This is a genomic window from Eikenella sp. Marseille-P7795 (assembly GCF_916618725.1).
Taxonomy (GTDB): domain Bacteria; phylum Pseudomonadota; class Gammaproteobacteria; order Burkholderiales; family Neisseriaceae; genus Eikenella; species Eikenella longinqua.
Window position 1 is genome coordinate 1 of the sequence record NZ_CAKAJZ010000002.1, and the last position, 115343, is coordinate 115343.

A 115343-nucleotide genomic window follows, 5' to 3' on the forward strand; every position below is an offset into this window, starting at 1 on the left:
GCGGCTCGGCCGGTGTAGCGGCCGCGGCGGTCGGCCAGCAGCGGCGCGGGGTCGGCCACGATTTCGCGATCGCTCAGAAAGGTGCGCAGGGAGGGCAGGATGTCGGCTGGGTTCATAAGTAAGAGGCTACCTGAAAAATATCTGCGAAGTATAGTGGATGAAATTTGCGATGGTCGAAATATTTTCAGGTAGCCTTATGCACACAGGCTACCTGAAAAAATCAACCCAAGGTTTGCACCATCAGCTCCCGCACCGCCTGCGCGCTGTTGGGCAGCACGGCCACGCGTTGCGGCAGGTTTTCCAGCCCGGCGAGCGCGGCGGGGCGCGGCACGTCCACATGATGCCCGGCGGCTTCGTCGATGATGTCGGCAAACTTGGCCGCCAACGCGGTTTCCAGGCAAACGATGGTTTCGCCCGCCTCGCGCAGCTCGCGCGCCACTTTCACGCCGTCGGCGGTGTGCGGGTCGAGCCATTCGCCGTCGCTTTCGTGCACGGCGCGGATGGTGGCGAGGCGGTCGGCGTGGTGGCTGGAGCCGGATACGAAGCCGAATTCTTCGCGGATACGCGGCAGCTCGGCGGATAAATCGAAACCTTCGCCATCTGCCACCCGCTGCCACAATGAGGCTACCTGAAAATGGTCGCGCCGCAATAAATCGAACACGAAACGCTCGAAATTAGAGGCTTTGGAAATGTCCATCGAAGGGCTGGAGGTAACGTAGGTGTGCGCGGCGCTGCGCGGGCGGTAGCGGCCGGTGCGGAAGAATTCGTCCAGCACGTCGTTTTCATTGGTGGCCACAATCAGGCGGCGGATGGGCAAGCCCATCATGCGGGCAATATGCCCGGCACAGATGTTGCCGAAATTGCCGCTGGGCACGCAAAAGCTCACTTGCTCGCTGTTGCTGGCGGTGGCACGGAAATAGCCGGCGAAGTAGTACACGATTTGCGCAAGGATGCGCCCCCAGTTGATGGAGTTGACCGTGCCGATGCTGTATTGCTGCTTGAAGGCGACATCATTTTGCAGCGCTTTCACGATGTCTTGGCAGTCGTCAAACATGCCTTCGATGGCGATGTTGTGGATGTTTTCGTCGGCCAGGCTATACATTTGGGCGCGCTGGAAGGCGCTCATTTTGCCGTGCGGCGAGAGCATGAACACATGGATGCCGGCCTTGCCGCGCAGGGCATATTCGGCAGCGGAGCCGGTGTCGCCGCTGGTGGCGCCGATGATGTTGAGCCGTTTGCCTTCGCGCGACAGCACGTATTCGAAGGCGTGGCCGAGAAACTGCATGGCCATGTCTTTGAAGGCCAGCGTGGGGCCGTTGGAGAGGGCTTGGATTTTGATGCCGTCGGCGAGGGTGCGCATGGGGGTGATGCTGCTTGTGCCAAACACGGCTTCGGTGTAGGTATTCTCCACCAGGCGGCGCAGGTCTTCGGCCGGAATGTCGCCCGCAAACAGGCTCATGATTTCAAATGCCAATTCGGAGTAGCTCAGGCTGCGCCAGCGTTGCAGCGTGTCGGCGTCGATTTGCGGATAGCGCTCGGGCAGCATCAGACCGCCGTCGGGCGCGAGGCCCATAAGCAGGACTTCGCTGAAGGATTTGGGGGCGGTTTGGCCGCGCGTGCTGATGTATTTCATGGGTTTATCCCGTTAGATGAGTGAGGGGCTAGGAAAACTAAAGGCTACCTGAAATTTCTAAGGCTACCTGAAAGCGTAAGCTTCAACGCAGTGGACGATGTTTGGGCGTAGCCCAAGCTGAGTTTCTGCGAAGCTAAAATGCCGCTTCGGCAAAGCCAAAACCATCAAGCCGGATTGTCTTCATCGAAAAACCGGCATTCCAGCGCGAATTCCTGCTGCAAACGCCCGGCCAGCGCCTGGATGCCGTAGCGTTCGGTGGCATGGTGGCCGGCGCTGATGAAAAGCGTGCCGTTTTCCTTGGCCAAGTGGTATTGCGCTTCGGAAATCTCGCCGGTAACGAAGGCATTGGCGCCGAGGTCAATGGCCTGCCGGAAAAAGCCCTGCGCGCCGCCGCTGCACCAAAACAGCCTGCGCACGGAGCGTTGCAAATCCCCGGCCGCCACGGGCTGCCTGCCGAGGGCGGCGGCCAGCTGCGCCACCAGCGCGGCGCCGTCGGTATCGGACGGCGGGGCGCCGTACATCAGCAGGTTTTGTTCGCCGGTTTGGCCGTCGATGCGCCAGCCGAGGCGTTGGGCAAGCTGGGCGTTGTTGCCGACTTCGGGGTGGGCGTCGAGCGGCAGGTGGTAGCCGGCCAGGTTGATGTTGTGGCGGAGGAGGGCGGCGATGCGGCGGTGTTTCCAGCCGGTGATGGTAATCGGCTCGCTCTTCCAAAACAGGCCGTGGTGCACCAGGAGCATATCGGCTTCCTGTTGCACGGCATAGTCGATGGCGGCCAGGCTGGCGGTTACGGCGCACACGATTTTGCGCACGTTTTCGCGCCCTTCCACTTGCAGGCCGTTGGGGGCGTAATCCTGAAAAGCGGAAATTTGCAGGAATTGGTTGCACCAGCTGATGATGTCTTGGCGGTTCGGCATAGGGTGTCCTGTGATTCGGGATGGTGTTTTAGCTTCGCAGAAACTCACTCCGTTCGTTTTCAGGTAGCCTTTTGTGTGTTTGAGGCTACCTGAAAAATAAAGCCTGCCGGTTTTGGTTTGGTTTAGCAACAACCTAGCCTTCTTCCGAAAGCTGGTTTTCAGGTAGCCTGCTGTGTGAGGCTACCTGAAAACGCAAACCAAGCCTATTAAAGTAGGCTATTTGTTGGCCAGCTTGATGATGTCGTCGGCCAGCTGCGAGGCGGCGGTTTGGTAACCTTGGGCGGAGAAGTGCACGCCGTCGCGGGCGCCCAGGCCGCGCGCCACCCAGCCTTTCATGCTGCACGGCCCGCCCATGGCGGCCTGCCACGACCAATACAGGGTTTGCTCCTGCTGCGCCACGTCGCGCTGCATCTGCTGCACGGCATCCAGATAGGGTGGGCGCTGGCCGCATTGGCCGTGCTTGGATTTGAGCGATTCGGGCGCGCCGATAATCAAAATGCCGGCGCCGGGCAGGGCTTCTCGGATACGACCGACGGTTTCCGCCCAAATGCGTTTGGTTTGCGCCACATCCAGATGGCTGTTGAAGGCTTCGTTGGTGCCGTAGGCGAGAATCACCAAATCGGCCTGCGTGGCCGACAAATCCTGCATCCAGTCGGCGCGCCAGCTGCCCCATTGCGACAACTGCGAGCCGTTGATGCCCATCGCCGACACAATCACGCCGGGGCGGTCGTTTTCGATATTAATGTGGCCGATTTCCCAAATGTCGCCGGGCTGCGAGCGGTAGCTCAGGGGCAGCTGGGCGGTGAAGGAGAAATACTGCCAGGCGTTGCTGCCGAGGTTGGGCAGCGAGGCCACTTGGCGGCCTTGCGCGTCTTGCACGCTCAGGGCGTTGTCGGCAAACACCGGGCGGGCGATGATGGTAACCTGCTGGGCTTCGCCGATCGGCTTACGCGGGTTGACCGTGGTGTGGCCGCCGCCGGAGGAGCGGTTCAAAATGCCGCCCAGCGGGAATTCGGCGCGGGCGTTGCGGCTGCTCAGCACCTGCCAGCCGCTGCTGCTGTGCAGCACTTGGGCGTTGCGCTGGCCGGCCACGTTGTTGGGATACACCCAGCCGATGCCGCCGTCGCCCCACTGCTGTTGCAGGCGGGTGCGCAATTCGTTGGTGAAATAGTCGCCGGCGGTGTGGGAATCGCCGATTTGCACGATGCGGAATTTCACGTTGCCGCCGCGGTTGAGGCGTTGCAGCTTGTCGAGCCACACGGGCTGCCAGCTGCCGTAGTTGGTGAGCTCGGCTTTTTCAGGGGTGCCTTGAGCGGCGGTTTCGGCACCGCAGGCCTGGCAGGCAAACAAACAAACGGCCATCAAGGCCAGCTTGCGGCCTTCTTTAAACAAAAACATCGGTCTTACTGTCCTTCAATCTTGCTGGGCGGCAAATCGGCTTTCCCTTGCGTGGCTTGCCAAGCCCGTGGCGGGAGATGCCTGTTTGCCGGTTTACTTCCCGCGCGCTGCCATGGTTTCGGAAGCGGCGGCCGGAACGCCCGGCTCGTGGGCAGATGCGGGCCGGTAGTAGATACGGCTGGCAATCTGTTCGGCCAGGAATTGTTGTCCCTTTATGGTGAAATGAATACCGTCTTTGCTGCGCAGGCGGACGGTTTGCCCGTTTATGGTGATGCTGTCGCGGTATTGCCCGTCTTCGCCGCCCATGATTTTGTCGGTGGGCAGCCAGATGGATTTGCCGGCCAGCTCACTGGCGAACAGTTCGTCCAGATAGCGCATTTGGGCATTGAGGCGGCGGTTTTTCATCAGCGGCACGCCCATCCAGATGAGGCGGACGTTGGCTGCCTTGGCCGCGCCTGCAATGCGCTCGATGCGCTGCCGGTATTCCTGTTCCCATTCCGGGCTTTGGAATTTCAGGTAGCCTCGGGTGCCGGGCTGGGGATTGGGGAAATCCCAGGGGTCGTTTGGCCCTAAAAACACCACCAGCAACCTGATTTTTTGGTCTTCCCGCAAGGTTTTTTCTATGGTGGCCGGCCAGTCGAAGAAGCTGGGGTAAGACAGGCCGGTGCTTTGGCGGCTGAGGTTGATGGAATCGATGCCGTATTCGCTGCTCAACCAGCGCTGCACATGCGGCGCCACGCCTTCCATCATGGAATCGCCGGCGAAGAATACTTTGTCTCCGGCGGTGAGCTGCACGCGGTCGGGCTGGGCTTGCGCCAAAGCTGCGCCGCCGTGCGCCGGATCGGAAGCGGCGGCAGGCTGGCTGGCGGCAGGCGCTACCGTATCGGGCGACGGCAGGGCTGCGGCCTGGTTTGGCGCGGCGTGTTGCTCGCGCCAGCTTTCGTTGCGCACTTCCAGCCAACCGACGGCGTTTTCGTGCTGCCGCAGCGATGCCTGCTGCCAGCGGCTGCCGGCCCGCCACCAGCCGTAGTCGTTTAGTTTTTCCAGCGGGCTGGCGCGGTGGTAGGTTTGCTGCCAATAGGCATTGATGGAATCTTGGCTGAACCACACGGTGAGCAGGCCGGTAAGCAGCAGCGCCAAATACAGCCGCCACACCGGCGAGGGGGCGGGTTTGCTCAGGCTGGCGGGCTTGAAGGCAGGCTGGGTTTCTTTGGCCGGCCGGCGCTTGGGCGTTTGCTTTGCCGCTTTGGGTTTAGGTTGGTGTTTGGCGGCCTGTGCTGCTCTAGAGGCTACCTGAAAACGGATGCCGTGTTTTTTTGCGGAATCGGCACCTTTCGGCGGCTGTTTGGCCTTCGCTTCGGCCGGCTCCGCCTTGGCCGGCGCAGCAGCCGTTTCCTGCTCGGGCTCGGGCAAATCCAGCGGCAGCTGTTTGTCGGCCTCCGCTTTGCGGCGGGCGGCTTGTTCTTTGTATTTGTGTTTTCGCGCTCTGCGTTTGGCTTGGTTGGGCTTCATGGCTCAATCGCTTTGTTTTATCGTGAATTCATTTCAAACCAAGACTACTTTGTCTCGCCTTATCCCGATTGAAACCGAATCCGCTATTGTTATTTATTTTAGTTGTTAAAAGTTGGCATAAATAAACCCGGGAATACCCGAGGGGGCAAACACCATCAGCAGCCACATGGCCGCGCCCATCGGCAGCGGCCACGCCCACATCGGCAGCCGCTCCAGCAGGGAAACGAAGCCGTTAAACAGGCGCGCTAGCGCGCCGTAGCACAGCAGCGCAAGCACCATCGCGCCCAACACCAGCAGCGTTTCCAAATCCGGCATACCGCTGCCGCCCCTGCCCAACAGCGATTGGAACATCAGCCCGGCATCGCTCAGGCTAGGCGTGCGGAACACCACGAAGGCGAGGCAGACGAAGTTGACGGTAAAAAACACGCCCACGGCCTTGCCCAGCCTCGACGAACCGGACAGCCATTCGCGCTTGCCCAGCAGTTTGTCGCCGATATTCAAGCCCACCAGCACCGCGCCGTGCAGCGCGCCCCACAGCAGGAAGTTCCAGCCATGGCCGTGCCAGATGCCGGAAAGCAGCATGGCCGCCATCAGGTTGAGCTGGGTGCGCAGCCAGCCTTTACGGCTGCCGCCCAGCGGGATGTAGATATAGTCGCGGATCCAGGTGGAGAGCGTGATGTGCCAGCGGTCCCAGAAATCGCGCAGGTTGAACGCGCGCAGCGGCATGGCGAAGTTTTGCGGCAAATTGAAGCCCAGCAGCATGGCCATGCCCACCACCAAATCGGTGTAGCCGGAAAAATCCAAAAACAGCTGCACTGTGTAGCCATATACCGCGGTAAGCACGGTGAGCCAATCATACTGCATCGGGTTTTCAAACACCGGATCCACCCAGTTGCCGCCGAGCACGCCGGCCAGCCACCATTTTTTGCAGATGCCCAGCACAATCAGGCCGATGGCCAGCGCGGGGCGGATCATGGCGCGCGGCGTTTCGGCGCGGATTTGCGCGGCCATGCCCTCGTGCGTGCCGTGGATGCTTTTGAGCTTGCCGGCGCGGGCAATCGGCCCGGAAGTGATGGTGGGGAAAAAGCTGAAATACAGCAGCAGCTCGCGCCATTTGAGCCGCACATCTTCATTGCGGTACACCGACACCAGATAAGCAATGCCTTGGAAGGTGTAATAAGAAATGCCCAGCGGCATCAGGATATCCAGCGCCGGGTCGTGCAGCCCGCGCTGCAAATACGGCAGACAGAAATCCGAATATTTGAAAAACGACAGGTTCAGCACCGCCAGCACCACCCCGGCCGCCAGCCAGCGCCGTCGCGCCGCCTGCCCCCTGCCCTGCGAGATGCCGGAGGCAATCACCGCCACGCCCAGCGAAAACGCCGCCACCGCCGCCGCAAAACTCCAATGCAGATAGCCCAGCCAGCCCAGGCCGGTGAGCAGCAGCAGCCAGTTCTGCCAGCGCGGGCGTTTGGCCAACAGCCAGTAAACCGGAAAGAAGCAGAGGAAAAAAACGGCAAATTCGATAGACAGCAACGGCATAAAATCAAGGCGGTAAGGAAAGGGTTAATCCGTGCAGCGAAAGTGTGGGATTATACTGTTTCCCGCCGCAGGGATAAAGCGCTTTACACGCCGGCCCGTTCCCCAAAGAGGCTACCTGAAAACCTGTTTTGCCCATCTGCCAAACCGGCCTCCCCGTTTTTCAGGTAGCCTTCATGGCCGCGCGGGCAGGCTGCCTGAAAGCGCCGGTTGCCGCGAAATATTAGCACGCCATCCCGCGCCCGCCCTGTATCTTTCCCAAGCAATTCGGTATCATAGCGCCTTTTTCGCGCGGCAGGCCACGCACCGTGCCGCCACAGGCAGATATAGAGAAACCCCAAAATGAACAAAAACACCTTCGTTATCGGCTTCATGCTGTTCGCCATCTTTTTCGGCGCCGGCAACCTCATCTTCCCGCCCACGCTCGGCCTCAACAGCGGCCCCGAATTCTGGCGCACCCTCGCCGGCTTCGTGATTACCGGCGTCGGCCTGCCGCTCTTGGGCATCGTGGTGAGCGCCTTCTACCAAAACGGCTACAAAACCGCGCTCAACCGCATCCACCCCTGGTTTTCCGTGCTCTTCCTGATGGCCATCTACCTCACCATCGGCCCCTTCTTCGCCATCCCGCGCACCGGCGCCACCTCCTACGAAATGGCCATCCTGCCCTTCATCGGCGAAGCCGGCGCCGGCTCACTGCTCGCCTTCACCGTGGTTTACTACGCGCTCACCCTGTGGCTGAGCCTGAACCCCTCCAAAATGGTGGAACGCATCGGCGCCATCCTCACCCCCGCCCTGCTGGTTTCCATCCTCGCCCTCATCGGCAAATCCATGTGGTGGCTGTTCGGCAGCGCGCCCACCCTGCACACGGTCAACTTCGGCGGCCAATCCGCCTTTCTGAGCGGCTTCATCGGCGGCTACCAAACCATGGACGTGCTCGCCTCCGTGGCCTTCTCCGTGATTGTGATCAACGCCATCAAAGCCAAAATGCCCGCCGGGCAGCGCGACAACAAAATAGTGGTAAAACAAACCTTTGTGGCCGGCATCATCGCCGCCGCTTCGCTGGCCGTGATTTATGTCGGCCTCGCCTGGGTGTGCAACCGCCTGCCCGTGCCCGAGCAAACCCTGACCGACTTGGCCGCCAAAAACCAAGACATCGGCTCCTTCCTGCTCACCACCGCCGCCTACGAAACCTTCGGCAGCTTCGGCCGCATCCTGTTCGGCACCATCGTTACCCTCGCCTGCCTCACCACTTCCGTGGGCCTGGTTACCGCCGTGGGCGAATTTTTCTACGGCCTGTTCCCGCGCATCAGCTACCGCGCCTATGTGGTGTCGCTCACGCTGGTGAGCTTTATCCTGGCCAATCAGGGCTTAAGTACGGTAATCAGCAAATCCGTGCCCGTGCTGATGGTGCTCTACCCCATCGCCATGACCATCCTGCTGCTGCTCCTGATTGACAACTTCGTCCGCCCGCTGCCCGTGCTGTCGCACCGCCTCGCCGCCGGGCTGGTTACCATCATCTCCATCCTCTCCGTGGCCGGCGCCGAATTTATCAAACAACTGCCGCTGCAAGCCTTCTCGCTCGAATGGCTGCCCTTCGCCCTGGCCGGCATCCTCATTGGCTGCGCCGGCGGCTTGGCAGGCAAACCGGCTGCCGATAGCGAAAGGCCTGATGCCAACGCATAAAGATGTGGAAGCATAAAAAGGCTACCTGAAAAACAATGCCGCATTTTTCAGGTAGCCTTTTGCCGTTTAAGCACAGCGGTTCTAATATTTTCAGCTAGCTCCCTCAACCATCCCCGCCATCAGGCTACCTGAAAGCGTTAGCTTCAACGAAGTTAAAATGAGCAACGCGAATTTCTGCGAAGCTAAAACCTCAACTTCAGCGCAGCCAAAACCAAAGCCCAACGCGGCAAACACCAGCAAAACCAATTTCGCCCACGCCCGCCTGCCCTTGCCCAAGGCCGTCTTCCGCCAAGCGCCACATCATTTTTCAGGTAGCCCCTTATCCCCACCCCCTTTGTGCTACACTTACCCCCATTTTCCACACAATCAAACACCCATCATGCCCAGCAACTCCTTCGGACAACTTTTCCGCATCGCCACCTTCGGCGAAAGCCACGGCGCCGGCATCGGCTGCATCATCGACGGCTGCCCGCCCGGCCTCGCCCTTGCCGAAGCCGACATCCAGCCCGACCTCGACCGCCGCCGCCCCGGCACCAGCCGCCACGTTACCCAGCGCCGCGAAGCCGACCAAGTAGAAATCCTCTCCGGCGTATTCGAAGGCCGCACCACCGGCACACCCATCGCCCTCTTCATCTGCAACACCGACCAGCGCAGCCGCGACTACGGCAACATCGCCCAGCAATTCCGCCCCGGCCACGCCGACTACACCTACTGGCACAAATACGGCACGCGCGACTACCGCGGCGGCGGCCGCAGCTCCGCCCGCGAAACCGCCGCCCGCGTGGCCGCTGGCGCCGTGGCCAAAAAATGGCTGCGAGAGCAGTTCGGCACCGAAATCGTCTGCTGGGTTAGCCAAGTGGGCGAGCGCGAAATCGCCTTCGAAGGCGAAGAATTTATCAGCCAAAACCCCTTCTTCGCCGCCAACCAATCGCAAATCGCCGAGCTCGAAGCCTATATGGATTCCGTGCGCAAATCGCTCGATTCCGTGGGCGCGCGGCTGCACATCGAAGCGCGCAGCGTGCCCGTCGGTCTCGGCGAGCCCGTGTTCGACCGGCTCGATGCCGACATCGCCCACGCCCTGATGAGCATCAACGCCGTGAAAGCCGTATCCATCGGCGACGGCTTCGACGTCGTCTCCCAACGCGGCAGCCTGCACGGCGACGAACTCACACCCCAAGGCTTCGCCAGCAACCACGCCGGCGGCATCCTCGGCGGCATCTCCACCGGCCAAACCATCCGCGCCGACTTCGCCGTGAAACCCACCAGCTCCATCGCCACCCCGCGCCGCAGCATCGACATCCACGGCAATCCCGTCATGCTCGAAACCCACGGCCGCCACGACCCCTGCGTCGGCCTGCGCGCCGCCCCCATCGCCGAAGCCATGCTCGCCCTCGTGCTCATCGACCACGCCCTGCGCCACCGCGCGCAAAACGCCGACGTGTGCGTGGATACGCCCGATATCGCCAAACTGCAAGGCGGTTAAACCAAAGGCTACCTGAAAGCGTTAGCTTCAACGAAGCCAAAACGAGCACAGCAAATTTCTGCGAAGCTAAAACGTCGGCTTCAGCAGAGCGGAACCGCAATCCGAACTTTTCAGGTAACCCGAACCGCCAACCAACCCCAGCCCGGACATTCCTGCCCGACACCGCACAAAAGGCTACCTGAAATTTCAGCCAGCCAACCCTGAGACCATCATGCCCCGCATCCACGCCCTGCCCGACCACCTTGTAAACCAAATCGCCGCCGGCGAAGTGGTGGAACGCCCCGCCGCCGCGCTCAAAGAAATCATCGAAAACAGCCTCGACGCTGGCGCCAGCCGCATCCAAATCGAGCTTGCCGGCGGCGGCATCCGCCTCATCCGCGTGGCCGACAACGGCAGCGGCATCCACCCCGAAGACCTCCCCCTCGCCCTCTCCCGCCACGCCACCAGCAAAATCGCCTCCCTGCAAGATTTGGAACACGTGCGCAGCATGGGCTTCCGCGGCGAAGGGCTCGCCAGCATCGCCTCCGTATCCCGCCTCACCCTCACCAGCCGCCAAGAAGGCAGCCCCCGCCCGCCAAGTGCGCGCCCGCGACGGCAAATCGAGCCCGCCGCCCCTGCCGCCCACCACGTCGGCACCAGCGTGGAAGTGGCCGACCTCTTCTTCAACACCCCCGCCCGGCGCAAATTCCTCAAATCCGAAAACACCGAATACGCCCACTGCGCCGCCGTGTTCGACCGCCTCGCCCTCGCCCACCCGCAAGTGGCATTCACCCTTTCCCACAACGGCAAAACCACCGCCAACTACCCCGCCCAAAGCCTGAGCGAACGCATCGCCGCCGTGCTCGGCCAAGATTTTCAGGTAGCCTCACTGCCCGTTGACAGCGGCAGCGGTTCGCTCCGCCTCTCCGGCCTCATCGCCAAGCCCACCTTCTCCCAAGGCCGTAGCAGCCAGCAGTATTGCTTCGTAAACAACCGCTTCGTGCGCGACAAAGTCATGCTGCACGCCGTGAAGCAGGCCTACCGCGACGTACTGCACCAGCAAATCACCCCCGCCTTCGCCCTCTTTCTCGAGCTGCCGCCCGAAATGGTGGATGTCAACGTCCACCCCACCAAAACCGAAATCCGCTTCCGCGACAGCCAAGCCGTACACCAGCTCATTTTCCACACCCTCAACAAAGCCCTCGCCGACACCCGCGCCAGCCAAACCGACAGCGTGAGCAACGCCGGCAGTCTGCTGCAACAGCGGCACAACCAAAGGCTACCTGAAAACGAACTTAGCGAGTTTCGCCAAAACGAACGTAGTGAGTTTCTGCGCAGCAAAAACGAGCCAAGCGAGTTTCGCCAAAACAGGCAAAGCGGTTTTTCAGGTAGCCCGCAGCAACGCCCCGCCGCCTACACCCCCACCCGCGCCCCGCAGCAGCAACGCCTCACCCTGCAAGAAAGCCGCGCCGCTTGGCACACCTACGCCCAGCTCTACCAGCCAAGCAGCCACGACCCCGAGCTCGCCGCCCTCGAGCAAAGCCGCCTCGCCCCCCACGCCGAAGCCGACTCCCCGGCCCCAGAAGCCGCAGAATACCCGCTCGGCTTCGCCATCGCCCAACTGCTCGGCATCTACATCCTCGCCCAAGCCGAAAACAGCCTGCTGCTCATCGACATGCACGCCGCCGCCGAGCGCGTGAACTACGAAAAAATGAAAGCCCAGCGCCAAAGCCACGGCAGCCTGCGCAGCCAGCAGCTGCTCATCCCCGTGAGCTTCGAAGCCGGCCACGAAGAAATGGCCGCCCTGGCCGAACACGCCGACCTGCTGCGCCAATACGGCCTCGACTGCACCCCCCTCGGCAGCCACAGCATCGCCGTGCGCGCCGTGCCGCAGATGCTCGGTAAAGCCGACATCCCCGAGCTTGCCCGCAGCATGCTGCGCGAAGCCGCCCACACCGGCAGCATCCAAACTGTGGAAGCGCGCGAAAACCGCATCCTCAGCACCATGGCCTGCCACGGCTCCGTGCGCGCCGGCTGCCGCCTCACCCTGCCCGAAATGAACGCCCTCCTGCGCGACATGGAAAACACCCCCCGCAGCAACCAATGCAACCACGGCCGCCCCACCTGGGTCAAACTCTCCCTTGCCGATCTGGATGCCCTGTTCCTGCGCGGCCAGTAGCCAAGCCGCCACCAGTTGGGCAGGCAAAAAAAGGCTGCCTGAAAGCATCAGCTTCAGGCAGCCTTATTCATGCACAACAACATATCGTGCCATTACGTTTTTCAGGTAGCCCCTATCCAGCAAGAGGCTACCTGAAAAAGTAAGCAGGGGAAAATAGAAACCGGTTTTACCAAAGCAAAATCAAAACACACGCTGTATCAGTGGCCTGAACGACTTGCTTTCCAGCTCACCGAGCCCGTAGATTTTGGCCACACTGCCGTACGGGCGGGTTTGAAACTGGAACTCAAGCCTGGCATCGCGCCATTGCAGCCCGGAGGAAATATTGGCAACTAGGCAGTCGCCGGTTTGGCGGCTGCAAAACTCCAGCCAAGCGCGGCTGAGTGAAAAAAGTTTTTCATCCCCTTCGTGAGCCGCCCGGATTTTGGATTGGCGGTATTGCGCCATAAGAAACCGGAAAATCGGCAGGATTTTTTCGCGATCGGCGGTACGGTAATGGCCGGATATATCGCCGCCATAAGCCCCTCTTTTCATGTCTTCAACCGTTACCGGAGCTTCCGTCAAGACATCAGGGGGAAACAGCCACATATCCAACACCAGCGAATCGTCTTTTGCCAGACCGTCGGCAAATATAACCAACTCTCTATCTTCTACCAAGGAAGCAGGGACACTAGAGGCTGCCGTAGAAGCCACACTCAATGGCATAGGCGAGCTTACCGCCTGCTGTCCGCTTGCAGCCGCAGCTTCTTGTGCTGGGGTGGATGGCGAACACGCGGCCAGCAAACCAGCTGCCAATATTGCGGCAATATTTAGGTATTTCTTCATACCACCTTCCATATAACCATTTAATTTAATGGCGTTATTATGTTTTCAGGTAGCCTCTTACCGGATAGAGGCTACCTGAAAAATTGTATCGCACCCATCCGCCTCAGCTGCCGGCGTCCACCACTCTGCCGCGTTTGGTTTTGGCGGCGGAGAAGGAGAGCGTCACCTTGTCTCCTTTCGTGTCGTAGCCGATGGTCACTTCGCCACCTTTGCTCAAGCGGCCGAAGAGCAGCTCGTCGGCCAGCACGCGGCGGATTTTGTCTTGAATCAGCCGCTGCATGGGGCGGGCGCCCATTTGCGGGTCGAAGCCCTGCTCGGCCAGATAGCTGCGCAGGCCGGTGGTGAAGTGGGCTTCCACGTTTTTTGCCAAGAGCTGCTGCTCCAGCGCGAGCAGGAATTTGTCGGTTACCTTGGCGATGATTTCGTTATCGAGCGGGGCGAAGGAAATCACGGCGTCGAGGCGGTTGCGGAATTCGGGGGTGAAGGCTTTTTTCAGCGCTTCGCCCTCGTCGCCGCTCATGCGCTGGCGGGTGAAGCCGAGCACGGGGCGGCTGAGGCTTTCGGCGCCGGCATTGGTGGTCATGATGACGATGGTGTTGCGGAAGTCGGTTTTGCGGCCGTTGTTGTCGGTGAGCGTGCCGTAGTCCATGATTTGCAACAAGATATTGTGCACATCCGGGTGGGCTTTTTCGATTTCGTCTAGAAGCAGCACGCAGAAGGGCTGTTTGTTTACGGCTTCGGTGAGCAGGCCGCTCTGCTCGAAACCGACATAGCCGGGCGGTGCGCCGATGAGCCGGGCCACAGCGTGGCGCTCCATGTATTCGGACATATCGAAGCGTTGCAGCGGCACGCCCAGAATATAGGCAAGCTGGCGGGCAACTTCGGTTTTGCCCACGCCGGTAGGGCCGGAAAACAGGAAGCTGCCGATGGGTTTTTCCGTTTGCCCAAGGCCGGAGCGCGACATTTTGATGGCAGCGGCCAGCGCTTCGATGGCGGCATCTTGGCCGAACACCATGTTTTTCAGGTTGCGCTCGAGGTGGCGCAGCACTTCTTTGTCGTCTTTGGATACGGTCTGCTCGGGAATGCGGGCGATTTTGGCCACCACTTCTTCTATCTGCGCGGCTTCAATCACATCGCGCCGTTTGTCGCCGGGCAGGATGCGCTGGGCGGCGGCGGCTTCGTCGATGAGGTCGATGGCTTTGTCGGGCAGGAAGCGGTCGTTCAGGTAGCGCACGGAAAGCTCGGCGGCGGCGCTGAGGGCGTGCTGGGAGAAGCGGATTTTGTGGAAGGATTCGAGCGCGGGTTGCAGGCCTTTGAGGATTTCCACGGTTTCGGCCACACTGGGCTCGGCCACGTCGATTTTCTGGAAGCGGCGGCTGAGGGCGTGGTCTTTAGCGAAGATAGTGCGGTATTCGTCGTAGGTAGTGGCGCCGATGCAGCGCAGGTGGCCTTTGGAAAGGGCGGGCTTGAGCAAGTTGGAAGCATCCATGGTACTGCCGGTGGTGCTGCCCGCGCCGATGATGGTGTGGATTTCGTCGATAAACAGGATGGAATGTTCGATTTTGGCCAGCTCTTTGAGCACGGCTTTGATGCGGGCTTCAAAATCGCCGCGGTATTTGGTGCCGGCCAGGAGCGAGCCCATATCGAGTGCAAACACGGTGGCGCCGGCCAGCGCTTCGGGCACGTCACCGTGTTCCAATCGGTAGGCCAGACCTTCGGCCAGCGCGGTTTTGCCCACGCCGGCCTCGCCCACCAAGAGCGGGTTGTTCTTGCGGCGGCGGCACAGGGTTTGCATGAGGCGTTCCATTTCCATGCCGCGACCCACCAAGGCGTCGATGCGGCCTTCGCGCGCTTCCACGTTTAGGTTCACGGTGTATTTGGCCAGCGCATGGCGGATGGGTTTGTTTTCGCCTTCTTCATCCGGCTCGGCTTCGCCTTCGGCTTTTTCGGTGTCGGCCAGGCGTTCGGGCACGATGCCGTGCGCCACAAAATTCAGAATCTCGCTGCGCCCCACGGCTTGCAGGCCGAGGAAATACACGGCATGGCTGTTTTTTTCCGACATCAGCGCCACCAGCACGTCCACCGGCATCACCTGCCGCTTGCCGGCCGACTGCACGTGCACAATCGCCCGCTGGATCACGCGCTGGAAGCCGAGCGTGGGCTGGGTTTCGCCCGATTCGGGCGAGTCTTCGGGCAGGATGGGCGTGTTTTCCTCGATGCTGATGGCCAGCTGTTCAGCCAGCAGCGGGATGTTCACGCCGCATTCTTTCAGCACGGCGCGCACCTCGTCGCTCTCCTGCATCAGCGAGAGCAGCAGGTGCTCGATGCCGATAAACTCATACCGCTGCGAGCGGGCGTCGGCATAAATCACCTGCAAAATACTTTCCAGTTCTTTCGACAGCATAATCACACCTCCTCAACCGTGCACAGCAGCGGATGGCCTGCCTGCCGGGCCAGGTTTTGCACTTGCTGGTGTTTGGTGTCAGCAATATCTTTCTGATAAACGCCGCACAGTCCTTTGCCTTCGTGATGCACTTGCAGCATCACCGCTTCCGCCAGGTTTTCAGGTAGCCTGAACACATCCACCAGCAGCATGACCACAAAATCCATCGGCGTGTAGTCGTCGTTCAACAAAAACACACCGTATTGCTTGGGTGGCGGCAGCGGCTGCTGGTCGAGCTGCGGCTTCACCGCCTGTTTGGTATCTGACATAATTTTTATTATTCAATAAAATACAGGGCATTTTACACCGATACGCCCGTTTTGCGTTTTCCCCGGCAGCCATCCCGCCGCCAATTAACAGATAATGCCTGCAAATTATATTCAACGATACGGCAGAAAACAAAATCAGGGCAAAAGCTCGTTTTTCTGTCTGTTTTTTGCGATTTTTAACGTTATTATTCAAACATTACTTGACTGTTAAGCCAGCCTGCGCGACACTTACCCCCGCAAGTGCGGCAGGCCGGAATCTTCCGGTTCAGCAGCTGAACTAACCGTTTAACCCAACACAGTCGTTTTCCTGCTTTGCCAACCTGCTTTTTTGATTTTTGTTTTTTAGATAGGATGTTTAGTATGGCAACTGGTACTGTTAAATGGTTTAACGACGCTAAAGGCTTTGGTTTCATTACCCCCGACGAAGGCGGCGAAGATTTGTTCGCCCACTTCTCCGCAATCAACATGAACGGCTTCAAAACCTTGAAAGAAGGCCAGAAAGTTTCTTTCGAAGTAACCACCGGCCCCAAAGGTAAGCAAGCCTCCAACATCCAGCCGGCCTAATCGGCTGTTTCCCGAAGAAAGACAGGTAGCTGCCTGTCTTTTTGCGTTTGCACGGCATGATTTCACATCATTCCCGAAAACAGCCCACCGAAATATTTTTCAGGTAGCCTCTGCCGTCCGGCAGGCTACCTGAAAACGCAAAACCTTGAAATCACAACGCCAAACTGGCTTCAAGCCCGAGCTTGGGCTACAATCCCGCTACCGTTGTTTCCCCCATTTTCATTTCCCATCATGCCGAAACCCGCCGCCCGCCTCCTCCTGCCCATCCTCGCCGCCCTGCTCCTGTTAAACGGATGCGGCCGCGACGATGCCGCCGATTCCGGCGACACCCCCTTCGTGAAAACCGTTAGCGCACCGGCAGGCAGCGGTGCCGCCGATATGCTGCTGCCCGACTTCACCAAACTAGTCGAGCAAGAAGGCGGCACCGTGGTCAATATCCAAGCCAGCCGCAGCGACGAAGCGCAAACCGCCTCCGGCCAAGACGGCTTCGACCAACTGCCGGAAAACGATGCCTTCTCCGAATTTTTCAAACGCCTCCAGCCCAACCAGTCCGACCAAATAGAATCCGACGAAGACGAATACAACTTCGGCTCCGGCTTCCTCATCAGCGCCGATGGCTATATCCTCACCAACACCCACGTGCTCAGCGGCATGAACAACATCAAAGTGATGCTCAACAACCGCCGCGAATACACCGCCCGCCTGGTCGGCTCCGACACGCAAACCGACATCGCCCTTTTGAAAATCGACGCGCAAAACCTGCCCACCGTGAAAATCGGCAATCCCAAAGACCTGCGCGTGGGCGAATGGGTGGCCGCCATCGGCGCACCCTTCGGCTTCGACAACAGCGTCACCTCCGGTATCGTATCCGCCAAAGGCCGCAGCCTGCCCAATGAAAACTACACCCCCTTCATCCAAACCGACGTGGCCATCAACCCTGGCAACTCTGGCGGCCCTTTGTTTAACCTGCGCGGGCAGGTGGTGGGAGTGAACTCGCAGATTTATAGCCAATCGGGCGGTTTCATGGGCATCTCCTTCGCCATCCCGATCGACGTGGCCATGAACGTGGCCGACCAGCTGCGCCGCAACGGCAAAGTGGAGCGCGGCCGCATCGGCGTGGTGATTCAGGAAGTCAACTACGACCTGGCAAAATCCTTCGGCCTCGAAGCCGCCAACGGCGCCCTGATTTCGCAGGTGATTCCCGGAGGCCCCGCCGACAAAGCCGGCCTACAGCCTGGCGACATCGTGCAGAGCGTGAACGGCGAAAGCGTAAAAGCCTCCAGCGACTTGCCTGTGCTCGTGGGCATGATGACGCCCGGCACCCGCCTCACCCTTGGCATCTGGCGCAACGGCCGCCGCGAAGACGTGCAAGTCACCCTCGGCTCCGGCAGCACCAACACCGCCGACAACGCCGCCCGCCCCGGCAGCGAGCGCAAAACCGACAACAGCGCCGGCTTCAGCTCCGAGCTCACCGGCCTGCAACTGCGCAGTCACAGCCAAGGCCTGCTCGTATTGCAAGCCAGCGGCCCCGCCCAGCGTGCTGGCCTGCGCCGCGGCGACATCATCCTCATGGTAACCCGCACCGCCGTAAGCGACGAAAACAGCTTCAGCCAAGCCCTAAACCACGCCGACAGCGCCGTCGCCCTGCTCATCCAGCGCGGCAGCAGCAAGCTCTTCCTGGCCCTCGAGCTCAACCGTTAGCCGTGCACCCGCACAAAGGCTACCTGAAACCCGTTCGCCCGCGCGCAGAACTTTTCAGGTAGCCTTTTTCAGGTAGCCCATCGGCTGCCCAACCTTTTTCCAACACACCAACACAACATGATAGAAATCACCCGCCTCACCCTCCAGCGCGGCCACAAAATCCTGCTCGAACAAGCCACCGCCCGCATCCCCCCCGGCCGCCGCGTCGGCCTCATCGGCAAAAACGGCAGCGGCAAATCCAGCCTTTTCGCCCTCATCAAAGGCGAAATCGGCGCCGACGCCGGCGAAATCCGCCTGCCCCCGCATTGGAAACTCGCCGCCGTCGCCCAAGACACCCCCGCCCTCAACACCAGCGCCTTAGACTACGTATTGCAAGGCGATGCCGAGCTGCAAACTTTTCAGGTAGCCCTCAAAGCAGCCGAAGAGCAAAACAATGGTCACGCCATCGCCGAATACCACGCCAAGCTCGAAGAAATCAACGCCTACACCGCCCCCGCCCGCGCTGCCAAACTGCTCAGCGGGCTCGGTTTTTCCCAAGCCGAACACAGCCGCCCCGTCAAAGCCTTTTCCGGCGGCTGGCGCATGCGCCTCAACCTCGCCCAAGCCCTCATGTGCCGCGCCGACCTCCTCCTGCTCGACGAGCCCACCAACCACCTCGACTTAGAAACCGTCCTCTGGCTGGAAAACCACCTCGCCGCCCTGCCCTGCACCCAAATCATCATCTCCCACGATCGCGACTTCCTCAACGCCGCCACCAACCACACCATCGAGCTCGCCCAACGCCAGCTCCACAGCTACAGCGGCAACTACGACTTCTACCAGCAGCAACGCGCCCAACGCCTCGCCAACCAGCAAGCCGCCTACGTCAAACAGCAAGCCCACATCCAACACCTCCAATCCTTCATCGACCGCTTCAAAGCCAAAGCCACCAAAGCCAAACAAGCCCAAAGCCGCATCAAAGCCCTCGCCAAACTCGAGCTCGTCGCCCCCGCCCACCTCGACAGCAGCTTCAGCTTCAGCTCCCCCCCGCCCGAGCACCTGCCCACCCCCCTGATCAAGCTCGACCAAGTCAGCTTCGGCTACAGCGGCCAAACCATCCTGCGGCAAATCAGCCTCTCCCTCGAAAGCGGCGCCCGCCTCGGCCTGCTCGGCGTTAACGGCAGCGGCAAATCCACCTTCATCAAAGCCCTTTCAGGTAGCCTTGAGCCCCAAAGCGGCCAAATCATCCGCGCCGACAAACTCAAAATCGGCTACTTCGCCCAACACCAGCTCGACACCCTCCGCGCCGACCAAAGCCCCCTCTGGCACATCCAGCGCCTCAGTCCCGAAGCCAAAGAGCAAGACATCCGCAACTTCCTCGGCGGCTTCGACTTCGCCGGCGACATGGCCGTCCAGCCCATCGCCCCCTTCTCCGGCGGCGAAAAAGCCCGCCTCGCCCTGGCCATCATCGTTTGGCAGCAGCCCAACCTCCTCCTGCTCGACGAACCCACCAACCACCTCGACCTCGACATGCGCCACGCCCTCACCCTCGCCCTGCAAAGCTTCCAAGGCGCACTCATCGTCGTCTCCCACGACCGCAGCCTGCTCGAAGCCACCACCGACAGCTTCCTGCTCATCGACCAAGGCCACCTGAAAACCTTCGAAGGCGACCTCAACGACTACCGCCGCCTGCGCCTTGCCCAAACCAACCCCGAAGCCGCCCCGCCCGCCTCCGCCGCCAGCCAAAACCGCAAAGACGAAAAACGCCTCGCCGCCCAAATCCGCCAACAACGCGCCCAACGCAGCAAACCCATCCAGCAGAAAATCGAACACGCCGAGCAGCTCCTCGCCAAACTTTCCGCCGAACAAGCCGAATGCGAAGCCTTCCTCGCCTCCGAAGAAGCATATAAGGAACACAATAAAGCCAAATTGCACCAATACTTAGCCAAAACAGCCGAAGTCAAAGTACAATTAAGCCAAACAGAAGAAAGCTGGCTCGCCCTGCAAGAAGAACTCGAAGCCGTCTATCAGGCAGTCGAGCAGGAATTCGGCCAGCCATTGCCAGAAAAGGGAAAATAACATGCAGAAATCATCGCTACTTACCATTTTCGCCCTCGCCTGCCTCAGCGCAAGCGCTTCCCCGTATATAACTGCGGCAACGGCAGCTACAGCAACAAACCCGGCCCCGGCTGCCAACGCGCCGACCTGCCAGCATCGGCCGCTACACCGCCGCACCCCGCCCGCGTGCCCGCCCGCCCCGGCGCCCGTGGCTGCCGCACCCGCCAGCCGCGGGTCAGCGCCGGCAGCCCGCAGGCCGCCGTATACCGCGCCCCCGCGCCCGCCGCACCCGTGGCCGCCGCCCCCTCCGGCCGCACCAACAGCGGCCGCCGCCTGATTCTCGAGCAAGAGCTGGCCAACGAACGCCGCGCCCTGGCCGACGCGCAAAAAGCCCTCACCGAAAGCCGCACCCTGCCCAAAGGCGACCAAGCCGCCTACGCCGCCCACCAAGCCCGCGTGAGCAGCCTGCAAAGCGACGTGCTCGACCGCCAGCAAAACATCCAAGCCCTGCAGCGCGAACTCAGCCGCATGTAGGCCGCAGCGGCAAACACCGCCGCATTTGCTATAATCCTTTTCAGGTAGCCTCTTCCATTGTTTGAGGCTACCTGAAAATTGTTTGAAAGCCCCACATGAAACCCTCCGTTTTAAGCAAACTCCAATCCCTTTCCGAGCGGCTCGAAGAAGTTACCGCCCTGCTCAGCACCCCCGAAGCCACCGCCGATATTTCCCGCTTCCGCCAGCTTAACCAAGAGCACGCCGAGCTCACCCCCGTGGTCGAAGCCTACCGCCAATACCGCCAGGCCGAAAGCGACCTTGCCGACGCCGAAGACATGCTTTCCGACCCCGAAATGAAAGACTTCGCCGCCGAAGAAATCGAAGCCGCCAAAGCCAAAATCAGCAGCCTCGACACCGAGCTGCAAAAGCTCCTGCTGCCCAAAGACGAAGACGACGGCAAAAACATCTTCCTCGAAATCCGCGCCGGCACCGGCGGCGACGAAGCCGCCCTTTTCGCCGCCGACCTCTTGCGCATGTACACCCGCTTTGCCGAACGCAACCGCTGGCAGGTAGAAATCGTTTCCGCCAACGAAAGCGACCTCGGCGGCTACAAAGAAGTCATCGCCCGCATCGCCGGCATCGGCGCCTACGGCCGGCTCAAATTCGAAAGCGGCGGCCACCGCGTGCAGCGCGTGCCCGCCACCGAAAGCCAAGGCCGCATCCACACCTCCGCCTGCACCGTGGCCGTGATGCCCGAAGCCGACGAGCTCGAAGAAATCCAGCTCAACCCCGCCGAGCTGCGCATCGACACCTTCCGCGCCTCCGGCGCCGGCGGCCAGCACATCAACAAAACCGACTCCGCCATCCGCATCACCCACCTGCCCACCGGCATGGTGGTCGAATGTCAAGACGGCCGCAGCCAGCACGCCAACAAAGCCCAAGCCATGAAAGTGCTCGCCGCCCGGCTTAACGACAAACAAAAGCGCGAAGCCCAAGCCAAAGAAGCCGCCGAACGCAAATCCCTCATCGGCAGCGGCGACCGCAGCGAACGCATCCGCACCTACAACTACCCCCAAGGCCGCATCACCGACCACCGCATCAACCTCACCCTGCACAAGCTCGATTTCGTGATGGACGGCGACATGGAAGAAATCACCAACGCCCTGGTGGCTGAACACCAGGCCGAACTGCTGGCCGCCATGGGCGAATAGTTTCCACCCGTTTTCAGGTAGCCTCCTGCCAAGCCAAAGGCTACCTGAAAACCGACAGCACATCATTTTCAGGTAGCCCCACATTGCGAAAACCATCGGGCATACCATCCACCTAACGGACACCCAGCCATGAAACCACACCTGCTCGCCCTAGTCCTCCCCATTTTGCTGCTGGCGCCAAGCGCCCACGCCGCCCCACCCTCGCAAATAGTGCGTGCTGCCCCACCGCCCGCCCAAGCCCAAGCGCCGAGCAGGCTACCTGAAAACATGCAGCGCGAATTGTCGCAGGCCGCCGCCTTAATCCAGCGCCACCAAAGCGCCCAAGCCCTGCCGATGCTAAACCGCCTGGTTGCCCAAGCCGATGCCAAGCTGCGCGCCCACCGCAACGTGCGTGCCGCCGGCAATCAGGCGCACGCCCTCCTGCTGCTGGGCGAAGCCGCCAACCGCAGGCAAGACACAGAAGTCGTATCCGCCGAATGGCTGATGCCGCGTTATCTGCGCGCCTTCGTTTATGTGGAGCAGAGAAACTACGCCGCAGCGGCGGCAGATTTGGATGCCGCCCTGAAAATCGCCCCCTACGAGCCGCAGTTTTTAAGCGAACGCGGGCAAGTGGCCAACGCGCAAAAAGATTTTGCCGCCGCCAACCGCCTGTTTAACCGTTTGCACGAAGCCGCCAAAACGCTGCCCGACCGGGCGCAGACAGTCTATTTCCAAGGCATGGCCTTGCGCGGCCTAGGCTACGCCGCAGTGGAACGCGGCCAATGGCAGGCCGCCGAACGCCACTACCGCCAAGCCCTGCAACTGAACCCGAACGACCAAACCGCCCGAAACGAATTGCGGTTTGTGCAGCAACATCGGCAATAATGTTTGGCCGGTAGGCTGGGTATGCATGCCCGGCACATAATTTTCAGGTAGCCCCAAGCCGCATTCAGGCTACCTGAAACCCCCCACACCGCCCCGCCGCAAAGGATTCCACCATGACCGCCCCCCTGCCCGACCACCTCCCCCGGCTCTTTACTTCCGCCCGTGTCCTCGTGGTGGGCGACACCATGCTCGACCGCTACTGGTTTGGCGGCGTAGAGCGCATTTCCCCCGAAGCGCCCGTGCCCGTGGCCAAAATCGAGCGCATGGACCAGCGCGCCGGCGGCGCCGGCAACGTGGCCCGCAACATCGCCTCGCTCGGCGGCCAAGTCGGCCTGCTTTCCATCGTCGGGCAAGACGAAGCCGCCCGCGAGCTGGAAAACATCATCCAAAGCAACGGCGTGCAAACCTTCCTCCAGCGCGATCCCGATATCGCCACCACCGTCAAGCTGCGCGTCCTCTCCCGCAACCAGCAGCTCCTGCGCATCGATTTCGAAGAAACCCCCGGCCAACACGTGCTCCGGCAGCTCAACCAGCAATACCGCAGCCTGCTGCCCAGCTACGACGCCGTCATCCTCTCCGACTACGGCAAAGGCTGCCTGCACCAAGTGGCCGACATGATCGACTTTGCCCGCGCCCACCACAAACCCGTGCTCGTCGATCCCAAAGGCGACGACTACGAAAAATACGCCGGCGCCCACCTCATCACCCCCAACCGCAGCGAACTGCGCCAAGTGGTCGGCGCCTGGCGCAACGAAGCCGAGCTTACCGAAAAAGCCGAAGCCCTGCGCCGCCACCTGCAACTGAGCGCCCTGCTGCTCACCCGCAGCGAAGAAGGCATGAGCCTCTACGAGCCCGACCACATCAGCCACCAGCCCACCCGCGCACAGGAAGTGTTCGACGTATCCGGCGCCGGCGACACCGTGATCGCCACCATGGGCCTCGCCTTGGCCGCCAAGCTCAACCTGCGCCAAGCCATGCACATCGCCAACGCCGCCGCCGGCGTGGTCGTGGCCAAGCTCGGCACCGCCGTGTGCAGCCAACAAGAGCTGCAAACCGCCCTGCAGCAAGATCTGGCCGCCCAATAAACCCCACCCGCTCACACAGCAAAAGGCTACCTGAAAAACGAAAACCCGTTTTAACTGCGCTGAAGCTGATGTTTTCAGGTAGCCTTACTTGTACTCCTTAAATAACACATCATCGTTGCAAGCTATCTGTAGCCTGCGCAATACCTGATTGAGCTTATCCCACCTTACTTCAATCATCCTGATAAAAGGAATTTGAGATGGATAAACAGCAACCTTCAACACCTAAGCCTGATCCAACAATCGGGGCTGGTTCTCAACATTCTCCTCATCTAATAAGCCGTCTAAAACGCTTTTCCCCATGGTTGTGGAGCATAGCTATCTTAATAATAATTCCATATATAATAATAAGTTGGGGTTACTGTAGAGCATTAATTCTAGGAAGAATTCAACCATCCTCCTACATAAGTTTTCCTTTAGGGCAAAACAAGCAAGTAACTTTGAATAAAACTTTTTATTTAAAACACCAATACTGTGTTGATATGAATATAGAGTTTATTGATGGAATGAAGAAGGTATTTGGTGAAGACTACGATAAAGGAAATTATATTTTCAATGAGTCCGCCGACAATATACAAAGAAACTTTTCAGGACTAGATAATAATATAAAAACACAAGTTTATAGATTTCAGGTTGTAGCATACAACTCAAACAATATTGAAATAATAAATAAAGAATATACCAACACTAATGAAGTATCTAACGTATGGAGCGGCACCATAACAAATGACAAAAATAAGTCTTATCTTGTTGAATTTTAGTGCTTTACCCTACCTAGAGGAGAATATAAATTTGTCATTACAGATAAAAGCAAACATATCAATGAGTTTAATGAAGTAATAACATCCATTGGAATTAATCCAAATTACGACTTGAAGTAATCCAATATTCGGATTGATGGACATTTGGGTTGGTAAAAAACTCAGGCTACCTGAAAAACGAAAAACCGTTTTCAGGTAGCCTGCTTATTTCTCACAACCAATCGTTATCCAAGATTAAAACGCATTCTCCATCATAATCTGCCCGGGGATGCGGTTGCGGTGCATGGCAAAGCCGAGCTGGAGCAGGGCTTGGAAGGTGTCTTTCACCATGGCCGGGTTGCCGCAGAGCATGAAGCGGCTGCGCTCGGCGGTAAACGGCAAACCGAAGGCGCGGCTGAGGCTGCCGTCTTGCAAAAGCTGCGGCAGGCGGCTGTGCAGCGCGCCGGCCTGCGGCTCGCGGGTGAGCACGGGCACGAAGCGCAGCTTGTGGAAATCCTCGCCCACCAGCGGGTGTTCGGCCAAAGCGCGGATGCGTTCGTTGAACACGGCTTCTTCGGCATAGGACACGGAATGCGCCAGCGCCAAGTGCTCGAAGCGCTGCCAAATCTGCGGCTGCTGCAAGATGGAAAGGAAGGGGGCGATGCCGGAGCCGGTGCACAGCATAATCAGGTCCTGCCCGTCGGGGAAACGCTCGGGCAGCAGGAAGCCGGTGGCGGTTTTGTCGAGCAGGATGCGGTCACCCTCTTGCAGGGCGGCGAATTTGGCCGACATGGGGCCGTCTTCAATCAGCACCACGAAGTATTCCAGCGTGTCGTCGTATTCGGCGGACACCACGGAATAGGCGCGCCAGATGAAGCCGGAATCCTGCGGGAAGCCGAGGCGGGAAAACTGCCCGGCGGCAAAGCGGTATTCGGTGGGTCGGCTGATGGCGAAACTCATCAGTTTCGGCGTGTGCCGTTTCACCCACAATACGGTTTCTTCGGTGTATTTGGGGGCGGGGGATGCGCTCATATGGTTCCTCAGGGTGTGGGCGGGAGCACGATGCCGGCATCGGGGTACACGGGCGAATCGCCTTGTTTTTCAATCGGCCAAACTGCGGTTTGGGTGTTTTTGCCGCTGTCTAAGTCGATGTAAAACAGGCGGTATTGGCCGGCGCCGAGCTCGTATAGCGTGAAGAAGCCCTGTGTGGGCATATAGAAGGTGCGGATATTTTGCCAGGTGCCGTCTTGCTGCATTTGCAGCTCCACCATGCGGTCGGCGCCGTGGTTGGCGATGCTGGCGATGGATTGCCCGTTTTGCGCGGCCACGGGATAGCCGGCGATGTAATCGGAAAAATACGGCCAGGCGCTGCCATTGGGGGCTTGGGCGGGGCGTTGGTAGGCTTGGCCCTTGCCGCTCTCGGCCAGCTGCGCCACGGCCGAGGGCGGGCTTTTCTGCGCGTTGCCGCCCGCTCCGGCGAGCCACCGCCATGCCTGCAACACCAGCAAGCCCAGCAGCAGGCCGATGCCGAGCACCAGCCAGAATTGCTTGTTGCTTTGCCGTTTGCGCCAGGCGATGGCGCGTTGCAGCAGCGGGCTGGCGGCTTTGGCCTGGCGTTGGGCGGCAATCCAGGCGTCGTGCCGTTTGCGCTGCTCGGGGTCGGAGAGCACGGCGTAGGCCTTGTTGACCAGCTGCATGATGCGCAGGGCTTCGGCGTTGTCGGGGTTGAAATCGGGGTGGTAGCGTTTCGACAGGCGGCGGTAGGCCTCGCGTATCTCCTGATCCGTGGCGGTTTCGGGCACGCGCAGGTTGCGGTAGTGCGTGGGGATGGCGGGCATGAGGCTACCTGAAAGTGTCAGCTTCAGCGAAGCTAAATCGATGTCTTGGCATAGCCAAGGCTGAATTTCTGCAAAACTAAAATAGGGCGGGATTCCGGCCGGAAACCGGCTTCGCTGGTTTTTCAGGTAGCCTTCAAACGCTTCAGGCTACCTGAAAACCAAACCGGCGAAGCGGCAGGCGCTTATTTGTTCAGGCTGTTCACTTCCTGCTGGGCGCGGTTCACTTCTTCTTCCAGCTTACCCACGCGCTCGAGATAGCGGGCGTAGTTGCGCTCGTTGCCGTAGCGCACTTTGCGGCCCTCTTCCAGGTTTTGCTGGGCTTGGCGCAGGCGTTCGGCTGCGGCGGCGCGCTGGCTCTCGTTGGCGGCAGATTCGACCAGGGCGGGCGCGGCGGCGGCAGGGCTACTGTAATCGGTGGCGGCGGGCGCGCTGTGGGCGGGTGCCGGATAGGTGGTGACGCGGCCGAGGTTGGCGGCGCGGCAGTTGGCGCCGGGCACGGGGCTGGAGGTGTAGCTGCGGCGGCCTTGGCGGTCGGTGCATTCGTAGGTGGCGGCACTGGCTGCGGCGTAGAGGCCGAGCAGGCAGGCGGCAAACAGGGGGGAGAGTTTGTTCATGGCATATCCTTTTTGAGGCAAGGCGTTTCTGTTGAAAAGGCTACCTGAAAACATTTGCTTCGGCGCAACCAAAACGGGCAATGCGGTTTCGGCGGCACAAACTTTTTCAGGTAGCCTCAAAAGGGGCAGACTATTTCCAGTAGCGCCACCACGGGATGTCGTCGGGCTGCCAGTCTTTCTGCAAATAGGGGCTTTGCGGGAAGTTTTGCGCCAGCACGCGGCGGGTGTCGTCGCTGAGCTGCTGCTGGCCGAGGCGTTTGTAGGCGGTCATCATGATGGCGAGCGATTCTTCCACGTAGCGCGTGTTTTGATAGCGGCTGATGATGCCTTGGGCACGGTTGGCAGCGGCCAGATAGGCACCGCGCTGCATATAGTAGCGGGCGATGGCGATTTCGTTGCCGCCCAGCGCGTCCACCAGGCGTTCCATTTTCTCGCGGGCGTCGGCGGCATATTTGCTTTCGGGGAAGCGGGTAACCAGCTCGTTGAAGATTTGGTAGGCTTCGCGGTTGGCTTTCGGGTCGCGGTCGGACCAATCCTGCGAGGCCAGCTTGTTGAAGATGGACTTATCTTGGTTCAGCACAATCAAGCCCTTCAGATACAGCGCGTAATCCGTGTTCGGGTGATTGGGGTAGAGCTTGAGGAACTGCTCGATGTGCGCCCGCGCCTGGGGCTGCTGCTCGTCTTTGTAATACACATAGGCGGTATCCAAATGCGACTGCACCGCCTGGCGCGTGTTGGGGAAGCGCGCCCGCAGAATTTCATATAAGCGCACCGAGCGGCTATAATTGCGGCTCTCCATTTCGTCGTGCGCCTCGGCATACAGCTTTTCCACCGACCAATCCTGCGTAACCTGCGCATCTTTGCTCACAGCGGTGGTGGAAGTGCTGGAGCAGGCCGACAGCATCAGCGCCAACCCGGTAACCAAAAGAATCTTTTTCATGCAGAACATTTCTTCCTATAGCAATAACGACGCCGATTATAACGATGATTTCGACTTTTCGGCAGAGGCAGAAGCGGAAAATTGTATAAATTTAACCGTGCCCACCGATTTGGCCGGCCAGCGGCTCGATGCCGCCCTGGCCAAACTGCTGCCCGACTATTCCCGCAGCCGCCTCAGCGCCTGGATTAAAGACGGCGCCGTATTGCTGGGCGGCGAGCGCGCCCTGCCCAAAGAGCGGCTCATCGGCGGCGAAAAGCTCGAAGTGCACATACAGCCCAGCCACGAAACCCAAGCCTTCCAGCCCGAGCCCATGCCGCTGGACATCGTGTTTGAAGACGACAGCGTGATCGTATTAAACAAACCCGCCGGCCTCGTGGTCCACCCCGCCGCCGGCAACTGGAGCGGCACCCTGCTCAACGGCCTGCTCGCCCACTGCCCCGCGCTCTCCGCCCTGCCCCGCGCCGGCATCGTGCACCGCCTCGACAAAGACACCAGCGGCCTGATGGTGGTGGCCAAAACCCCCGCCGCGCAAAACAGCCTCGTGCAGCAGCTGCAAGCGCGCAGCGTGAAACGCATCTACCGCGCCGTGGCCGACGGCATCGTGCCCTTCGACGGCAAAATCGACACCCTCATCGGCCGCGACCCGCACAACCGCCTCAAAATGGCCGTAGTCGAATTCGGCGGCAAAAGAGCCGTCACCCACGTGAAAGTGCTCGAACGCTACCAAAGCCACAGCTACATCGAATGCGCCCTCGAAACCGGCCGCACCCACCAAATCCGCGTGCACCTGCGCGAAGCCAACCACCCCCTCGCCGCCGACCCCGTATACGGCAACCCGCGCCACCCCGCCTCCGAAGCCGTGAAAGAAGCCGTGCGCCAGCTTGCCCGCCAAGCCCTGCACGCCTACCGCCTCAGCTTCACCCACCCCGAAAGCGGCCAAATCGTGCAGTTTGAAGCCCCCCTGCCCGAAGACATCCACCACCTGCTCTCCGTATTGCGCTGGGAATGCGGCATGGATTCCCCCCTCAGCCACAACCAGCCCCCCGCCGAGCCGGAAGACGAAGACGATTGGAACGACGACGATTACGACGTGGAAACCATCTACGTGCGCGATTAGAGGCTACCTGAAAAATAAACTTCAACGAAGTGAGCCGACGTCTTAGCGCAACCCAAACCGAATTTCTGCGAAGCTAACAACCCCACGAAACCAAAAGGAACGCCGCCATGCCCGCCAAACTCCTCCGCCTGTTCTGCCTGCTGGCTCTGCTCACTGCCTGCGGCGAAGGCAAACTCGGCGCCAGCTGGGAAGAAGAAGTGCAGCTGGGCGATGGCACAGTAGTGCTGGTGCGGCGCACCTTGGAAGGCGACATCAACCACAACCCCGAAGGCGCCGACTTCAAACCGAGCAAAGACGAAGTGGTTGTGCTCGATGCCAAAGGGCTGGATAAGCCGCCCGTGTGGAACAGCAGATGGCGCCCCGTGCTGCTGGACAGGGATGCGCAAGGCGTATGGTATGTGGTGGTCACATCCGTATACTGCTTCGATTGGCCGAGCCCCGGCTTCCCCTACACCCAATACAAAGCCATCAACGGCCAATGGCAGATGGTGCCGTTCGACCTCAGCCTCGACAGACGCCCCGCCAATTTGGAATGGCATATCAAACGGCAGATGCCGGAACGCTTGTATTTAAGGGATAAACCGTTTGAGCCGAAAGGAACTGGATTGATGCCTTACAGATACCAAGGAATATGGGTGGATGATAGATCACCATGTTAAATAATCTGAAAACACTTCCCCACCCAGCAAACAGGCTACCTGAAAGCGTGAGCTTCAACGAAGTTAAAACAACGTCTTGGCGCAGCCCAAGCCGAGCTCCCGCACAGCAAAACACCGGATTCCGCCAAGCAAAACGTAACCCAAAGGCTACCTGAAATTTTCAGGTAGCCTCCCGCCCACCCCCAAACCACCCCGCCATGCCCCAATCCACCGCAAAACCCTCGGCGAATTCGACTTCATCCGCCGCTACCTCGCCGCCAAGCAGCCCGCCGACCCCGATCTCCTGCTCGGCATCGGCGACGACGCCGCCATCGTCCGCCCCCGCCCCGGCTATGATTTATGCTTCAGCAGCGACATGCTGCTCGCCGGCCGCCACTTCTTCCCCGAAGTTCCCCCCGCCGACCTCGCGCATAAAATCCTCGCCGTAAACATTTCCGACATGGCCGCCATGGGCGCCCGCCCGCGCTGGGTGATGCTCAGCGCCGCCCTGCCCGCGCTCGATCCCGCCTGGCTGCAAGCATTTTCAGGTAGCCTTTTCGCCATGCTGCGCCAATACGGCATCACCCTCATCGGCGGCGACACCACCAAAGGCGATCTTGCCTTCAACGTGGCCATCACCGGCGAGCTGCCCGCCGGCCAAGCCCTGCGCCGCAGCGGCGCACAAAACGGCGACGACATCTGGGTGTCCGGCCAAATCGGCCTTGCCGCCGCCGCCCTGCACCACATCTGGCAAAAAATCAGGCTACCTGAAAACCTGTTTGCCGAATGCGAAGCCGCCCGCCTGCGCCCCACCCCGCGCGTCGCCCTCGGCCAAGCCCTGCTGCCCCTCGCCACCGCCGCACAAGACATTTCCGACGGCCTCGCCCAAGACCTCGGCCACATCCTGCGCGCCTCCGGCACGGGCGCCGAGCTCTTTGCCGACCACGTGCCCACCGCCCCCGGCCTGCGCCAATGCCTGCCCGATCAAAGCCTACACGAGCTCACCTCGCCGGCGGCGACGACTACGAGCTCGTGTTCACCGCCCCGCCGCAAGAGCGCCCCGCCGTGCTCGCCGCCGCCGCAAGCAGCCGCACCCCCATAGCCCGCATCGGCCGCATCAACGGTTCGGGCTACCTGAAAATCCTGCGCGCCAACGGCAGCGAGCTGCACCTTTCCCAATTAGGATTCGACCACTTTGGCTAAACAACAACCCGCCTTCCGCCCACCCTGCGCTGGCTGCTGCGCCGCCCCGCCTGCTTCCTCGGCTTCGGCTTCGGCAGCGGCCTCGCCCCCTTTGCCCCTGGCACCTTCGGCACCCTGCCCGCCCTGCCCATTGCCGCCCTGCTCATCGCGCTGGGCATCGAAGGCTGGCTGCTCGCCCTCCTCTGCCTGCCCCTGTTTGCCGCCGGCATCTGGATTTGCAACCAAACCGAAGCCGCCCTCGGCGTGCACGACTACGGCGGCATCGTGTGGGACGAAATCGTGGCCATGCTGCTGGTGCTCGCCTTCACGCCGCAAAGCTGGCCCTGGTGGCTCGCCGCCTTCGCCGCCTTCCGCTTCTTCGACGCGGTAAAACCGCCGCCCATCCGCTGGTTCGACCAACGAGTGAGCGGCGGCTTCGGCGTGATGCTCGACGACATCATCGCCGCGCTGATGAGCCTGCTTGTAATCCGCGCCGCCGTGTGGCTGCTGCATTAACGCCGCCGCATTTTTCAGGTAGCCTCTCCCTATTCCCACCCGCCATGCCCCTGCTCCCCACCCTGCTCTCGCTCGCCCGCCCGCGCACCCTGCCGCTGGCTGCCGCCGCCATATTTTGCGGCAACGCCCTGGCCTGGCATGCCAACCCCGCCGCCTGGCGTTTCGGCGTGTTTGCCCTCTCCCTGCTCACCGCACTCGCCCTGCAAATCGTTTCCAACATCGCCAACGACTACGGCGACGGCCTGCGCGGCACCGACCGATACCGCGCCGCCGAAGCCCCGCCCGCCTCACCGCCGCGCGGCGGTGGCCCCACCGCAAGTGCGCCGCATCCTCGCCGCCGCCATCCTCTCCGCCCTGCTGCTCGGTGGCACGTTGCTTGCCGTGAGCCTGCGCAGCCCGCGTGAATGGCTCACCTTCCTGCTACTCGGCGCGCTCGCCACCGCCGCCGCCCTCGGCTACACCCTCGGCCGCTATGCCTACGGCTACCGCGGGCTGGGCGAAATCAGCGTATTCCTGTTTTTCGGCCTGCTCGGCGTGCAGGGCAGCGCCTACCTGCAACAGGGCGCCTGCCCGGGCGCAGGCTGGCTGCCCGCCGCCGGCTGCGGCCTACTCGCCGCCGCCGTGCTGCACATCAACAACATCCGCGACATCGAAAGCGACCGCCGCTCCGGCAAACACACCCCCGCCGCCCGCCTGGGCTTTGCCCGCAGCCAAACCCTGCACAGCCTGCTCCTTGCCGCCGCCGTCGCCTGCTATGCCGCCTATCCCGTTTCCTCCCCCGCCGGCCTCATTTGGCTCGCCGCCCTGCCCCTGGCCGCCGCCCACCTGCGCCGCCTCTATGCCGCCGCCACACCTGCTGCCGCCGGGCGCGAACTGCCGGCCATCGTGCGGCTGGCGTTTGCCGTTAATTTCCTATTTGGCGCGGGTTTGCTGCTTGATTCCCTCATTCCCGCCTAATTCGCATATCCCCAAAAGGCTACCTGAAAACCAAAAGCGGCTGTTGCCACGGGATTTCCCGCCGGCAACAGCCGCCTTCATTTTGGGCGCTGCGTTTAGCTCATCTGATCGATTTTCAGCTGCAAAAACTGGCGGCCTTCGTCTTCCTGCGGCAGTTTGTCGAGCGCCTGCTTATAGGCGGCGGCGGCTTCGCTGCGTTTGCCTTGCGCGGCATACACATCGCCCTTGGTTTCGAGCAGGATGCCGGCATAGGCTTCATCGGCAGGCATAGCCAGGGTGGCGAGCGCGTCATCGTATTTCTGCTGCTCCAGCTGCACCACGGCCAGGCGCTGGATGGCCAGGGCGCGGATGAGCGGGTCTTCCTGGTATTTGAGCACCCAGTTCAGGTGGCCGGCGGCTTCGTCGTATTTGCCCTGCTCAAAGGCGGTGCCGGCCTGCATCAGCGTGGCCTGCGCGGCAGATACGCTGCCGGAATAGTCGCTTTGCAGCCGGGCGAGCAGCTTGGCGGCTTCGGCGGGCTTGCCGGCCTGACTGTCTTCCGCCCACTGGTCGAACACGGCCACGGCTTCGCTGCCCACGCCGCGCTGGTGGCTGCGGTACACCACCCAGCCGAAATAGCCGATGGCGGCCACCACGAGCAAGGCAAACAGCCAGCGCCCCCAGCTGCGCCAGAAATATTTGAAATTCTCAATTTCTTCTTGGTCTTTTAAATCGTAAACAGCCATTTAACCTATCCATTCGTTCAGTTGTTTAAGCAAATCGGCAGCGGGCACGCTCGCTTGGCCGCGCCCCTGCTGCATGTCTTTCAGGCTCACTTTGCCTTCGGCCAGCTCGCCCTCGCCCACAATCAGCGCCACTTTGACGCCGGAGGCATCGGCCTTTTTCATTTGCGCCGCCAGCTTTTGGCTGCCGGAATGCTGCAATACGTTGAAACCGGCAGCGCGGGCGGCGGCGGCATACTGCATGCTGGCCAGCAGGGTATCGCCGCCTTGGTGTATCACATAAATATCGGGCGCGGCATCGGCTTGCAGGCTGCCGTATTCGTACACCAAGAGCAGCAGGCGCTCCACGCCCATGGCAAAACCGATGGAGGGGGCGGGTTTGCCGCCGAGCTCTTCAATCAGGCCGTCGTAGCGGCCGCCGCCGCACACGGTGGCTTGCGCGCCGAGTTTGTCGGTGGTCCATTCGAACACGGTTTGGTTATAGTAGTCCAGCCCGCGCACCAGGCGGTGGTTTTCCACATAGGCGATGCCGAGGCCATCGAGCAGGGCTTTGAAGCCGGCGTAGTGGGCGCGGGAGGCTTCGCCGAGGTAGTCGGCCAGGCGCGGGGCGGCGTTGCAGATTTCCTGCAAATCGGGGTTTTTGCTGTCCAGCACGCGCAGGGGGTTGGTGTGCATGCGGCGGCGGCTGTCTTCGTCTAGCGCCGCTTCGTGCTGTTTCAGGTAGCCTACCAGGGCGGCGCGGTGGGCGGCACGCTCTTCGCGGTTGCCCAAGCTGTTGATTTCCAGGGTGAGATATTGGCTGATGCCGAGCTCGCGCCACAAATCGGCGCACATGGCGATGATTTCGGCATCGATATCGGGGCCTTCGTAGCCCAGGGCTTCCACGCCCACTTGGTGAAACTGGCGGTAGCGCCCTTTCTGCGGGCGTTCGCGGCGGAACATGGGGCCCATATACCAGAGTTTCTGCGGGCCATTGTAGAGCAGGTTGTGCTCGACCACGGCGCGCAGGCAGGAGGCGGTGCCTTCGGGGCGCAGGCTGAGGCTGAGGGTGTCGTTGGAATCGGCAAAGGTATACATTTCTTTGCCCACCACGTCGGTGTCTTCGCCGATGGAGCGCACGAACAGGCCGGTCTGCTCCACGATGGGGGTGCGGATTTGGCGATAGCCGAAGCGGCGCGTCCAGGCGCCCACGGTGTTTTCAAAGGCCTGCCAGAAGGCGGCGGTGAGCTTGAAATCTTTCTGCTCCACCGGCAGGAGGTCGTTCATGCCTTTTACGGCTTGGATTTTTTGTCCCATGATTCGCTTTGGGGATTGCTTAAAGATAAACGGAAGTGCGGATTATAGCGGATATGCGCCGGTTCGGGCTAAGGCTGTGTGGAAGGCTACCTGAAAATCTTAGTTTGGCAGATGCTCGCGGCACTCGTTTTCACTGCGTTGGCGCTGCGCTTTAGCTTCGCAGAAACTCGCCCTTGGCTGCGCCAAGACATCGTTTTCAGGTAGCCTGCTATCCGATTGAATCGAATCCTTCAAAAACAGCCTGGCGCGGTGCGGCGCGCAGGGCGGCGGTGGCATCGGATTCGCGGGTGAGCTTAAACCAAACTTCATCCAGCGAGCAGCCGATGAAGAAGGGCTCTTCCCTGAAGTCGAAAGCGTAAATATCGAATTCGTTTTGGCTCGGCCTGCTTTCAATATCCCAAAACAGATACGTGCCGGATTCGCTTTTGGCAAAACATTCCATCCTGGCCATCAGGCGGAGGTGTTGCTTGGAGAAAAAGCCTTCGTATTCTTCTAAATCATAAAGATAGGTGGCTTTCACCGCTTCCCTTGCCTGCTGCCAGGAGTCGCAATATTGCGGGTTTGCCGGAATGTGGACGAGGTAGTTCCCCAGCGCCCTGCCCCAGCCGTAGTGCCTGGCAAAGCGTTGATAGGAGGCGGGAAAGCCCTTGCCGTTAGCAAAACGGAAGTTTGCCAGTTCGTTTGGATCGCCGAATATTTTGGAGGGTTTTAACACCAGCAGATTGATTTCCATGCCTTGCTCCGTTCTGCGCATAATGGAGGCTACCTGAAAAATGGTTTTCACATTTTCAGGTAGCCTTTGCCCTGCCTTGCACTTTAGCCGAACACTTTGCGCGCGGTGGCAAACATGCGGTACCAGCCGGCCAATTCGCTATCGCGCCATGCTTCGGGCAGCCAGCTCATCTGCGCGCTGCGGTACACGCGCTCGGGGTGCGGCATCATGATGGTGGCGCGGCCGTCGGCGGTGGTAACGGCGGCGATGGCTTGCGGCGAGCCGTTGGGGTTGAGCGGGTAGGTTTGCGTGAGATTGCCCTGCCCGTCGATGTATTGCATGGCGGTGTGCAGGCCGGCGGATACTTGGTTGGCAGGCTGCCCCAGGTGGCTGAAATCGGCGCGGCCTTCGCCGTGGCTCACCACCACGGGCAGGCTGCTGCCGGCCATGTCGGCCAGAATCAGCGAGGGCGATTTCGGCACGCGCACCATGCTCAGGCGGGCTTCAAACTGCTCGCTCTCGTTGCGGCGGAACTTGGGCCAGGCTGCCGCGCCGGGGATGATTTCGGCGAGGTTGGCCATCATCTGGCAGCCGTTGCACACGCCCAAGCTCAGCGTGTCGCCCCGGGCGAAGAAGGCGGCGAATTGGTCGCGCAGTTTGCTGTGGAACAGGATGGATTTGGCCCAGCCTTCGCCTGCGCCGAGCACGTCGCCGTAGCTGAAGCCGCCGCAGGCAACGAGCATTTGGAAGTCTTCCAGCCGGGTGCGGCCGGCCATCAGGTCGCTCATGTGCACGTCGTAGGCGTCGAAGCCGGCGCGGGTGAAGGCGGCGGCCATTTCCACGTGGCCGTTTACGCCCTGTTCGCGCAGCACGGCGATTTTGGGCTTGAGGCTACCTGAAATATAGGGCGCGGCGATGTCTTGCTTCACATCGAAGCTGAGCTCGGCGAAGAGCTTGCCGCGCTCTTTGTCGGCCAAGAGGGCGAATTCGCTATCGGCGCAGGCGGGGTTGTCGCGTAGGCGCTGGATTTGGTGGGAGGTGGACTGCCAGGCGCGTTGCAGGTCTAAGCTGTTTTCACGGAAGAGCTCATCATTTTGGCAAGTAATGATGATATTTTGATGCTGGGTGCTAAAACCGATTTCTGCAATCATGTGTTGCACCAAAGCAATACCACATTCAGGGCTGTATCGGGTTACCTTTCCTAAACCTTGCTCTTCAAACAATTCATACAAATAAGCTTTATCTTGTGTACGCACTTGCAGCACTGCACCCAACTCTTCATTGAACAACAATTTGTTTACCAAGCAAGCAAACTCGTCGTCAGGCATAGTATCCTGCTGTTTATCCAACCAATTCAGCATTTGTTCAGACTGGTAAGCAAGCTCGCCTATATCAATATCCAATCCGCACCGCCCCGCAAATGCCATTTCCGCCAGCGTGGCAAACAGGCCGCCGTCGCTGCGGTCGTGGTAGGCGAGCAGTTTGTCTTCCTGCACCAGCTGCTGAACCACGTCGTAAAACTTTTTCAGGTAGCCTGCTTCGATGTCGGGCGCTTCGCCGCCCAATTCGCCGTACACCTGCGTGAGCGCCGAGCCGCCCATGCGGGCTTTGCCGAAGCCCAAGTCCACTAGCAGCAGCACGCTGTCGGCCACCGGCTTGATGTCGGGGGTAACGGTTTTGCGCACGTCCCGCACGGGGGCGAAGGCGGTGGCCACCAGGCTCAAAGGCGACACCACGGCTTTCTTCTCCGCGCCCTCCTGCCACACGGTTTTCATGGAAAGGCTGTCTTTGCCCACCGGGATGCTCACGCCGATTTCCCGGCACATCTGCGACACGGCCTGCACGGTGCGGTAGAGCTTTTCGTCTTCGCCCGCATTGCCGCAGGCGGCCATCCAGTTGGCGGAGAATTTGATGTGGCCGATTTCGCCGATGTTGGCGGCGGCGATGTTGGTAACGGCTTCGCCGATACACATCCGGCCCGAAGCGGGCGCGTCAAACAGCGCCACGGCGGGCTTTTCGCCCATGGCCATGGCTTCGCCGCGGTGGGTGTCGAAGCCCATGATGGTTACGGCGCAGTCGGCCACGGGGGTTTGCCAGCGGCCGACCATCTGGTCGCGGTGGGTGAGGCCGCCCACGCTGCGGTCGCCGATGTTGATGAGGAAGTTTTTGGCAGCCACGGCGGGCAGCTGCAACACGCGGTAGGCGGCTTCATTCAGCCCGATGCGGCTACCTGAAAACGGTTTTTCAGGTAGCCCTACCGTGTGGTCGGTGCGGGTGGTTTTGGGTGGTTTGCCGAGCAATACGTTGAGCGGCAAATCCACGGGCTTGTTGGCAAACAAATCGTCGCGCACCTGCAAGTGGCCGTCGTTGGTGGCCGTGCCGACCACGGCGAAGGGGCAGCGTTCGCGTTCGCAGATTTGGCGGAAAGTATCCAAATCTTTTTCCAGAATCGACAGCACATAGCGCTCCTGCGCTTCGTTGCACCAGATTTGCAGCGGGGTGAGACCGTGTTCTTCCAGCGGCACGTCGCGCAGCTTAAACACCGCGCCGCGCCCGGCATCGTTCACCAGCTCGGGGAAGGCGTTGGAAAGCCCGCCCGCGCCCACGTCGTGGATGGCGATAATCGGGTTGGCCGCGCCGAGCTGCCAGCAGCGGTCGATCACTTCCTGCGCGCGCCGTTCGATTTCGGGGTTGCCGCGCTGCACGGAGTTGAAGTCGAGCGCGGCATCGTTGGCGCCGGTGTCCATTGATGAGGCCGCGCCGCCGCCCAGGCCGATGAGCATGCCGGGGCCGCCGAGCTGAATCAGCAGCGCGCCTTCGGGGATTTCGTGCTTATGCGTTTGCTCGGCCTGGATGTTGCCCAAGCCGCCGGCAATCATAATCGGCTTGTGGTAGCCGCGCATTTGGCCGTCGAACTCGGCTTCGAAGGTGCGGAAATAGCCCAGCAGGTTCGGGCGGCCGAATTCGTTGTTGAAGGCGGCGCCGCCGATGGGGGCTTCAATCATGATGTCGAGCGGGGAGGCGATGTGGGCGGGCTTGCCGTAGCCGTGTTCCCAAGGCTGCTTGAGCTCGGGGATATTGAGGTTGGAAACGGTGTAGCCGGTGAGGCCGGCTTTGGGGCGCGCGCCTCGGCCGGTGGCGCCTTCGTCGCGGATTTCGCCGCCGGCGCCGGTGGCCGCGCCGGCAAAGGGGGCGATGGCGGTGGGGTGGTTGTGCGTTTCCACCTTCATCAGGATGTGCGTGTCTTCTTCGCGGAAACGGTAGCCCTGCGCGGCGTCGGCGTGCGGATAAAAGCGTTTGATTTTGGCGCCTTCGATTACGGAGGCGTTGTCTTTATAGGCCACCACCGTGCCGGCGGGTGCGGCTTCGTGGGTGTCGCGAATCATGCGGAACAGGGATTTGGGCTGCTTTTCGCCGTTTAAGATAAAGTCGGCGTTGAAGATTTTGTGGCGGCAGTGTTCGCTGTTGGCTTGGGCGAACATCATCAGCTCCACGTCGGAGGGGTTGCGCTGCAAGGCGCGGTAGTTTTCCAGCAGGTAGTCGATTTCGTCGGGCGAAAGTGCCAAGCCCAAGTCGGTATTGGCTTTTCCCAACGCGGCGCGGCCGCCGGAAAGCACGTCTACCGTGGCGAAGGTTTGCGCTTCGGGGTGGGCAAACAATTTGGCGGCTACCTGAAAATCGGGCAGCACGGATTCGGTCATGCGGTCGTGCAGCAAAGCCGCCCATTGGCGTTTCTGCTCTTCGGAAAGGCTACCTGAAAGCCACACCGCCATGCCGCGCTCGATGCGGCCGATGCCGGCAAAGCCGCAGTTTTTGGCGATTTCGGTGGCTTTGGAAGCCCAGGGGGAAATTGTGCCCAGGCGGGGGGTGATGAGGAAGAGGTGCAGACTGCCGGAAGACTGCGGCAGCTCCCGCGCCATCTGCCCGGCCAGTAGGGCTTCGAGCTTGCCCGTTTCTTCTGCGTTCGGCTGGGCGGCGCAATCGGCGAAATACCAGTATTCGCTGCGGATTTCGGTTTCAGGTAGCCTCAGGGCGGCGGCTTTTTGCCGCAGTTTTTCAACACGGAAATCAGACAGGGCGCGCTCGCCGCGCAGGAAGAGGATAGGCATGGTGCAGACTCGCAGGAAAGGAATGGACAAGAGTGCGCGATTATACGCCAAATCCGCCCCGCCCTGTCGGCATCTTGGCGGCGATTGAAAGCGCGGCGGGCTTGTGGTAGCTTTGCCTCCGGTTCACACGAGGACAACGCCCATGAAAAAAATCGAAGCCATCATCAAGCCATTCAAACTCGACGACGTGCGCGACGCGCTCACCGACATCGGCATCAACGGCATGACGGTAACCGAAGTGAAAGGTTTCGGCCGCCAGAAAGGCCACACCGAAATCTACCGCGGCGCGGAATATGCGGTGGACTTCCTACCCAAAATCCGGCTGGAAATCGTGCTGGAAGACAGCATGGTGGAGCAGGCGGTTGAAACCATCGTGCAGGCCGCCAACTCCGGCAAAATCGGCGATGGCAAAATCTTCATCCTGCCGGTGGAAGGCGTGGTGCGCATCCGCACCGGCGAGCGCGACGAAGCCGCGCTGTAGGCCGGGCGCACACCAAGCAACCCGTTTTCCTCCCCATCCCCGCCACTTCATCTAGGCCGCCGTCGGCAACCCCGCGCCGCCGGCAAAGGCTACCTGAAAGCTTGGCCTAAGCGGCAACCTCGTTTTTCAGGTAGCCCCAAGCGGCCGCACCGCCCATCCATCATGTTCCGCCTGCGCAAACACTATTTCGACGGCATCGACCCCTCCGGCAACGCCCTGATTGCCTACGCGGCCGAGCTGCATTGCCACGGCCTCACCCTGCCCTATTCCGCCCTGATTTTCAGCCCAGCCGAAGGACGCACCAGCGAGCGCAGCTGCCTGCGCGCCCCGCAGCTTTTCCCCGGCGGCATCCAACAAGCCAAGCTCGGTTTCGAAGGCCGCTGGCAGGCGCTGGCCGACGGCGTCCGCCTTGCCCTGCCGGCCGGCAGCGGGCAACTGACATGGCATGCCCACACGCCGGCCGCCCGTTTTCAGGTAGCCTTAAACGGGCGGGAATACCATGGCCTGGGCTATGCCGAAACGCTGGAAATGGACTTTTGGCCGCAACGGCTGCCCCTGCGCGAGCTGTATTGGGGGCGCTTTGTGTCGGAGGCACATTATGCGGTGTGGATCGAATGGCGCGGCGAAGTGCCGCTGCGGCGTTTGTTTTACAACGGCCTGCTCACCGAAGATTTCGTGCTGGAGGCCAGCGGGCTGTCGGCGCCGGCATTCGGCCTGCGCTTGGATTTTGCCGCGCCGCAAACGATTAAAGACGAGCCGCTGCTGGCCATTGCCGAGCGCAATCCTGTGCTGCGGCTATTGTTTGGCCGGCGCTTCCTATCCAGCCGCGAACAGAAATGGAAAAGCCGCGCCACCTTGAGGCTACCTGAAAATATTGCCGTGGAAGGCTGGGCTTTATACGAGAGGGTGTTATGGCAAAAATAAACCTTGCTCTGCAAAAAACGGCTTATGCCGCCGTGTTCTGCCTGCTGCTGCCGCTGCTGCTGATTTTTTGGGCGCGGCACACTTCGGGCGCGGTGCGGCTGCCGGTGCCGCCTTATCCGCTGGCTGGCGCGCTGCTGGCGGCGGCCGGGCTCTCGCTGATGTTGTGGGCGATGCACAATTTGTGGCACCGCGGCGGCGGCCTGCCGATGAATGCGTTTCCGCCGCAGCATTTCGTGGCTTCGGGCGCCTACCGGCTGTGCCGCCACCCGATTTACACCGGCGCGGTTTGGCTGTGTGCGGGCACGGCGCTGTATGCGCAGTCGCCGGGCGGGCTGTGGCTGGTGTCGCCGCTGTTTGCGCTGCTCACAGCGGCTTATGTGGCGGGCTTCGAGCGCGAGGTGATGGAGAGGCAGTTCGGCGCGCGCCCGCTGCTGCACTACGGCTGGTTCAGCCTGCCGCCAGACAACGGGCACGAGGTTTCTTTCTCTAAGCGGCTGCTGCTCGGGCTGGAGATTTGGCTGCTGTGGCTGCTGCTATATGAAGCATTTGTGTGGCTGGGGGTGCCGCCGGATGTGTGGTATAGCAACGGCGCTTGGGATGAGGCGGTGCCGCTGTGGGGCTTCAGCGTGGTGTTTTATGTGCTGCTCTATCCGTGGGCGGGGCTGCTGCCGCTGTGTTTGCGGCAAAACCGTCTGCTGCGCGGCTTTGCCTTGGATGCCTTTTGGGGCATGGCGCTGATTTTTTATTGTTATCTCGTTATTCCGGCTGCCGTGCGCTACGGCAGGCTACCTGAAAATTCTTTATGGCTGCACTGGATTGCGCAGGGGCGGGAATACGACAGCGCGGCGGCGGCGCTGCCTTCGTTCCATGTGTTTTGGGCGCTGCTGGCGGCACGCTATTCTTGCCTATGCCGCCCGCAGTGGCGTATGGTATGGGCTGTGCTGGCGGCGTTGGTGATCATGAGCTGCCTGACCACGCACAACCATACCTTGGCCGATGTGCTGGCCGGGGCGGCTGCTTATTTGGCTATCCGCCACCGGCAGCCGATATACCGCAGGCTGCTGCGTGCTGCCGAAGCGATTGCCAATTCGTGGCACGAATGGCGTTTCGGCCGCCTGCGGCTGATCAACCACGGCTTTTATGCTGCCTTGGGCGGCGTATGCGGTTTTCTGGTGCTGGCTTATTTGCTGCCGCAGTATCTGTGGGTGGTGTGGTTGCTGGGCATCGCCGGATTTATCGGCGCGGGCTTGTGGGCGCAATGGGTGGAAGGCTCGTCGGCGCTGCTGCGCCCGTTCGGCTACTACGGCAGCGTGCTGGGCATTGTGTTGGCCGGCTGCCTGATTGCCGCCTGCTCGGATTTGGGCGGCTGGACGCTGTTGGGCACGGCCGCGCTGGCTGCCTGCCCCATCCAGCTGTTCGGCCGCTGCCGCTGCCTGATTCAGGGCTGCTGCCACGGCATCCCCACCGAGATGCCGGGCATACGTTTTTTCCACGAAAAATCGCGCGTGTGCAAACTGGCCGGCTGGCAGGGGCAAAACCTGCACCCCACCCAGTTTTACTCCATCGCCGCCAATTTCCTGAGCTTTTTCCTGCTGTGGCGCTTATACCGACTGCACATGCCCGCTTCGTTTATTGCCGGCATGTATTTGATTCTCAGCGGCGCGTTCCGCTTCGTGGAAGAATCGCTGCGCGGCGAACCGCAAACGCCGTATTTTCTCGGCATGCGCGTGTACCAATGGCTGGCGCTGGCCTCCGTGTTGGCTGGCATCCTGTTTACCTGCCTGCCCTCCGCCCCGCTGTTTTCAGGTAGCCTCCCTGCCCGCTGGCCACTGCATGCTTTGGCCTATTTTGCATTAATCTGGTGCGTGTACGGCTTGGATTATCCTAACAGTACGCTGCGCTTTTCCCGGCTCACCCAAGAATAACCCTCTGCAAAGGAACTCCCCGCTATGCTCGAACAACCCCAGCATCCCTACAAAGACGCCCCCCTCTTCGACGACGTCGCCTTCCTCACCGATGCGCTGCAAACCGTGCTCGCCGCGCAAACCGACCGCCCCGTGCAAGACGCCGTGGCCGCGCTGATTAGCGGCGAAGCGCCGCAGGAAGTGGTGGCGCGCAGCCTGCCGCAGCTCAACGACCAGCAGCTCGAAGACCTCATCCGCGCCTGCGGCCTGTTTGCGCAAATCCTCAACATTGCCGAAGACGCGCACCACCAGCGCCGCCGCCTCGCCCACAGCCACACCCGCGACAATGTGAAATCCACCTTCGGCCACACCCTCGAGCTGCTGCGCCAGCAGGGCGTGAACGCCGAAGCGCTGCAACAACAGCTCGACCACACCGAAGTGGCTGCCGTGCTCACCGCCCACCCCACCGAAGTGCAGCGCCAAACCATCCTCACCCTGCACCGCCAAATCCGCAACCTGCTCGACCGCCGCGCCAGCCAGGCCGGCCAAAACGAAGACCGCTTGCAGCAGCAGGTGCAAACCATGCTGTGGACGCTGTGGCAAACCAATGAAAACCGCCACTTCAAAATCACCGTAGCCGACGAAATCAGCAACGGCATCATGTATTTCCCGCTTAGCTTCTTTACTGCCGTGCCCGGCGTATACCGCAAGCTGGAGGCCGCGCTTCAGGCAGCCTACCCGCACAGCCGCCTGCCCAACGTGCTGCACATTGGCGGCTGGATTGGCGGCGACCGCGATGGCAACCCATTCGTGTCCGCCGACACCCTGCGCGCTGCCTTCGCCCAGCAGGTGAGCGCCGTGTTCCGCTTCTACCGCAGCCAGCTGTATAAATTGTATGAAGAGTTGCCCATGTCGGTGCGGCGCGTCAACGTGAGCCCCGAAGTGCTGGCTTTATCTGCCCAATCGCCCGACACCGAGCGAGCGCACGAAGAAGAGCCCTACCGCCGCGCCCTGGCCTACATCATCGCCCGCACTGTGGCCACCGCCCGCAAATTTGGCAGCGGGCTGGGCAGCCTGTTCGGCCTGCTCGAGCCGTATGCCACGGTGGAAGAATTTTTGGCCGACCTGCACGCCATCCGCGCTTCATTGTGCGACAACGGCAGTCGCCTCTTGGCCGACGGCCGCCTGGCCGACCTCATCCGCTCCGCCTCCGTGTTCCGCTTCTATCTGATGCCGCTGGATTTGCGCCAGCACGCCCAGCGCCACATCGACGTGGCCGCCGAGCTCTTTGCCGCCGCCGGCCTGGAAAACCTGCAAGAGCTGGGCGAAGCCGAACGCGAACGCGTGCTGCTGCGCGAATTGTCTTCCCCGCGCCCGCTGCACAGCCCGTTTGCCCAATACAGCGAAGCCACCGAGCACGAGCTGGCCATTTTCCGCGCCGCCGCCGCCATCAAAACCGAATTCGGCGAAGACGCCATCCGCCAGAGCATTATTTCCAACGCCGAAAACGCCAGCGAAATGCTGGCCTTGGCTCTGATTATGAAAGAAACCGGCCTGCTGCGCCTGAATGCCGAAGGGCTACCTGAAAGCCGGCTCAACATCGTACCGCTGTTTGAAACCATCGAAGCGCTGCAAGAGTGCATCGGCGTGATGGATCACCTCTTCTCCCTGCCCTGGTACCGCCACCTGCTCGCCGGCCGCAGCAACATCCAAGAAATCATGCTCGGCTATTCCGACAGCAACAAAGACGGCGGCTACGTGACCAGCCAATGGGTGCTGTATCAGGCCGAGCAGGCGCTGGTGAAACTGTTTGCCAAACACCAAGTGCGCCTGCGCCTGTTCCACGGCCGCGGCGGCAGCGTGGGGCGCGGCGGCGGCCCCTCCTACGAAGCCGTGCTGGCGCAGCCCGCCGGCAGCGTGGCCGGACAGATCCGCATCACCGAGCAAGGCGAAGTGATCACCGCCAAATACGCCGACGCCGACAACGCCGAGCGTAACCTGGAAACCCTGGTGGCCGCCGCACTCGAAGCCAGCCTGCTGCCGCACCGCACCGAAGAGCCCGACGCCGCGCTGATGCAATCCCTCTCCGACGCCGCCTTCGCCTACTACCGCGCGCTCATCACCCATCCCGATTTCGTCGATTACTTCCTGCAAACCAGCCCCATCAACGAAATCGCCAGCCTCAACATCGGCAGCCGCCCCGCCAGCCGCAAAACCCTGGCGCGGATACAGGATTTGCGCGCCATCCCCTGGGTGTTCTCCTGGACGCAAAACCGCCTCATGCTGCCCGCCTGGTACGGCTTCGGCAGCGCCGTCGAGCAGCTTCTGCGCGACAACCCCGCCAACCTCGAACGCCTGCGCCACATGGTGCGGCACAGCGCCTTCTTCCAAGCCATGCTCTCCAATATGGAACAAGTGATGGCCAAGGCCGATCTCGACATCGCCCGCGCCTACGTGGGCCTCGCCGCCCAGCCGCAGGCCGCCGAAGCCATGTTTGAGCGCATTGCCGGCGAATTCGAGCGCAGCCGCCGCGCCCTGCTGCAACTGATCGAGCAAGACCACCTGCTCACCGACAACCGCACCCTAGCCCGCTCGCTCACCCTGCGCATCCCCTATCTGAACGCGCTCAACTGGCTTCAGGTAGCCCTGCTCGCCCGCCTGCGCCGCCACCCCGGCAACCCGCAGCTCATCCACCTCATCCACCTCACCATCAACGGCGTGGCACAAGGCCTGCGCAATACCGGCTGATGCCCGTTTCCCGCAAACGGCAGGCAAAAAAAGGCTACCTGAAAACGCAGCGCAGCGAAGTTTCTGCGAAGCTAAATTTTTCAGGTAGCCTTTACTTAGTAATACTACGCTGCCGTCCCTTCTGAATCCGAATTTTCTGCAATACGGTTTTCAGGTAGCCCGAATCAGCGTATCGGCGGAAATACCGAGCTTGTCGTGCAGGCGGCGGATCATGGCCAAACTGAGCGGGCGGGTGCCGTTCAGCACCTCGTATACGCGGTTCGGTTTACCGATGATGCCGTCCATATCCTTCACTTCCAACCCCATTTGCTCCATACGGAACTTGATGGCTTCAATCGGCGTGGGCGGCTCCACCGGATATTGCCGCGCCTCATAAGCCTCCACCAAGGAAGCCAACACTTCAAAATAATCCGCCTCTTCTTGAGCAGCGGCATCGGGATTAGCGTCAAAAAACGCCTCCAAGCGCGCCAAAGCGGCACGGTAGGCTTCCTCGCTGCGGATAGGTTTCAACGCCGGCAACATGGTTCAACTCCTTTCTACAGTATCGGCACTGATTTTGTCGTATTCGCCGTGCGTGCCGACAAATTTGATGTATACATAGCCCGCCCCGAACCATATCGCGGCCACCAGCCGATAGCGGTTGCCTTTGATGTTGAACACCACGCGGTTGTTTTTCAGAATGCTGGCCGTGGCAAACATTTGCTTGATGTCGTGCATATTGCGCCAATCGGCATGCTTCACCTCGGCATACCATGCCTTGAGCGGCTGCTCGGCATCCGGATGGATTGCCCAAAATTCGCGCAAAGTGGAAACGGCGATAATCTTCATGGGATAAGAATCTAGTCCCATATTAGGATGAAGTCAAGCAAATGAAAAAAGGCTACCTGAAAATTTCAGGTAGCCTTTTCATCATGGCCCCGCCGACAGGAATCGAACCTGTATTTTACGCTTAGGAGGCATACGTTCTATCCGTTGAACTACGGCGAGAAATCAAAACTCAAAATTTATGCTGCTATCCATCACTTCCCGGCCAGAAACGACAAAATCCCCGCCGCAATCAGCGGCCCCACCGGGATGCCGCCCAAAAAGGCCACGCCGATAATCGTGCCCAGCAGGAGGCCGGTTACCAACACCGGCTGTTCGCTCATCAGCGGCACGCCGCGCCCGGCCAACCACGCCACCAGCACGCCCACCGACACCGCCGCAAACATTTTCCAGTTCATAAACCCGGCCAGGCCGGGAATTTGGATTTTGCCCGACACCAGCGGGCTGAGCACGCCGATGGTCAGCAGGATGATGCCCGCCTGCACGCCGTATTGTTCGGCCAGCGGGATATAGCGCGCCAGCAAGGTTTGCTGCATCAGGAGCAGCACGGTGGCGGCGATGGTGATGGATTGGTTATTGCTGAGCACGCCCAGCAAAATCAGCATCACCAAAAACAGCGGGATAAGGTTCAGATGCAATTATCTATTCCCAATAAAAAGGCCGCTATGATACACGCGCCAGCGATTCTTCGGCAAGCTGGCGCATGGCTCGGGCCACGTCGTTATCCGGCAGCGCTCCCAGGCAGGCCACGGCTTCGTCCATCGCTTTGCGCGCCTCGTTCACGCAATAGGCCAGCGCATCGGATTGCGCCACATAGCCGTGGATTTGCTCGAAATAGCTGCGGTCGGCGTGCTCCAGCGCGTGGCGCACGGCATCGGCCACGGGCGGCGCGGCGTTTTGCATGAGGTAGATCAGCGGCAGGGTGGGCTTGCCTTCGGCCAGGTCGTCGCCCACGTTTTTGCCGGTTTCGGCCACGTTGCCGGCGTAATCCAGCACGTCGTCGATAATTTGGAAGGCGGTGCCGATGTGGCGGCCGTAGTCTTTCAGCGCGGCCTCCTGCTCGGGCGTGGCGCCGGCCAGAATCGCGCCCACCTGCGCGGCGGCTTCAAACAGCTTGGCGGTTTTGTATTGGATTACCTGCACATATTCGGCTTCGGTGATTTGGGTGTTGCCGATGTTCATCAGCTGGAGCACTTCGCCTTCGGCGATGATGTTGGTGGCATCGGCCATCACGTCTAAAATCTTCAAGCTGCCGGAAGACACCATCAGCTGAAACGCACGGGTGTAGAGAAAGTCGCCCACCAGCACGGCGGCGGCGTTGCCAAACATATTGTTGGCCGTTTGGCGGCCGCGCCGCATTTCGCTTTCGTCCACCACGTCGTCGTGCAGCAGGGTGGAGGTGTGGATGAATTCCACCATTGCCGCCAGCGCGTAGAGCGGGTCTTGCTCGTAGCCCAGCACCTTGCCGGAGAGGATGGTGAGGATGGGGCGCAAACGCTTGCCGCCGGCGCTGATGATGTAGCGCCCGATTTGCGAAATCAGCGCCACTTCCGACTGCACCGCGCGCTCGATCACCGCATTAACGCGGCCCAAATCGCGGGGCAGGTGTTGCTGGAAATAAGGCAGGTGCTCAAGCATAATGGTGTGCGGCTCTGTAGTTATTCGGTATGGCGGCCGGGCCAACGCGCCGGCCAAACAGGGGCGGCATTATAACAGCCTTGCGCCCAAGCTGCCTATTTCCTGCCCTGCCGAAGGCTACCTGAAAGCGATGTTTGGGCGCAGCCCAAGCTGAGTTTCTGCGCAGCTAAAGCGCAACTTCAACGAAGTGAAAACGAGCGCTACAGGTTCTGCGTAGCCAAAAACACCGAGCCGGCATTTTCAGGTAGCCTCCCGCGCCCAAAAGGCTACCTGAAAATATCGCCAAGCCCGATGCAGAAGTTTTAACTGCGTTGAAGCTCACGCTTTCAGGTAGCCTTCTATGATAAAATCCGCCGATTTGATTCAACGGCATACTAAGGAACACCCATGAGCATGAAATGCGGCATCGTCGGCCTGCCCAACGTCGGCAAATCCACCCTCTTCAACGCCCTCACCCAATCCGGCATCGAAGCGGCAAACTATCCCTTCTGCACCATCGAGCCCAACGTCGGCATTGTGGAAGTGCCCGACCCGCGCATGGCGGAGCTGGCAAAAATCGTCAACCCGCAAAAAATGCAGCCCGCCATCGTCGAGTTTGTCGATATTGCCGGTTTGGTTGCAGGCGCGAGCAAAGGCGAAGGCTTGGGCAACCAGTTTCTCGCCAACATCCGCGAAACCGACGCCATTGTGAACGTAGTGCGCTGCTTCGACGACGACAACATCGTCCACGTATCCGGCAAAGTCGATCCGATTGCCGACATTGAAACCATCGGCACCGAGCTGGCGCTGGCCGACCTCGCCAGCGTGGAAAAAGCCATCCTGCGCGAAGGCAAACGCGCCAAATCCGGCGACAAAGACGCGCAAAAACTGGTGGCCCTATGCGAAAAACTGCTGCCGCACCTCAACGAAGGCAAGCCCGTGCGCTCCTTCGGCCTCGATGCCGACGAAACCGCCCTGCTCAAACCGCTGTTCCTGCTCACCGCCAAGCCCGCCATGTATGTGGGCAACGTGGCCGAAGACGGCTTTGAAAACAACCCGCACCTCGACCGCCTGAAAGAGCTCGCCGCCAAAGAAAACGCCCCCGTGGTGGCCGTGTGCGCCGCCATGGAGAGCGAAATCGCCGAGCTGGCAGACGACGAAAAAGCCGAGTTCCTCGCCGAAATGGGCTTGGAAGAGCCCGGCCTGAACCGCCTGATCCGCGCAGGTTACGACCTGCTCGGCCTGCAAACCTACTTCACCGCCGGCGTGAAAGAAGTCCGCGCCTGGACGATTCATAAAGGCGACACCGCCCCGCAAGCCGCCGGCGTCATCCACACCGACTTCGAACGCGGCTTCATCCGCGCCCAAGTCATCGCCTACGATGATTTTGTGTCGCTCGGCGGCGAAGCCAAAGCCAAAGAAGCCGGCAAAATGCGCGTGGAAGGCAAGGAATACGTGGTGCAAGACGGCGATGTGATGCACTTCCTGTTCAACGTGTAAAGCGCACGAAGGCTACCTGAAAAAAGTGCTCAACGATTTTCAGGTAGCCTATTCTTCGCCAGGCTACCTGAAAGCGCGAGCCTCAACGCAGTTAAACAATGTATTCTTTGCCATCATGAAAACCCCGCTCCTCCTCGCCCTGCTCCTCAGCACCGCCGCCAGCCACGCGCACACCGCACTCGCCCAGCCCCACCGGCTGCAAAAAGCCATGCCCAGAGCGCAAACCCCCGAGCAAATCGTTCAACTCTACTACCGGAACTATTCGCAGCAACACCGCTGCTTCCGAGCCAGCCCCTCAGACGCAGAATTAGAATACAACTCCAACGAAGGCGGCGAATTCTGCATGCGCCAAACCAAACGTGAAATCCGCCAAACAGCACAGGGCAGGCTGATGTATCTGCTATACACCGGCGATATGTTTGACTTTGATAAAGGTGAAAGCAGCGGTGGCCGGAGGCAATCCGGCTTGGCTGGCATATTTGTGCTGAAACAAGAGAACGGTGGCTGGCAACTGTTGGCAGCTAAACACTACATCGAAATCGGGACTTATGGCCTCACGCCCGAAGCCAAATATTGGTCATTCCGCCAATTCGGCAGAGAGCGTTGGGGTTTTATGACGCCTATATCCTACCTAAACCACGGTTATGCCAGCTCGGAAATTCTTATCTTTATCCACAACGGCGCAGGCAAAATTAGCGAAAGCCGCATCACAACCGAAACAAGTAACGGCTACTATCTAGACAACTGTCATACCAACCGCGACACCTATCGACCCAATACTCCCGCCGAGCGCCAAAAATGCCGTGCCGAATGGTATGAACTATCCGCCTCCTTCCGCATCATGCCCCACGCCCGCCCCACTGCAGGCATCTACCCGCTGCAGCTCACTGTATCCGGCTTCGACGGCTTCAAACGCTACCGCAACCAAGCCTTCCTCATCCACTATAATGCCGCACAAGAAAAGTATGTCGAGCCCCAAACCTACCCCTTGGCAAACAAATAAAGAAACCAACCCATGAAACCATCCCGCCTATTCCCGCTCCTAGCGCTGGCCGCCCTATTCGCCAGCCACACCGCCCAAGCCGACCCGGCCAACGAGCGCATGCGCCGCGAAGCCGACCGGCAGCTTCAAGAGCGGATAGGGCACTGCCTGCAAATTTACGGCAACCAAAACTGCATACCCGCCGCGCAACAGCCGGCCGAACCACGCCGCCCGCCAGACCCGCGCAGCATATTAAGCCCCGCCGAACGCAGAGCCCTGGAAGAACAATATCGGCGCAACAACCCCAGCGGCTGCACCCCGCCCGATGCCAACGGCGCCCAAACCTGCTTCTCCCTCACCCAAGGCGAACGCGCCTCCATCAGCCTGCAAAACCGCCGGGGTGAAATGCACGGCCCGCGCCTGAACTACCGCTACATCCCGCAAAACCAACGCTACCAAATCCAAGAGCGCTACAGCTTCATCCTCAGCAACAGCGGCCACTGCGAATTCGCATCCGTCCGCCCCGATTTGCTGGCCGACAGCACCCGCATCTCCTGCGCCGAAGCCTTCCGCCGCCTCGGCATCGGGCAGAATTGACAGCCCTTCCTCTTCTTCCCCATCGGCCGTTAAACAGACAAAGCAGTAAAATGCTTGAGGCTACCTGAAAACATCCCCACCATTTTTCAGGTATAGTGGATTAACAAAAACCAGTACGGCGTTGCCTCGCCTTGCCGTACTACTTGTACTGTCTGCGGCTTCGTCGCCTTGTCCTGATTTTTGTTAATCCACTACATCCTCCCCCAACCCCCAACCTTAGAGAGTCATCATGAAAATCAGCAGCTTCGGCGAAGTATTATGGGACGACTTTCCCGGCGGCAAAGCCCTCGGCGGCGCCCCGCTCAACATCCTGGTGCGGCTCGCCTCCCTCGGCGCCGAATGCAGCATCATCAGCCGCTGCGGCCGCGATGCCGACGGCGAAGAACTGCTGCGCCAGATTGCCGAACGCAACGTGGCCGCCGATCTCGTGCAGATCGACGAAGAACACGCCACCAGCCTGGTGAAAGTGCTGCTCAAAGCCGACGGCAGCGCCGGCTACGAAATCGTCTATCCCTGCGCCTGGGACAAAATCCGCGTCACCGAAGCCGCCCTCGCGCGCGTGGCCGAATCCGACGCCTTCATCTACGGCAGCCTCTCCGGCCGCGACCCCGTATCCCGCGCCGCGCTCGAGCAGCTCCTGCCCGCCGCCCGCTTCCGTGTGCTCGATGTGAACCTGCGCAAGCCGCACTACGACGCCCAGCGCGTGCTCAGCCTGATGCAGCAGGCCCACCTCATCAAGCTCAACGACGAAGAGCTCTACGAGCTCGCCGCCGCCTTCGGCTCACCCTACCGCAGCCTCGAGCAAAACCTGCACTACCTCGCCCGCCACACCCGCACCGACCACCTCTGCGTTACCCTCGGCCAACACGGCGCGCTCTACTTCCGCCATGGCGAAATCCTCGCCCACCACGGCTTCCACGTAAACGTGGCCGACACCGTGGGCGCGGGCGACAGCTTCCTCGCCGACTTCCTGCACCAGCTGCTCTCCGGCGCTGCCCCCGCCGACACCCTCGCCTTCGCCTGCGCCATCGGCGCCCTCAACGTTACCCGCCACGGCGCCACCCCCGCCATTTCCTTGGCAGAAATCCGCGCCCTGATGCAGCCGGGCTGATCCGTTCAGCCCGCATTGGCGTTTTCGTTTTCAGGTAGCTGCAAATAGCCGCCATATCCTGCCAAACAACAGCAGCGAAATCGAATAATCTGCCCATTCCCGCCCCGCCCCACCAACACTTAACAAAACTTATCCGCAACATACAGACGGCGGCACACAAAACCATTATCATGCCGCCGATTTTTCACCACACTTAAAGGAAACACACATGGCACTTCGCGACGAATTCAAAGCCTTCATCATGCGCGGCAACGTGATCGACCTTGCCGTCGGCATGGTGGTGGGCACCGCCTTTTCCGGCATCGTTAAATCATTGGTGGACGACGTAATCATGCCGCCCATCGGCCTGATTTTGGGCGGCGTGGATTTCTCCAACCTGTTCATCACCCTGAAAGACGGCGCCAACGCCCCCGCCGAAGGCTACGCCACCCTCGCCGCCGCCCAAGCTGCCGGCGCGGTAACGCTCAACATCGGCCTCTTTATCAACACCGTAATCAGCTTCCTGATTATCGCCACCGCCATCTTCGCCGTGATCAAAGGCATCAGCAAACTGCAAAAAGAAGCCCCCGCCGCCGAAGAAGCCCCGGCCGAACCTTCCGAAGAAATCCTGCTGCTGCGCGAAATCCGCGATTCGCTGAAAAAATAACCGCCGCACAGCGCAAAAGGCTACCTGAAAATTTTAGCTTCGCAGAAACTTCGCTGCGCTGCGTTTTCAGGTAACCTTTTCTTCGCTCCGCGCTACAACAACACGATATCAAACTGCTCCTGCGTATAGCTGCCTTCCACCATCAGCGAAATCGGCTTGCCGATGAAATCGATGAGCAGCGCCAGCGATTGCGATTCTTCGTCTAAAAACAAATCGATCACCGGCGGAGCGGCCAGAATGCGGAATTCGCGCGCGTCGAAGCGGCGCGATTCGCGCACGATTTCGCGCTGGATTTCGTAGCACACGGTTTGCGTGGTTTTCAGGTAGCCCCTGCCCTGGCAAACCGGGCACGGCTCGCACAATACGTGGTTGAGGTTTTCGCGCGAACGTTTGCGCGTGAGCTCCACCAGGCCGAGGCTGGTGAAGCCGTTGAGGGTAACGCGGGTGCGGTCGAAGCGCAGGGCTTTGGCCAGCTCGCCGAGCACGGCTTGGCGGTGTTCGTCGCTGGCCATGTCGATGAAATCCACAATAATCATGCCGCCGAGGTTGCGCAGGCGCAGCTCGCGGGCAATGGCGTGGCAGGCTTCGAGGTTGGTTTTGAAGATGGTTTCGTCGAAATTGCGCGCGCCCACGAAGCCGCCGGTGTTCACGTCGATGGTGGTCATGGCTTCGGTGCTTTCGATGATGAGGTAGCCGCCGAAGTTTAAATCCACGCGGGGCTGGAGCGATTGGTTGATTTCCTGCTCCACGGGGAAAAGCTCGAACAGGGGCTTTTCGCCCTGATAGTGTTGGATGCGCTCCACGGCGCCTTGCACGTATTGGCTGGCGAAATCCTGCATGCGCTGGTAGTTATGGGCGGAATCGACGAAGATTTTTTGGGTGTTGCCGTTGAACATGTCGCGCAGCACGCGCAGGCTGAGCGGCAAATCTTGGTAGAGCATGGTTTCGGGCGGGCTGTTTTGGGAGCGCTGCCGGATGTCTTGCCAGAGTTTGGTGAGGTAGTCGATGTCGGCTTGCAGCTCTTCGTCGCGGGCGGTTTCGGCGCTGGTGCGGATGATGTAGCCGTGGTTGCCTTCTTCTGGCAGCAGGGCTTTGAGGCGCTCGCGCAGGTCGTTGCGCTCATTTTCGTCTTCGATGCGCTGGGAAATGCCGATGTGGCTGTCTTGCGGCAGATACACGAGGAAGCGCCCGGCCAGCGAGATTTGGGTGGAAAGGCGGGCCCCTTTGCTGTTGATCGGGTCTTTGATTACCTGCACGAGAATGGTTTGCCCTTCAAACAGCATATGCTCGATGCGCTGGGTTTCTTCGGGCTTTTGGCGCTGTTCGAGCACGTCCACGATGTGCAGGAAGGCGGCGCGCTCCAGGCCGATGTCGATGAAGGCGCTCTGCATACCGGGCAACACGCGCCGCACCACGCCCAGATAAATATTGCCCACCAGGCCGTGGCCGCTGTTGCGGTCGATGTGCAGCTCGCACACTTTGTTTTCTTCCAGCAGCGCCACGCGGGTTTCCTGCGGCGTGATGTTTACCAGGATGGTTTCCGGCGGGCGGGCGGCTTCGTCGGCCAGCCGGATTTGGTTGATTGCCTGTGTCATTTTTTTCTCGATTCAATAGTATTTTGCAGAACAGGCGGGGAATGCCTGCGCGTTCTGCAAAATCTACTGTTTGGCCGGAGCATGGCTTTCGTTCTACGGCGGAAACCGGGCAAGCGCAGCGGCGAATCATACGCCGAAAGCCGCCCTGCCGACACCCTGCCCGCCGGCGGAGAAACGGTTTGGCCGGCGCCGGAACCTGCCTTTCCAAGCCGCCTTGATTGCCGGATGATTGGCAATATTTTCAATAGGTAAACTAACAGAAAGGCTACCTGAAAAATGCCGCGGCAGATTTTCAGGTAGCCTTTCGCTTGGCTTTAGAAGATTATTGCCACACCAAGAGCGCGTGGTTGCGTTTGCCGCGGCGCAGGATGGTGTATTTGCCGAAACATTTGTGCGCGTCGGCGATGAGGTAGGCATCGTCGGGGCGTTCGGCGGCGTGGTTCGGGTTGTTCTGCTCGGCGGGCGCGCCGTTGAGCAGCACCGCTTTGCTGTTCACAAAACCGCGCGCTTCTTTGTTGGACGAAGCCAAGCCGGTTTTCACCAGGGCTTCCACCACATTGAGGCTACCTGAAACTTCAAATGCGGGCAGGCCGTCGAGGGCGAGCTGTTCGAAGTCGCTTTCGGTGAGGCTGCTTTGGTCTTCGGCAAACAGGCTCTCGCTGATGCGCTGCGCGGCGGCGAGGGCTTCTTCGCCGTGAATCAGGCGCGTCATTTCTTCGGCAAGGATGCGCTGGGCTTCGGGCTTGGTGCCGCTGGCTTTATCTTGGGCTTCGATGGCGTCGATTTGCTCGATGCTCAGGAAGGTGAAGTATTTCAGGAATTTATATACGTCGGCATCGGCCACTTTCAGCCAGAATTGGTAGAACTGGTAGGGCGAGGTTTTCTTCGCGTTCAGCCACACCGCGCCGCCTTCGGTTTTGCCGAATTTGGTGCCGTCGGATTTGGTTACCAGCGGCAGGGTCAGGCCGAATACTTGTTTTTGGTTCAAGCGGCGGGTGAGGTCGATGCCATTGGTGATGTTGCCCCATTGGTCGGAGCCGCCGATTTGCAGCAACGCGCCGTGGCGTTTGTTCAGCTCGGCGAAGTCGTAGCTCTGCAACAGCGTGTAGGCGAATTCGGTGAAGGAGATGCCCACGTCGTCGCGGTCAATGCGCTGCTTCACGGATTCTTTGTTCAGCATGGCGTTTACGGAGAAATGCTTGCCGATGTCACGCAGGAAGCTTAAGCAGTTCATGCCGGCAAACCAGTCGGCATTGTTGGCCATGATGGCGGCGTTTTCGCCTTCAAAGCTCAAAAACGGTTTGAGCTGGTTGCGGATGCTGTCCACCCAGCCGGCCACGGTTTCGGCGGAATTGAGGCTGCGCTCCACCGCTTTGAAACTGGGGTCGCCAATCATACCGGTTGCACCGCCCACCAAAGCAATCGGCGTGTGCCCGGCCTGCTGGAAACGGCGCAGGGCGAGCACGGGCAGCAGATGGCCGATGTGCAGGCTGTCGGCAGTGGGGTCGAAGCCGCAGTAGAGGGCGATTTTCTGTTGGCTCAACAAAGCGTCCAGCGCTTCGATGTCGGTGGTTTGCGCGATGAGGCCGCGCGCTTGCAGGTCTTGGATCACGGAAACAGTCATAACGGTTTTCTTTGCGATAACTGGATGGGAATGGGGAATATTTTTTCAGGTAGCCTTTGAGGCCTAAGGGCGCAGCATCGTTTGCGCCGCACCAAAACAAAAAGACTTGGCAGCACCAAGTCTTTTTAAAAAGCTGGTCGGAATGAGAGGATTCGAACCTCCGACCCCTTCGTCCCGAACGAAGTGCGCTACCAGACTGCGCTACATTCCGAAAGAAGGTGCATTATAAGCCCGGGCACGCCGTTTAGCAAGCACATTCTGCGCCTTTGGCGCATTTCCGCGCGATGCGTCCGCCCCTTCGCCGTGCAGGTTTTATGCTTCTTTCTTGACCACCGCCCTGCCCCGCGCCGCCTGCACCTGCACGGCAAAATACAGCGCTGCCGCCGCGCCGGCCATATCTGCCGCCGCATCCAGCCAATCGGCCTGCCGTGAAGCCGTGAGCGTGCCCTGCGCCCACTCGCTGCCCGCAGCCAGCACCAGCGCCGCCGTCAGCAACGCCCTCACCGGCACCGCCCGCCGCCGCTGCAAAAACACCTTGGCCAGCAGCCAAAACTGTCCGAAAAACAAGCCCGCGTGCACGACTTTGTCGAAATGGGCAAACGGCGGCGGCGTGTTGCCGCCCTCGTGCAGCAGCAGCGCATACACTATGCCGGCAAACCACAGCTCGCTCAGCAGAAGCCAGCGGCTCACGCGCCGTGCTCCGAGAGCCAGTCGGCGCACATCATCGCCAGCCGCGTAAACCGCCCGCCGCGCGCATCCAACACCGCCTGCCACTGCGCCACTTCCTCCGCTGTGGGCGCTTCGTCCAGGCTGCACTCGTTGAGCCAGAAATCCAGCGTTTCCGCCGCCGCGCCCACCGTTTCCGTGCGGAAAAATTCCAAGAGTTCAGACATTGCCTTCTCCAAACGTTTGATTTGCGATGCGGCGGATTGTACTTGCCTTTTGAAGCAGCCGCCATCGGCTTCCAGGTAGCCTGCCGCCGGTATAAAGGCTACCTGAAAACGATGTCTTGGCGTATAGCCAAGGCTGAGTTTCTGCGAAGCTAAAGCGTAAGCTTCAACGCAGTTAAAACGAATACACTAAGTTCCTGCGAAGCTAAAACCAGCGCCAGCCTCAAGCCATATTTTTCAGGTAGCCTCTCCGCCCGCCCACCCATAATCTCTTATAATACCCGCCTCTTTCCCGCCCTTGCCGCCATGCTCACCGATTTAGAAAAAGACGCCATCCGCCGCCACTACCAGGCCATCAGCGAAAACCTGCCCCATTTCCGCCCGCGCAAAGCGCAGCGCGAAATGCTCGCCGCCGTGGCCAACACCTTCTCGCGCAGCCAGGAGCAGGCCGAAGGTGCCGAGCCGCCCAAACGCGAGGGCGAGAGCATCGCCGTAATCGAAGGGCCCACCGGCGTGGGCAAAAGCCTGGCCTATCTCTTAGCCGGCGGCATCATGGCGCAAACGCGCGGCAAACGGCTGGTGGTGTCCAGCGCCACCGTGGCGCTGCAAGAGCAGCTCGTGGGGCGCGATTTGCCGTTTTTAGTGGAAAAAAGCGGGCTCGAGCTCACCTTCGCCCTGGCCAAAGGCCGCGGCCGCTACCTCTGCCCCTACAAGCTCTACCAGCTCACCCAAAGCCAGGCGCAGCAAACCCTCGCCGGCTTCGACACCCCGCAAATCCTGTGGGACAGCAAGCCCAAGCCCGAAGAAATCCAAACCCTGCGCGAACTGGCCGACGCCTTCGCCGAACGCCGCTTCAACGGCGACCGCGACACCTGGCCGGAAAAAATCGACGACGCCCTCTGGCTCAAAGTAAACAACGACAACTACGGCTGCCTCAAAGCCGCCTGCCCCAACCGCCCCGAGTGCCCCTTCTACCTTGCCCGCGACACGCTCGAAACAGTGGATGTGGTGGTGAGCAACCACGATTTGCTCATGGTAGACATCGGCATGGGCGGCGGCGTGATCCTGCCCGCGCCCGAACACAGCTTCTACTGCATCGACGAAGCCCACCACCTGCCCAAAAAAGCGCTCAACCAGTTTGCCGCCGAACATTCGCTCAACCAAGCCGTGTGGGCGCTGGAAAAACTGCCGCAAATCACCGACAAAATCGCCGCCCTCGCCGACAAAGCCGAACTCGCCAACCTGGCCGACGAAGCCGCCGCCAGCCTGCTCGACAGCCTCTACGAATGGCAGTTCCACCTCGGCGACACCCCCGAGCTCGCCTACAACGACAGCGGCCGCAACCCGCAATGGCTGTGGCAAGACGGCCAAATCCCCGAAGCGCTCGCCCTGCTCGTGTCCAACACCGCCGCCGCCGCGCAAAGCCTCTACAAGCACGCCAACGGCCTCAACGACGCCCTCTCCGCCGCCCGCCGCGAAAAAGACAGCGACAGCGCCCAAATCGACCGCCTCAGCAGCGAATTCGGCATCTTCCGCGCCCGCATCGAGCAAATCAGCGCCGTGTGGGACCTGCTCGCCACCGAGCCCGCCGGCGACGCCCCGCCCCTGGCCAAATGGATAGAATGCAGCCACGGCAGCGACAAAACCGATTACTCCTTCCACGCCTCCCCCGTGAGCGCCGCCGCCATGCTCGCCGCCGGCCTGTGGCGCCGCGCCGCCGGCGCCGTCCTCACCTCCGCCACCCTGCAATCGCTCGACAGCTTCGACCATTTATTAAAGCAAACCGGCCTGCACTGGCTGCCCGAAACCACCACCCTCGCGCTGGAAAGCCCCTTCAACTTCCCCGCCCAAGGCGAGCTCTACCTCCCGCCCGTGGCCGCCAGCCCCAAGCAGGCCGAAGCCCACACCGCCGAAATCGCCGAATGGCTGCCCAAGCTCATCAGCCCCGAAGAAGCCGTGGGCACCCTCGTATTGTTCTCCTCGCGCAAACAAATGCAAGACGTGGCCCTGAGGCTACCTGAAAGCCACCTGCCGCTCCTGCTCATCCAAGGCGACCAGCCCAAAGCCATCCTGCTCGAACGCCACCGCCAAGCCGTGGCCGGCGGGCGCGCCAGCATCCTCTTCGGCCTCGACAGCTTCGCCGAAGGGCTCGACCTGCCCGGCAGCGACTGTGCCCACGTCATCATCGCCAAGCTGCCCTTCACCATGCCCGACCACCCCATCGAAAAAACCCGCAGCCGCTGGATCGAGCAGCGCGGCGGCAACCCCTTCATGGAAATCACCGTGCCCGAAGCCGGCATCAAGCTCACCCAGGCCGTGGGCCGCCTCATCCGCACCGAGCACGACTACGGCCGCATCACCATCCTCGACAACCGCATCCTCACCGCCCGCTACGGCAAACAACTCCTCGCCTGCCTGCCCCCGTTCAAACGCATCGGCTGACTGGCGCGCGGCAAAAAGGCTACCTGAAAACCGAAAAATGGTTTTCAGGTAGCCTTTTTCTTGCCGTGCCGTTTCGCCGGATGTCGATTTAGGCGGCGGAGGCGGCCCAGAAGTCGCGCGGGGGATCGAGCACGGGGCGGACGATACCGCTGCGCACGGCGTAGTCGCCGAAGCCTTCGCCTACCTCCCTGTGTTGCGCCCAGCCGGCAATCCAGTCGGCGAGGATGGCGAGGATTTCGGGCTCGGTGATGTTTTCTTTATAGAGGCGGGGGATGCGCGTGCCTTGGCGGTTGCCGCCGGCGTAGAGGTTGTAGCGGCCGAGGGCTTTGCCCACCAGGCCGATTTCGGCGAGCATGCTGCGGCCGCAGCCGTTGGGGCAGCCGTTTACGCGCAACACGATGTGTTCGCCGCCCAAGCCGTGTTCGGCCATAATTTCGTCCACGCGGTCGAGGAATTCGGGCAGGAAGCGTTCGGCTTCGGCCATGGCCAGCGGGCAGGTGGGCAGGGCAACGCAGGCCATGCTGTTTTCGCGCTGGCGGGTAACGGCGGCGCTGATGAGGCCGTGCGCGCGGGCGATTTGCTCAATGCGCTCTTTTTCGCCTTCGGGCACGCCGGCCACGATGAGGTTTTGGTTGGCGGTGAGGCGGAAGTCGCCTTGGTGGATTTCGGCGATTTGACGCAGGCCGGTTTTGAGCGTTTTGCCGGGGGCGTCGGTGATGCGGCCGTTTTCGATGAAGAGGGTGAGGTGCCATTTTTTGTCTTCGCCCTGCACCCAGCCGATGCGGTCGCCGCGCGAGGTGAATTCGTAGGGGCGGGAAGGCTGGAATTGGGCGCCCATGCGGTTTTCCACTTCGGCGATGAATACTTCGGTGCCCACGCGCTCGAGCGTGTAGCGGGTTTTGGCGGCTTTGCGGTCGCTGCGGTTGCCCCAGTCGCGCTGCACGGACACCACGGCGGCGGCGCAGTCAAGCACTTTGTCGAGCCCGATGAAGCCGAATTCGCGGGCGGTGTTGGGGTAGGTTTTGGTATTGCCGTGCTCCATGGAGAGGCCGCCGCCCACGAGCACGTTGAAGCCGACGAGCTTGCCGTTTTCGCCGATGGCAACGAAGTTTAAGTCGTTGGCGTACAGGTCTACGTCGTTGTGCGGGGGGATGACGACGGTGGTTTTGAATTTGCGCGGCAGGTAATTGGCGCCGAGCACGGGCTCGGTGGCGTCGCCGCTTTTCACGCTGTCGGCGAGCGGGGCGGTGGGGGTGGTTTCGGTGGATTCCACCTTTTCGCCGTCGAGCCAGATTTCGGCGTAGGCGCGGGATTTGGGCAGCAGGTGTTCGCTGATTTTCTTGGCCCATTCCCAGGCTTCGCGGTGCAGGCTGCTTTCCACGGGGTTGCTGGTGCACAAGACGTTGCGATTTACGTCGCCGGCGGTGGCGATGGTGTCGAGGCCGAGTTTGTGCAGCCATTGGTGTACGGCTTTGATGTTGGGCTTGAGGATGCCGTGGTATTGGAAGGTTTGGCGGTTGGTGAGGCGGATGGAGCCGTAGAGGGTGTGGCTGCCGGCGAATTGGTCGATGCCGATCCATTGCTGCGGGGTGATGACGCCGCCGGGCAGGCGGCAGCGCAGCATGACGTTTTTGAGGTTGTCGAGCTTTTGTTCGTGGCGCTCGGCGCGGATGTCGCGGTTGTCTTGCTCATACATGCCGTGGAAGCGGATGAGTTGGAAGTTGTCGCCGTTGAAGCCGCCGGTGAGGCCGTCGCCGAGGTCTTCGGCGATGGTGCCGCGCAGGTGGCGGCTTTGGCCTTTGAGGCGTTCGTTGTCGGCAAGGGGCTTGGGGAGTTTGGCGCGGGGGTCGGGGGCGGTCATGGCGTTTCCTTTGGGTTTGGGTGTTTGGGGTTTTCAGGTAGCCTTTTTACGGTCTGCTTGGGGCTACCTGAAAATGGTTTTTTGATTTTCAGGTAGCCTTTTGTTTGCCTACCGTGGCTACCTGAAAAACAGCCGCTGTTTTCAATACACGTCGCGGCGGTAGCGGCCTTCTTGGCGCAGGGTGTCGAGGTAGTCTTCGGCTTCGTCGGGGCTGAGGCGGCCTTGTTCGGCAATCACGGCCAGCAGGGCTTGTTCCACGTCTTTGGCCATGCGCGAGGCGTCGCCGCACACGTAAACATAGGCGCCCTGTTGCAGCCATTGCCACAGCTCGGCGGCTTCTTCGCGGATTTTGTGCTGCACATAGGTTTTCTCTGCCTGATCGCGCGACCAAGCGAAGCTGTATCTGCTCAGCAGGCCTTCTTTCGCCCAGGCCTGCCATTCGGTTTGGTAGAGGAAATCCTGGGTGAAATGCGGGTTGCCGAAAAAGAGCCAGTTTTTGCCAGGATCGCCGTTGGCAGCGCGCTGCTGCATGAAGGCGCGGAAGGGGGCGATGCCGGTGCCGGCGCCGATCATGATCACGGGGGCTTCCGGATTTTCAGGTAGCCTGAAGCGCGGATTGGGCTCGACAAACACGCGCACGGTTTCGTCTTCGGCCAGCCGCTCGGCCAGGAAGCCGGAGGCGGCGCCGGTGCGCGGGATGCCATGGTGCTCGTAGCCGCAACACACCCACGGTGAGGTGCACTTCTTCGCCCGCCTCTTCGGGCGCGGAGGCGATGGAATAGAGGCGCGGCGAGAGGGGGCGCAGCAGGCCGGCGAGCTGCTCGGCGGTGAGCTTGGCCGGATGGCGCGACACGATGCCGGCAATCGGGTTGGCGGCGGCATAGGCGGCGTTGCCTTCGGCGGCCTGTTGCAGCTCGGGGCTACCTGAAATTTCGGCATAGCCCTGCACAAACTGCAGCGTGTTCAGGCCGATTTCCCAATCGTGCAGCAGGGCTTGGCGCACGGGCTTGGCCTGGCCGTTAATGCTCACTTCTTCTTCGCCCGTGAGCGAAACGGCGGCGAGGATTTCCTCCACCACGGCAGGGTCGTTGCTAAACCACACACCCAGCGCGTCGCCGGCGCGATAGGCCAGGCCGGAGCCGGACAAATCCAGCTCGATGTGGCGCACGTCTTTATCGGAATCGCGGCCGGTGATTTTCTGGCGGGCGAGCAGCGTGGCGGGGAAGGGGTGGGCTTTGTTGTAGGCAGATTCGGGCGCGGCCGGGGCGGGGCCGGCTGCAACGCCGTTTGGCGCGGAAGCCGGCGCGGCTGCGGCAGCCTGCTCGCACACCAGCGGCACGATGCGTTCCAGCCAGGCTTCGGCGGTGGCGCGGTAGTCTAAATCGCAGTCTTGGCGCTCCAGCAGGCGCTCGCCGCCCAAATCGGCCAGCAGGCGGTCGAAATCGCGGGCGGCGCCGCAAAACAGCGGGTAGCTGGAATCGCCCAGCCCGAGCACGGCAAAGCGCAGGCCGGCAAGCTTGGGCGCTTTTTTACCGCTGAGCAGTTTGTAGAGGCTGAGCGCTTCTTCCGGCGGCTCGCCTTCGCCCTGGGTGGAGGTAACGAGCAACACAAGCCGTTCGGCGGCGAGGTTTTTCGGCTTGTAGTCGGCGGCGGCGGTGTGGGTGGCGTTCACGCCGGCAGCGGCGAGCTTTTGCTGCAACTGTTCGGCCACGGCGCGGGCGTTGCCGGTTTGCGAGGCGGAAATCACGGCCACGCGCAGGGGTTCGGCGGGCGCGGTTGGCGCAGAATGAGCGGTGGCGGGCGCGGCAACAGCAGGCTGCGCGGCCTGGCCGCCGGCCTGCGCCCAGCAGTAGCCGGAGAGCCAGGCCAGTTGCAGCGGGCTGAGCGCGGCGAGTTGGGCGGCGAGTTCGGGGGGAAGCGGGTTCATGGCGGGTTCCTTGGGTTTGTTTGTTATGGGTTGGGGCTACCTGAAAGCGCCAGCTTCAGCGAAGTGGAGCGATGTCTTGCGAAGCAAGGCTGGGTTTCTGCGAAGCTAAAATCGGGGCGGCTTGGCTGCGGCTTTCAGGGCGGAGTTCGCGGCTATAACTAATCCAAACCGCTTGATAGCAAAGTGGTTTAGGCTACCTGAAAATGTGTCGGCAGGTTTTCAGGTAGCCTTTGCGGCGTTAGCCTGCGGTTTCGCCGTCGGCCAGTATCATGCCGGCGGCCACGGTGTGGTTGGTGGCGTCGTCGATGAGGATGAAGGCGCCGGTGTCGGGGTTGGCGGCATAGGGGGTGCAAACGATGGCTTGGGCGAGGGAGAGCTCGGCTTCGCCCAGGTCGTTCATTTCCAGCGTGTTGTGCCCGGCGGAGTGGCTGAGGGTGTGCACGTCCCACACGCGGCGGACGGCGGTGATTTTGGCGGACACGGTGCGGGTGCTGTGTTTGAGCAGGTAGCGGCGGGCGGGGGTGAGGGGGCGGCTGTCGAACCAGCACAGGGTAGCGGCCAGGCGGCGCTGCGGCGCGAGGGGGCTGGCGGCGGCTTGCTCCGCGCTGCCTTGCAGGCTGATGATTTCGCTGACGCTGCTTTCGAGGCCGGCGGGCTCGACGCGGATTTGATCGCCCACGCGCACGCTGCCGGCTTCGATGCGGCCTTGGTAGCCGCGGAAGTCGTCTTGCTTGCTGCCGTCGGCGCGCTGCACGAGCTGCACGGGGAAGTGGAAGTCTTGCGGCGCTTCAGACACGCCTTCGCCCACGGGCAGCTGTTCCAGCACGGAGAGCAGCGTGCCACCGCCATACCACGGAGTACGCTCGCTGGCGTGGACGATGTTGTCGCCGTGGAGGGCGGAAATGGGGATGAAGCGGATTTCAGGTAGCCCGAGGGTGTCGGCGAGGACGCGGTAGGCCTGCACGACGGCGTTGAATTTCTCTTGGCTGAAGCCGAGCAGGTCCATTTTGTTTACCGCCACGATGATGTGCGGGCAGCGCAGGTGGCGCAGGATGGCGGAGTGGCGTTTGGTTTGCGGCAATAATGGCAGCGGCTGCTGCGAGAAGTCGAGCTGGGCGGCGTCGATGAGCAATACGGCGGCGTGGGCGGTGGAGGCGCCGGTTACCATGTTGCGGGTGTATTGCTCGTGACCGGGGGTGTCGGCGATGATGAATTTGCGGCGGGCGGTGGCGAAGTAGCGGTAGGCCACGTCGATGGTGATGCCTTGCTCGCGTTCGGCTTCGAGGCCGTCGGTGAGGGCGGAGAAGTCGATGGCGCCTTGGCTGCGGCTGCTTTCGAGGCGGCGGATTTGGTCGCCGAGCAGGGCTTTGCTGTCGTAGAGCAGGCGGCCGATGAGGGTGGATTTGCCGTCGTCCACGCTGCCGGCGGTGATGAAGCGCAGGGGGGCTTGGCGGTTGGGGCTGGTCATGGCTGGGCTTTCTCGGGGTGGGTTGGTTTTCAGGTAGCCTGATGCGGTGTGTTTTGTGTGCGGCTGTTGAAACGGTGTAATCTGTTTTAGCTTCTCAGAAACTCAGTCTTGGTTAAACCAAGACATCGTTTTCAGGTAGCCTGCGGATGCGGCGGGCTTGGGGCTACCTGAAAGCACAAGCTTCAACGCAGTGGACCGATGTTTTGCGAAGCAAGGCTGAGTTGCTGCGAAGCCAAAATCGGGCGCTTGGTTTTAGAAATAGCCTTGTTTCTTGCGCTGCTCCATGGCGGCTTCGCTCACTTGGTCGTCGAGGCGGGTGGCGCTGCGCTCGGAAATGTCGGCCAGGGCGGTTTCGGCGATGATGTCGGCGGGGGTGGCGGCGCTGCTGGCCACGGGGCAGGTGCAGGAGATGTCGCCCACGGTGCGGAAGCGCACGGAAAGCTCTTCTATCGCTTCGCCTTCGCGCGGCGGGGTGAGCTCGGTTACGGGCACGAGCAGGCCTTGGCGGTGCACCACTCGGCGGCGGTGGGCGTAGTAGATTGGCGGCAGGGCGAGTTTTTCGCGTTCGATGTATTGCCACACGTCGAGCTCGGTCCAGTTGGAAATGGGAAACACGCGCAGGTTTTCGCCGTGGTGCAGGCGGGCGTTGTAGAGCGACCAGAGCTCGGGGCGTTGGTCTTTGGGGTTCCATTGGCCGAATTCGTCGCGGAAGGAGAAGATGCGTTCTTTGGCGCGGGCTTTTTCTTCGTCGCGGCGGGCGCCGCCCATCAGGGCGTCGAAGCCGTGTTCTTCGATGGCTTCGAGCAGGGTGACGGCTTGGGCGGCGTTGCGCGAGTCGGTTTCGCGGCGCAGCACGACGGTGCCTTTGGCGATGGAGTCTTCCACGCTGCCCACGATGAGCTGTGCGCCGGCGCGGCGGGCGGTTTCGTCGCGGAAGGCGATGACTTCGGGATAGTTGTGGCCGGTGTCAATGTGCAGCAGTGGGAAGGGCAGCGGGATGCTGCGCCCGGGCACGGAGAAGGCTTTGCGGGCAAGGGCGAGCAGGACGACGGAGTCTTTGCCGCCGGAAAACAGGATGGCGGGGCGGCGGCATTCAGCCAGCACTTCGCGGATGATGTAGACGGATTCAGCTTCGAGCCAGTCGAGGTGGTCGTTGTGCAGGGTGGCGCTCATGGCGGGCTTTCGGGTTTAGGGTTTTTGTTTGGGTTGCCTTTGGTTTCAGGTAGCCTGTATGCGGGCGCTTGGGGCTACCTGAAAAATTTTGTGGATATGTTGCCGGTCAGGAATGCCCGGGCTGTGGGCTTTAGCTTCGCAGAAACTCCGCCTTGGCTGCGCCAAGACATCGTTTTAACTTCGTTGAAGCTGACGCTTTCAGGTAGCCTTTGCGGCGGGATTATTTGTGCAGGCCGCATTCTTTGCTGTCGCGGTTTTCCCACCACCAGCGGCCGGAACGGATGTCTTCGCCGGCCTTCACCGGCATGGTGCAGGGCTCGCAGCCGATGCTGGGGTAGCCTTGGCGGTAGAGCGCGTTGGTGGGCAGGCGGTGTTGCAGCACATAGGCCCACACGTCTGGCTCGCTCCAGTCGGCCAGCGGGTTGTATTTGGCGATACCGCGCGCGCTGTCTTGCTCGGCCAGGGGCAGGCGGCTGCGGGTGCTGGATTGGCCGCGCCGCTAGCCGGTAATCCAGGCGTCGGCGTCGGCCAGCGCGCGGTTGAGCGGCTCCACTTTGCGGATATGGCAGCACTGCCGGCGCAATGCCACGCTGTCGTAAAACGCGTTGGCGCCGAATTCGTTTACATAGGCGGCCACGGCTTCGGCGTCGGGGTAATACAGGCGCAGGTTCAAATCGGGGTAGCGGCTGCTCACTTCGTCGGCCAGCGCCAGGGTCTCTCGGTTGAGGCGGCCGGTTTCCAACACAAACACTTCCACCCGCAGCGATTGCGCGGCCAGCAGGTCGGTGAGCACCATGTCTTCGGCGGCCAGGCTGCTGGCGAGTTTCACCCGGCCGTGGCGCTGGTAGATGTCTTGCAGGCGGCGGCGCAGCGCGGCGGTTTTTTCAGGTAGCCTCTGGTAGGCGGCGGCAGAGGGCTGCGGTATCTGCCACAGCTTCGGTTTGGTAAACACGCTGCTTGGCACCCATTCCATGATTTCTTCTTTGCTCATCACGCGCTCCTCAGGCCGCATGCACCGCCGGCCGTTCTGCTCCGGCATCGGGCAGCACATACCAGCCGCTGCGGTCGGCCGACAAGGCGGGCTGCTCGCCAAACCAAGCCAAACGGTGGTGCAGCGCGGCGGTTTCGCCGATGATCAGCAAAGCGGGCTGCGGCGCTTGCGCGGCCAGCTCAGGCAGCTCGGAGAGGCTACCTGAAAACACCTGCTGCCCGGGCAGCGTGCCGCAGCCGACCACGGCGGCGGGCGTGTCGGCGGCGCGGCCGTGGGCGATGAGTTCGCGCGAGAGCTCGGCAGCCTTAATCGTGCCCATATACACCACCAGCGTTTGCCGGCTTTGCGCCAGCGCCTGCCAATCGGGCGCGTCGGCGTTGATTTTGCGGTGGCCGGTGATAAACATGGCGCTGTGCACATGGTCGCGGTGGGTGAGCGGGATGCCGGCATAGGCGGCGGCGCCCAGCGCGGCGGTGATGCCGGGCACCACTTCAAACGGAATGCCCGCCTCGCGCAGCGCTTCCAATTCCTCGCCGCCGCGCCCGAACACAAACGGGTCGCCGCCTTTGAGCCGCACCACGCGTTTGCCGGCCAGGGCATAGCGCACCAGCAGGCGGTTGGTTTCCTCCTGCGGCACGCTGCCGCCCCGTGCGCGTTTGCCCACGCAGATTTTGTCGGCATCGCGCCGCACCAGCTCCAGCACCTGTTCCGACACCAGCGCGTCGTATAGCACTACATCGGCCTCCTGAATGCGCTGCAAGCCTTTGAGCGTGAGCAGCCCGGCATCGCCCGGCCCCGCGCCCACCAGCGCCACTTCGCCGGTTTGCGGCCAATCGCCTGCCAGCTGCCGCCGCACCAAGCATTCGGCCTCGCGACTGCGGCGGCTGTCGGCCAGCCTCTGGAAGGCGGCGGAAGTGAACAGCTTTTCCCAGAAGCGGCGGCGCTGCGTCGTGCTGCCGAGTTTGGCTTTCACGCGGCCGCGCCACTGCCCGGCAATGCCCGCCATCACGCCCAAGCCCTGCGGCAGCAAGGCTTCCAGCTTTTCGCGCAGCAGCCGCGCCAGCACCGGCGCTTGGCCGCCGCTGGAAATGGCGATTTGGATGGGATGGCGGTCGATGATGGAGGGGAAGATGAAATTGCAGCGGGCGGGGTCGTCCACCGTGTTCACCAGCAGGCGGCGCTGCTGCGCGGCTTGGAACACCTGCTCGTTGAGGGCGGAATCGTTGGTGGCGGCCACGGCGAGGAAGGCGCTGTCGAGCAATTCGGGGGAAAACGCACGCGCCGCCCATTCCACCCGCCCAGCTTCGTGCAGCGATTGGATTTGCGGGTGCAGCGACTCCGCCGCAATGCGGATGGCCGCGCCACATTTGAGCAGCAGGCTGATTTTGCGCAACGCCACGCCGCCCGCACCCACCACCAACACGGAGCGGCCTTTCAAATCGGCAAACAGGGGGAAATAGTCCATTTTCGTTCTCCAAAACCGTGCGCTTATCATAGGCGAAGCGGCAGGCAGAACGGAAAGACCGATTTTGACCTTAGATAGAAGGAAAAATTATATATAGCACAACCAGCTGGTTTTAAATGATTATTTAAGAGATATACAACAATAAAGGCTACCTGAAAGCGATGTCTTGGCGCAGTCAAGGCTGAGTTTCTGCGAAGCTAAAACGATGTCTTGGCGCAGCCAAGGCGGAGTTGCCGCGAAGCTAAAGCGATGTCTCGGCACAGCCAAGGCAAGGTTTCTGCGAAACCCAAACGAAACGCCAACCAACCTTTCGCCCAAGCCAATCCGTTTCATTTTTTCAGGTAGCCTTATCCGGTTGGCAAACCCAACAACCCGGCAAAAATAAAGGCTACCTGAAAACGCAGCGCAGCAAAGTTTCTGCGAAGCGAAAATTTTCAGGTAGCCTCGTTGGTATCACAGCGGCAGCTTAAAGCTGGAAGCCCTCCAGCACTTTGCTGCGGAATTCCGGATATTCCTCCAGTTCGTCCAACACGAAGCGCTGCGCGTCGATTTCGTGCGCCATGTCTTTTTCAAACTTTTCCAGCAGCGTGGTGCGGGCATTGCTGTCGTTGTATTTTTTGGTCACTTTCAAGCGGGCAGCCCATTGGTGGCGGGCTTTGTCTTCGATGATCATCATCAGGCAGTTGAGCTCGAAGTCGCCTTTGTCGTCGCTGGCGGCCAGCTTGTCTGAAAAATTGCGTAGCATAAGTATCCAATCTCCCTATTCTTACAAAACAAACGAATATTTTTACTTAATTATACGTTTCACCGCCGCCGCAACTTTGACCTGGCTTAAATAAAAGCCATCTTGTGCGGATTTGAATAATCTTTCTAAATCATCGGGTAAACCCGCAAATCCAAAGGCAAAGCAATCGTTCAGCCCACGCGGTAAAACGCCAGGCTGCCCAGCAGGTTGGGCAGGTATTGCACGCGCTGGCCGCCGGCCATCACCGCCCGTTCGAGCACGCGGATGCGGTTTTTGGCGCACAGGCGGTCGAAATCGCTCAGGGTGCACCAATGGATGTTGGGCGTGTCGTACCAATCGTAGGGCATGCGCTCGCTCACGGGCATGTGACCGCCGAACACCAGCTGGAAGCGGTTGCGCCAATAGCCGAAGTTGGGGAAGGTGACGATGGCTTGCTTGGCCACGCGGGTGAGGTCGCGCAAGATGGTTTCCACGTTTTGCATGGCCTGGATGGTTTGGCTGAGCACGATAATGTCGAAGCTGCCGTCGCCGAAGGCTTGCAGGCCTTGCTCCAAGTCCGCCTGGATCACGTTCACGCCGCGGCCGATGGCGGCAATCACGCTGCCAGTGTCGATTTCCACGCCGTAGCCGGTGCAGCTTTTATGCGTTACCAGGGCTTGCAGCAGCTCGCCGTCGCCGCAGCCCAAATCGAGCACGCGGCTGCCCTCGGGAATCCAGTCGTAGATCAGTTGCAGGTCGTCACGCAGATTCATGCGCCAACTCCTTGTGGATATTATCGATATAGGCTTTCACGGCTTTCAAGTAGGGCTCGTCTTCCATCAGGAAGGCGTCGTGGCCGTGGGAGGATTCGATTTCGATGTATTGCACGTTTTTCTTGGCACCAATCAGGGCTTTCACCAGCTCGTGCGAGCGCTCGGGGGCGAAGCGCCAGTCGCTGCTGAAGCTGGCCACGAAGAATTTGGCCTGCACGCCGGCGAGGGCGGCTTGGAGGCTGTGGCCGAAATCGGCGGCGGGATCGAAATAATCCAGCGCCTTGGTCATCAAGAGATAAGTGTTGGCATCGAAGCGGTCGGCAAATTTGTCGCCTTGGTAGCGCAGATAGCTTTCCACTTCAAATTCAATGCCGTAGCCATATTGCAGCTCGCCGCTTTTCATCTGGCGGCCAAACTTTTTGCCCAGCCCGTCTTCGGCCAGATAGGTGATGTGCCCCATCATGCGGGCAATGCGCAGACCGCGGCGCGGCACGGCTTGGCGGCAGGCGTAGTGGCCTTCGTGGAAATCGGGGTCGGTGAGGATGGCTTGGCGGGCAACGTCGTTGAAGGCGATGTTTTGGGTGGACAATTTGGGCGCGGAGGCAATCACCAGGGCGTGGCGCACGCGCTCGGGGAAGTCGATGGCCCATTGCAGGGCCTGCATGCCGCCGAGGCTGCCGCCCATCACCGCCGCCCATTGTTTGATGCCGAAATGGTCGGCCAGGAGCGCTTGGGAGCGCACCCAGTCTTTCACGGTTACCACGGGGAAATCGGAGCCGTAGGGCTGGCCGGTGGCGGGGTTGGTGCTCAGGGGGCCGCTGCTGCCGGCACAGCCGCCGAGATTATTGAGCCCGACCACGAAGAAGCGGTTGGTGTCTACCGGCTTGTTGGGGCCAACCATGTTGTCCCACCAGCCGGGGTGTTTGTCGGCCGGGCTGTGGCGGCCGGCCACGTGGTGCGTGCCGGAGAGGGCGTGGCAGATGAGGATGGCGTTGGATTTACTCTCGTTGAGCGTGCCGTAGGTTTCGGTGATCAGGTCGAAACGCGGCAGGGTGTGGCCGTTTTGCAGGGTGAAGGGCTGTTCGAAGGCGATGGTTTGCGGGGCAACGATCCCCACGGAGGCGGGCTGGTTCATAGGCGGCTTGCTTGTTAAATTATGTTGATTATAGCGGATGGGGCGGAGAAATTCATGGTATGCGCCCGGAGGCGGAGGGCTACCTGAAAATGCTGCGCGGTATTTTCACTTCCTTGGAAGCGACGTTTTAGTTTGGCAGAGATTCCGCCTTGGCTAAACCGAGGCATCGTTTTTCAGGTAGCCTTTCTTCGGCAGCCGGATGATGATTACTCTGCAAACCCCGTTTCCCCAAACCAAACAGGCTACCTGAAACAAGCTTTGCGATGTTCTGCGAAGCGGAATTTTTCAGGTAGCCTGTTGCCATTCATTCAATCAAAGGTTTACTTCACCACCACTTGGTTTAGCTCGCCTTTGGCGTAGCGGGTGGCCATTTTTTCCAGCGAAACGGGTTTGATTTTATCCGCCATGCCTTCGCAGCCGAAAGCCTGGTAGCGTGCGAGGCAGATGCCTTTCATGGCTTCGATGGTTTTGGCCAGGTATTTGCGCGGGTCGAACTCGCTGGGGTGTTCGGCCAGGAAGCGGCGGATAGCGCCGGTGCTGGCCAGACGCAGGTCGGTGTCGATATTCACCTTGCGCACGCCGTGTTTGATGCCTTCCACGATTTCTTCCACCGGCACGCCGTAGGTTTCGCCGATGTCGCCGCCGTATTCGTTGATCACTTTCAGCCATTCCTGCGGCACGGAGCTGGAGCCGTGCATCACGATGTGCGTGTTCGGCAGGGCGGCGTGGATTTCTTTAATGCGGTCGATGCGCAGCACGTCGCCTGTGGGCGGGCGGGTAAACTTATACGCGCCGTGGCTGGTGCCCACGGCGATGGCGAGCGCGTCCACGCCGGTGTCGTTTACGAAGCGCACGGCGTCTTCCACGCTGGTGAGCATTTGGTCGTGGCTCAACTTGCCGGCGGCGCCCACGCCGTCTTCTTCGCCCGCTTCACCGGTTTCCAGGTTGCCCAACACGCCGATTTCGCCTTCCACGGATACGCCGCAGGCATGGGAGAAGTTCACCACGGTGCGGGTAACGTCCACGTTGTATTCGTAGCTAGACGGAGTTTTGCCGTCGGCCAGGAGCGAGCCGTCCATCATCACCGAGCTGAAGCCGAGCTGGATGGAGCGTTGGCACACATCGGGCGAGGCGCCGTGGTCTTGGTGCATCACCACGGGAATGTGCGGAAATTCTTCCACCGCCGCCAAAATCAGGTGGCGCAAGAAGGGCGCGCCGGCGTATTTGCGCGCGCCGGCAGAAGCCTGCACGATCACGGGCGCATTCACTTGGTCGGCCGCTTCCATGATGGCGCGCATCTGTTCCAAGTTGTTCACATTAAAGGCGGGCAGGCCGTAGCCGTGTTCGGCGGCGTGGTCCAAAAGCTGGCGCATGGATACCAAAGCCATAGCAATCTCCTAAGTGATAATCGGTTGTAAGAATCGGCGTGATTATAGCAGCAAACGGCAGCATTGGCGGGCAGGCGCTATATGGAGCTGAAGCAATTATTTCTGCATACCAGGCGGCGAGCCGCAGGCAGTATGAGCGATACGGCAAGGCGAGCCAACGCCGTATGAAGAAATAAGTGCTTTAGCTATAATCCCGCCTTTCTATTTTTCAGGTAGCCTTTATGCCGCCGCCCCAGCCCGTTTGGCTGTTTGATTTAGACGACACTCTGCACCGCGCCGATGCGGGCATCTTCCTGCTCATCAACCGCCGCATGACCGCCTTCATGGCGCGCGAGCTCGGCCTGAGCCTGCCCGAAGCCTCCGACCTGCGCGAACACTACTGGCGTCACTACGGCGCCACGCTCGGCGGTTTGCAGCGGCACCACCCGCACATCCGCCCCGCCGACTTCCTGCGCCAAAGCCACCACCTGCCCGAACTCCTGGCCGCGCTGCAAGCCATGCCGCACGCCGCCGAAGCGCTTGCTGCCCTGCCCGGCCGCAAAGCCGTGTTTTCCAACGGCCCCGCGTTTTACGTGCGCGCCTTGGTTGAGGCGATGGGTTTGGGCGGCCATTTCGACGCGCTGTTCGGCGTGGACGACCTAGCCCTGCACCACAAGCCGCAGCCGCAATCTTTCCGTTTGGTGTGCGCCGCGCTGGCCGTGCCGCCGCAGCAATGCATCTTGGTGGACGACAGCGCCGCCAACCTGCAAGCAGCCAAGGCGCTGGGCATGCGCACGGTGTGGTTCGGCAGCCGCGCCGAGCCGCAGCCCTTCGCCAACCATGTGGCCCGCGATATGCTGGCCGTGCGGGCTTTGGCCGACGAAATGGCGTAGAATCTGCCGTTTGCCCTGCCCACCTGCCCGGGTTTGGCTGCATAGCCTGGCTGCGCCGAAACCCCTATTTTTCAGGTAGCCTTTTCGCTGCGCCCCAGCCCGCGTTTTCAGGTAGCCTCTATACAGCAGCAATCCATTCCACAATAAGAAAGAACGCTTTATGCAACACACCGATTCCGCCGCCCAACATGAATACTTCGCCGACCGCGAGGGCTTCCCTGCCAAAACCATCGTGGCCACGCTCTTTATCGGCGCCTTCTTCGGCTACCTGAACGACACCCTGCTCAACGTGGCGCTCACGCCCATCATGCGCGATTTCCACATCGACAAAACCACCGCCCAATGGCTCACCACCGGCTTCCTCTTGGTGATGGGCGCGTTCACGCCGATTACCGCCGGCGTGATCCAATGGTTTGAAACGCGCAAAATGGTACTCATCACCCAAGCCACCTTCCTCGCCGGCTCGCTGATTTGCGCGCTCGCGCCCAATTTCGGCGTGCTGCTGGCCGGGCGCATGGTGCAGGCCATATCCGCCGCGTTTTTCGTGCCGCTGCTGTTTAACGGCATCCTCAATATCTTCCCGCCCAACCGGCGCGGCACGGCCATGGGCGTGATCACCATGATGTTCACCGCCGCCCCCGCGCTCGGCCCCACCCTCTCCGGCATCATCATCGACCACACCCACTGGCGCGTGCTCTTCGCCGCCACCGCGCCGTTTATGCTCGCGGCCATGTTTCTCGTGGGCAAATACCTCAGCGTCAATCTCAACCCCATCACCCGCCCGAAAATCGACATCCCCTCCGCCCTGCTTTCCATCGGCGGCTTCGGCGGGCTGGTGTATGCGTGCAGCAACTTCGCTGCGCTGCCCTTGGCCGAGTTTGCCCTGCTCCTGGCCGGCTCCGTGCTGCTCATCGGCTGGTTTGTGCGCCGCCAGTTTCACATTGCCACGCCGCTGCTCAACCTACGCGCACTGCAATACAGCCAGTTCAGCCTGTGCCTGGCCATCCTCGCCTGCTCCTATTTCCTGTTTCTCGGCCTCGAGCTGATGGTGCCCATCTACACCCAGCAGGTGCTGCTGCTCACCGGCACGGCCACCGGCCTCATCCTGATGCCCGCCAGCATCGCCCAAGCCTGCGCCGCGCCGCTGTTTGGTAAACTGCTGGATAAAAAAGGCGGTCGCTTCGTGGTGCTGCCCGCCACCATCCTGCTCACCGCCTCGCTGGCCGTATTGTGGGGCTACTTGAAAATCGACACCCAAACCGCCGCCCTCTCCGCCATGTTTGCCCTGATGGCCGTGGCCGTATCCGCCTGCATCACCGGCGAAACCCACGGCCTCAACGCCCTGCCCAAACACCTCAACCCGCACGGCGCCGCCATCATCACCACCATCAACCCCATCGCCGGCGCCATCGGAGCCGCCTTCTTCGTGGGCACCACCAACATCGGCGAACATCTCTCCGGCGGCAGCAGCCCGCAACAGGCCATGCTCAACGGCATCCACCTCAGCATGAGCTTCGCCCTGGCCGTCGGCATCCTCACCATCGTCTGCGCCTACCGGCTCAAGCCGCACGGCGAAAGCAGCGAATAAATCCGCCATGCCTGCACACCAAACAACAGGCTACCTGAAAAATTTAGCTTCGCAGAAACTCGCAAAACTCGTTTTCAGGTAGCCTGTTGCTCACAAGAATAAACACCAGCATGGCAACACTGCACAAACCACGCTAGAATCGGCAGCTCCGTCCGATACATTAGAAAGACGCAGTTATGGCGAACCGAACCGAACCGAACCGAACCGAAATTATACCAAATCTAGAAAATAATCCCAACAAAAACAGATTATTACAACTCAAAAAAATCTTTCCCGAAGCCTTCTGCGAAGAACAGGTCGACTGGGAAAAGCTCAAACTCGTGCTGGGCGAAGATAACCTTGCCCACACAGGCGAACGCTACCGGCTCGACTGGGCGGGCAAAAGCGATGCCTACCGCACGCTGCAATCGCCCGCATCCCACACCCTCGCGCCCTGCCAAAGCGAAAGCGTGGATTGGAGCGGCACGCAAAATCTCTTTATCGAAGCCGAAAACCTCGAAGCCCTGAAAATCCTGCAAAAATCCTACGTCGGCAGCGTGAAGATGATCTACATCGACCCGCCTTACAACACCGGCAACGATTCCTTCATTTATCCCGACAAATTCTCCGAAACTCGCGAAGAATACGCCCGCCGCGTGGGCGACACCGACGACGCGGGCTATCTGAAACGCGACGGTATGTTCCAAGGCGGAGAGAAACTTCACTGGTCTTAGTGAGGATTGCGGGAGGATTCGAACGGCCAGGCGGAAACGTTGCTACACTTCCTGACGTACCACGCGGGCAACGAAGAAGGCGGCCACCAGCCAGGCGCCGGCAATAATGAACGGCCTAATCTTGCGCGCGGCGGCACAGGCGGGTTCAGGCCGCATGCTGGCTGCTGCAATGATGGCATCAATATCTGATGCTTCCGGTAGCTGATATTTGCGCTTGCTCATAGCACGCACTCCTCCGGTACGAGGCGCACAACTTCGGATTCGGTAATGCTGCGGAAGAAGGGAATGCCCAGTTCGATTGCGTCGATTACGTACAATGAATAGCTGTCGAGCAATTCGGGTACGACGTCTTCTGATTCGAGTTCTACTATTTCGGAATAAAGAATGTGGCCGCGCTCCGGCGTGATGTGCAGAATCAACGTGACTTCGTAAAACAGGCCGTCTTTCGGTCTGCCAATCGTGGCCGTGATATTGGGATAGGTAGGTAATTGAAGTTTCATGATTTAAGCCCCTTTGCTTGGCTGTTTTGAAATGGCGGGGCTTAAAAAAACCCCGATAACATAACCTTTGATAAGGTTTGTTAACGGGGCGCAATATATAAGGCTACCTGAAAAACTTTAGCTTCGCACAGACTGCGCTGCGCTTCGTCTTCAGGTAGCCTTTTGCCGTGTCGGCTCTTAGCGGATGGAATTGCCGATGCGCGACCTGTCGCCCACGTTCATCCACACGAAAAATGCCTTACCCACCAGCAGTTTGTCGTCCACAAAGCCCCAGTAGCGCGAATCGGCGCTGCTGTCGCGGTTGTCGCCCATAGCGAAATATTTGCCTGCCGGCACGGTGCATTTGAAGCCGCTGCCGTCTGCCTCGTATTCGCAATGTTCGCGCAGGCCGCTTTGGTAGCCGCTTTGGGCGAAATCGTTGGCCGATTGGGCGAGGAAGGGGATGGACACCGTGGGTGCGTCTTCGTTTTTCAGCACTTCAAACTGCCGGCCTTCCCAGTTAGCCGTAAAACGGGCGGCTTCCAAGATTCTGTTTGCATTGAAATCATCGGGATAGCTGTAGGCGGCGGTGAAGGTATCCTGCTCGGTTTTGCCGTTTACCGTCAGCACCTTATTGCGGTATTCCACCACGTCGCCCGGCAGCCCGACGATGCGCTTGATGTAGTTGATGTCGGGGTTTACGGGATAGTTGAACACCACCACATCGCCGCGCTGCACCTGCCCCACCGGAATCAGCACATTGTTCAACACCGGTACGCGGATGCCGTAGGTGAACTTGTTCACCAGCACAAAATCGCCCTTCACCAGCCCCGGCCGCATCGAGCTGGAAGGAATCTGGAAAGGCTCGGCCACAAAGGTGCGCAACACAAACACCACCAAAATCAGCGGGAAAAAGCTGCCCATGTAGTCGCGAAAATGGTTGTCGTCGCGGTCGGTTTCGGCGCTGTAGCCGGGCGCTTGCCGCCGCTGCTTGCGCGCCATCCGCGCCCACAGCCACACCGCGCCGGTGAGCAGCACCAAAATCAGCAGCACGGCGGTGAGGCTAATCACTTTGGCCAGCAGGCCGAAGGCACCCACCATCATCAAAAGGTAGCCCCATTGCAGGCCGCCGCTCCATTCGCCGTTGTTCTGCCGCGTTTTCCCGCTCGCGGCAAACAGCACGATACCGGCAACCAAGGCGGCGATGGCGGCATAGAGGATTGTGTTGGATTGTTCCACTTTAATTTTGTTCCTATGTTGCGGTCTTCTTAGAGAGAGGCTACCTGAAAATCAAACGGATTCAATAATGCCACGCCCATGCCGGCAAAATCTGCAGTATTGCGCGTAACCAAAGTGAGGCGGTGCTGCATGGCGGTGGCGGCAATCCAGGAGTTGTTTTCGGGCGATTTATCCGGAATATGCAGGGTGGCGCAAATAGCGGCGGTGATATCGTCTATGCCCAAAATCCGCCCGTGCATCGATGGTTTGAACGTATGCTCAAACCATTGGCGGAGCACCACGCCTTGGGCCGGATCTTTATTGGCCATCCCCAGCACCCCGCGCTCAATTTCCATCGCCACCACTACACTGGTAAAAAATTGTTCTGTTTTAATGGTTTGTGCCCAAGCCGCCACATTCGGATTGGCCTTGCCTTTAGGCAACAAACGCAATTCTCGAAAGATATTGGTATCTAGTAGATACATTTATTCGCCGCCCCAGTCCAATTGTTTCCGTTGCCTGGCACTGCGCGGCGACACATCCCAATTGGTTTCGGCTACCTCGGGATTGGCGCAACCAAACCATTCAGCCAGGGTCTCGGGCTGTTTTTTCTGATTATCTTCTTGATAAGCCTGCAAAATATAGGCAGGTTTGCCGTATTTGGTAATAATCACGGGCTCGCGGTCAGCCAGGCTTTGCGCTTTGTTGGTGTAGCGGTTGAAGTCTTGGCAAGTCATGATTTGCATGATGGGCTCCTACAAATAACATGCGTCAAGATTACTACTTTTGCGAAAAAAAATCTACTTTCATGTATCTCAAACCATCTGAACCTAATTTGCCAATTCATGAGCCGAAATATGTCTGCAACACTCCCCAACCGAGGACAAAAGCAGCAAAGGCAAGAAAAGGTGCCATACCAAGTAAAACCACAAAATAAACCAACCTCGCCACACTTCTCCATATACTACAGTGGTGTGAATGGCAAAATCAGCATGGAATACAAGGTTATTTCAACCATACCATCGCTCAACATTTCCCGTGACAAGGGAAAATTAGACATAGCAAGCCAAAAAATCGGCATCCATACCGGAGAAGTTAAAGCAACCAAGGAATACAACCAGCGCCACCAGTAATGGCGAACAGGCGGTTTCGGTGAACGTTTCTGTATCCGAATTTTCCCCATAAGCTCGCACCCCCTGTAATCAGGCCACCTGAAACCGACAGTCTCGATAAATCAATATATTACCTATCACCTGCCCCGCCCGATGCCGAAGCCGTAGGCCGTTTCGCCGTTTACCTCGCGGCAGGCTACCTGAAAATACTGATAGCGGGGATTGTCTCCGTTCAAAAACAGCACGGGCGTGCCGTCTGGGCAGAATTGTCGGAATTGCGCCAATACTTCCGGCGCGGCGGAAACGGCCAGCGGTTCGGTTTCCCCGGCTTCTCCGGCTGCGGATTGGGCGCGGCACAGGCAGCGGAAGCCGCACAAACTGCCAGCATTGAAAAAAGGGTTTTCATAAATCGACTTCCCTAGAATTTAGGCCACTGTTATTCCCACGCTGGGATAGTACGTTATTTCACAAACAGGCGTTTATATGCCATATGGCTCTCAATATTGGCTTTGACATCTTTCTCATCCCACACTTGCAATTCCCAAGGGTAGTAGAAATTACTACCGTTTTTGAAATAAATATGGATGCCAATATAGCCGTCCACATCGCGCAGATACCAGTTTTTTAAGCCGTATTCTGCTTTCCAGACATCCAATTTTTCCATAATTTCCGCCACGCTCTCGGAAGGCAGAATCACACGCGCACCGAAAATGTCGTTTAGGATATTGTTTACGGGATATTGGTTGTCCCGCGCCAGATAGCGGCTGATTTTGTCATGAATGCTTTCGGCAGTTTTCACTCGGTAGAAAAAATCGATGCCGCGCATATCGGCAAAGGCCAAATAGTCGTTAATCGCCTCATGCAGATTCAGGCGGTAGGACAAAATATGTTCAATCGTCACATTTTTCAGCGTGTGCGACAGATTGATTTTCTGCACCTTGCCCGTTTCAAAATAATCCTGCAAATATTGTGCGTGGATGCGGTTGATTTCGCGGATTAAGCGTTCGGTTTTTTGAACCCGAGTTTCCATAGTCAGTCATCCCGTTTTCAGGTAGCCTGAATGCGGTTATTTGTCTCCCACCTGCAAAATCGCCAAAAACGCGCTTTGCGGGATTTCCACATTGCCCACCTGCTTCATGCGCTTTTTACCGGCTTTTTGTTTTTCCAGCAGTTTTTTCTTGCGCGTGATGTCGCCGCCGTAGCATTTGGCCAGCACGTTTTTGCGCAGCGCCTTCACGTTTTCGCGGGCGATAATCTGGCTGCCGATGGCGGCCTGCACGGCGATGTCGAACATTTGGCGCGGAATCAGCTCGCGCATTTTCGCCGCCAGCTCGCGGCCGCGGTGCACGGCGTTTTGGCGGTGCACAATCAGGCTAAGCGCGTCCACCTTGTCGCCGTTCACCATAATGTCTAATTTCACCAGGTTGGCGGCGCGGAATTCTTTGAAATGGTAGTCGAGCGAGGCATAGCCGCGTGAGGTGGATTTGAGCTTGTCGAAAAAGTCCATCACCACTTCGTTCATCGGCAGATCGTAAGTGAGCATCACCTGACGGCCGAGATACTGCATATTGAGCTGCACGCCGCGCTTCTGGTTGCACAGCGTCATCACGTTGCCCACATATTCTTGCGGCACGAGGATGGTGGCGGTGATAATCGGCTCCAGGATGGATTCCACCGTGGCCAAATCCGGCAGTTTGGACGGATTTTCCACTTCGATATGCTCACCGGTTTTTAAAATCACTTCATACACCACGGTGGGCGCGGTGGTGATCAAATCCATGTCGAATTCGCGCTCTAGGCGTTCCTGCACGATTTCCATATGCAAGAGGCCGAGGAAGCCGCAGCGGAAGCCGAAGCCCAGCGCTTGCGATACTTCCGGCTCGAATTTCAATGAGGCATCATTCAGTTGCAGCTTTTCCAACGCATCGCGCAGGGCTTCGTAGTCGTGACTTTCCACGGGATACAGCCCGGCAAACACCTGGCTTTGCACTTCTTTGAAGCCGGGCAGCGGCTCGGCGGCGGGATTGGCGGCGAGCGTTACCGTGTCGCCCACTTTGGCCGAACCCAGCTCCTTGATGCCGGTAACCAAAAAGCCCACTTCACCGGCAGAAAGCTGCTGTTTCGGCAATGATTTCGGCGTGAACACGCCAAGCTGCTCCACCAAGGTTTCGGCCTTGGTGCTCATGAAGCGCACTTTGTCTTTCAGCTTGATGATGCCGTTTTTCACGCGGATCAGCATTACCACGCCCACATAATTGTCGAACCACGAATCGATAATCATGGCCTGCAAAGGCTCATCCGGGCTGCCCGAAGGCGCGGGCACTTTGGCCACAATCTCTTCCAGCACGTCTTCCACGCCCAAACCGCTTTTGGCGGAGCAGGTAACCGCGTCCACCGCGTCGATGCCGATGATGTCTTCGATTTCCTGCGCCACGCGGTCGGGGTCGGCGGCGGGCAGGTCGATTTTGTTCAACACAGGCACCACTTCCACGCCCAAATCGATGGCGGTGTAGCAGTTGGCCACGGTTTGCGCTTCCACGCCCTGCGATGCGTCCACCACCAAGAGCGCACCTTCGCAGGCGGAGAGCGAACGGGAGACTTCGTAGGAGAAATCCACATGCCCGGGGGTGTCGATTAGGTTAAGCAGATAGGTTTCGCCGTTTTTGGCTTTGTATTGCAGCGCGGCGGTTTGCGCTTTAATCGTGATGCCGCGCTCTTTTTCGATATCCATGCTGTCCAAAACCTGCGAACTCATTTCGCGGTTTTCCAAGCCGCCGCAGTATTGGATGAAGCGGTCGGCCAGCGTAGATTTGCCGTGGTCGATGTGGGCGATGATGGAGAAATTGCGGATATTGTTCATAATGGCCGGGCAGTTAAGTGTGCTGTCGTTATGCGGATAAGGCGGAATCGGCAAAGCAGGCTACCTGAAAATGATGTCTTGGTAATGCCAAGGCTGAGTTTCTGCGAAGCTAAAGCGTGAGCTTCAACGCAGTTAAAAATATTAGGCGCGCTGCCGAAACCGAACTGCGCATTTTAGCCGAAAACGCTTGAAGCTGCCCGAGAATTTGCAGCAGGCCGGCCATTGGGGCGCTCCCGGCTGCGGCGCTTATGCCCGCTGCGGCACAATCCGCCTATCCCGCCCTATCGGCCCGCCCGAAAATTGCTATACAATAGCGCATCTGCGCCCGTCTATTTCCAAGGAGAAACCACATGAACAATCTGCCGCTCATCACCCAACTTCTGCTGGCCGGCCTCGGCGGCTTCCTTATCGGCGTCCTCATCACCCTCTTGCTCAAACGCGGCAACCGCAAGCAGCAAGCCGAATTGGAAGAAGCAAAAAAAGCCCTGCAAGACTACCGCGAAGCCGTAAACCACCACTTTATCGACACCGCCGACGCCGTGGACGAGCTCACCCGCAGCTACCAAAACGTGTTTGCCCAGCTCAGCCGCGGCGCCGAAGAGCTGATGACGCCCGAAGCCTACCGCAGCCAAATCGAGCAGCGCAGCGGCCAAACCATCACCCTGTCTTACCTCGCCGACGCCGAAGCCCCCGATGCGGCAGACGCGCCCGAGCAGCGCATCCAGCTGGTGCCGTACAATGCGCCCGTGCCCCAGCAAAACGACTTAGACGAAGCCGATGCCGCCGCCGATGCGCCCGTGTTCAACCCCGCGCCGAACACCGCCAGCGTCGAGCTCGCCGCCCAGCCTGCCGAAGCGCCCGCCGCCGACAGCGCCCCGGCAGCCGAGCCCGCTGCGGAAACTGCCGCCGAAGCAGAATCTACCGCAGAAGAAGAACCTGCGCCCAAAGCTTAGCAGCCAACCCACACCAAAAGGCTACCTGAAAAGTGCGGACATTTTTCAGGTAGCCTTTGTGTTGCCTGCTATGGCTGAAACGGGTGTTCAAACAAGCAATATAGTGGATTAACAAACTGGCTGCAAAACAAGCGGCAGCTTTAAGGCTACCTGAAAAAGGCTACCTGAAAGCGCAAGCTTCAACGTAGTTAAAACGAGCTCCGCGAGTTTCTGCGAAGCTAAAATTTTCAGGTAGCCTTTCGGTTTATCGCGGCAAGCCGGCGTTTATTGGTCCACAAACGCGCGCTCGATCAGATAATCGCCGCGCTGCCCCATTTTGGGCGACACGGTGAGGCCGAAGCTGTTGAGCACGTCGCTGGTGTCTTTGAGCATGGCCGGGCTGCCGCATAGCATGGCGCGGTCGTCTTGCGGGTTGATGGGCGGCAGGCCGATGTCGGCAAACAGTTTGCCGCTCTTCATCAGGTCGGTGAGGCGGCCTTCGTGTTGGAAGGGCTCGCGCGACACGATGGGGTAGTAGATGAGCTTTTCGCGGATCATTTCGCCTAGGTATTCGTGGTTGGGCAGCTCTTGGGTGAAGCGGTCGTAGTAGGCGAGGTCTTTTTTGTAGCGCACGCCGTGCACGAGGATCACTTTTTCAAACTGCTCATACACTTCCGGATCCTTGGTGATGCTCAAAAACGGGGCGATGCCGGTGCCGGTGGAGAGCAGGTAGAGGTGTTTGCCGGGGTTGAGATCGCCGCAAATCAGGGTGCCGGTGGGCTTTTTGCTGATGAGCACTTCGTCGCCCACTTTGAGGTGTTGCAGGCGGCTGGTGAGAGGGCCGTCGGGCACTTTGATGCTGAAGAATTCGAGGTGCTCTTCCCAGTTGGCGGAGGCGACGCTGTAGGCGCGCATCAGGGGTTTGCCGTCCACCAGCAGGCCGACCATCACGAACTGGCCGTTTTCAAAACGCAGGCTGTCGTCGCGGGTGCAGGTGAAGGTGAAGTAGGCGTCGGTCCAGTGGTGGACGGACAAAACTGTTTGTGTGTTGAAGGCTGCCATGTTGTCTTTCTGAAAGGGTAACACCGCGCGGCGGCGGAAAAATTTGCGAATTATAGCATTGTGTTGGGGTGCGGAGAACTGGTTTGCAGGGTCGGGATATTTTTCGCTTCGCGGAAACTTGCCTTGCCCGTTTTAACTACGTTGAAGCTTGCGCTTTAGCTTCACAGAAACTCCACCTTAGCTTCGCCAAGACATCGTTTTAACTGCGTTGAAACTCACGCTTTCAGGTAGCCTCTAGCCTGCGCGGCGGCCAAGGCTCAATGCGGCCTGCGCTGCTGCCGGCGAAACTGCCACGGCGCTTGTGGCGCATCCTGCCGCCACACGCCGGCACGGCGCTGTTTGGCGCCCTCTTCCGCTGCGGCATAGGCGGCGTAGGCCGACGGGCTCTGGCGCTGCCGGGCAAAACGGCGGTAGTGCCAGGCGCAGCCGTCGGCAATCTGCTGCCGGTTGATGTCGGCGCCGTTGAGGCGGATATAGGCCACCTGTCGGCCGTGCGGGTCGGTGTCCACAATTTCGGCCTGCACGCGCCGGTGCAGCACTTGTTCGGCCAAGCGATTGCGGCAGGAGCGGCCTTGCGGCTGCTCCAGCTCGGGCGCGTCGATGTCGGCAAGGCGGATTTTGTGCCGCTGCCCGGCGTGATCCAGCAGATGCAGGCTGTCGCCATCCCACACGCGTACCACTTCGCCGCTCACGGTTTCGGCCTGCGCGTGCAGGGCAAACAGCAAAACCGGCAGCAGCGCGATGGTGTTAGCTTTGCAGAAACTCGCTTTGCCCATTTTCAGGTAGCCTTTGCGGCGCCGGGATAGAAACCAGCTCATTTTGCCCATCACCGCCAATCGGCGCGGATTTTCGCCAGCAGCTGCTGTACGGCCTGTGCACGGTGGCTGAGGCGGTTTTTGGTGTCCGGCGCAAGCTGGGCGGCGGTTTGCCCCAGCTCGGGCAGGAAGAAATGCGGGTCGTAGCCGAAGCCGTGGCTGCCAGCAGCTTCGTGCTGCCATTGCCCGTGCCACACGCCTTCGGCAATTAGCGGCTGCGGGTCGTTTGCATGGCGCACCAGCACCAGCAGGCACACGTAATACACGGCCAAATCGCCCCGTGCGGCCAAATCGGCGCCTAGCTTGGCATTGTTGGCGGCATCGGAGCGCGGCTCGCCGGCATAGCGTGCGGAAAGCACGCCCGGCGCACCGCCCAGCGCGGGTGCGCAAATGCCGCTGTCGTCGGCCAGCGCGGGCAGGCCGCTGTGCCGGCTGGCGTGCCGCGCCTTGGCCAGCGCGTTTTCCACAAAAGTGCAGTGCGGCTCGGGGCATTCGGGCACGGCAAAATCCGACTGCGCGCGCACCCGCCAGCCCAAATCAGCAAACAGGGCGCCAAATTCGCGCAGCTTGCCCGCATTGCCGCTGGCCAAAACCAATTCTTTCATGGCGTATCCTTTGTTTCCGCTACGTTTTCCGTTGCTGCCGTTTCGTTGCCAGCCAGTGCTGCCTGCGCCTGCAAGGCGGCCAGCTGCTTCTGGCGCAAAAACTTGCCCAACGCCATCATCTGCCCGGCCACACACACGAAAGCAGCCACAAAAGAGGCAATGGCGGCGGGAATATAACGCAATATAATCAGGCAGTTACCCAGCAACAGCAAGAGAATGAAGAGGATGGTAAACAGCGCGGTGAGTTTGAGGTAGCGTCGGGTTTTATTCATGGCGGAACTGGAAAACGGGGAAGCCGTTTACGGCGTTTTCTCGAAGATTTGAAATGTTTGTGAACGGGTTGCAACCCTAATTCTGGTTTTCAGGTAGCCTTCCTGCCACCCAAAACAAAGTCGGGCGAAAGTTATTTCGGAGCCCGGCAAGCGGCGTATTGTAGCAGCTCTTTGCCGCTTTTTGTTTGGCGCAGCGGCTTGCTGGGCATGGCGGCTACCTGAAAACCGCAGAGGCTACCTGAAAGTGTGAGCTTCAACGCAATTAAAACAGTTGGAGCAAAATTTCAGGTAGCCTCTATGCGGCAAACACAAAAGCAGCCTTTAACGGGCATTAAAGGCTGTTTCTCAATCACGTTTAGCGCAACTCGTTATACAGTCGGCTCAGCCAAGTTTGCGCGTCGCGGCCTTGGTAGGGGCTGCCGTCTTTGTTGGCCAGCAGCAGCTGGCTGGCGTTATTGCCCTGCGGCTGCACCACCACCACGAATTCGGGGCGTGCCTGCGGCTCGGCGGGCTTGCTGCTGCGGCCAAACAGGCGGCCGAAGAAGCCAGGCTTCTCGGTGCGCACGGCCTCACCTTCCGACGGCGCCACCTGCACCAGATAGGCCTGGCGCTGGGTGTTTTCGCCGGTTACGCTCAGGCCGATGCGGTCGAGCGCGAGGCCGACGCGGCGCCAGTTGCGCGCTTGGTCGCCGCGCAGGGTGAGCTGGCCGTTTTGCAGGCTGGCCAAGTCGCCGCTGCGGGCGGCGGTGGTTTGCTGCTGCTTGAGCGCCTGCTCGATTTGCTGCTCATCGGCACCCAGATACTGCATGAAGCGGCCGAGCAGCGCGGCTTCCAAATCGGTGTCGCGGGCGGAGGGCTGCCACATAGTGGTGTCTTTGTTGCGGTCGGCGTAGGTTTCCTTCATGCCGCGGTGGGTGAAGAATACGTCGGTGCCGCCTTTGCTGTTACGCTCGAGGCGGATGGTGAACTTGTCGCGCTCGCCGGTGGAATACACGCCGCCGAGGCCGACACGCTCAAACAGACGGCGCAGGCCGTCTTGCGGCAGCTTGGCGCGGTTTTCCGCCCAGTCGGTTTCCATCAGGCCGATGCCGGGCTCTTCGCGGGCAATCACAAAACCCTGCTCCTGCCAGAAGGCGTGCAGCAGCGGCCACACTTCGGCCGGATTTTTGTTGGCGATATTCAGCCAGCGCTGGCTGCCTTCGCGCTGGATGGTAATGTTTTTCACTTCGGCCAGCACGGGCGTGCCGGGGCGGTTGGCAGCGGCCTGACGGTTGCGGGCCACGTCGGAAGCGCGCACCGCGCCGCCGGCGGGCAGGCTGTAGGCGTTGCCTTGGGCGGGGTTGTCCAAATCGGGCGGCACTTCCAGATTGACTACCTTGCGGTTTTCGGTTTGGTAGTCCAGTTTGGGCGCTTCTTCGCCTTTGGAGGCGCAGGCAGCCAAGAAACCGGCCATCAGCAAAGCGGCAGGCAGTTTGAATACGTTCATACAGCAATCCTTCAGAGTGGGAAAACTTGGTTTAAATCAGTTGCAGGTTTTGCAGGGCGGCAGCCACGCGCGCCTGGCCGGCCTCGCTTAACGGCATCATCGGCAGGCGCACGAAGCGGCCGCACAGGCCGAGCTTTTCCAGCGCCCATTTCGGCGCGGCGGGGCTGGGCTCGCAGAACATTTCCCGATACAGCGGCACCAGTTTGGCATTCAGCGCGCGGGCTTCGGCCAGATTGCCGGCCAAGGCGGCGCGGCACATATCGGCAAACAGTTTGGGCGCCACATTGCCGGCCACGGTAATCACGCCGTGGGCGCCACACAGCATGGCGACCATGCCGGTGGGGTCGTCGCCGGAATACACGGCGAAGCCTTCGGGCGCGCGGTTGATTAAATCGATTTGGCTCCCGATGTTGCCGCTGGCCTCTTTCACGCCGATGATGTTCGGGATTTCGGCCAAACGCAGCACGATGTCGTTGCTCATGCTCACCACGGTGCGGCCGGGCACGTTGTACACAATCATCGGGATGTCGGCGGCTTCGGCGATGGCGGCGAAGTGGCGGTAGATGCCTTCCTGCGGCGGCTTGTTGTAATACGGCACCACCGACAGCGTGGCATAGGCGCCGCTGCCGGCCACGGCGCGGGAAAGCGCGATGGCGTCGGCGGTGCTGTTGGTGCCGGTGCCGGCGATAACGGGAACGCGGCCATCGGCAAAGCGGATGGCGGCTTCGATCACTTCAATCTTCTCCGGCACGCTCAGGGTGACGCTTTCGCCGGTGGTGCCCACGGCCACGATGCCGTCGGTGCCGTTGGCAATGTGCCAATCAATCAGGCGCTGGAATTGTTCGTAATGGACGCTGCCGTCTTCACGCATCGGGGTGATGATGGCAACAATACTGCCGGTCAACATGGCGTAACCTTTACTTCTGGATGGTCTGAAACGGGGCGATTGTAGCCTATTTTCCGGGCTTGTGCGAAATATTGCACAGTTTAAAACTCGGCCGGCGGCAGCATCTGCCGCGCTGTGCCGCCCTAGGGCTATCTGCATGGCGGGCAAGGGTTTCTAAGCCGCGATATGGATTGGCAAAACATTTTTCAGGTAGCCTCTTTCTCTATCCAAGAGGCTACCTGAAAATTTTTCCAAACCGTTTTTGCTGCCAGTTGAAGCTCCGCCTGCTTGCCGTTCGCGCTTGAACGAAACCCGCTTTGCTCGCTTTAGCTTCACATTTTAACTTCGCAGAAACTTAGCGTTGGCTTTGCCAAGACAACGGTCCACTGCGTTGAAGCTTGCGTTTTAGCTTCGCAGAAACTCCGCCTTGCTTTGCAAGACATCATTTTAACTCCGTTGAAGCTCACGCTTTCAGGTAGCCTGAATTGCTGCTTGAGGCTACCTGAAAACGGAGTTTCTGCGAAGCTAAAAACCTCAGCCCTGCTCCGCACCAGCAAAGGGCGCCAGCTCAATGCGCCGCTCAAACATCCCCTGAATCGCCGCCTGATGGCTGATGCCCACGCACAGCACATCGGGCAGGCATTGGCGCAGCGTGCGCATGAGTTCGGCGGCGGACGCGTCGTCCAACTGGTTGGTGGCTTCGTCGAGGAACAATACATCGGGGCGGTGCAGCAGGGCGCGGGCGAGGCTGAGCCGCTGCTGTTCGCCGCCGGAAAGAGTTTTGTGCCACTCGTATTCGGTATCGGGGTCGAGCGCGAGCAGGCGCGGCAGGCCGACTTGGGTCAGCACGGCGGCGATGGCTTGGTTATCGGGCGCGGCGGCGTATGGGTAGGCGAGCACGTTGCGCAGACTGTCGTGCGGCAGGTAGGGGCGTTGAGGCAGGAACAGGCTGCGGCCGCTGATGGCGAAGCGGCCTTGGTAATACGGCCACAGCCCTGCCAGCGCGCGCAACAGGGTAGATTTGCCGATGCCGCTGCGCCCTTCCAGCAGCAGCCATTCGGGCGCGCGGGCGGCGAGCGAAAGATGGTGCAGCAGGGTGCGGCCGTCGGCGGTGTGTAGGGTCAGGCTATCCACTTCCAAGCGGGCGGCATGGCCGTGTTCCGCGTGTTCATGATGTGCAGGCTGCTTTTGCGGTGCGCTATCCAGCGCGTTTAGGGCTACCTGAAAACCGGCCAAACGTTCCACCACGGATGCCCATTCGATGATGCGTTTGTAGTAGTCCATAAACCAGCCGAAGCCGTCCTGCACGTTGGAAAACGCGCTGCGTGCCTTCATCATGTCGCCGAAAGTGAGCGTGTGCGCCAGATACATGGGCAGCGTGGCGATGATGGGGATGAACATGGACAGGCGCAGGTAGGCGGCGGAAAAGGTTTCCAGCCGCAGCTCGCGGCCGATGAGTTCGCGCCAGTTGTGCCGCACGGCTTCAAAGCGGCGGTTCAGGCGGCTTTGCTCGGCATTTTCGCCGCGATACAGGGCGATTTGCTCGGCGTGGTCGCGCACGCGCAGCAGGGTGGCGCGGTAGTCGGCTTCGCGGTGCTGGCGTTCCACATTGAGCGGTTGGAGTTTGCGGCCGATGAGATGGGTAACGAGGGTGCAGGCTGCCGAGTAGGCCAGCGCGACCCACACCAGATAGCCGTATATCGTGATGTTTTGCCCGAAAATTTGGAAGGTTTGCACGCCGGAGAGCTGCCACAGAATCACCACAAACGCGCCGAGTTTGGCGGCGTTCATGATGAAATATTTGAACAAATCAATGCTTTTTTCCGACAGCAGGAAAATGTCTTCGGCAATGCGTTGGTCGGGGTTGTCCGGCTCGCCGCCGGCTTGCAGTTGCAAGCGGTAGTGGCGGCTGCGGCCGAGCCATTGCCGCTGGAACTGCTGCGTGAGGTGGCTGCGCCAGCGGAACAGCAGGATTTTTCGCAACCAGTTGCCCAGCGCCACAAAGGCGGTAACCAGCGAAATATACAGCAAAAATTCGCCCACCAGCGCGGGCATGGCACGGCCATCGAAGGCGGCCAGCGCATCGTAAAACGTTTTGTTCCAATCGGTAATCAGCACGCTGACGCGCACGATGGCGAGCGAACAGCCGACCACGGCGGCCAAAAGCAGCCATTCGCGCCACTGTCGACGGGCAAACCAAAACGGGGCGGCAAGGACAAGGAAACGGCGGAGGGTGTTCACAAAATGAGGCTACCTGAAAGCACAAACTTCAACGCAGTAGACAGATGTCTTGCAAAGCAAGGCGGAGTTTCTGCGAAGCTAAAGCGTTAAGCTTCAACGAAATTAAAACGAGCATAGCGAATTTGGTTAAAACAATGGACTAGCAAACCAAGGCGGTTTCGGCAAAGCTAAAGTGCCGGCTTCAACAATGCTAAAGGGGCGCGAGCAATATAGCGATGAAGTTTTTCACTACGACATAACTACGGCTTGCTAACCTGTATCGAAAAGCAATACGGCTCACCGCAGGCAGCAAGGATTGGAAAGCCGCTTGAATGTGTCATTCAAAAAACACAGATAAACAAAAAGCTTAATTCCGTGTTCCAGAATTAAGCTTCAATAAGGTATTTATCTTTTTTAAGGTATTTATCTTTTTTATTTTTCCAAAGCCCAGAATTAACTTAGCCTTCGAATCTTGGCACGCCCAGGGGGAATCGAACCCCCGTTACCGCCGTGAAAGGGCGATGTCCTAACCGCTAGACGATGGGCGCATAATTGGCGCACCCGGAGCGATTCGAACGCCCGACCCTCTGGTTCGTAGCCAGATACTCTATCCAACTGAGCTACGGGTGCGCTGTGGAGTCTTGGATTATAGATAGCCTTGCAATTTGAGTCAAGCTATTTCTGCAAAAATATTTCTGTTTTTCTGCAAATATCATTTAGCTTATTCATTCATAAGCACAAATAGGCTACCTGAAACTCGCCTACCCCGCATCTGCCTCATTACCGTTTACCACCAAGGTCAATTTGCCGGTGGTCGGGTGGATAACCATGCCGTGCACGGCAACGTAATCGGGCATCAGCGGATGTTGGCGGATCATCTGCACTGTGTGCCGCACGCTGTCGTCGGCATTGTCGAAGCCGGTAAGCCAGCCGTCCAAATCGATACCGGCATGGCGCAGGGTGTTGATGCTTTCGTCGGAAATGCCGGCAGCGCGGGCTTTATCGAGCAAATGTTTGGGTGAAAAGCCGCACATGCCGCAATCGTGGTGTGCCACCACCATGATTTCTTCCACATTCAAATCAAACACCGCCACCAGCAAGCTGCGCATCACCGAACCCCACGGGTGCAGCACCACTGCGCCGGCATTGCGGATTACTTTGGCGTCGCCGTTTTTCAGCCCCATCGCCGCATACAGCAGCTCCATGATGCGGGTGTCCATGCAGGATAAGATCGCCAGTTTCTTCTCGGGATATTTGTCGCTGAAAAACTGGATGTATTCGCCGCTTTCCACGAAGCGTTTGTTAAATTGCAAAATGTCGTCAAGCAGTTTCATGATTTTCCTTTCATGTGTGAGCGCGCTTGGGCGGCATTATATACCCTCCCGGCTTTTTGTTTGCAGACAAACAAAAGGCTACCTGAAAATATTTTCAGGTAGCCTCTACGGCATGGCGCGCCTCGATTAAGAGCGGATGCCTGATGCCTTCACGCTTTCGATGTAGCCGTGGTCATTGATGCGGATGTGGCGGAACAGCCAGCCTTCGCACAAGTCAATCACTTCATCCAAAGCGGCAGCATCGCCGTTGTGGTAGCGGGCTTGCAGGGTGCTCATTTTGTTCACAAAGTTTTCGTGCACTTTTCTGTGCGGCTCCAGTAGGCGGTATTGCGCTTCGGCCAGCATCATTTCTTCGTAGCTGAAGTGCTCAATGGTGTAGTCGATCAAATGCTGGAATTCGCGCTCGATCGCTTCTTGGTCGCCGCTTTGTTTGGCATCGTAGAGCTGATTAATGTAATCCACCAGTTTGCGATGTTGGTCATCAATATCTTCAAAGCCCGTATCCAAATCAGATGTCCAATATACAAAAGCCATTTTCGTCCCTCTTTAAGTAAACATAAAACCGATTGCCGCCGGCAATCACTCTCCCTTTGCCGGCCGGCAACACTCCAAACCGAATTTTGCCAATCTTGGCAAACAAGCGGCAATCCGGTATCACAATCTTACCGATTCACCAAGCAAGTATTATGCCAGCTTGTGTAGTAAACGTAAATAAACCCTTCTTGCTCAACAAGAAGGGTTCTCACTTACTGATTATCTAGCGCTTATTTCAACTGAAACGGCAGCAATCAGCGGCGGGTGCCATAGCCGTCCACTTGGATTTCCACACGGCGGTTCGGCTGCAGGCAGGCAATCAGCTCGTTGCGGCTGCCGCGGTTGTCGCACTGTTTCACCGGCTGGGATTCGCCCATGCCCACGGCACGGATTTTCTCTGCCGGCAAGCCTTCGCCCGCCAGATAACGGCGCACGGTTTCGGCTCGCTGTTGCGACAGGTTTTGGTTGTAGGCATCGGAACCCAAGTAGTCGGTGTGGCCGATAACGGTGATGCTGTTGAGCTGCTCGAAGCTTCTCAGCTTGGCGGCCAACTCGCTCAGCTCTTCACGGCCGCGCGGCTGCAAATCGCGCTCACTGCTGCGGTCGAAGGCAAAGAGTACGTCTGCACTCAGGGTGTAGTGCTGCTGCATCGCTGCGGCAGCCTGAGGCTGCGGCGGGCAGGTGGCATCTGCCGGATCAACAGCTTTCCAATAAGTGCTGCCGCTGAATCTGTTCTTGTCGAACAATACTTTAAATTGGCAGGTGGTCACGCCATTGGTGCCTTGGCCGGGGGTGTGGAAGTGGAACAGATAGTTCCATTCGCGCGGGCGCCACACTTCGTTGTAATGCGGGCGGCCGAGCAGGTAGTAGAGCTCGTCTTTAGTCAAGCCCGGCTTCACTTGCGACAAGCTGCCCAAATCGGGGAAGGTGCCGCGTTTGTTGTTGAACGAAACGCTGTCCCACTTCGGCCACACCGGCTCATCGGTGCTGCCGTCTGCTTTCACTTTCGACAAAGAAGAACAGGCCGACAAGGCAAGCGCCGCTGCCGCCACCACTGCCGCACGGCTGGCTAATTGAACAAATTTCATCATCTTTCCTTTTATCTTGTTTTACAGAAATCCGATTAGGCTACCTGAAAACCATCTGCTGCATTTTCAGGTAGCCTCTTTCAGCTTACCACTGGTATCCGGCGCCGATAGAACCGCCGAAGTTGCCACGCGAATTGCCGCTGCCGGTGGCTTTGATGATCCAGTTGCCGTTATCGGAAATCGTTGAGAAGCCGATGGCATAACCGGTTTCGCCTTTATAGTAGCCGCCACCCACGGCCACCATGTTTTTGCCCGGCAGATAAGCCTGCGGCAGGCCGGCGGTGGCGATGGCTTGGGCAACGCCGGCATTGGCGGTGTTGGCCACGTCGTTTACTTTGGCATCCAGAGCCACGATGTTGGCGTTGTTACTGCCGCTGATTGCGCCCAAGGCCTGATTGAGCTGGCCTACATTGACTGCATCGTTGGGATTGGTGCCCGCACCTACGTTGGTGATCTTATTACCGCCGTTATCCAAACCGCCGGTCGTCAGGCTCACCGGGCTGCTGCCGGCAGCTGCCGGGATGATGGTTACGCCGCTGCCGTTGGTTACGGTTTGGTTGCCGGCCGCATCCTTGGTGGTCACGCTGGTCACGCTCAGGTTCGGATTCAACGCCAACTTGGCGCCACCGGTTACGGTGGTGCTGGTGATGTTGTCGTCACCTGTCACGTTGATCGTCTGCCCCAGCTGGTAGTTGTTGCTGCCGGTGGTGCCGCCGAAGTTGATGCCTTTGGCAATGTTGGTGGCATTGTTGGCAACGTTCTGGTTGGTGGTGTGTAGCTGACCGCCATTGACGGCGTCTTTGCTGTTGGCAGCAATATTGCCGTCGGCGACGTTGCCTAAGGTGACTGCATCGCCTGCCGCCACACCTACCAGGTTCACTTTGTTGCTCGGCGCATTGCTGGCTTGGCCTGCCGGGTCAACGTAGGTCAGCGGGGTGTCGAATTTGACTTCGGTTACACCGCCAGTGGTGTTGACTTTGGCTACGGTGCCTTGGCCGTTGACAAAGTTGATGGTGTCGCCGTGGGTAACAAAGTCTTTATCGGTGCCGTTACCCTGTACGGTGAAGCCGGCGTTCAGTACGTCGTTCACGGTGGCGGCGTTATTGCCTTTACCGTTGGCAGTCAGAGTCGCACGGTCGTTGCCAGTCGGGTTGGTCGTGACTGTGCTGGCATCGGCCAGGTTGCTCTTCACGTTGCCCAGGGTGGTCGGCGCGGTGGTGCTGCCGCCGGCGCTTTGCATGCTGGCAATCACGTCGCCGGCTGCAACTTGGTTACCTGCACCGTTAGGCGCGTCGTAGAAGTTGCCGTCGGTGTGTTTGTATACCTTGCTGCCGTCAGCTTTGGTGTACACCACCGGGGTTTGGGCGTTCTGCACCACGGCCTGGGCATTCAGGGCGTAGGTATAGGTTTGGTCACCAGTGGTGCCGTTCACATCCTGTTTGACGGTCAAACCATCGCCAGCGGCAAAGGTGACTTTCTGGCCGGGCTTCACGGTGGTGGGGGTGGCGGTGCTGCCGCTGGCCAAATTACCACCGGCAGTGGCTTGGAAGCCGCTGTTGTTGATGGCTTTGGCAATATCGCCGGCGGTGGCCAGTTTGTTGGCATCGGCGCCGGTCGGCTCAATCACTTTGCCAACCGGGTTGCCGTTGTTGCCGTCGCCCACGGTCAGTGCGGTGGTGTCGGCCGCTACGGTGTAGGTGGTGCTGCCGGTGGTGTTATCCTCTTTCGAGGTCCCGGTGATGCCGTCCCCCGCCTCTACCTTGCTGGTGGCGGCGGCCTGTGCGGCTTTCAGCTGGCTCACGTTCACCGCATCGGTGTCGGCCGCGCCGTTGGCTACATTGGTAATCTTGTTGCCGCCGTTGTTCAGACCATCCTTGGTCAGGCTCACCGTGTTCGCCGGATTCGTCGGGGTCGGCGCAGCAATGGTGATGCCGCTGTTGTCCATCTTGGTGTCGCCGGTTTTGACGCTGCCGTTGTCACCCAGGTCGATGTTCTGAGCCAGTTTCGCTGTCAGCGTGCCATTGCCGTCCGAGACGATGCCGATGTTGTTGTCCGTCAGCTTGTTCGCGTCGGTCACGCCGCCTTTGATGGTGAGTTTTTCGCCCAGCTTGCGTGCCGAGTCCGCGCCGCTGTCGCCCGCAAAGGTGATGGGTTTGACTACTTCCGCATTCAGGTTGCTGAGTGCAGTGCCCACGTTGTTGGCAACTGGATAGGTCGTGCCGTCGGTTTTGGTGATGCTGTAGCTAGGCTGAATGAAAGTGCCGGCCGGTACGGCTGGATCACTGCCGTCTGCAATGCCTGCTCCTCCACCCAGCGCATCAGCCGCGCCTTTGAGTTGGCTGACGTTGACGGCGTCGGTGTTGGCCGTGCCTGCCGCCACATTGGCCAGTTTGGTCGGCGCGGTGGTGCTGCCGCCGGCGCTTTGCATGCTGGCAATCACGTCGCCGGCTGCAACTTGGTTACCTGCACCGTTAGGCGCGTCGTAGAAGTTGCCGTCGGTGTGTTTGTATACCTTGCTGCCGTCAGCTTTGGTGTACACCACCGGGGTTTGGGCGTTCTGCACCACGGCCTGGGCATTCAGGGCGTAGGTATAGGTTTGGTCACCAGTGGTGCCGTTCACATCCTGTTTGACGGTCAAACCATCGCCAGCGGCAAAGGTGACTTTCTGGCCGGGCTTCACGGTGGTGGGGGTGGCGGTGCTGCCGCTGGCCAAATTACCACCGGCAGTGGCTTGGAAGCCGCTGTTGTTGATGGCTTTGGCAATATCGCCGGCGGTGGCCAGTTTGTTGGCATCGGCGCCGGTCGGCTCAATCACTTTGCCAACCGGGTTGCCGTTGTTGCCGTCGCCCACGGTCAGTGCGGTGGTGTCGGCCGCTACGGTGTAGGTGGTGCTGCCGGTGGTGTTATCCACTTTCGAGGTCGCGGTGCTGCCGTCACCCGCCTCTACCTTGCTGGTGGCGGCGGCCTGTGCGGCTTTCAGCTGGCTCACGTTCACCGCATCGGTGTCGGCCGCGCCGTTGGCTACATTGGTAATCTTGTTGCCGCCGTTGTTCAGACCATCCTTGGTCAGGCTCACCGTGTTCGCCGGATTCGTCGGGGTCGGCGCAGCAATGGTGATGCCGCTGTTGTCCATCTTGGTGTCGCCGGTTTTGACGCTGCCGTTGTCACCCAGGTCGATGTTCTGAGCCAGTTTCGCTGTCAGCGTGCCATTGCCGTCCGAGACGATGCCGATGTTGTTGTCCGTCAGCTTGTTCGCGTCGGTCACGCCGCCTTTGATGGTGAGTTTTTCGCCCAGCTTGCGTGCCGAGTCCGCGCCGCTGTCGCCCGCAAAGGTGATGGGTTTGACTACTTCCGCATTCAGGTTGCTGAGTGCAGTGCCCACGTTGTTGGCAACTGGATAGGTCGTGCCGTCGGTTTTGGTGATGCTGTAGCTAGGCTGAATGAAAGTGCCGGCCGGTACGGCTGGATCACTGCCGTCTGCAATGCCTGCTCCTCCACCCAGCGCATCAGCCGCGCCTTTGAGTTGGCTGACGTTGACGGCGTCGGTGTTGGCCGTGCCTGCCGCCACATTGGCCAGTTTGGTCGGCGCGGTGGTGCTGCCGCCGGCGCTTTGCATGCTGGCAATCACGTCGCCGGCTGCAACTTGGTTACCTGCACCGTTAGGCGCGTCGTAGAAGTTGCCGTCGGTGTGTTTGTATACCTTGCTGCCGTCAGCTTTGGTGTACACCACCGGGGTTTGGGCGTTCTGCACCACGGCCTGGGCATTCAGGGCGTAGGTATAGGTTTGGTCACCAGTGGTGCCGTTCACATCCTGTTTGACGGTCAAACCATCGCCAGCGGCAAAGGTGACTTTCTGGCCGGGCTTCACGGTGGTGGGGGTGGCGGTGCTGCCGCTGGCCAAATTACCACCGGCAGTGGCTTGGAAGCCGCTGTTGTTGATGGCTTTGGCAATATCGCCGGCGGTGGCCAGTTTGTTGGCATCGGCGCCGGTCGGCTCAATCACTTTGCCAACCGGGTTGCCGTTGTTGCCGTCGCCCACGGTCAGTGCGGTGGTGTCGGCCGCTACGGTGTAGGTGGTGCTGCCGGTGGTGTTATCCACTTTCGAGGTCACGGTGATGCCGTCACCCGCCTCTACCTTGCTGGTGGCGGCGGCCTGTGCGGCTTTCAGCTGGCTCACGTTCACCGCATCGGTGTCGGCCGCGCCGGCAGCGACATTGGTGACGCGGCGGTAAAGTTTTTGCCCCATCCCAGCCGTGTTGTCGCCGCCGACCGATACTTCGCCCAGCTGCACACCAGCTTCGGCAACGCCGGCAACAACGGCGTTTGCCGTCGGTTTGTAGGGCGTAGCAGTCAGGTCTGTTTCGCCAGCAATGGAGAAGGAGCCGAGCGCAACATTGAAGTTGGTGTCATCTTTGACTTTTGCGCTGTCACCCAGGGCGACGTTGTTGTTCAAACGCACTGGCAGGCCGGGAATCATCGCCGTGCCGTTGCCGGCATTGGCGCCGCTGCCGACAGCCATGCCGCCATTGTTCGAGGAGGCGGCCGCACCGATAGCAATGCCGCCGGCTGCGCTTTCGCCGCTTACCGTGGCACCCGCGCCAAGCGCCACCGCCAGATCACCCTGCGCTTTGGCTTTGTCGCCGATGGCAATCGAGCCACTGGACAGATTAGCTGGCGAGTCAACGACTTGCGCTTGGTTACCGATAGCAACAGAATTGCGTTGCTCCGCTTTGGCTTTGACGCCGGCAGCCAGTGCGTCCACACCCGTAGCGCCGTCGTTGTTGTAGTTGCTGTCTGCGCCAGTTTCGGTGCTGTTGACGCTGTAGTAGTGCGTTTTGGCGGCACTGCCCATCGCCTGCAACTGGCTAAAATTGACCGCATCGGTGTCGGCCGTGCCGTTGGCCACATTGGTAATCTTGTTACCGCCGTTGTTCAAACCGCCGGTCGTCAGGCTCACCGATTTGCCTCCGCCTGCTGGAGTGATGGTCACACCGCTGCCGTTGGTTATGGTTTTATTCCCTGCCGCATCTTGAGTGGTTACGCTAGTAAAGGTGGGGGCTTCTTTCATGCTGATGGTAACCGTGGTTTTACCGGTAGCATTATCCTGAGCAACGTTAGTTTTCAGGTTGGCGGAAGAAGTAGCTTCTGTAGTATTGCCAGCAACAATGGCCAACTCCTTGCCCAATTGATGGGTTTGAAGGCTGTTGTTATCAGCATTCACTCCAAAACCTAAGCCGTTTACGATGGAATACAGCTGGCTGCCGTTAATAGCGTCAGTGCTAGCGGCAGTAATGGCACCCGGGGCAACGTGTTTGATTTGGCGTTCAGCCCCAGCCGCCCCTACCGATACTTGGTCGCCTGCCGCAATATTAGTCGCACCTGCAAAGCCACTGTATGTTATCGATCCGATAGTGGCGCTGGTTACGGCAGAAGCATTTACTTTAGTGGTACTTTTATTACCCAAAGCAATAGAGTTTTTTAAAGAGGCTTCTGCTTCTGCACCCAGTGCCGTGGCATGCGTCGCGGTAGCTTTGGTATCAACACCGATAGCGATTGAATTTATTTGCTTGTTGGCTTCCAGCAAGGTAGCTCCCGTCCCGATGCGGATGCTGTTCGTTGCGTTTGCCCCATTGACACCTCGATCGCCCACACCGATGATGCCGCTGTTCACATCCAAGCGGCCGCCAAGGGTAAGATGTTTGGCACCATTATCAGTCTCGCTTGTGGGAGCAAGCTTCTTATCACCGTAAAACAAAGTGCGGTTGGTCTGCGTATCGTGTTTTTCACTTCCTGTGGTAGTGCGCGAATTACACGGATTGTATGAAGATGTTAAGCCAACATCGGCGGCGTTATACATCGATACATTTCCGATCCCCTCCAAAGGAGTTGAAACCTGTTTAGGATTAGCCGGCTGTATGGCATAAGGCACGGCAGTAGAACCATCAGGAAGAACAGTACAGTTAGCATCCTGTCCGTCATTGATATAAATCCCCGGGCCGGCATGGGCATACCCGGCAGTAGCAGTCAGAGCCAGCAACATTGCAGAAGCAGCAACTCGGGGCATCCTGATGCCCACCCGACTCAAAATACCTGCCCCGCTGCCATTTACTCCGGTAGATGCAGATTTACCATGAGCCTTGGCCGTTTCCTGCACCGCCACCCAAGTGTTGGTATGTTCGTTCCACACAACGCGGTAAACTTTATTCATTTACTCTCTCCCTTAGTTTTTTCTAAACCAATCAAAAATCAACATAAAAACTTGCAAAGCCGCCCGAACAGCTGATTTACATCAACATAAACGCATTCCCACTGAAAAACTTGCCAAATCACACAAAATTTAAACTACCCTTGCAAGCCAAAAGACTTTTCTCTCAATAGATTCAGTGGGCTATATACTCTACAAACGCCGGTCAAATTAGGGCTGCATGATACCCATCTTTACCTGTTCAGCCTAGCGCCTTATCCATTCAAAGCCGGTTTTTACGGTATTTTTACAACACGCCGCCTGCTTAAACGCCACACGCGCGCCCACTCGCCCCCGCCGACACGGCTTTGGCCAGCATTTGCGCCCTCCCCTTTTCCCCACACCCGCCCCGATACCAACACGCCAACATTTCAGGCTACCTGAAAATCCAGCATTACTTTTTCAGGTAGCCTCCTGCGGGTTCAAAATAGCTTGGGCATTGGCCTCCAAACCTTGGATAACTCTGCCCGGCCCGCCATTCCGCCTATCACGGAAATATACGAAACACAAAGGCTACCTGAAAACTTCGCCCGCTTTTCAGGTAGCCTTTAATCGAGTTGAAGCAGCCTAAGCGGATATCCGGCCTACCTCACTCCCTATTGCTGAAACACAAAGGCTACCTGAAAAATATTTTTCAGGTAGCCTTTGGCGCATTGGCAGTTTAGTCTGCCAGTTTCACAGTGCCGTTCATCACGCCGGCGTGGCCGGGGAAGGTGCAGAAGAATTTGTAGCTTGAGCCGGCGGCCAGCTTGCTCACGGGGAAGGTAACCGAGGTTTCTTCTCCGCCGCCGATGAGTTTGGTGTGGGCGATCACGCGGGTATCGCCGGGTTTCACGTAGTCGTTGTCGGGGCCGGCGCCGATGCCGTCGTTGTTCACGCCGTTTACGTCGCCTTCGGCGGTGATGACGATGTTATGCCCCATCGAGGCTTTGGGCATGCTGCCGGTGTGCTTGAGGGTAACGGTGAAGTCGGTGCAGCCTTTGGGCACGCTGATTTCGGCGGTGTTGTATTGCATGCTGTCGCCGGTTTCCACCAGTTGCGAGCAGCCTTCGGCGGCAGCGGCGGGGGCGGAGGCGGCTTCGGAAGCAGGCGCGGCTTCGGAAGCGGCGGAAGCAGGATGCTCGTGTGCGGCTTCGGAGGCGGCGGAAGCGGCGGCGGGCTGGGTGGGTTCGCCGCCGCAGGCGGCCAGCGCCAGTGCGGCGGCAATCAGGGGGAGGTACAGTTTCATAACGTGGTTTCCTTAATTAAAACATGGGAGAAATACTGCGCGGCTGATTATAGCGCAGCGGGAGCGGCTTGTCTGATTCGGGATAAGGAAATCCGGCTTTCAGGTAGCCTGAGCGCCGGATTGGTTGGGTTTATTTTTCAGGTAGCCTACGGCGTGCCGTGCTCGCTGCCCACGGCGCCGCTGTTTTGATACAGGGTAAACAGGGATACGCCTTCGTTGCGGATGCGGTCGCCGCCGGGCAGGTCGGTGAATTCGAGGATGGCGGCGGCTTCCACCACGTGCCCGCCGAGCTTGCGGATGAGGTTGATGCCGGCGAGCATGGTGCCGCCGGTGGCCACGAGGTCGTCCACCAGCAATACGCGGGCGTTGTTTTTGAAGGCGTCGGTGTGGATTTCCACGGTGGCTTCGCCGTATTCGAGCGCGTAGCTTTCCGACACGGTGGCGAAGGGCAGCTTGCCTTTTTTGCGGATGGGCACGAAGCCGACGTTGAGTTGGTAGGCCAGCGCGGCGCCGATGATGAAGCCGCGCGCATCAAGCCCGGCCACCACGTCGATGTCTTGCGTCATGTAGCGGTAGGTGAGCAAGTCCACCAGCAGGCGGAAATATTCCGGGCTTTGCAGCACGGGCGTGATGTCGTGAAACAGCACGCCTTCCTGTGGCCAATGCGGGATTTTGCGGATTTTCTGCGCCAGCATTTCAACAGTCATCACTTCGGGGTGGAACAGCATGATAGTTAATCTTTCAGGTAGCCTGTGAACGGTGCGGATATTACCATTTCCACCGCCGTTTGGCACAACATTGCGCACCCAAATCAAATCCCCGCCGCAGGCAAAACACACACGGCGGATTTTTGGTTACAATCAGCCCGAGAAACCGAACACAAGGCGAACCCCCATGGAAACCGGCTATTCAGACACCCACATCACCGACCTGCCCGCCTGCCGCCGCTGGCTGGCCGAGTATGCCGCCCAGCAAAACGAGGCCGACCGACAACTTCTGCACCAAGCCTTCGCCCTGGCCGAAGCGCACTACCCCGCCGACGCGCAAACCTACGCCGGCGAGCCGCTGCTGCCCCACGCCTTGGGCGCCGCGCAGATGGTGGCGCAGCTCGACTTGCTGCCCGAAGCCGTGGCCGCCACCATATTGTCCGGCATATCCAAACAGGGCGGCAATTGGCAAATTCAGGTAGCCGAGCAATGCGGGCAAACCGTGTGCGCCCTGGTGCAGGGTATCGACCAAGTACAGAAGCTCACCCACTTCGCCCGCGTAGACGGCCTCGCCACGCCCGAAGAGCGCGCCGCGCAGGCCGAAACCATGCGCAAAATGCTGCTGGCCATGGTGTCCGACATCCGCGTGGTGCTCATCAAACTCGCCCTGCGCACCCGCACCATGCAATACCTCGGCAGCTGCCCCGACAGCCCAGGGAAACGCGCCATCGCCAAAGAAACGCTGGATATTTTCGCCCCGCTCGCCAACCGCTTGGGCGTGTGGCAGCTCAAATGGCAGCTCGAAGACTTGGGCTTCCGCCACCAAAACCCAGAAGAATACCGCCGCATCGCCCACCTGCTCGACGAAAAACGCCCCGAGCGGCAGCATTATATCGACCACTTCCTCGGCATCCTCAAAGCCGAGCTGGCCAAATACGGCATCCGCGACTACGACGTGGCCGGCCGCCCCAAACACATCTACTCCATCTACCGCAAGATGGTGAAGAAAAAGCTCGACTTTGAAGGGCTCTACGACATCCGCGCCGTGCGCGTGCTGGTGAACAGCGTGCCCGAGTGCTACACCGTGCTCGGCATCGTGCACAGCCTGTGGCAGCCCATCCCCGGCGAATTCGACGACTACATCGCCAACCCCAAAGGCAACGGCTACAAAAGCCTGCACACCGTCATCATCGGCCCCGAAGACAAAGGCATTGAAGTGCAGATCCGCACCAAAGAAATGCACCAATTCAACGAATTCGGCGTGGCCGCACACTGGCGCTACAAAGAAGGCGGCAAAGGCGACGCGGCGTATGAACAGAAAATCGCCTGGCTGCGCCAACTGCTCGACTGGCGCGAAAACATGGCCGAAAGCGGCAAAGAAGACCTCGCCGCCGCCTTCCAAACCGAGCTCTTCAACGACACCATCTACGTGCTCACCCCGCACGGCAAAGTGCTCTCCCTGCCCGTGGGCGCCACCCCCATCGATTTCGCCTACGCCCTGCACAGCAATCTGGGCGACCGCTGCCGCGGCGCCAAGGTAGACGGCCAAATCGTCCCCCTCTCCACCCCGCTGGAAAACGGCCAGCGCGTGGAAATCATCGCCGCCAAAGAAGGCGAGCCCTCGGTAAACTGGCTGTATGAAGGCTGGGTGAAGAGCAACAAAGCCATCGCCAAAATCCGCGCCTACATCCGCCGCCAAAACGCCGAAAACCTGCGCGAACAAGGCAAGCTGCAACTGGAGCGCACCCTGCTCAAAATCCAGGCCAAGCCCAATATGCAGGCCCTGGCCGAAAAACTCGGCTTCAAAAAGCCCGACGACCTCTACACCGCCGTGGCGCACGGCGAAATCATGCCCCGCGCCGTGCAGAAAGCCTGCGGCCTCCTGGCCGAGCCCGCGCCCGAGCCTGTGAGCACGCAGAGCATCGTGAAAGAATCGCGCATCAAGGCCGACGGCGGCAAAGGCGGCATCCTGGTGGACGGCGAATCCGGCCTGCTCACCACCCTGGCCAAATGCTGCAAGCCCGCCCCGCCCGACGAAATCGCCGGCTTCGTTACCCGCGGGCGCGGCATTTCCATCCACCGCCTCGGCTGCCCCGCCTTCCAGAAGCTGGCCGAACAAGCCGCCGAAAAAGTCGTGCCCGCCTCCTGGGCTGGCGTGCCGGCCGGGCAGGTGTTTGCCGTAGACATCGAAGTGTCTGCCCAAGACCGCAACGGCCTCCTGCGCGACCTCTCCGAAGCCCTGGCGCGGCACAAGCTGAACGTAACCGCCGTGCAAACCCAATCGCGCAACCTCGAAGCCAGCCTGCGCTTCACGCTGGAAGTGCACCAAGTGGGCGACCTGCCGCACGTGCTCGCCAGCCTCGCCAACGTAAAAGGCGTTACCGGCGTGAGTAGGCTGTAACGCAGCACCCGCACCATCAATCCAGGCTACCTGAAAGCGCAGCTTCAACGCAGTGAAAACGAAGTTTCTGCGAAGCTAAAACGAAGTTTCTGCCCCAAGCATTTTTCAGGTAGCCTTGATTGCGCGAAGCGAGATTCCAAGCGTTGGGGCTACCTGAAAACTCGGCAACGGCCTTCAGCTGCTGCCATCAGATAATGGATTCAATTTAAACCGCTACGGCGTTGGCTTGCTGCCTTGCCTCGGTTTAAATTGAATCCACTATTTTTCAGGTAGCCTCCAATCCGTGCCGCCCATGCGGAAGGCTACCTGAAAACATCGGCTGCAACGAAACGCAAAGTTTCTGCGCAGCCAAAATTTTCAGGTAGCCTTTTGCGTGCCAGCACGTGCCGTTAATATGCGCCGATTTGCTCCGCCGCCTGCGCCACGCCCTGCGACAAGGCGTTCACCATCGCCGCGTAGCCGTCGCCCTGCTGCGGGGTTTGGATGCGGAAGGGCGCAGTACGGCCGTTCGGCCATTGGGCGTAGCCGCTCACCAGCGTGTGGCCGCGGAAGCTGCCTTGAAACTGCTCGATGTAAATCTTGAGCACGGGCAGGCCGTTGCCGCGGCCGTAGGGCACGAAGCGGGCGCCGCCGTGGCGGTTCAGCCGGTTGCTGAAGGCGGCGGCGAGGCTTTGATCCAGCGGCGCGGCCCACAGGTGGTGGCGGGCGAAATTCAGGCGCTGCTCGTCGGTTTGATACACCAGCCCGCCCTGCCCCAGCGGCTCGGCCAGAATCACTTGCACGGCGGTTTGGCGGGCGGCCTGGCCGGCGGGCGGCACGAAGGCGCTGTCGGGCAGGCTGAAATACTGGGTGGCGGGCGTGGCGGCGCAGGCGGCCAGCAGCAGGGCGGCGGCAGGCGCGGCCAGCTTGGCAAGAAGGTTCATCAGCGGCTTCCTTTCGGGGTGGGGTCGGTGGAGGAAGAATTGAAAATCAGGGCGTTGGGCTGCTCTTTCAGGGTGTTGAGCACGGGCGCGGCCTGCTGGAGGGTGCGGTCGATGCTGCGCAGGGTTTTCTGCACGTCGCCATACACGGGCGATTGCGGCGACACACCTTGCAGGGTGGTGCGCAATTCGGCCAGGGTGCGGTTCAGCTCGCCGGGCAGCTGCTGGGTTTGCGGCTGGCCGAGCAGGCGGTTGGCCTGCGCCAGCGTGCCTTTGAGCTCAGCCAGGCTGCCGTTGAGCTCGCGCACGGTTTTATCCAGCGGCAGGCGGTTGAATTTATCCAGCAAATCGGACACCTGCTGCTGCAAATCGCCCAAGCCGGCGCCGTTGCGGGTGGCGATCACGGTGTTGCCCTGGTAGCTGGCCACGGGCTTGAGCACGCTCTGGCCGGGCGCTTCGGACAGCTCCACAAACAGCGAGCCGGTGAGCAGGTTATTGCTGGCGAGGGTGGCGCTCAGGCCTTTGTTGAGGGCGCGGCCAATTTGGTCGGCCCAGGCTTCCTTGCTTTGCGCGTCGGCATTCATTTCCAGCCGCGAGGGATCGATGCGGATGCGCACCGGAATCCAGCCGTTGTCGAACAGGCGCAGGCTGTCGTTGCGGTCGAAATACGGCACGTCGGTAACCGTGCCGATGGGGATACCTTTGTATTCTACCGGCGCATCCACCGCCAGCCCGCGCACGCTCTGTTTGAAGAAAACCACGTAATACAGCGAGCGCTCGTCGGCCTGGTTTTCCACGTCGGCGCGGCTGGCATAGAGCTTGAACAGGGTGTTGTTGCCCACTTGGCCGCCCTTCTCGCCGCTAGGCGGGTCGTCGAAGGCGATGGCGCCGGAAATCAGCGCGGGCAGCGAGGGGCTGTCCACTTTCAGGCCGCCGTTGCCCAGCTCCACCTTCAGGCCGCTTTGTAGCCAGAAGCGGGCATTGCTGCCCACCAGCTTATCGTTCGGGCTGGCGATAAAAATTTGATAAGAAACGGTTTTGCTCACCGGATCAAACTCAGCGTCCTCCACGATGCCCACATTGATGTCGCGGTACATCACCGGGCTGCCGTTGCTCAAAATCTTGCTGCCGCCGCCTTTGAGGCGCAACCTCAGGCCGCCTTGGGCAAACGCGGCCACCGGCGGGAAATCGGCCACGGTGAATTCGCGCGCCTCTTCCGGGCTTTTGCCGGGCAGCAGCGCAATATACGAGCCGGACACCAGCGTGCTCAAGCCGGTGATGCCGCTTTGGTCCACGCGCGGCTTCACAATCCAAAACTGGCTGTCTTTGCGCACCATATCTTTGGCTTCGCCGGTGAGCCGGGCGGTGAGCGCTACGCCTTCCTGGTTGGGGCGCAGGTGGATGGCGGTTACGCGGCCCACGTCCACATCCAGCACTTTGATTACGGTGTTGTTCACTTCGATGCCTTCGGCATTGGCCACATACAGCGTGACTTCGGGGCCGGTATCGCGGATGTACTCAAACAGCAGCCAGGCGCCGGTGATGAGCGCAATCAGCGGAATCAGCCACACCATAAAGGAGAAGCTGCGGTTGCGGCGGATTTCCGCCTGCGGCTCGTGTTCGGAAGAGTGTGTTGTCATGGTTGGGATGCTTGGTTTTTAAAAAGGTTGGGGCTTGGGTGTTTTCAGGTAGCCTTTTCTTAGCCGGAGGCTACCTGAAAAACGCAGCGCGGCGGAATGTCTGCAAAGCCAAAATGTCAGCCCGACTGTTTGCGCCGTTGGGCGGCTTTGTCCCACATCAGGCGCGGGTCGAAAAAGTGCGCCGAAAGCATGGTGAGCAGCACCACCAGGCAGAAATACAGCGCCGCCGGCCCGGGCACCACGCGCGCCAAATGCGTGCGGAAAGTGGACATCAGCATGATGATGACGAAAATATCAATCATCGACCAACGCCCGATGGATTCGGTAATCAGATACAGCTTGGAAAGCTTCTGCGGCGCCATATTGATGCCAAACTTGGCCGCATACAGCAGCACGCCCATGGCGATAATCTTCAGCCACGGCACCATGATGCTGGCGCTGAAAATAATCATCGCAATATAGTGGTCGCCGTCGCGCCACATAAACCGGATGCCGCTGAAAATCGTGCTGCGCTCGATCACGGTGGGGTTGGACGACACCATAATCGTCATCAAATTCGCCGGCAAGAGCAACACCAGCGCCGTAATCAGCAGCGCCAAGCTCCAGCCCAGGCTGTTCGGCCGCCGCTTGTGCAGCCCCGAGCCGCAGATGCCGCATTCCGTTTCGCCCGCCGGCCGCTCAAACAAACACTTGCCGCAAAACACCGAGCTGCCTTGCGGCCGCAGCAAATCCCGATCCCCGTTCAGCCGCCGGATTTGGTAATACACCCAATGCTCCGGCACCGAAATCGCCGTGCGAATCAGCAGCACGGAGAGCGCAAACATCAGGTAAAAGGCCGCGCCAAACTGCACCTGCGCCACCTTGCCCAGCTTGATATACGCCACCAGCGTGGAAATAAAAAACACATCCACCATCATCCAACCGCGCAGCCGCACCAGCCAGCGCGTGGCGCGCAGCACCCCCGGCGGCGGCCTGCCCCATAGCAGCCCGCCATACACATACAAACACAGCAGGCAAAACAGCAGCGGTGCGCCGAAAGTGAGCACAAACATCACCTCCGCCAAAAAGCCCGATTCCTGCAAAATCAGCACCTTCATCATTTCCGGCAGCGTGAGCGGCACATTCTGCCCCAACACCGTAACCTGCATATACAACCCGGAAAACACCACCGCCAGCATAATCAGCGAAGCCAAAGCCAGCGCCGGCGGCAGCATAAACGGATTGGCCTCCACCCGCGCCAGCGGATGCCGGCAGCGCGGGCAAAACGCCGCCTTCCCCGGCTTGAGCGGCGGCAGGCGCAGCTCCAAACCGCAGGAATGGCAGCAAATATGGTGCGCCGGCATCACCGCCTGCGGCTGGTATGGGCGGTAGCGGCGGGCGCGACGCAATCGGGTGGTGAAATCCAAGGGGAAGGAAACCGGCAGAAAAAAGAAAGGGCGATTATAGCCCAAAGCGGATTGGCGGCAAGGGCTTAAGCAGAGAGAAAGGCCGAATAGTTTTCAGGTAGCCCTCACGCGAAGCTGGAGGCTACCTGAAAACCATCGGCAACAAACAACCCTGCCGTACGAGCCACATTGCCCTACTCACACCGATTCGTGCGGACAATCTGCTGGTAACCCCTCCGCACATTGCCCACATCGTTGATTTGGCAACGTCCGTTATGGCAACTAACGTTAAAGTGAGTGGTAACGGTTTTTCTAGGCTCGCCCAGATTGACAAAATCTTTAAACGTTGCACGCACCCTGTCTCCCTGCAATGGCGTCACCCTCAGTGTCCGCATCAAATCATCGGGCGCACCGCCATTCCCAATGCCCATATCGAAATGCCTGGCATATTCGCACTCAATCCCCTGGGCCCGGGTATTAGCTCTATCGATAATCCGATAAGCCTGATTCACAACACGCTTAAATTCCGGCGAAGCATACGGCAAATAATCCTCTTTGGCATACGCCTGCCGCACAACCTGTATTTTTGCCTGCTCATCCAAGGTTTGCGCCTGTACAGCCGAAGCCATGAGCAACGCCGCCTGCGCCGCAATCATCATCCATTTTCCCATGTCTTTTCCTTTCAATATCCAATCGCAAATCATCTCGCGTATGAGCAAACTCATACCCTTCCCGCTTGAGCCGCGCCATTTTTCAGGTAGCCCCAATCTTCACCCAAGGCTACCTGAAAATACCGCAGCAACAAAGCCAAACCCAGCCTACCCCAAACCCCGCACGCAGGCAAGCCGCCGCCCTATTCCTCAAAGCAATATGCCAGCGCCGCATAATCCGCCACCCTGTCTAGCGGCCACACCGTTTGCAGCCGCAGCAGGTGTTCGCGCGCCAAAAACAGGCGGATTTGCCCGATGCCGCTGGGCGGCGCGCCATCCGTGGTTTCCGGCGGCAGCCAAATATCCGCGCACAGCCGCCCGCTGTCGATATACAGCGCTTCAAACGCCGGAGAAAAACAGGCCAGGCGCGAGCCGTCGTCATACCACAGGCGCAGTTCGCTGCCGCCTGCCGCCGCGCCGATTTCCACGCAATCGCAGTTTTGCTCCAAAGGAAACGGGTCTGCCGCCAGCGCCAAAGAGAAAGGCCGGCACAACAGCTCGATGCCGGAGCAATGGATTTCGTATATTTTCATGGTTCGCCCTAACCGTTAAACCAAACCGATAAATTTTCAGGTAGCCTTCGCGCATGGCAAAGGCTACCTGAAAAGTATAGTGGATTAACAAAAACCAGTACGGCGTTGCCTCGCCTTGTCCTGATTTTTGTTAATCCACTATACAAACCTCAACGGTGGCTGAGAAACAGCAATATTTACTGTTTGGCAGCCTGCATATTGGCAATAAACTTGTCAAACAGATAGCCGACATCCTGCGGGCCAGGGCTGGCTTCGGGGTGGCCTTGGAAACAGAACACGGGTTTGTCGGTCAGCTCAATGCCTTGCAAGGTGTCGTCGAACAGGGAATGGTGGGTAATCCTTGCGTTGGCGGGCAGGGTGTCGGCATCGACGGCGAAGCCGTGGTTTTGGCTGGTGATGACGACTTTGCCGCTGTCCAAGTCTTGCACGGGGTGGTTCGCGCCGTGGTGGCTGAAGTGCATTTTCAGGGTTTTTGCGCCGATGGCGAGGCTGATGAGCTGGTGTCCCAAACAAATGCCGAAGATGGGTTTGCCGCTTGCCATCAGTTTTTGCACGGCTTCGATGGCGTAGTCGCAAGGCTCGGGGTCGCCCGGGCCGTTGGAGAGGAATACGCCGTCCGGGTTGAGTGCCAACACCTCTTCCGCACTGGTTTGGGCGGGGACGACGGTCAGGCGGCAGCCGCGCGAGGCGAGCATACGCAGGATGTTGGTTTTCACGCCGAAATCATAGGCGACAACGTGGAACGGCTGTTCGGCAGGAGTAACGAAACCTTTGCCCAACGCCCATTCGCCTTCGGTCCATTCGTAGGCTTCTGTGCAGGAAACTTCTTTCGCCAAATCTTTGCCGACCATGCTGCCGAACGCGGCGATGAGTTCCTGCGCTTTTTCCACCGTAGCGTCCGCGCCGGTCAGAATCGCGCCGCCTTGCGCGCCTTTTTCGCGCAAGAGCGTGGTCAGGCGGCGGGTGTCGATGTCGGCAATGGCGACGGTTTTGTTGCGCACTAAATAGTCGTGCAGGCTTTCGAACGCGCGGAAGTTGCTGTGCAAGAGCGGCAGGTCGCGGATAATCAGGCCTGCGGCATAAACGCTGCGGCTTTCTTCGTCTTCGGCGTTGGTGCCGGTATTGCCGATGTGGGGGTAGGTGAGGGTAACGATTTGTTTGCAGTAGGACGGGTCGGTCAGGATTTCCTGATAGCCGGTCATGGAAGTGTTGAACACGACTTCGCCGGAAGTCGTGTCGTCGTAACCGATTGATGTGCCGTGAAATACGCTGCCGTCAGCGAGAACGAGGAGTGCGGGAGTGGTCATGGTGTGGTGTCCGATAAGAGGGGTTCAATCCGAGAAAAAGCACGTTCCCGCACCGCATGGCGGTGTGCAAACGTGCTTCTGGGGCGGGCGCGCCGCCTGTCGGAAGCACGTTATTTTACTGGACAACGCAAGTTCACGGCAAGGCAGGCCAGCCTGATTGGGCGGCAAAAGGCTACCTGAAAGCGTGAGCTTCAACGCAGTTAAAACGAACGGAGTGAGTTTCTGCGAAGCTAAAACGCAAGCTTCAGCGAAGTGAAAACTTGGGGCGGGGATTTTTCAGGTAGCCTCTGTGCTAGAAGGGCTGGCTGAAGAATGAATCAGACTGATTCACTCGCTGCGGCCTGCTTACACAATAAAAAACAGACGATATACAAACAAGCAAAACAACATATCCAACAACAAGCAAACCGTTGCCGAGCAAAATATCCTGACGGCTGCTGCGGCTTTGACGGGCAGGCAATGAAACGACAAATAAACAATAAACAGGCTTACCAAATAATAGACTAGTAATTCAATCATTCCCATGATGAAGTAATGGAAATCACGAGACGGGACGTTGGCAATAAAATCAAGCCAACCTTTAAACTCTCCCAAAGCCAATAAAACCGCAAACAGGTTCAGCACAAGCCGACTTTTTGCATGGATTTGATTTAGTTATAACAAAGGCTACCTGAAAAATTGAAAGCCAATATTTTCAGGTAGCCTCTTATCAGCCCAACGGCCTCACACCACAATATTCACCAGCCGCTTGGGCACGACGATGATTTTCTTCGCCGCTTTGCCTTCCATAAACTTCTGCGCGCCGGCGGTGGCGAGCGCGGCGGCTTCGATGGCGGCTTTGTCGGCTTCGGCGGGCACGGTGATTTTGTCGCGCAGCTTGCCGTTCACCTGCACCATCATTTCGATTTCGGTCTGCACCAGCGCGGCGGGGTCGGCTTTCGGCCACGCGGTTTCCCACACCTTGCCGCCCTCGCGCAGCTCGCCCCACAGGCTTTCGCAAATGTGCGGCACGATGGGCCACAGCAGCAGCAGCACGGCTTCCAGCGTTTCCTGCGCCACTTCGCGGCCGTGCGTTTCGGCCAACGCGCCGCTTTTGGCAGTGGCGTCGTATTGGTTCAGCAGCTCCATCACGGCGGCCACGGCGGTGTTGAACTGCTGGCGGCGGTCGTAGTCGTCGGTGACTTTGGCGATGGTGCTGTGCAGCTTGAAGCGCAACTCTTGCAGGCTGCCTGCCAGCGCGTTGTGGCTACCTGAAAACGCCTGCGCCGTACCGCCCTGATTGAATTCGTACACGGTGCGCCACAGACGGCGCAGGAAGCGGTGCGCGCCTTCCACAGCGGCGTCGTTCCATTCCAGCGACTGCTCGGGCGGCGCGGCGAACATCATGAACAGGCGGGCGGTGTCCGCGCCGTAGGTGTCGATCAGCGTTTGCGGATCAACGCCGTTGTTTTTGGATTTGGACATTTTTTCCATACCGCCAATCTGCACGGGCTGCCCGTCGGCGCGCAACACGGCGGAGGCGGGGCGGCCTTTGTCGTCCAACTGCAAATCCACATCGGCGGGGTTGAACCATTCTTTGCCGCCATCGGCACGGTCGCGGTAGTAGGTTTGCGCCAGCACCATGCCCTGTGTGAGCAACTGCTTGAACGGCTCGCGCACGGGCACAATCCCTTCTTCGTTCATCAATTTAGTGAAGAAGCGGGCGTACAAAAGGTGCAAAATCGCGTGTTCGATACCGCCGATGTATTGGTCGGCCTGCCCCCAATACGCCGCCGCTTCGGGCGCGACCATGTGCGCGTCGTCGCGCGGCGACATATAGCGGAACTGGTACCAGCTCGATTCCATGAAGGTGTCCATGGTGTCGGTTTCGCGCTTGGCCGCGCCGCCGCATTTCGGACATTTTGTCTCATAAAATTCGGGCATTTTGGCCAGCGGCGAACCCGCGCCGTCGGGCACCACGTTTTCGGGCAGCACCACGGGCAAATCCTGTGCGGGCACGGGCACTTCGCCGCAGCATTCACAATGGATGATGGGAATCGGGCAGCCCCAATAACGCTGGCGGGAAATGCCCCAGTCGCGCAGGCGGTATTGCGTTTTCGGCTCGCCCGCAGAAGCAGCCTGCAACTTGGCGGCGATGGCATCGAAAGCAGCCTGAAAATCCAAGCCGTTGAATTCGCCTGAGTTTATCAGCCGCGTGTTTTCCTTCGCGCCATACCAGTCATGCCACACGGAGGGGTTGTAGGGCTGCGGTTCGTTCAATTCGATCACCTGTTTAATCGGCAGGCCGAATTTGTTGGCAAACTCAAAATCGCGCTCGTCGTGCGCGGGCACGGCCATCACCGCGCCGTCGCCGTAGCCCCACAGCACATAGTTCGCCACCCACACTTCCAGCCGCTCGCCGTTGAGCGGGTTGATGACGAAGCGGCCGGTGGGCAGGCCTTTTTTCTCCATCGTCGCCATATCGGCTTCAGCCACGCTGCCGGCCTTGCATTCGGCGATGAACGCTTGCAGTGCAGGCTGCTTTTCGGCAGCGGCGGCGGCCAGCGGGTGCTCGGCGGCCACAGCCACATAAGTCGCGCCCATCAGCGTGTCGGGGCGGGTGGTATAGACTTGAATATAATCGGCATAATTTTCAGGTAGCCCTTCGCGGCTGTCGGCGGCTACCTGAAAACGCACGTTCATGCCGCGCGATTTGCCAATCCAGTTGCGCTGCATGGTTTTCACCTGCTCCGGCCAGTCCAAGCCGTCCAAATCGGCCAGAAGCTGCTCGGCGTAATCGGTGATTTTGAAGTAGTACATCGGGATTTCGCGCTTTTCCACCAGCGCGCCGCTGCGCCAGCCGCGCCCGTCAATCACCTGCTCGTTGGCCAGCACGGTGTGGTCCACCGGGTCCCAGTTCACCGTGCCCAACTTTTTGTACACAATGCCTTTTTCAAACAGCTTGGTGAACAGCAATTGCTCCCAGCGGTAGTATTCTGGGCGGCAGGTGGCGATTTCGCGTTCCCAATCCAGCGCGAAGCCCAAGCTCTGCAACTGGCCGCGCATATAGGCGATGTTTTCATATGTCCATTTGGCGGGCGCGGTGCCGTTTTTCAGCGCGGCGTTTTCGGCGGGCATGCCGAACGCGTCCCAACCCATCGGCTGCAACACGTTGAACCCGTTCAGCAATTTGAAGCGGCTGCGCACGTCGCCGATGGTGTAGTTGCGCACGTGCCCCATGTGCAGCCTGCCGCTGGGATAGGGGAACATGGAGAGGCAGTAGAATTTGGGCTTAGTGCTGTTTTCTTTGGCGTTGAAAACGCGGTGCGCCGCCCATTTTTCGCGGGCGGCGGGCTCGGTGAGGGAGGGTTGGTAGAGTTCTTGCATGATGGGTTCTGCCGACAGATTGAGATAGTTTGGAAAACTGCGGATTATAAGCCAGCGGCGGCGCATCGCCAAACAGGAAACTGCAAACGATTGCCACCATCGGGCAGAGCGGCAGAACGATTGCCACCATCGGGCAGAGCGGCAGAACGATTGTGCTTGGCAAATGAAGAATTAGATAAGAATAAGCCCTTACACGCCGGCCACGCCATCAGGCTACCTGAAAAATATCGGCAGCTCCCCCGACGCAAGTTGAACATTCACTTTGTGCGCCTGGCACAGACAAAAAAAAGCCATCAATACCAAGGGAGGAAGTATTGATGGCCAACTTGCGGGAAAACGTCTACTTACTATCCATACCGCCTACCAAGAAGCGGCACAGACGGGGCGCATTGTATAGAATACTTTGATTATTGTCACTACTAATTGTTATTTTTTACCCAAATACGGCAATTCGCCGCCATAAACTTGCACTAAGCTTGAAAAGAAGAAGATTTGTTCATTTATTTAAGTAAAGATTAAGCGCAGTATTTAAACAATAATTTTTAACGATTCTTCACTTTTCTATCTGAATGTTATGTTATTTCAACTGTTGCGTTTTTGTCATCATCTGCCGCATTCATCTTCTTAACTGCCTGCCGAACCTTCTCCGGATCGCCCATGCGCAGCAGTTTGCGCACCTGAGAGGCCAGCTCGGCCGTGTTGCTTTGAATAATCACATTTTTCACCGCCAGCAGATTGCTAGCATTCATGGAGAAGCGGCGCAGGCCCAGACCCAACAGCAAGCGGGTGAAATGCAAATCGCCCGCCATTTCGCCGCACACCGACACCGGCTTGCCCATGCGCTTGGCGGTGCCAAACACATGATGCAGCAGCTTCAACACAGCCGGGTGAGCGGGCTGGTAGAGATAGCTCACGCTGTCGTCGCCGCGATCCACCGATAAGGTATATTGAATCAAATCATTGGTACCGACCGAGATAAAATCCAGATATTTCAAAATGCTGCCCACAGTGAGTGCGGCCGAGGGGATTTCGATCATCGCGCCCACCTGCACTTTGCCATACTCTTCGCCGCGCTCCTCCAGCTGGCGGCGGGCGGTGGCCAAATGGTTGATACACTGGCGCACTTCATCCACTGAAGAAATCATCGGCCACATGATTTTCACCGGCCCCAGCGCCGCCGCGCGCAAAGCCGCCCGCATCTGGGTGCGGAACATCACCGGCTCGGCCAGGCAGAGGCGGATGCCGGTCATGCCCAAGGCGGGGTTGAGCGCGTGGCCTTCGCCAAACCAACGCGGGTTTTTATCCACGCCCAAATCCACGGTGCGCAAGGTGAGCGGCTTGCCTTTGAGCTTTTTCACAATGCCGGCATACACGCGGTATTGCTCGTCTTCGTCGGGCAGGTTGTCGCGGTTTAAAAACAGGAATTCGCTGCGGAACAAGCCCACGCCGTCGGCGGAAAGGCGGTTCATCAGGCGCACGTCTTGGCCGGATTCGATGTTGGCCAAAAGCTCGATGTCGATGCCGTCTTTGGTGGTGGCGGTAATGTCTTTGAGCTTGTTGAGCAGGCGGCGCTGGCTACGGTACACGCGGTCGCGCTTGCGGTATTCGCTGAGGATGAGGTCATCGGGGTTGATGATTAGCACGCCGCTGAGGCCGTCCACAATGATCCATTCATCTTGGCTGATCAGCTCGCGCGCGTTGTATAGGCCGATTACCGAGGGCATATCCAGGCTGCGGCCCAAAATAGCGGTGTGGCTGGTAGGGCCGCCGGCGTCAGTGGCGAAGCCGGCAATGCGGTGCTCCTTGAAATACACGGCATCAGCGGGCGATAAATCGTGGGCAACCAGGATGATGTCGTCTTCGGTGTCGGTGTCGGGCAAGAAGTCGGTGTTCTGCCCCATCAGGTTTTGGTAGATCCGCTCGGCTACCTGAAGCATGTCTTGCTTGCGTTCGCGCAGGTATTCGTCGTCGATGGCGTCGAACTGTTCGGCCAACTTGTCGGTTTGCAGCTTCAGCGCCCATTCGGCGTTGATGCCCTGCGCGCGCAGAATGTCGATCGGCTCGCGCGAAAGGGTAACGTCGGCCAGGAGCATCAGGTGCAGCGAAATAAACGCGCCCAATTCGGTTGGCGCATTTTCGGGGATGGCGCTGCGCAGCTGCTCCAGCTGGCGGCGGGTGGCCTTCACGGCCGCTTCAAAACGTTCGGCCTCGGCATCGATTTCCTCCGGCGCCATATCCAGCTGCGGCACTTCCTCCATGCCGCGCACCACCAAATGCGCCCGCCCGATGGCAATCCCGCTGCCCGCCGCAAATCCGTGCAACACCACGCTCATGTTTACTCGCCTTCGTCGAAATAATTATTGATCAAAGCCAGCAGCGCCTGCATGGCCGCCTGCTCGTCTGCGCCCTCGGTTTCGATTTCGATTACTGCGCCCTTGGCCGCCGCCAGCATCATCAAGCCCATGATGCTCTTGCCGTTTACACACTTGCCGTTGCGGCACACCCGCACCTCGGCGGCAAACGCGCCCGCCGTTTGCGTAAACTTGCTCGACGCGCGCGCGTGCAGCCCCAGCTTGTTAATAATCTCCACCTGCTGCTTCAGCATACGCCCTGCTCCTCTTCCGGCAAAATCAGCATAATCCCGGCCAAAGCCGACTGGCGCACCGCCTCGGCCAACGCCAGCAAATCATCGCTCTTTTTCGCCTCCTGCACCGCCTTCACCATCATCGGCGCATTCAGCCCCGTGAGCATCACCATGCGGTGTTGCCGCAACAGCCGCCGCCCCACATTGCACGGCGTGGCGCCAAACACATCCGCCAGCAGCAAGATGCCGTCGGTAACCGCCA

95 protein-coding genes, 4 tRNA genes and 5 pseudogenes (1 of these 104 running past the window's edge) are annotated in these 115343 nt (G+C 59.8%); 33 read left to right on the forward strand and 71 right to left on the reverse strand.

What is annotated here, in order from left to right:
• Positions 1–220: 220 nt before the first annotated feature.
• From thrC to LG371_RS03395, 5 genes are all read right to left on the reverse strand, one after another.
• Entirely contained in the window at positions 221–1633 is a 1413-nt protein-coding gene (gene thrC / locus LG371_RS03375; protein WP_225747751.1) for a threonine synthase, read from the reverse strand.
• A 164-nt stretch (positions 1634–1797) separates the two neighbouring features.
• Positions 1798–2547, reverse strand: a complete 750-nt coding sequence (locus LG371_RS03380) for a Nif3-like dinuclear metal center hexameric protein (RefSeq protein ID WP_225747752.1) — start codon at positions 2545–2547, stop codon at positions 1798–1800.
• A 216-nt stretch (positions 2548–2763) separates the two neighbouring features.
• Positions 2764–3945, reverse strand: a complete 1182-nt coding sequence (locus LG371_RS03385) for an SGNH/GDSL hydrolase family protein (protein ID WP_067592676.1) — start codon at positions 3943–3945, stop codon at positions 2764–2766.
• Between the two features lie 93 nt (positions 3946–4038).
• Entirely contained in the window at positions 4039–5100 is a 1062-nt protein-coding gene (locus LG371_RS03390) for a DUF459 domain-containing protein (protein ID WP_067592739.1), read from the reverse strand.
• A gap of 462 nt (positions 5101–5562) precedes the next feature.
• On the reverse strand, positions 5563–6999 hold the full coding sequence (locus tag LG371_RS03395) for an MBOAT family protein (protein ID WP_067592672.1): 1437 nt from the start codon (positions 6997–6999) through the stop codon (positions 5563–5565).
• A 339-nt stretch (positions 7000–7338) separates the two neighbouring features.
• On the opposite strand from LG371_RS03395, the gene brnQ reads away from it, so the two are divergent.
• The 3 genes from brnQ (at position 7339) to mutL (ending at position 12320) form a co-directional block, all read left to right on the forward strand.
• Positions 7339–8679 carry a branched-chain amino acid transport system II carrier protein gene (gene brnQ, locus LG371_RS03400; RefSeq protein ID WP_225747753.1) on the forward strand — a complete coding sequence of 447 codons (1341 nt, stop codon included), beginning with the start codon at positions 7339–7341 and terminating at the stop codon, positions 8677–8679.
• 379 nt (positions 8680–9058) lie between these two features.
• Positions 9059–10162 (forward strand): chorismate synthase, encoded by a 1104-nt coding sequence (gene aroC, locus LG371_RS03405; RefSeq protein ID WP_225747754.1) that lies wholly within the window; start codon positions 9059–9061, stop codon positions 10160–10162.
• Positions 10163–10373: 211 nt separating this feature from the next.
• Positions 10374–12320 carry a DNA mismatch repair endonuclease MutL gene (gene mutL, locus LG371_RS03410; protein WP_225747755.1) on the forward strand — a complete coding sequence of 649 codons (1947 nt, stop codon included), beginning with the start codon at positions 10374–10376 and terminating at the stop codon, positions 12318–12320.
• A 180-nt stretch (positions 12321–12500) separates the two neighbouring features.
• Here mutL and LG371_RS03415 read toward each other — a convergent pair whose 3' ends face one another.
• The 3 genes from LG371_RS03415 to clpS form a co-directional block, all read right to left on the reverse strand.
• Positions 12501–13142 (reverse strand): hypothetical protein, encoded by a 642-nt coding sequence (locus tag LG371_RS03415; RefSeq protein ID WP_067592657.1) that lies wholly within the window; start codon positions 13140–13142, stop codon positions 12501–12503.
• 103 nt (positions 13143–13245) lie between these two features.
• Entirely contained in the window at positions 13246–15546 is a 2301-nt protein-coding gene (clpA, locus tag LG371_RS03420; RefSeq protein WP_067592654.1) for an ATP-dependent Clp protease ATP-binding subunit ClpA, read from the reverse strand.
• A 2-nt stretch (positions 15547–15548) separates the two neighbouring features.
• Complete coding sequence (gene clpS, locus LG371_RS03425) at positions 15549–15854, reverse strand: ATP-dependent Clp protease adapter ClpS (protein ID WP_067592651.1); 306 nt, start codon at positions 15852–15854, stop codon at positions 15549–15551.
• 360 nt (positions 15855–16214) lie between these two features.
• Here clpS and LG371_RS03430 point away from each other — a divergent pair, with 360 nt between their 5' ends.
• The 8 genes from LG371_RS03430 (at position 16215) to LG371_RS03465 (ending at position 24569) form a co-directional block, all read left to right on the forward strand.
• Complete coding sequence (locus tag LG371_RS03430; protein WP_003822547.1) at positions 16215–16418, forward strand: cold-shock protein; 204 nt, start codon at positions 16215–16217, stop codon at positions 16416–16418.
• Between the two features lie 231 nt (positions 16419–16649).
• Positions 16650–18119 carry a DegQ family serine endoprotease gene (locus tag LG371_RS03435; protein WP_225747756.1) on the forward strand — a complete coding sequence of 490 codons (1470 nt, stop codon included), beginning with the start codon at positions 16650–16652 and terminating at the stop codon, positions 18117–18119.
• A 117-nt stretch (positions 18120–18236) separates the two neighbouring features.
• The gene (locus LG371_RS03440) at positions 18237–20177 is read left to right on the forward strand and encodes an ATP-binding cassette domain-containing protein (RefSeq protein ID WP_225747757.1); all 1941 of its coding nucleotides are present in this window, start codon (positions 18237–18239) and stop codon (positions 20175–20177) included.
• Positions 20178–20342: 165 nt separating this feature from the next.
• Positions 20343–20690: a hypothetical protein gene (locus LG371_RS03445; protein ID WP_225747758.1), complete on the forward strand. Its 348-nt coding sequence runs from the start codon at positions 20343–20345 to the stop codon at positions 20688–20690.
• Between the two features lie 95 nt (positions 20691–20785).
• Complete coding sequence (prfA, locus tag LG371_RS03450; RefSeq protein WP_067592641.1) at positions 20786–21862, forward strand: peptide chain release factor 1; 1077 nt, start codon at positions 20786–20788, stop codon at positions 21860–21862.
• A 129-nt stretch (positions 21863–21991) separates the two neighbouring features.
• Entirely contained in the window at positions 21992–22726 is a 735-nt protein-coding gene (locus LG371_RS03455; protein WP_082890748.1) for a tetratricopeptide repeat protein, read from the forward strand.
• Positions 22727–22839: 113 nt separating this feature from the next.
• Positions 22840–23811 (forward strand): D-glycero-beta-D-manno-heptose-7-phosphate kinase, encoded by a 972-nt coding sequence (gene rfaE1, locus LG371_RS03460; protein ID WP_225747759.1) that lies wholly within the window; start codon positions 22840–22842, stop codon positions 23809–23811.
• A 197-nt stretch (positions 23812–24008) separates the two neighbouring features.
• Positions 24009–24569, forward strand: a complete 561-nt coding sequence (locus LG371_RS03465) for a hypothetical protein (protein WP_225747760.1) — start codon at positions 24009–24011, stop codon at positions 24567–24569.
• Between the two features lie 234 nt (positions 24570–24803).
• Here the strand turns inward: LG371_RS03465 and LG371_RS03470 are convergent, their stop codons facing one another.
• From LG371_RS03470 to LG371_RS03485, 4 genes are all read right to left on the reverse strand, one after another.
• A complete protein-coding gene (locus tag LG371_RS03470) occupies positions 24804–25580 on the reverse strand; it encodes a ferredoxin--NADP reductase (RefSeq protein ID WP_067592629.1) in 777 nt (258 codons plus the stop codon).
• Positions 25581–25588: 8 nt separating this feature from the next.
• The gene (locus tag LG371_RS03475; RefSeq protein ID WP_067592626.1) at positions 25589–26386 is read right to left on the reverse strand and encodes a J domain-containing protein; all 798 of its coding nucleotides are present in this window, start codon (positions 26384–26386) and stop codon (positions 25589–25591) included.
• Positions 26387–26568: 182 nt separating this feature from the next.
• Positions 26569–27000, reverse strand: a complete 432-nt coding sequence (locus tag LG371_RS12325; protein ID WP_305054837.1) for a DUF4124 domain-containing protein — start codon at positions 26998–27000, stop codon at positions 26569–26571.
• A gap of 130 nt (positions 27001–27130) precedes the next feature.
• The gene (locus tag LG371_RS03485; protein WP_067592620.1) at positions 27131–27940 is read right to left on the reverse strand and encodes an outer membrane protein assembly factor BamD; all 810 of its coding nucleotides are present in this window, start codon (positions 27938–27940) and stop codon (positions 27131–27133) included.
• On the opposite strand from LG371_RS03485, the gene rluD reads away from it, so the two are divergent.
• The 6 genes and pseudogenes from rluD (at position 27939) to menA (ending at position 32350) form a co-directional block, all read left to right on the forward strand.
• Complete coding sequence (gene rluD, locus LG371_RS03490; protein WP_225747761.1) at positions 27939–29057, forward strand: 23S rRNA pseudouridine(1911/1915/1917) synthase RluD; 1119 nt, start codon at positions 27939–27941, stop codon at positions 29055–29057. The two genes, LG371_RS03485 and rluD, sit on opposite strands and share 2 nt — an antisense overlap.
• Before the next feature lie 107 nt (positions 29058–29164).
• The gene (locus LG371_RS03495; RefSeq protein WP_067592618.1) at positions 29165–29716 is read left to right on the forward strand and encodes a hypothetical protein; all 552 of its coding nucleotides are present in this window, start codon (positions 29165–29167) and stop codon (positions 29714–29716) included.
• Between the two features lie 205 nt (positions 29717–29921).
• Positions 29922–30898: pseudogene (gene thiL / locus LG371_RS03500) on the forward strand (thiamine-phosphate kinase).
• A 24-nt stretch (positions 30899–30922) separates the two neighbouring features.
• Positions 30923–31393, forward strand: coding sequence for a phosphatidylglycerophosphatase A (locus LG371_RS03505; RefSeq protein WP_225748044.1), 471 nt, complete (start codon positions 30923–30925; stop codon positions 31391–31393).
• On the forward strand, positions 31378–31797 hold the full coding sequence (locus tag LG371_RS03510) for a hypothetical protein (RefSeq protein ID WP_225747762.1): 420 nt from the start codon (positions 31378–31380) through the stop codon (positions 31795–31797). Before LG371_RS03505 ends, LG371_RS03510 begins: the two co-directional genes overlap by 16 nt.
• Positions 31697–32350, forward strand: coding sequence for a 1,4-dihydroxy-2-naphthoate octaprenyltransferase (gene menA, locus LG371_RS03515; protein WP_225747763.1), 654 nt, complete (start codon positions 31697–31699; stop codon positions 32348–32350). Before LG371_RS03510 ends, menA begins: the two co-directional genes overlap by 101 nt.
• A gap of 95 nt (positions 32351–32445) precedes the next feature.
• On the opposite strand, the gene LG371_RS03520 is transcribed toward menA, so the two are convergent.
• The 4 genes from LG371_RS03520 to purL form a co-directional block, all read right to left on the reverse strand.
• Entirely contained in the window at positions 32446–33075 is a 630-nt protein-coding gene (locus tag LG371_RS03520; protein WP_067592605.1) for a tetratricopeptide repeat protein, read from the reverse strand.
• On the reverse strand, positions 33076–34368 hold the full coding sequence (gene hisS / locus LG371_RS03525) for a histidine--tRNA ligase (RefSeq protein ID WP_225747764.1): 1293 nt from the start codon (positions 34366–34368) through the stop codon (positions 33076–33078).
• 208 nt (positions 34369–34576) lie between these two features.
• Positions 34577–35152 (reverse strand): hypothetical protein, encoded by a 576-nt coding sequence (locus LG371_RS03530; protein ID WP_156503522.1) that lies wholly within the window; start codon positions 35150–35152, stop codon positions 34577–34579.
• A gap of 32 nt (positions 35153–35184) precedes the next feature.
• On the reverse strand, positions 35185–39189 hold the full coding sequence (purL, locus tag LG371_RS03535) for a phosphoribosylformylglycinamidine synthase (protein WP_067592596.1): 4005 nt from the start codon (positions 39187–39189) through the stop codon (positions 35185–35187).
• Between the two features lie 142 nt (positions 39190–39331).
• On the opposite strand from purL, the gene LG371_RS03540 reads away from it, so the two are divergent.
• The 4 genes from LG371_RS03540 to ppc all read left to right on the forward strand — a co-directional run bounded on the left by LG371_RS03540 (position 39332) and on the right by ppc (position 45246).
• Positions 39332–39670: a P-II family nitrogen regulator gene (locus LG371_RS03540; protein ID WP_067592593.1), complete on the forward strand. Its 339-nt coding sequence runs from the start codon at positions 39332–39334 to the stop codon at positions 39668–39670.
• 162 nt (positions 39671–39832) lie between these two features.
• On the forward strand, positions 39833–40594 hold the full coding sequence (locus LG371_RS03545) for a hypothetical protein (protein ID WP_067592590.1): 762 nt from the start codon (positions 39833–39835) through the stop codon (positions 40592–40594).
• A complete protein-coding gene (locus LG371_RS03550; RefSeq protein WP_067592587.1) occupies positions 40582–42519 on the forward strand; it encodes a prolipoprotein diacylglyceryl transferase family protein in 1938 nt (645 codons plus the stop codon). The genes LG371_RS03545 and LG371_RS03550 overlap by 13 nt, the downstream gene beginning before the upstream one ends.
• Before the next feature lie 24 nt (positions 42520–42543).
• Positions 42544–45246, forward strand: coding sequence for a phosphoenolpyruvate carboxylase (gene ppc / locus LG371_RS03555; protein WP_225747765.1), 2703 nt, complete (start codon positions 42544–42546; stop codon positions 45244–45246).
• A gap of 150 nt (positions 45247–45396) precedes the next feature.
• Here ppc and LG371_RS03560 read toward each other — a convergent pair whose 3' ends face one another.
• The 5 genes from LG371_RS03560 to LG371_RS03580 form a co-directional block, all read right to left on the reverse strand.
• Complete coding sequence (locus LG371_RS03560) at positions 45397–45768, reverse strand: type II toxin-antitoxin system HigA family antitoxin (RefSeq protein ID WP_067592581.1); 372 nt, start codon at positions 45766–45768, stop codon at positions 45397–45399.
• Positions 45769–45771: 3 nt separating this feature from the next.
• Positions 45772–46074 (reverse strand): type II toxin-antitoxin system HigB family toxin, encoded by a 303-nt coding sequence (locus tag LG371_RS03565; protein WP_067592579.1) that lies wholly within the window; start codon positions 46072–46074, stop codon positions 45772–45774.
• An 84-nt stretch (positions 46075–46158) separates the two neighbouring features.
• A tRNA-Arg gene (locus tag LG371_RS03570) sits at positions 46159–46233 on the reverse strand.
• 32 nt (positions 46234–46265) lie between these two features.
• Complete coding sequence (locus LG371_RS03575; RefSeq protein WP_067592576.1) at positions 46266–46709, reverse strand: DUF441 domain-containing protein; 444 nt, start codon at positions 46707–46709, stop codon at positions 46266–46268.
• A gap of 25 nt (positions 46710–46734) precedes the next feature.
• Positions 46735–47709 carry a polyprenyl synthetase family protein gene (locus LG371_RS03580; RefSeq protein ID WP_225747766.1) on the reverse strand — a complete coding sequence of 325 codons (975 nt, stop codon included), beginning with the start codon at positions 47707–47709 and terminating at the stop codon, positions 46735–46737.
• Positions 47710–48096: 387 nt separating this feature from the next.
• On the opposite strand from LG371_RS03580, the gene ychF reads away from it, so the two are divergent.
• From ychF to mscL, 5 genes are all read left to right on the forward strand, one after another.
• The gene (ychF, locus tag LG371_RS03585) at positions 48097–49188 is read left to right on the forward strand and encodes a redox-regulated ATPase YchF (protein WP_225747767.1); all 1092 of its coding nucleotides are present in this window, start codon (positions 48097–48099) and stop codon (positions 49186–49188) included.
• Between the two features lie 115 nt (positions 49189–49303).
• On the forward strand, positions 49304–50191 hold the full coding sequence (locus LG371_RS03590) for a hypothetical protein (protein WP_225747768.1): 888 nt from the start codon (positions 49304–49306) through the stop codon (positions 50189–50191).
• Positions 50192–50203: 12 nt separating this feature from the next.
• Positions 50204–50767: a hypothetical protein gene (locus tag LG371_RS03595; RefSeq protein WP_225747769.1), complete on the forward strand. Its 564-nt coding sequence runs from the start codon at positions 50204–50206 to the stop codon at positions 50765–50767.
• Positions 50768–50996: 229 nt separating this feature from the next.
• Entirely contained in the window at positions 50997–51878 is an 882-nt protein-coding gene (locus LG371_RS03600; RefSeq protein ID WP_225747770.1) for a carbohydrate kinase, read from the forward strand.
• A 208-nt stretch (positions 51879–52086) separates the two neighbouring features.
• Complete coding sequence (mscL, locus tag LG371_RS03605) at positions 52087–52524, forward strand: large conductance mechanosensitive channel protein MscL (protein WP_067592561.1); 438 nt, start codon at positions 52087–52089, stop codon at positions 52522–52524.
• Positions 52525–52616: 92 nt separating this feature from the next.
• On the opposite strand, the gene rng is transcribed toward mscL, so the two are convergent.
• From rng to LG371_RS03630, 5 genes are all read right to left on the reverse strand, one after another.
• Positions 52617–54119 carry a ribonuclease G gene (gene rng, locus LG371_RS03610; protein WP_225747771.1) on the reverse strand — a complete coding sequence of 501 codons (1503 nt, stop codon included), beginning with the start codon at positions 54117–54119 and terminating at the stop codon, positions 52617–52619.
• 322 nt (positions 54120–54441) lie between these two features.
• Entirely contained in the window at positions 54442–55743 is a 1302-nt protein-coding gene (gene tyrS / locus LG371_RS03615) for a tyrosine--tRNA ligase (protein WP_225747772.1), read from the reverse strand.
• Between the two features lie 134 nt (positions 55744–55877).
• Positions 55878–55954: transfer RNA gene (locus LG371_RS03620), tRNA-Pro, on the reverse strand.
• A gap of 101 nt (positions 55955–56055) precedes the next feature.
• A complete protein-coding gene (locus LG371_RS03625; protein ID WP_225747773.1) occupies positions 56056–56433 on the reverse strand; it encodes a hypothetical protein in 378 nt (125 codons plus the stop codon).
• Positions 56430–56636, reverse strand: coding sequence for a dioxygenase (locus LG371_RS03630; protein ID WP_067592552.1), 207 nt, complete (start codon positions 56634–56636; stop codon positions 56430–56432). Before LG371_RS03630 ends, LG371_RS03625 begins: the two co-directional genes overlap by 4 nt.
• Before the next feature lie 303 nt (positions 56637–56939).
• Between LG371_RS03630 and dinG the strand changes: the two genes are divergently transcribed.
• Positions 56940–59075: an ATP-dependent DNA helicase DinG gene (gene dinG, locus LG371_RS03635; RefSeq protein ID WP_225747774.1), complete on the forward strand. Its 2136-nt coding sequence runs from the start codon at positions 56940–56942 to the stop codon at positions 59073–59075.
• 88 nt (positions 59076–59163) lie between these two features.
• On the opposite strand, the gene cysI is transcribed toward dinG, so the two are convergent.
• The 10 genes and pseudogenes from cysI to fba form a co-directional block, all read right to left on the reverse strand.
• Positions 59164–60936: an assimilatory sulfite reductase (NADPH) hemoprotein subunit gene (cysI, locus tag LG371_RS03640; protein WP_225747775.1), complete on the reverse strand. Its 1773-nt coding sequence runs from the start codon at positions 60934–60936 to the stop codon at positions 59164–59166.
• Between the two features lie 141 nt (positions 60937–61077).
• Positions 61078–62863 (reverse strand): annotated as a pseudogene (locus LG371_RS03645) (assimilatory sulfite reductase (NADPH) flavoprotein subunit).
• A 238-nt stretch (positions 62864–63101) separates the two neighbouring features.
• Entirely contained in the window at positions 63102–64331 is a 1230-nt protein-coding gene (locus LG371_RS03650; RefSeq protein ID WP_225747776.1) for a sulfate adenylyltransferase subunit 1, read from the reverse strand.
• Positions 64332–64583: 252 nt separating this feature from the next.
• Positions 64584–65504, reverse strand: coding sequence for a sulfate adenylyltransferase subunit CysD (cysD, locus tag LG371_RS03655; RefSeq protein ID WP_225747777.1), 921 nt, complete (start codon positions 65502–65504; stop codon positions 64584–64586).
• A gap of 220 nt (positions 65505–65724) precedes the next feature.
• Positions 65725–66477, reverse strand: a pseudogene (locus LG371_RS03660) (phosphoadenylyl-sulfate reductase).
• A 28-nt stretch (positions 66478–66505) separates the two neighbouring features.
• Complete coding sequence (gene cysG / locus LG371_RS03665) at positions 66506–67990, reverse strand: siroheme synthase CysG (RefSeq protein ID WP_370632653.1); 1485 nt, start codon at positions 67988–67990, stop codon at positions 66506–66508.
• A 436-nt stretch (positions 67991–68426) separates the two neighbouring features.
• A complete protein-coding gene (locus LG371_RS03670; RefSeq protein WP_067592524.1) occupies positions 68427–68705 on the reverse strand; it encodes a hypothetical protein in 279 nt (92 codons plus the stop codon).
• A 170-nt stretch (positions 68706–68875) separates the two neighbouring features.
• Complete coding sequence (metW, locus tag LG371_RS03675) at positions 68876–69457, reverse strand: methionine biosynthesis protein MetW (RefSeq protein ID WP_067592522.1); 582 nt, start codon at positions 69455–69457, stop codon at positions 68876–68878.
• Entirely contained in the window at positions 69444–70592 is a 1149-nt protein-coding gene (locus tag LG371_RS03680; protein WP_067592520.1) for a homoserine O-acetyltransferase, read from the reverse strand. The genes metW and LG371_RS03680 overlap by 14 nt, the downstream gene beginning before the upstream one ends.
• 320 nt (positions 70593–70912) lie before the next feature.
• Positions 70913–71980, reverse strand: a complete 1068-nt coding sequence (fba, locus tag LG371_RS03685; RefSeq protein WP_067592514.1) for a class II fructose-bisphosphate aldolase — start codon at positions 71978–71980, stop codon at positions 70913–70915.
• A gap of 221 nt (positions 71981–72201) precedes the next feature.
• Here fba and LG371_RS03690 point away from each other — a divergent pair, with 221 nt between their 5' ends.
• The 3 genes and pseudogenes from LG371_RS03690 to LG371_RS03700 all read left to right on the forward strand — a co-directional run.
• Positions 72202–72852 (forward strand): pyrimidine 5'-nucleotidase, encoded by a 651-nt coding sequence (locus LG371_RS03690; protein WP_067592512.1) that lies wholly within the window; start codon positions 72202–72204, stop codon positions 72850–72852.
• Positions 72853–73012: 160 nt separating this feature from the next.
• Positions 73013–74440 carry an MFS transporter gene (locus LG371_RS03695; protein WP_067592506.1) on the forward strand — a complete coding sequence of 476 codons (1428 nt, stop codon included), beginning with the start codon at positions 73013–73015 and terminating at the stop codon, positions 74438–74440.
• 176 nt (positions 74441–74616) lie between these two features.
• Positions 74617–75129: pseudogene (locus tag LG371_RS03700) on the forward strand (site-specific DNA-methyltransferase); the annotation flags it as partial.
• Between the two features lie 66 nt (positions 75130–75195).
• On the opposite strand, the gene LG371_RS03705 reads toward LG371_RS03700, so the two are convergent.
• The 5 genes from LG371_RS03705 to LG371_RS03725 all read right to left on the reverse strand — a co-directional run bounded on the left by LG371_RS03705 (position 75196) and on the right by LG371_RS03725 (position 77596).
• Entirely contained in the window at positions 75196–75375 is a 180-nt protein-coding gene (locus tag LG371_RS03705) for a virulence factor TspB C-terminal domain-related protein (RefSeq protein WP_225747778.1), read from the reverse strand.
• Complete coding sequence (locus tag LG371_RS03710) at positions 75372–75653, reverse strand: hypothetical protein (protein WP_225747779.1); 282 nt, start codon at positions 75651–75653, stop codon at positions 75372–75374. The genes LG371_RS03705 and LG371_RS03710 overlap by 4 nt, the downstream gene beginning before the upstream one ends.
• A gap of 177 nt (positions 75654–75830) precedes the next feature.
• Positions 75831–76871, reverse strand: coding sequence for a signal peptidase I (gene lepB / locus LG371_RS03715; protein WP_225747780.1), 1041 nt, complete (start codon positions 76869–76871; stop codon positions 75831–75833).
• 29 nt (positions 76872–76900) lie between these two features.
• Positions 76901–77335 carry a type II toxin-antitoxin system VapC family toxin gene (locus LG371_RS03720; protein WP_067589624.1) on the reverse strand — a complete coding sequence of 145 codons (435 nt, stop codon included), beginning with the start codon at positions 77333–77335 and terminating at the stop codon, positions 76901–76903.
• On the reverse strand, positions 77336–77596 hold the full coding sequence (locus tag LG371_RS03725; protein WP_067589626.1) for a hypothetical protein: 261 nt from the start codon (positions 77594–77596) through the stop codon (positions 77336–77338).
• Positions 77597–77707: 111 nt separating this feature from the next.
• On the opposite strand from LG371_RS03725, the gene LG371_RS03730 reads away from it, so the two are divergent.
• Positions 77708–77983, forward strand: coding sequence for a hypothetical protein (locus LG371_RS03730; RefSeq protein WP_156503448.1), 276 nt, complete (start codon positions 77708–77710; stop codon positions 77981–77983).
• Between the two features lie 116 nt (positions 77984–78099).
• Here the strand turns inward: LG371_RS03730 and LG371_RS03735 are convergent, their stop codons facing one another.
• From LG371_RS03735 to lepA, 3 genes are all read right to left on the reverse strand, one after another.
• The gene (locus LG371_RS03735; protein ID WP_225747781.1) at positions 78100–78339 is read right to left on the reverse strand and encodes a hypothetical protein; all 240 of its coding nucleotides are present in this window, start codon (positions 78337–78339) and stop codon (positions 78100–78102) included.
• 83 nt (positions 78340–78422) lie between these two features.
• Positions 78423–78992 (reverse strand): GTP pyrophosphokinase, encoded by a 570-nt coding sequence (locus LG371_RS03740; RefSeq protein ID WP_225747782.1) that lies wholly within the window; start codon positions 78990–78992, stop codon positions 78423–78425.
• A gap of 36 nt (positions 78993–79028) precedes the next feature.
• Positions 79029–80822 carry a translation elongation factor 4 gene (gene lepA / locus LG371_RS03745; protein ID WP_067589637.1) on the reverse strand — a complete coding sequence of 598 codons (1794 nt, stop codon included), beginning with the start codon at positions 80820–80822 and terminating at the stop codon, positions 79029–79031.
• A 350-nt stretch (positions 80823–81172) separates the two neighbouring features.
• Between lepA and LG371_RS03750 the strand changes: the two genes are divergently transcribed.
• Positions 81173–81775, forward strand: coding sequence for a YhcB family protein (locus LG371_RS03750; protein WP_067589640.1), 603 nt, complete (start codon positions 81173–81175; stop codon positions 81773–81775).
• 264 nt (positions 81776–82039) lie between these two features.
• Here LG371_RS03750 and LG371_RS03755 read toward each other — a convergent pair whose 3' ends face one another.
• The 16 genes and pseudogenes from LG371_RS03755 to LG371_RS03835 form a co-directional block, all read right to left on the reverse strand.
• On the reverse strand, positions 82040–82816 hold the full coding sequence (locus tag LG371_RS03755; protein WP_067589643.1) for a ferredoxin--NADP reductase: 777 nt from the start codon (positions 82814–82816) through the stop codon (positions 82040–82042).
• 257 nt (positions 82817–83073) lie between these two features.
• Complete coding sequence (locus LG371_RS03760; protein ID WP_179945885.1) at positions 83074–83592, reverse strand: thermonuclease family protein; 519 nt, start codon at positions 83590–83592, stop codon at positions 83074–83076.
• Between the two features lie 50 nt (positions 83593–83642).
• Positions 83643–84236 (reverse strand): non-canonical purine NTP pyrophosphatase, encoded by a 594-nt coding sequence (locus tag LG371_RS03765; RefSeq protein ID WP_067589646.1) that lies wholly within the window; start codon positions 84234–84236, stop codon positions 83643–83645.
• A complete protein-coding gene (locus tag LG371_RS03770; protein ID WP_067589649.1) occupies positions 84233–84508 on the reverse strand; it encodes an NGO_0222 family membrane protein in 276 nt (91 codons plus the stop codon). Before LG371_RS03770 ends, LG371_RS03765 begins: the two co-directional genes overlap by 4 nt.
• A gap of 355 nt (positions 84509–84863) precedes the next feature.
• On the reverse strand, positions 84864–85994 hold the full coding sequence (bamC, locus tag LG371_RS03775) for an outer membrane protein assembly factor BamC (RefSeq protein ID WP_067589652.1): 1131 nt from the start codon (positions 85992–85994) through the stop codon (positions 84864–84866).
• Positions 85995–86025: 31 nt separating this feature from the next.
• Positions 86026–86901 carry a 4-hydroxy-tetrahydrodipicolinate synthase gene (gene dapA, locus LG371_RS03780; RefSeq protein WP_067589655.1) on the reverse strand — a complete coding sequence of 292 codons (876 nt, stop codon included), beginning with the start codon at positions 86899–86901 and terminating at the stop codon, positions 86026–86028.
• A 513-nt stretch (positions 86902–87414) separates the two neighbouring features.
• Entirely contained in the window at positions 87415–89121 is a 1707-nt protein-coding gene (locus LG371_RS03785) for an ABC transporter ATP-binding protein/permease (protein WP_067589658.1), read from the reverse strand.
• A 452-nt stretch (positions 89122–89573) separates the two neighbouring features.
• Positions 89574–89648: transfer RNA gene (locus LG371_RS03790), tRNA-Glu, on the reverse strand.
• Positions 89649–89653: 5 nt separating this feature from the next.
• Positions 89654–89730, reverse strand: a tRNA-Arg gene (locus LG371_RS03795).
• 131 nt (positions 89731–89861) lie between these two features.
• Positions 89862–90434, reverse strand: a complete 573-nt coding sequence (locus LG371_RS03800) for a carbonic anhydrase (RefSeq protein ID WP_225747783.1) — start codon at positions 90432–90434, stop codon at positions 89862–89864.
• Between the two features lie 126 nt (positions 90435–90560).
• Positions 90561–90968, reverse strand: coding sequence for a bacteriohemerythrin (locus tag LG371_RS03805; protein WP_067589664.1), 408 nt, complete (start codon positions 90966–90968; stop codon positions 90561–90563).
• Positions 90969–91222: 254 nt separating this feature from the next.
• Positions 91223–92059: an OmpA family protein gene (locus LG371_RS12370; RefSeq protein WP_370632654.1), complete on the reverse strand. Its 837-nt coding sequence runs from the start codon at positions 92057–92059 to the stop codon at positions 91223–91225.
• An 82-nt stretch (positions 92060–92141) separates the two neighbouring features.
• Positions 92142–97046 carry a YadA-like family protein gene (locus tag LG371_RS03820; protein ID WP_225748046.1) on the reverse strand — a complete coding sequence of 1635 codons (4905 nt, stop codon included), beginning with the start codon at positions 97044–97046 and terminating at the stop codon, positions 92142–92144.
• A 222-nt stretch (positions 97047–97268) separates the two neighbouring features.
• Positions 97269–98264 (reverse strand): annotated as a pseudogene (locus LG371_RS12375) (ESPR-type extended signal peptide-containing protein); the annotation flags it as partial.
• A 697-nt stretch (positions 98265–98961) separates the two neighbouring features.
• Entirely contained in the window at positions 98962–99528 is a 567-nt protein-coding gene (gene azu / locus LG371_RS03830; RefSeq protein WP_225747784.1) for an azurin, read from the reverse strand.
• Between the two features lie 146 nt (positions 99529–99674).
• On the reverse strand, positions 99675–100256 hold the full coding sequence (locus LG371_RS03835; RefSeq protein WP_067589676.1) for an adenine phosphoribosyltransferase: 582 nt from the start codon (positions 100254–100256) through the stop codon (positions 99675–99677).
• A 166-nt stretch (positions 100257–100422) separates the two neighbouring features.
• Between LG371_RS03835 and LG371_RS03840 the strand changes: the two genes are divergently transcribed.
• Complete coding sequence (locus LG371_RS03840) at positions 100423–102636, forward strand: bifunctional (p)ppGpp synthetase/guanosine-3',5'-bis(diphosphate) 3'-pyrophosphohydrolase (protein ID WP_225747785.1); 2214 nt, start codon at positions 100423–100425, stop codon at positions 102634–102636.
• Positions 102637–103025: 389 nt separating this feature from the next.
• Here the strand turns inward: LG371_RS03840 and LG371_RS03845 are convergent, their stop codons facing one another.
• The 11 genes from LG371_RS03845 to LG371_RS03895 form a co-directional block, all read right to left on the reverse strand.
• Complete coding sequence (locus LG371_RS03845; protein WP_067589679.1) at positions 103026–103559, reverse strand: membrane integrity-associated transporter subunit PqiC; 534 nt, start codon at positions 103557–103559, stop codon at positions 103026–103028.
• On the reverse strand, positions 103559–105196 hold the full coding sequence (gene pqiB / locus LG371_RS03850; protein WP_225747786.1) for an intermembrane transport protein PqiB: 1638 nt from the start codon (positions 105194–105196) through the stop codon (positions 103559–103561). Before pqiB ends, LG371_RS03845 begins: the two co-directional genes overlap by 1 nt.
• Before the next feature lie 116 nt (positions 105197–105312).
• Positions 105313–106539 (reverse strand): paraquat-inducible protein A, encoded by a 1227-nt coding sequence (locus LG371_RS03855; RefSeq protein WP_156503465.1) that lies wholly within the window; start codon positions 106537–106539, stop codon positions 105313–105315.
• Between the two features lie 236 nt (positions 106540–106775).
• Positions 106776–107306, reverse strand: a complete 531-nt coding sequence (locus tag LG371_RS03860) for a hypothetical protein (protein ID WP_225747787.1) — start codon at positions 107304–107306, stop codon at positions 106776–106778.
• Positions 107307–107434: 128 nt separating this feature from the next.
• Complete coding sequence (locus tag LG371_RS03865; RefSeq protein ID WP_225747788.1) at positions 107435–107824, reverse strand: hypothetical protein; 390 nt, start codon at positions 107822–107824, stop codon at positions 107435–107437.
• A gap of 176 nt (positions 107825–108000) precedes the next feature.
• Positions 108001–109131, reverse strand: coding sequence for a glutamine-hydrolyzing carbamoyl-phosphate synthase small subunit (gene carA / locus LG371_RS03870; protein ID WP_067589692.1), 1131 nt, complete (start codon positions 109129–109131; stop codon positions 108001–108003).
• A 345-nt stretch (positions 109132–109476) separates the two neighbouring features.
• On the reverse strand, positions 109477–109755 hold the full coding sequence (locus tag LG371_RS03875; protein ID WP_067589695.1) for a hypothetical protein: 279 nt from the start codon (positions 109753–109755) through the stop codon (positions 109477–109479).
• 99 nt (positions 109756–109854) lie between these two features.
• Positions 109855–112497: a leucine--tRNA ligase gene (gene leuS, locus LG371_RS03880; RefSeq protein WP_067590327.1), complete on the reverse strand. Its 2643-nt coding sequence runs from the start codon at positions 112495–112497 to the stop codon at positions 109855–109857.
• A gap of 572 nt (positions 112498–113069) precedes the next feature.
• The gene (gene ptsP / locus LG371_RS03885) at positions 113070–114830 is read right to left on the reverse strand and encodes a phosphoenolpyruvate--protein phosphotransferase (protein WP_067589697.1); all 1761 of its coding nucleotides are present in this window, start codon (positions 114828–114830) and stop codon (positions 113070–113072) included.
• Positions 114831–114832: 2 nt separating this feature from the next.
• On the reverse strand, positions 114833–115102 hold the full coding sequence (locus tag LG371_RS03890) for an HPr family phosphocarrier protein (RefSeq protein ID WP_067589701.1): 270 nt from the start codon (positions 115100–115102) through the stop codon (positions 114833–114835).
• Positions 115096–115343 carry the 3' portion of a PTS sugar transporter subunit IIA gene (locus tag LG371_RS03895; protein ID WP_225747789.1) on the reverse strand. 166 nt of this gene lie beyond the right edge of the window, so only the last 248 of its 414 coding nucleotides appear in the window; the start codon falls outside the window, past its right edge — the gene reads right to left on this strand; the stop codon is at positions 115096–115098. Before LG371_RS03895 ends, LG371_RS03890 begins: the two co-directional genes overlap by 7 nt.

Bases quoted from the DNA above. Each gene is read 5' to 3' on its own strand.
- fba (WP_067592514.1), bottom strand. From the start codon at position 71,980: ATGGCTTTGGTATCCATGCGCCAGCTTTTGGACCACGCCGCCGAACAC.
- LG371_RS03805 (WP_067589664.1), bottom strand. From the start codon at position 90,968: ATGGCTTTTGTATATTGGACATCTGATTTGGATACGGGCTTTGAAGAT.
- LG371_RS03855 (WP_156503465.1), bottom strand. From the start codon at position 106,539: ATGCCGGCGCACCATATTTGCTGCCATTCCTGCGGTTTGGAGCTGCGC.
- LG371_RS03470 (WP_067592629.1), bottom strand. From the start codon at position 25,580: ATGAGCGCATCCCCCGCCCCCAAATACACCGAAGAAACCGTATTGTGG.
- pqiB (WP_225747786.1), bottom strand. From the start codon at position 105,196: ATGACAACACACTCTTCCGAACACGAGCCGCAGGCGGAAATCCGCCGC.
- ptsP (WP_067589697.1), bottom strand. From the start codon at position 114,830: ATGAGCGTGGTGTTGCACGGATTTGCGGCGGGCAGCGGGATTGCCATC.
- LG371_RS03650 (WP_225747776.1), bottom strand. From the start codon at position 64,331: ATGACCAGCCCCAACCGCCAAGCCCCCCTGCGCTTCATCACCGCCGGC.
- LG371_RS03540 (WP_067592593.1), top strand. From the start codon at position 39,332: ATGAAAAAAATCGAAGCCATCATCAAGCCATTCAAACTCGACGACGTG.
- purL (WP_067592596.1), bottom strand. From the start codon at position 39,189: ATGCCTATCCTCTTCCTGCGCGGCGAGCGCGCCCTGTCTGATTTCCGT.
- LG371_RS03755 (WP_067589643.1), bottom strand. From the start codon at position 82,816: ATGGCAGCCTTCAACACACAAACAGTTTTGTCCGTCCACCACTGGACC.
- aroC (WP_225747754.1), top strand. From the start codon at position 9,059: ATGCCCAGCAACTCCTTCGGACAACTTTTCCGCATCGCCACCTTCGGC.
- azu (WP_225747784.1), bottom strand. From the start codon at position 99,528: ATGAAACTGTACCTCCCCCTGATTGCCGCCGCACTGGCGCTGGCCGCC.
- LG371_RS03845 (WP_067589679.1), bottom strand. From the start codon at position 103,559: ATGAACCTTCTTGCCAAGCTGGCCGCGCCTGCCGCCGCCCTGCTGCTG.
- rluD (WP_225747761.1), top strand. From the start codon at position 27,939: ATGCAGAACATTTCTTCCTATAGCAATAACGACGCCGATTATAACGAT.
- LG371_RS03725 (WP_067589626.1), bottom strand. From the start codon at position 77,596: ATGCAAATCATGACTTGCCAAGACTTCAACCGCTACACCAACAAAGCG.
- LG371_RS03710 (WP_225747779.1), bottom strand. From the start codon at position 75,653: ATGAAACTTCAATTACCTACCTATCCCAATATCACGGCCACGATTGGC.
- LG371_RS03415 (WP_067592657.1), bottom strand. From the start codon at position 13,142: ATGAAGAAATACCTAAATATTGCCGCAATATTGGCAGCTGGTTTGCTG.
- LG371_RS03680 (WP_067592520.1), bottom strand. From the start codon at position 70,592: ATGAACCAGCCCGCCTCCGTGGGGATCGTTGCCCCGCAAACCATCGCC.
- LG371_RS12370 (WP_370632654.1), bottom strand. From the start codon at position 92,059: ATGATGAAATTTGTTCAATTAGCCAGCCGTGCGGCAGTGGTGGCGGCA.
- lepA (WP_067589637.1), bottom strand. From the start codon at position 80,822: ATGAACAATATCCGCAATTTCTCCATCATCGCCCACATCGACCACGGC.
- cysG (WP_370632653.1), bottom strand. From the start codon at position 67,990: ATGATAAGCGCACGGTTTTGGAGAACGAAAATGGACTATTTCCCCCTG.
- LG371_RS03590 (WP_225747768.1), top strand. From the start codon at position 49,304: ATGAAAACCCCGCTCCTCCTCGCCCTGCTCCTCAGCACCGCCGCCAGC.
- LG371_RS03435 (WP_225747756.1), top strand. From the start codon at position 16,650: ATGCCGAAACCCGCCGCCCGCCTCCTCCTGCCCATCCTCGCCGCCCTG.
- LG371_RS03860 (WP_225747787.1), bottom strand. From the start codon at position 107,306: ATGAGTTTGCTCATACGCGAGATGATTTGCGATTGGATATTGAAAGGA.
- ychF (WP_225747767.1), top strand. From the start codon at position 48,097: ATGAGCATGAAATGCGGCATCGTCGGCCTGCCCAACGTCGGCAAATCC.
- LG371_RS03465 (WP_225747760.1), top strand. From the start codon at position 24,009: ATGGATAAACAGCAACCTTCAACACCTAAGCCTGATCCAACAATCGGG.
- LG371_RS03485 (WP_067592620.1), bottom strand. From the start codon at position 27,940: ATGAAAAAGATTCTTTTGGTTACCGGGTTGGCGCTGATGCTGTCGGCC.
- LG371_RS03520 (WP_067592605.1), bottom strand. From the start codon at position 33,075: ATGGCTGTTTACGATTTAAAAGACCAAGAAGAAATTGAGAATTTCAAA.
- LG371_RS03730 (WP_156503448.1), top strand. From the start codon at position 77,708: ATGTCTGCAACACTCCCCAACCGAGGACAAAAGCAGCAAAGGCAAGAA.
- LG371_RS03835 (WP_067589676.1), bottom strand. From the start codon at position 100,256: ATGCTGTTCCACCCCGAAGTGATGACTGTTGAAATGCTGGCGCAGAAA.
- rfaE1 (WP_225747759.1), top strand. From the start codon at position 22,840: ATGACCGCCCCCCTGCCCGACCACCTCCCCCGGCTCTTTACTTCCGCC.
- dinG (WP_225747774.1), top strand. From the start codon at position 56,940: ATGCTCACCGATTTAGAAAAAGACGCCATCCGCCGCCACTACCAGGCC.
- LG371_RS03865 (WP_225747788.1), bottom strand. From the start codon at position 107,824: ATGAAAATATACGAAATCCATTGCTCCGGCATCGAGCTGTTGTGCCGG.
- LG371_RS03455 (WP_082890748.1), top strand. From the start codon at position 21,992: ATGAAACCACACCTGCTCGCCCTAGTCCTCCCCATTTTGCTGCTGGCG.
- LG371_RS03430 (WP_003822547.1), top strand. From the start codon at position 16,215: ATGGCAACTGGTACTGTTAAATGGTTTAACGACGCTAAAGGCTTTGGT.
- LG371_RS03750 (WP_067589640.1), top strand. From the start codon at position 81,173: ATGAACAATCTGCCGCTCATCACCCAACTTCTGCTGGCCGGCCTCGGC.
- LG371_RS03690 (WP_067592512.1), top strand. From the start codon at position 72,202: ATGCCGCCGCCCCAGCCCGTTTGGCTGTTTGATTTAGACGACACTCTG.
- metW (WP_067592522.1), bottom strand. From the start codon at position 69,457: ATGAATCTGCGTGACGACCTGCAACTGATCTACGACTGGATTCCCGAG.
- carA (WP_067589692.1), bottom strand. From the start codon at position 109,131: ATGACCACTCCCGCACTCCTCGTTCTCGCTGACGGCAGCGTATTTCAC.
- LG371_RS03385 (WP_067592676.1), bottom strand. From the start codon at position 3,945: ATGTTTTTGTTTAAAGAAGGCCGCAAGCTGGCCTTGATGGCCGTTTGT.
- clpA (WP_067592654.1), bottom strand. From the start codon at position 15,546: ATGCTGTCGAAAGAACTGGAAAGTATTTTGCAGGTGATTTATGCCGAC.
- hisS (WP_225747764.1), bottom strand. From the start codon at position 34,368: ATGGGACAAAAAATCCAAGCCGTAAAAGGCATGAACGACCTCCTGCCG.
- LG371_RS03760 (WP_179945885.1), bottom strand. From the start codon at position 83,592: ATGGGCAAAGCGAGTTTCTGCAAAGCTAACACCATCGCGCTGCTGCCG.
- LG371_RS12325 (WP_305054837.1), bottom strand. From the start codon at position 27,000: ATGAACAAACTCTCCCCCCTGTTTGCCGCCTGCCTGCTCGGCCTCTAC.
- LG371_RS03800 (WP_225747783.1), bottom strand. From the start codon at position 90,434: ATGAAACTGCTTGACGACATTTTGCAATTTAACAAACGCTTCGTGGAA.
- LG371_RS03630 (WP_067592552.1), bottom strand. From the start codon at position 56,636: ATGTCTGAACTCTTGGAATTTTTCCGCACGGAAACGGTGGGCGCGGCG.
- LG371_RS03565 (WP_067592579.1), bottom strand. From the start codon at position 46,074: ATGAAGATTATCGCCGTTTCCACTTTGCGCGAATTTTGGGCAATCCAT.
- mscL (WP_067592561.1), top strand. From the start codon at position 52,087: ATGGCACTTCGCGACGAATTCAAAGCCTTCATCATGCGCGGCAACGTG.
- cysI (WP_225747775.1), bottom strand. From the start codon at position 60,936: ATGACCGCCCCCGACCCCCGCGCCAAACTCCCCAAGCCCCTTGCCGAC.
- LG371_RS03765 (WP_067589646.1), bottom strand. From the start codon at position 84,236: ATGAAAGAATTGGTTTTGGCCAGCGGCAATGCGGGCAAGCTGCGCGAA.
- LG371_RS03595 (WP_225747769.1), top strand. From the start codon at position 50,204: ATGAAACCATCCCGCCTATTCCCGCTCCTAGCGCTGGCCGCCCTATTC.
- LG371_RS03475 (WP_067592626.1), bottom strand. From the start codon at position 26,386: ATGCCCGCCATCCCCACGCACTACCGCAACCTGCGCGTGCCCGAAACC.
- LG371_RS03670 (WP_067592524.1), bottom strand. From the start codon at position 68,705: ATGCTACGCAATTTTTCAGACAAGCTGGCCGCCAGCGACGACAAAGGC.
- ppc (WP_225747765.1), top strand. From the start codon at position 42,544: ATGCTCGAACAACCCCAGCATCCCTACAAAGACGCCCCCCTCTTCGAC.
- brnQ (WP_225747753.1), top strand. From the start codon at position 7,339: ATGAACAAAAACACCTTCGTTATCGGCTTCATGCTGTTCGCCATCTTT.
- LG371_RS03560 (WP_067592581.1), bottom strand. From the start codon at position 45,768: ATGTTGCCGGCGTTGAAACCTATCCGCAGCGAGGAAGCCTACCGTGCC.
- LG371_RS03395 (WP_067592672.1), bottom strand. From the start codon at position 6,999: ATGCCGTTGCTGTCTATCGAATTTGCCGTTTTTTTCCTCTGCTTCTTT.
- LG371_RS03440 (WP_225747757.1), top strand. From the start codon at position 18,237: ATGATAGAAATCACCCGCCTCACCCTCCAGCGCGGCCACAAAATCCTG.
- dapA (WP_067589655.1), bottom strand. From the start codon at position 86,901: ATGTTGACCGGCAGTATTGTTGCCATCATCACCCCGATGCGTGAAGAC.
- LG371_RS03495 (WP_067592618.1), top strand. From the start codon at position 29,165: ATGCCCGCCAAACTCCTCCGCCTGTTCTGCCTGCTGGCTCTGCTCACT.
- LG371_RS03770 (WP_067589649.1), bottom strand. From the start codon at position 84,508: ATGAATAAAACCCGACGCTACCTCAAACTCACCGCGCTGTTTACCATC.
- LG371_RS03720 (WP_067589624.1), bottom strand. From the start codon at position 77,335: ATGTATCTACTAGATACCAATATCTTTCGAGAATTGCGTTTGTTGCCT.
- LG371_RS03890 (WP_067589701.1), bottom strand. From the start codon at position 115,102: ATGCTGAAGCAGCAGGTGGAGATTATTAACAAGCTGGGGCTGCACGCG.
- LG371_RS03740 (WP_225747782.1), bottom strand. From the start codon at position 78,992: ATGGAAACTCGGGTTCAAAAAACCGAACGCTTAATCCGCGAAATCAAC.
- prfA (WP_067592641.1), top strand. From the start codon at position 20,786: ATGAAACCCTCCGTTTTAAGCAAACTCCAATCCCTTTCCGAGCGGCTC.
- thrC (WP_225747751.1), bottom strand. From the start codon at position 1,633: ATGAAATACATCAGCACGCGCGGCCAAACCGCCCCCAAATCCTTCAGC.
- cysD (WP_225747777.1), bottom strand. From the start codon at position 65,504: ATGAGCGCCACCCTGCACAACGACCACCTCGACTGGCTCGAAGCTGAA.
- leuS (WP_067590327.1), bottom strand. From the start codon at position 112,497: ATGCAAGAACTCTACCAACCCTCCCTCACCGAGCCCGCCGCCCGCGAA.
- LG371_RS03550 (WP_067592587.1), top strand. From the start codon at position 40,582: ATGGCAAAAATAAACCTTGCTCTGCAAAAAACGGCTTATGCCGCCGTG.
- LG371_RS03380 (WP_225747752.1), bottom strand. From the start codon at position 2,547: ATGCCGAACCGCCAAGACATCATCAGCTGGTGCAACCAATTCCTGCAA.
- tyrS (WP_225747772.1), bottom strand. From the start codon at position 55,743: ATGACTGTTTCCGTGATCCAAGACCTGCAAGCGCGCGGCCTCATCGCG.
- LG371_RS03705 (WP_225747778.1), bottom strand. From the start codon at position 75,375: ATGAGCAAGCGCAAATATCAGCTACCGGAAGCATCAGATATTGATGCC.
- LG371_RS03580 (WP_225747766.1), bottom strand. From the start codon at position 47,709: ATGCTTGAGCACCTGCCTTATTTCCAGCAACACCTGCCCCGCGATTTG.
- LG371_RS03695 (WP_067592506.1), top strand. From the start codon at position 73,013: ATGCAACACACCGATTCCGCCGCCCAACATGAATACTTCGCCGACCGC.
- LG371_RS03600 (WP_225747770.1), top strand. From the start codon at position 50,997: ATGAAAATCAGCAGCTTCGGCGAAGTATTATGGGACGACTTTCCCGGC.
- LG371_RS03545 (WP_067592590.1), top strand. From the start codon at position 39,833: ATGTTCCGCCTGCGCAAACACTATTTCGACGGCATCGACCCCTCCGGC.
- clpS (WP_067592651.1), bottom strand. From the start codon at position 15,854: ATGTCAGATACCAAACAGGCGGTGAAGCCGCAGCTCGACCAGCAGCCG.
- rng (WP_225747771.1), bottom strand. From the start codon at position 54,119: ATGACACAGGCAATCAACCAAATCCGGCTGGCCGACGAAGCCGCCCGC.
- bamC (WP_067589652.1), bottom strand. From the start codon at position 85,994: ATGAACGTATTCAAACTGCCTGCCGCTTTGCTGATGGCCGGTTTCTTG.
- LG371_RS03840 (WP_225747785.1), top strand. From the start codon at position 100,423: ATGGAAACCGGCTATTCAGACACCCACATCACCGACCTGCCCGCCTGC.
- mutL (WP_225747755.1), top strand. From the start codon at position 10,374: ATGCCCCGCATCCACGCCCTGCCCGACCACCTTGTAAACCAAATCGCC.